At 67.7% G+C, this 102475-nt stretch carries 94 protein-coding genes, 1 pseudogene and 1 riboswitch; of the genes and pseudogenes, 54 read left to right on the forward strand and 41 right to left on the reverse strand.

Annotation, left to right across the window (positions count from 1 at the left end; genetic code table 11):
* The first annotated feature begins 134 nt into the window (after nucleotides 1–134).
* From DID98_RS24730 to DID98_RS24755, 6 genes are all read left to right on the forward strand, one after another.
* A complete protein-coding gene (locus DID98_RS24730; RefSeq protein ID WP_124486486.1) occupies nucleotides 135–647 on the forward strand; it encodes a chemotaxis protein CheW in 513 nt (170 codons plus the stop codon).
* The gene (locus DID98_RS24735; RefSeq protein ID WP_124523249.1) at nucleotides 644–2071 is read left to right on the forward strand and encodes a protein-glutamate O-methyltransferase CheR; all 1428 of its coding nucleotides are present in this window, start codon (nucleotides 644–646) and stop codon (nucleotides 2069–2071) included. The genes DID98_RS24730 and DID98_RS24735 overlap by 4 nt, the downstream gene beginning before the upstream one ends.
* 45 nt (nucleotides 2072–2116) lie before the next feature.
* Entirely contained in the window at nucleotides 2117–2821 is a 705-nt protein-coding gene (locus DID98_RS24740; RefSeq protein WP_124523282.1) for a chemotaxis protein CheW, read from the forward strand.
* Nucleotides 2818–5133 (forward strand): hybrid sensor histidine kinase/response regulator, encoded by a 2316-nt coding sequence (locus tag DID98_RS24745; protein ID WP_124486484.1) that lies wholly within the window; start codon nucleotides 2818–2820, stop codon nucleotides 5131–5133. Before DID98_RS24740 ends, DID98_RS24745 begins: the two co-directional genes overlap by 4 nt.
* Nucleotides 5130–6149, forward strand: coding sequence for a chemotaxis response regulator protein-glutamate methylesterase (locus tag DID98_RS24750; protein ID WP_044846626.1), 1020 nt, complete (start codon nucleotides 5130–5132; stop codon nucleotides 6147–6149). Before DID98_RS24745 ends, DID98_RS24750 begins: the two co-directional genes overlap by 4 nt.
* A gap of 59 nt (nucleotides 6150–6208) precedes the next feature.
* Nucleotides 6209–6312: riboswitch (Fluoride riboswitch) on the forward strand.
* 79 nt (nucleotides 6313–6391) lie between these two features.
* Nucleotides 6392–7633, forward strand: coding sequence for a voltage-gated chloride channel family protein (locus DID98_RS24755; protein WP_124522604.1), 1242 nt, complete (start codon nucleotides 6392–6394; stop codon nucleotides 7631–7633).
* 89 nt (nucleotides 7634–7722) lie between these two features.
* Here the strand turns inward: DID98_RS24755 and DID98_RS24760 are convergent, their stop codons facing one another.
* On the reverse strand, nucleotides 7723–8436 hold the full coding sequence (locus DID98_RS24760; protein WP_124522606.1) for a riboflavin synthase subunit alpha: 714 nt from the start codon (nucleotides 8434–8436) through the stop codon (nucleotides 7723–7725).
* A 229-nt stretch (nucleotides 8437–8665) separates the two neighbouring features.
* On the reverse strand, nucleotides 8666–10528 hold the full coding sequence (locus tag DID98_RS24765; protein ID WP_124522608.1) for an ABC transporter ATP-binding protein: 1863 nt from the start codon (nucleotides 10526–10528) through the stop codon (nucleotides 8666–8668).
* A gap of 486 nt (nucleotides 10529–11014) precedes the next feature.
* Between DID98_RS24765 and DID98_RS24775 the strand changes: the two genes are divergently transcribed.
* On the forward strand, nucleotides 11015–11896 hold the full coding sequence (locus DID98_RS24775) for a Dyp-type peroxidase (RefSeq protein ID WP_124522610.1): 882 nt from the start codon (nucleotides 11015–11017) through the stop codon (nucleotides 11894–11896).
* Nucleotides 11897–11996: 100 nt separating this feature from the next.
* On the opposite strand, the gene DID98_RS24780 is transcribed toward DID98_RS24775, so the two are convergent.
* Both DID98_RS24780 and DID98_RS24785 read right to left on the reverse strand, forming a co-directional pair.
* Complete coding sequence (locus DID98_RS24780; protein WP_124522612.1) at nucleotides 11997–12398, reverse strand: OsmC family protein; 402 nt, start codon at nucleotides 12396–12398, stop codon at nucleotides 11997–11999.
* A 118-nt stretch (nucleotides 12399–12516) separates the two neighbouring features.
* Nucleotides 12517–13437, reverse strand: coding sequence for a LysR family transcriptional regulator (locus DID98_RS24785; RefSeq protein ID WP_124522614.1), 921 nt, complete (start codon nucleotides 13435–13437; stop codon nucleotides 12517–12519).
* Nucleotides 13438–13916: 479 nt separating this feature from the next.
* Here DID98_RS24785 and DID98_RS24790 point away from each other — a divergent pair, with 479 nt between their 5' ends.
* The 6 genes from DID98_RS24790 (at nucleotide 13917) to DID98_RS24820 (ending at nucleotide 19913) form a co-directional block, all read left to right on the forward strand.
* A complete protein-coding gene (locus DID98_RS24790; RefSeq protein ID WP_124486478.1) occupies nucleotides 13917–14990 on the forward strand; it encodes a helix-turn-helix domain-containing protein in 1074 nt (357 codons plus the stop codon).
* A complete protein-coding gene (locus DID98_RS24795; protein WP_124522616.1) occupies nucleotides 14939–16255 on the forward strand; it encodes an Nramp family divalent metal transporter in 1317 nt (438 codons plus the stop codon). Before DID98_RS24790 ends, DID98_RS24795 begins: the two co-directional genes overlap by 52 nt.
* Before the next feature lie 80 nt (nucleotides 16256–16335).
* A complete protein-coding gene (locus DID98_RS24800; protein WP_124522618.1) occupies nucleotides 16336–16923 on the forward strand; it encodes a phosphatase PAP2 family protein in 588 nt (195 codons plus the stop codon).
* Between the two features lie 474 nt (nucleotides 16924–17397).
* Entirely contained in the window at nucleotides 17398–18186 is a 789-nt protein-coding gene (locus tag DID98_RS24810; RefSeq protein WP_124486474.1) for an SDR family oxidoreductase, read from the forward strand.
* A gap of 34 nt (nucleotides 18187–18220) precedes the next feature.
* Entirely contained in the window at nucleotides 18221–19237 is a 1017-nt protein-coding gene (locus DID98_RS24815; protein WP_124523253.1) for an NADP-dependent oxidoreductase, read from the forward strand.
* A 172-nt stretch (nucleotides 19238–19409) separates the two neighbouring features.
* Nucleotides 19410–19913, forward strand: coding sequence for a thioesterase (locus DID98_RS24820; protein WP_124522620.1), 504 nt, complete (start codon nucleotides 19410–19412; stop codon nucleotides 19911–19913).
* A gap of 9 nt (nucleotides 19914–19922) precedes the next feature.
* Here DID98_RS24820 and DID98_RS24825 read toward each other — a convergent pair whose 3' ends face one another.
* From DID98_RS24825 to DID98_RS24840, 4 genes are all read right to left on the reverse strand, one after another.
* Complete coding sequence (locus DID98_RS24825) at nucleotides 19923–20975, reverse strand: AI-2E family transporter (protein WP_044846613.1); 1053 nt, start codon at nucleotides 20973–20975, stop codon at nucleotides 19923–19925.
* 231 nt (nucleotides 20976–21206) lie between these two features.
* A complete protein-coding gene (locus DID98_RS24830) occupies nucleotides 21207–21791 on the reverse strand; it encodes a YSC84-related protein (RefSeq protein ID WP_124522622.1) in 585 nt (194 codons plus the stop codon).
* Between the two features lie 51 nt (nucleotides 21792–21842).
* Complete coding sequence (locus tag DID98_RS24835) at nucleotides 21843–22229, reverse strand: YqjD family protein (RefSeq protein ID WP_044846611.1); 387 nt, start codon at nucleotides 22227–22229, stop codon at nucleotides 21843–21845.
* Between the two features lie 338 nt (nucleotides 22230–22567).
* The gene (locus DID98_RS24840; RefSeq protein ID WP_124571620.1) at nucleotides 22568–24490 is read right to left on the reverse strand and encodes an ExeM/NucH family extracellular endonuclease; all 1923 of its coding nucleotides are present in this window, start codon (nucleotides 24488–24490) and stop codon (nucleotides 22568–22570) included.
* 209 nt (nucleotides 24491–24699) lie between these two features.
* Between DID98_RS24840 and DID98_RS24845 the strand changes: the two genes are divergently transcribed.
* The 9 genes from DID98_RS24845 (at nucleotide 24700) to DID98_RS24885 (ending at nucleotide 31745) form a co-directional block, all read left to right on the forward strand.
* A complete protein-coding gene (locus DID98_RS24845) occupies nucleotides 24700–25053 on the forward strand; it encodes a YciI family protein (protein WP_044846610.1) in 354 nt (117 codons plus the stop codon).
* Nucleotides 25054–25178: 125 nt separating this feature from the next.
* The gene (locus DID98_RS24850; protein ID WP_044846609.1) at nucleotides 25179–25598 is read left to right on the forward strand and encodes a YciI family protein; all 420 of its coding nucleotides are present in this window, start codon (nucleotides 25179–25181) and stop codon (nucleotides 25596–25598) included.
* A gap of 35 nt (nucleotides 25599–25633) precedes the next feature.
* The gene (locus tag DID98_RS24855; protein ID WP_124486469.1) at nucleotides 25634–26050 is read left to right on the forward strand and encodes a VOC family protein; all 417 of its coding nucleotides are present in this window, start codon (nucleotides 25634–25636) and stop codon (nucleotides 26048–26050) included.
* Complete coding sequence (locus DID98_RS24860) at nucleotides 26047–27315, forward strand: RNA polymerase sigma factor (protein WP_124571621.1); 1269 nt, start codon at nucleotides 26047–26049, stop codon at nucleotides 27313–27315. Before DID98_RS24855 ends, DID98_RS24860 begins: the two co-directional genes overlap by 4 nt.
* 244 nt (nucleotides 27316–27559) lie before the next feature.
* Nucleotides 27560–27982, forward strand: coding sequence for a rubrerythrin family protein (locus DID98_RS24865; RefSeq protein ID WP_040140994.1), 423 nt, complete (start codon nucleotides 27560–27562; stop codon nucleotides 27980–27982).
* A gap of 125 nt (nucleotides 27983–28107) precedes the next feature.
* Entirely contained in the window at nucleotides 28108–29445 is a 1338-nt protein-coding gene (locus DID98_RS24870) for a heterodisulfide reductase-related iron-sulfur binding cluster (protein ID WP_124571622.1), read from the forward strand.
* Between the two features lie 44 nt (nucleotides 29446–29489).
* Nucleotides 29490–30071, forward strand: a complete 582-nt coding sequence (locus tag DID98_RS24875; RefSeq protein ID WP_124486466.1) for a DUF3501 family protein — start codon at nucleotides 29490–29492, stop codon at nucleotides 30069–30071.
* Nucleotides 30072–30222: 151 nt separating this feature from the next.
* Nucleotides 30223–30576, forward strand: coding sequence for a hypothetical protein (locus DID98_RS24880; protein WP_185640889.1), 354 nt, complete (start codon nucleotides 30223–30225; stop codon nucleotides 30574–30576).
* Between the two features lie 227 nt (nucleotides 30577–30803).
* Nucleotides 30804–31745, forward strand: a complete 942-nt coding sequence (locus DID98_RS24885; protein ID WP_124486465.1) for a transposase — start codon at nucleotides 30804–30806, stop codon at nucleotides 31743–31745.
* A 128-nt stretch (nucleotides 31746–31873) separates the two neighbouring features.
* Here DID98_RS24885 and DID98_RS24890 read toward each other — a convergent pair whose 3' ends face one another.
* Nucleotides 31874–33400 carry a mannose-1-phosphate guanylyltransferase/mannose-6-phosphate isomerase gene (locus DID98_RS24890; protein WP_124523260.1) on the reverse strand — a complete coding sequence of 509 codons (1527 nt, stop codon included), beginning with the start codon at nucleotides 33398–33400 and terminating at the stop codon, nucleotides 31874–31876.
* Nucleotides 33401–33826: 426 nt separating this feature from the next.
* Here DID98_RS24890 and DID98_RS24895 point away from each other — a divergent pair, with 426 nt between their 5' ends.
* The 10 genes from DID98_RS24895 (at nucleotide 33827) to DID98_RS24940 (ending at nucleotide 46755) form a co-directional block, all read left to right on the forward strand.
* Complete coding sequence (locus DID98_RS24895; protein ID WP_124523262.1) at nucleotides 33827–35200, forward strand: undecaprenyl-phosphate glucose phosphotransferase; 1374 nt, start codon at nucleotides 33827–33829, stop codon at nucleotides 35198–35200.
* A 67-nt stretch (nucleotides 35201–35267) separates the two neighbouring features.
* Nucleotides 35268–36683 carry a UDP-glucose/GDP-mannose dehydrogenase family protein gene (locus DID98_RS24900; RefSeq protein ID WP_124486462.1) on the forward strand — a complete coding sequence of 472 codons (1416 nt, stop codon included), beginning with the start codon at nucleotides 35268–35270 and terminating at the stop codon, nucleotides 36681–36683.
* 49 nt (nucleotides 36684–36732) lie between these two features.
* Entirely contained in the window at nucleotides 36733–37176 is a 444-nt protein-coding gene (locus DID98_RS24905) for a low molecular weight protein-tyrosine-phosphatase (protein WP_124486461.1), read from the forward strand.
* A complete protein-coding gene (locus DID98_RS24910) occupies nucleotides 37170–38348 on the forward strand; it encodes a polysaccharide biosynthesis/export family protein (RefSeq protein ID WP_124571623.1) in 1179 nt (392 codons plus the stop codon). The genes DID98_RS24905 and DID98_RS24910 overlap by 7 nt, the downstream gene beginning before the upstream one ends.
* 50 nt (nucleotides 38349–38398) lie before the next feature.
* A complete protein-coding gene (locus DID98_RS24915) occupies nucleotides 38399–40624 on the forward strand; it encodes a polysaccharide biosynthesis tyrosine autokinase (protein ID WP_044846600.1) in 2226 nt (741 codons plus the stop codon).
* Between the two features lie 62 nt (nucleotides 40625–40686).
* Entirely contained in the window at nucleotides 40687–41646 is a 960-nt protein-coding gene (locus tag DID98_RS24920) for a glycosyltransferase family 2 protein (protein ID WP_044846599.1), read from the forward strand.
* 148 nt (nucleotides 41647–41794) lie between these two features.
* Entirely contained in the window at nucleotides 41795–42931 is a 1137-nt protein-coding gene (locus tag DID98_RS24925) for a glycosyltransferase family 4 protein (RefSeq protein WP_124571624.1), read from the forward strand.
* 10 nt (nucleotides 42932–42941) lie between these two features.
* Nucleotides 42942–44408 (forward strand): O-antigen ligase, encoded by a 1467-nt coding sequence (locus DID98_RS24930; protein WP_044846597.1) that lies wholly within the window; start codon nucleotides 42942–42944, stop codon nucleotides 44406–44408.
* Nucleotides 44405–45589 carry a glycosyltransferase family 4 protein gene (locus DID98_RS24935; protein ID WP_124486457.1) on the forward strand — a complete coding sequence of 395 codons (1185 nt, stop codon included), beginning with the start codon at nucleotides 44405–44407 and terminating at the stop codon, nucleotides 45587–45589. The genes DID98_RS24930 and DID98_RS24935 overlap by 4 nt, the downstream gene beginning before the upstream one ends.
* Nucleotides 45590–45630: 41 nt before the next feature.
* Nucleotides 45631–46755, forward strand: coding sequence for a glycosyltransferase family 4 protein (locus tag DID98_RS24940; protein ID WP_124486456.1), 1125 nt, complete (start codon nucleotides 45631–45633; stop codon nucleotides 46753–46755).
* A 141-nt stretch (nucleotides 46756–46896) separates the two neighbouring features.
* Here the strand turns inward: DID98_RS24940 and DID98_RS24945 are convergent, their stop codons facing one another.
* Nucleotides 46897–48132, reverse strand: a complete 1236-nt coding sequence (locus DID98_RS24945; protein WP_124571625.1) for an MFS transporter — start codon at nucleotides 48130–48132, stop codon at nucleotides 46897–46899.
* 158 nt (nucleotides 48133–48290) lie between these two features.
* Here DID98_RS24945 and DID98_RS24950 point away from each other — a divergent pair, with 158 nt between their 5' ends.
* Complete coding sequence (locus DID98_RS24950) at nucleotides 48291–48749, forward strand: helix-turn-helix domain-containing protein (RefSeq protein ID WP_124571626.1); 459 nt, start codon at nucleotides 48291–48293, stop codon at nucleotides 48747–48749.
* Between the two features lie 280 nt (nucleotides 48750–49029).
* Here the strand turns inward: DID98_RS24950 and DID98_RS24955 are convergent, their stop codons facing one another.
* Both DID98_RS24955 and DID98_RS24960 read right to left on the reverse strand, forming a co-directional pair.
* Complete coding sequence (locus DID98_RS24955) at nucleotides 49030–49797, reverse strand: AraC family transcriptional regulator (RefSeq protein ID WP_124522640.1); 768 nt, start codon at nucleotides 49795–49797, stop codon at nucleotides 49030–49032.
* Nucleotides 49798–49823: 26 nt separating this feature from the next.
* Nucleotides 49824–50165: an FKBP-type peptidyl-prolyl cis-trans isomerase gene (locus tag DID98_RS24960; RefSeq protein ID WP_044846591.1), complete on the reverse strand. Its 342-nt coding sequence runs from the start codon at nucleotides 50163–50165 to the stop codon at nucleotides 49824–49826.
* A gap of 590 nt (nucleotides 50166–50755) precedes the next feature.
* Between DID98_RS24960 and DID98_RS24965 the strand changes: the two genes are divergently transcribed.
* Together DID98_RS24965 and DID98_RS24975 are read left to right on the forward strand one after the other, a co-directional pair.
* Nucleotides 50756–51673 carry a metal-dependent hydrolase gene (locus tag DID98_RS24965; protein WP_124522642.1) on the forward strand — a complete coding sequence of 306 codons (918 nt, stop codon included), beginning with the start codon at nucleotides 50756–50758 and terminating at the stop codon, nucleotides 51671–51673.
* Nucleotides 51674–52110: 437 nt separating this feature from the next.
* On the forward strand, nucleotides 52111–53583 hold the full coding sequence (locus DID98_RS24975) for a sigma-54 dependent transcriptional regulator (protein WP_124486452.1): 1473 nt from the start codon (nucleotides 52111–52113) through the stop codon (nucleotides 53581–53583).
* Between the two features lie 976 nt (nucleotides 53584–54559).
* Here the strand turns inward: DID98_RS24975 and DID98_RS24985 are convergent.
* The gene (locus DID98_RS24985; protein WP_124486451.1) at nucleotides 54560–55342 is read right to left on the reverse strand and encodes an ABC transporter substrate-binding protein; all 783 of its coding nucleotides are present in this window, start codon (nucleotides 55340–55342) and stop codon (nucleotides 54560–54562) included.
* A 233-nt stretch (nucleotides 55343–55575) separates the two neighbouring features.
* On the opposite strand from DID98_RS24985, the gene DID98_RS24990 reads away from it, so the two are divergent.
* A complete protein-coding gene (locus DID98_RS24990) occupies nucleotides 55576–55995 on the forward strand; it encodes an MbcA/ParS/Xre antitoxin family protein (protein WP_044846587.1) in 420 nt (139 codons plus the stop codon).
* A 2-nt stretch (nucleotides 55996–55997) separates the two neighbouring features.
* Nucleotides 55998–56696, forward strand: a complete 699-nt coding sequence (locus tag DID98_RS24995) for an RES family NAD+ phosphorylase (RefSeq protein WP_124486450.1) — start codon at nucleotides 55998–56000, stop codon at nucleotides 56694–56696.
* A gap of 100 nt (nucleotides 56697–56796) precedes the next feature.
* Here the strand turns inward: DID98_RS24995 and DID98_RS25000 are convergent, their stop codons facing one another.
* Entirely contained in the window at nucleotides 56797–57522 is a 726-nt protein-coding gene (locus DID98_RS25000) for a metallophosphoesterase (protein ID WP_044846585.1), read from the reverse strand.
* A gap of 136 nt (nucleotides 57523–57658) precedes the next feature.
* Here DID98_RS25000 and DID98_RS25005 point away from each other — a divergent pair, with 136 nt between their 5' ends.
* Nucleotides 57659–58312, forward strand: a complete 654-nt coding sequence (locus DID98_RS25005) for a DUF1345 domain-containing protein (RefSeq protein ID WP_124486449.1) — start codon at nucleotides 57659–57661, stop codon at nucleotides 58310–58312.
* A gap of 244 nt (nucleotides 58313–58556) precedes the next feature.
* Here DID98_RS25005 and DID98_RS25015 read toward each other — a convergent pair whose 3' ends face one another.
* On the reverse strand, nucleotides 58557–59267 hold the full coding sequence (locus tag DID98_RS25015) for a class I SAM-dependent methyltransferase (RefSeq protein ID WP_124486448.1): 711 nt from the start codon (nucleotides 59265–59267) through the stop codon (nucleotides 58557–58559).
* A gap of 301 nt (nucleotides 59268–59568) precedes the next feature.
* Between DID98_RS25015 and DID98_RS25020 the strand changes: the two genes are divergently transcribed.
* On the forward strand, nucleotides 59569–61218 hold the full coding sequence (locus tag DID98_RS25020) for a DUF3459 domain-containing protein (RefSeq protein ID WP_124486447.1): 1650 nt from the start codon (nucleotides 59569–59571) through the stop codon (nucleotides 61216–61218).
* Nucleotides 61219–61255: 37 nt separating this feature from the next.
* On the opposite strand, the gene DID98_RS25025 is transcribed toward DID98_RS25020, so the two are convergent.
* The 5 genes from DID98_RS25025 to DID98_RS25045 all read right to left on the reverse strand — a co-directional run bounded on the left by DID98_RS25025 (nucleotide 61256) and on the right by DID98_RS25045 (nucleotide 65949).
* Nucleotides 61256–61840 carry a thiamine phosphate synthase gene (locus DID98_RS25025; RefSeq protein ID WP_124486446.1) on the reverse strand — a complete coding sequence of 195 codons (585 nt, stop codon included), beginning with the start codon at nucleotides 61838–61840 and terminating at the stop codon, nucleotides 61256–61258.
* A 22-nt stretch (nucleotides 61841–61862) separates the two neighbouring features.
* Nucleotides 61863–63203 (reverse strand): hemolysin family protein, encoded by a 1341-nt coding sequence (locus DID98_RS25030; protein ID WP_124486445.1) that lies wholly within the window; start codon nucleotides 63201–63203, stop codon nucleotides 61863–61865.
* 76 nt (nucleotides 63204–63279) lie between these two features.
* Entirely contained in the window at nucleotides 63280–64059 is a 780-nt protein-coding gene (locus tag DID98_RS25035) for a sensor histidine kinase KdpD (RefSeq protein WP_124522648.1), read from the reverse strand.
* A 67-nt stretch (nucleotides 64060–64126) separates the two neighbouring features.
* The gene (locus DID98_RS25040; protein WP_124522650.1) at nucleotides 64127–65050 is read right to left on the reverse strand and encodes a DMT family transporter; all 924 of its coding nucleotides are present in this window, start codon (nucleotides 65048–65050) and stop codon (nucleotides 64127–64129) included.
* 41 nt (nucleotides 65051–65091) lie between these two features.
* A complete protein-coding gene (locus tag DID98_RS25045; protein WP_124486442.1) occupies nucleotides 65092–65949 on the reverse strand; it encodes a LysR family transcriptional regulator in 858 nt (285 codons plus the stop codon).
* Between the two features lie 109 nt (nucleotides 65950–66058).
* On the opposite strand from DID98_RS25045, the gene DID98_RS25050 reads away from it, so the two are divergent.
* From DID98_RS25050 to DID98_RS25060, 3 genes are all read left to right on the forward strand, one after another.
* On the forward strand, nucleotides 66059–66442 hold the full coding sequence (locus DID98_RS25050) for a tautomerase family protein (protein WP_124571627.1): 384 nt from the start codon (nucleotides 66059–66061) through the stop codon (nucleotides 66440–66442).
* 139 nt (nucleotides 66443–66581) lie between these two features.
* Nucleotides 66582–68213, forward strand: a complete 1632-nt coding sequence (locus DID98_RS25055) for a CHAD domain-containing protein (protein ID WP_124571628.1) — start codon at nucleotides 66582–66584, stop codon at nucleotides 68211–68213.
* 48 nt (nucleotides 68214–68261) lie between these two features.
* A complete protein-coding gene (locus tag DID98_RS25060; RefSeq protein ID WP_124571629.1) occupies nucleotides 68262–69107 on the forward strand; it encodes a TOBE domain-containing protein in 846 nt (281 codons plus the stop codon).
* Between the two features lie 181 nt (nucleotides 69108–69288).
* Here DID98_RS25060 and DID98_RS25065 read toward each other — a convergent pair whose 3' ends face one another.
* The 4 genes from DID98_RS25065 to DID98_RS25080 all read right to left on the reverse strand — a co-directional run bounded on the left by DID98_RS25065 (nucleotide 69289) and on the right by DID98_RS25080 (nucleotide 72417).
* A complete protein-coding gene (locus DID98_RS25065; protein ID WP_124486438.1) occupies nucleotides 69289–69990 on the reverse strand; it encodes a sulfate/molybdate ABC transporter ATP-binding protein in 702 nt (233 codons plus the stop codon).
* A gap of 106 nt (nucleotides 69991–70096) precedes the next feature.
* Nucleotides 70097–70774 (reverse strand): molybdate ABC transporter permease subunit, encoded by a 678-nt coding sequence (modB, locus tag DID98_RS25070; RefSeq protein WP_124486496.1) that lies wholly within the window; start codon nucleotides 70772–70774, stop codon nucleotides 70097–70099.
* A gap of 10 nt (nucleotides 70775–70784) precedes the next feature.
* A complete protein-coding gene (modA, locus tag DID98_RS25075; protein WP_124486437.1) occupies nucleotides 70785–71582 on the reverse strand; it encodes a molybdate ABC transporter substrate-binding protein in 798 nt (265 codons plus the stop codon).
* 136 nt (nucleotides 71583–71718) lie between these two features.
* On the reverse strand, nucleotides 71719–72417 hold the full coding sequence (locus DID98_RS25080; protein ID WP_124486436.1) for a phosphatase PAP2 family protein: 699 nt from the start codon (nucleotides 72415–72417) through the stop codon (nucleotides 71719–71721).
* Nucleotides 72418–72665: 248 nt separating this feature from the next.
* Here DID98_RS25080 and DID98_RS25085 point away from each other — a divergent pair, with 248 nt between their 5' ends.
* Both DID98_RS25085 and DID98_RS25090 read left to right on the forward strand, forming a co-directional pair.
* Nucleotides 72666–73760 carry a PHB depolymerase family esterase gene (locus tag DID98_RS25085; RefSeq protein ID WP_124523270.1) on the forward strand — a complete coding sequence of 365 codons (1095 nt, stop codon included), beginning with the start codon at nucleotides 72666–72668 and terminating at the stop codon, nucleotides 73758–73760.
* 96 nt (nucleotides 73761–73856) lie between these two features.
* On the forward strand, nucleotides 73857–74033 hold the full coding sequence (locus DID98_RS25090) for a DUF3563 family protein (protein WP_006753395.1): 177 nt from the start codon (nucleotides 73857–73859) through the stop codon (nucleotides 74031–74033).
* Nucleotides 74034–74141: 108 nt separating this feature from the next.
* On the opposite strand, the gene DID98_RS25095 is transcribed toward DID98_RS25090, so the two are convergent.
* The 5 genes from DID98_RS25095 to DID98_RS25115 form a co-directional block, all read right to left on the reverse strand.
* Entirely contained in the window at nucleotides 74142–74561 is a 420-nt protein-coding gene (locus DID98_RS25095) for an organic hydroperoxide resistance protein (RefSeq protein WP_040139352.1), read from the reverse strand.
* Between the two features lie 153 nt (nucleotides 74562–74714).
* Nucleotides 74715–75167 carry a MarR family winged helix-turn-helix transcriptional regulator gene (locus DID98_RS25100; RefSeq protein ID WP_124523272.1) on the reverse strand — a complete coding sequence of 151 codons (453 nt, stop codon included), beginning with the start codon at nucleotides 75165–75167 and terminating at the stop codon, nucleotides 74715–74717.
* Nucleotides 75168–75326: 159 nt separating this feature from the next.
* On the reverse strand, nucleotides 75327–76136 hold the full coding sequence (locus tag DID98_RS25105; protein WP_124486434.1) for a BPSS1780 family membrane protein: 810 nt from the start codon (nucleotides 76134–76136) through the stop codon (nucleotides 75327–75329).
* A complete protein-coding gene (locus DID98_RS25110) occupies nucleotides 76127–77125 on the reverse strand; it encodes a homoserine kinase (protein WP_124523274.1) in 999 nt (332 codons plus the stop codon). The genes DID98_RS25105 and DID98_RS25110 overlap by 10 nt, the downstream gene beginning before the upstream one ends.
* A 107-nt stretch (nucleotides 77126–77232) precedes the next feature.
* The gene (locus DID98_RS25115; RefSeq protein WP_044845262.1) at nucleotides 77233–77640 is read right to left on the reverse strand and encodes a hypothetical protein; all 408 of its coding nucleotides are present in this window, start codon (nucleotides 77638–77640) and stop codon (nucleotides 77233–77235) included.
* Nucleotides 77641–77780: 140 nt separating this feature from the next.
* Here DID98_RS25115 and DID98_RS25120 point away from each other — a divergent pair, with 140 nt between their 5' ends.
* Complete coding sequence (locus DID98_RS25120) at nucleotides 77781–79307, forward strand: AMP nucleosidase (protein ID WP_044845316.1); 1527 nt, start codon at nucleotides 77781–77783, stop codon at nucleotides 79305–79307.
* A 119-nt stretch (nucleotides 79308–79426) separates the two neighbouring features.
* Here the strand turns inward: DID98_RS25120 and DID98_RS25125 are convergent, their stop codons facing one another.
* Nucleotides 79427–79717, reverse strand: a complete 291-nt coding sequence (locus DID98_RS25125; RefSeq protein WP_044845263.1) for a hypothetical protein — start codon at nucleotides 79715–79717, stop codon at nucleotides 79427–79429.
* Between the two features lie 394 nt (nucleotides 79718–80111).
* A complete protein-coding gene (locus tag DID98_RS25130) occupies nucleotides 80112–80870 on the reverse strand; it encodes a TIGR00730 family Rossman fold protein (RefSeq protein WP_044845264.1) in 759 nt (252 codons plus the stop codon).
* A gap of 1 nt (nucleotide 80871) precedes the next feature.
* Between DID98_RS25130 and polA the strand changes: the two genes are divergently transcribed.
* The 3 genes from polA (at nucleotide 80872) to DID98_RS25145 (ending at nucleotide 86554) form a co-directional block, all read left to right on the forward strand.
* Nucleotides 80872–83625 carry a DNA polymerase I gene (gene polA, locus DID98_RS25135; protein WP_124523276.1) on the forward strand — a complete coding sequence of 918 codons (2754 nt, stop codon included), beginning with the start codon at nucleotides 80872–80874 and terminating at the stop codon, nucleotides 83623–83625.
* Between the two features lie 280 nt (nucleotides 83626–83905).
* A complete protein-coding gene (locus DID98_RS25140; RefSeq protein WP_044845266.1) occupies nucleotides 83906–85240 on the forward strand; it encodes an NAD(P)/FAD-dependent oxidoreductase in 1335 nt (444 codons plus the stop codon).
* Between the two features lie 438 nt (nucleotides 85241–85678).
* Nucleotides 85679–86554 carry a dienelactone hydrolase family protein gene (locus DID98_RS25145; protein WP_124486431.1) on the forward strand — a complete coding sequence of 292 codons (876 nt, stop codon included), beginning with the start codon at nucleotides 85679–85681 and terminating at the stop codon, nucleotides 86552–86554.
* Nucleotides 86555–86603: 49 nt separating this feature from the next.
* Here the strand turns inward: DID98_RS25145 and DID98_RS25150 are convergent, their stop codons facing one another.
* Together DID98_RS25150 and DID98_RS25155 are read right to left on the reverse strand one after the other, a co-directional pair.
* Nucleotides 86604–87473 (reverse strand): sulfurtransferase, encoded by an 870-nt coding sequence (locus DID98_RS25150; protein WP_124486430.1) that lies wholly within the window; start codon nucleotides 87471–87473, stop codon nucleotides 86604–86606.
* Between the two features lie 116 nt (nucleotides 87474–87589).
* Nucleotides 87590–88696 carry an aromatic ring-hydroxylating dioxygenase subunit alpha gene (locus DID98_RS25155; protein ID WP_044845269.1) on the reverse strand — a complete coding sequence of 369 codons (1107 nt, stop codon included), beginning with the start codon at nucleotides 88694–88696 and terminating at the stop codon, nucleotides 87590–87592.
* 270 nt (nucleotides 88697–88966) lie between these two features.
* Between DID98_RS25155 and DID98_RS25160 the strand changes: the two genes are divergently transcribed.
* From DID98_RS25160 to folE2, 4 genes are all read left to right on the forward strand, one after another.
* Complete coding sequence (locus DID98_RS25160) at nucleotides 88967–89260, forward strand: exodeoxyribonuclease VII small subunit (protein WP_044845270.1); 294 nt, start codon at nucleotides 88967–88969, stop codon at nucleotides 89258–89260.
* Nucleotides 89257–90141, forward strand: coding sequence for a polyprenyl synthetase family protein (locus DID98_RS25165; protein ID WP_124522665.1), 885 nt, complete (start codon nucleotides 89257–89259; stop codon nucleotides 90139–90141). Before DID98_RS25160 ends, DID98_RS25165 begins: the two co-directional genes overlap by 4 nt.
* Before the next feature lie 80 nt (nucleotides 90142–90221).
* Nucleotides 90222–92126: a 1-deoxy-D-xylulose-5-phosphate synthase gene (dxs, locus tag DID98_RS25170; RefSeq protein WP_124571630.1), complete on the forward strand. Its 1905-nt coding sequence runs from the start codon at nucleotides 90222–90224 to the stop codon at nucleotides 92124–92126.
* Between the two features lie 154 nt (nucleotides 92127–92280).
* A complete protein-coding gene (folE2, locus tag DID98_RS25175) occupies nucleotides 92281–93090 on the forward strand; it encodes a GTP cyclohydrolase FolE2 (protein ID WP_124486428.1) in 810 nt (269 codons plus the stop codon).
* A gap of 128 nt (nucleotides 93091–93218) precedes the next feature.
* Here folE2 and tsaD read toward each other — a convergent pair whose 3' ends face one another.
* From tsaD to DID98_RS25195, 4 genes are all read right to left on the reverse strand, one after another.
* Nucleotides 93219–94259, reverse strand: coding sequence for a tRNA (adenosine(37)-N6)-threonylcarbamoyltransferase complex transferase subunit TsaD (tsaD, locus tag DID98_RS25180; RefSeq protein WP_044845274.1), 1041 nt, complete (start codon nucleotides 94257–94259; stop codon nucleotides 93219–93221).
* Between the two features lie 437 nt (nucleotides 94260–94696).
* Entirely contained in the window at nucleotides 94697–95005 is a 309-nt protein-coding gene (locus DID98_RS25185; RefSeq protein WP_124522667.1) for a YciI family protein, read from the reverse strand.
* A gap of 12 nt (nucleotides 95006–95017) precedes the next feature.
* Nucleotides 95018–95662 (reverse strand): FMN-dependent NADH-azoreductase, encoded by a 645-nt coding sequence (locus DID98_RS25190; RefSeq protein ID WP_124522669.1) that lies wholly within the window; start codon nucleotides 95660–95662, stop codon nucleotides 95018–95020.
* A gap of 51 nt (nucleotides 95663–95713) precedes the next feature.
* A complete protein-coding gene (locus tag DID98_RS25195; RefSeq protein WP_124522671.1) occupies nucleotides 95714–96544 on the reverse strand; it encodes an alpha/beta fold hydrolase in 831 nt (276 codons plus the stop codon).
* A 120-nt stretch (nucleotides 96545–96664) separates the two neighbouring features.
* Here DID98_RS25195 and DID98_RS25200 point away from each other — a divergent pair, with 120 nt between their 5' ends.
* Nucleotides 96665–97711 carry a GlxA family transcriptional regulator gene (locus tag DID98_RS25200; protein WP_124522673.1) on the forward strand — a complete coding sequence of 349 codons (1047 nt, stop codon included), beginning with the start codon at nucleotides 96665–96667 and terminating at the stop codon, nucleotides 97709–97711.
* A 126-nt stretch (nucleotides 97712–97837) separates the two neighbouring features.
* Here DID98_RS25200 and DID98_RS25205 read toward each other — a convergent pair whose 3' ends face one another.
* Nucleotides 97838–98881, reverse strand: a complete 1044-nt coding sequence (locus DID98_RS25205) for an MBL fold metallo-hydrolase (RefSeq protein ID WP_260426290.1) — start codon at nucleotides 98879–98881, stop codon at nucleotides 97838–97840.
* Nucleotides 98882–98989: 108 nt separating this feature from the next.
* Here DID98_RS25205 and DID98_RS25210 point away from each other — a divergent pair, with 108 nt between their 5' ends.
* Nucleotides 98990–99883 carry a LysR family transcriptional regulator gene (locus DID98_RS25210; protein WP_124522674.1) on the forward strand — a complete coding sequence of 298 codons (894 nt, stop codon included), beginning with the start codon at nucleotides 98990–98992 and terminating at the stop codon, nucleotides 99881–99883.
* A 180-nt stretch (nucleotides 99884–100063) separates the two neighbouring features.
* On the opposite strand, the gene DID98_RS25215 is transcribed toward DID98_RS25210, so the two are convergent.
* The 3 genes and pseudogenes from DID98_RS25215 to DID98_RS25225 form a co-directional block, all read right to left on the reverse strand.
* Nucleotides 100064–101053, reverse strand: a complete 990-nt coding sequence (locus DID98_RS25215; protein ID WP_124522675.1) for a dienelactone hydrolase family protein — start codon at nucleotides 101051–101053, stop codon at nucleotides 100064–100066.
* A 136-nt stretch (nucleotides 101054–101189) separates the two neighbouring features.
* Nucleotides 101190–102269 carry a 4-hydroxyphenylpyruvate dioxygenase gene (gene hppD / locus DID98_RS25220; RefSeq protein ID WP_124522676.1) on the reverse strand — a complete coding sequence of 360 codons (1080 nt, stop codon included), beginning with the start codon at nucleotides 102267–102269 and terminating at the stop codon, nucleotides 101190–101192.
* Nucleotides 102270–102295: 26 nt separating this feature from the next.
* Nucleotides 102296–102475 (reverse strand): annotated as a pseudogene (locus DID98_RS25225) (electron transfer flavoprotein subunit alpha/FixB family protein); the annotation flags it as partial.

Consider the following 102475-nt stretch of genomic DNA (forward strand, 5'->3'; position numbering starts at 1 on the left):
CAGGCGCTGTCGCAGCTGTCGGAAGCCGCGCAGCAGACGGCCGAATCGCTGCGCCAGTCGTCGCAGGCGATCGACGACCTCACGCTCGTCGCGAACCAGTTGCGCACCAGCGTGTCGCGCTTCAAGGTCGACGCGTGACGCGCGTCGAGTCGCACGGCGCCGCGCACGCGCTGTTCCTGATGTTCGAGCTCGACGGCGAGCGCTACGCGCTCGACGCGGCCGACATCGACGAGGTGTTGCCGCTCGCGACCGCCAAGGCCGTGCCCGGCGCGCCCGAATGGATCGCCGGGCTGCTGATGCGCGGCGGCCAGCCGGTGCCCGTGATCGACGTGCCGATGCTCGCGCTTGGACGGCGCGCACATGCGTTGCGTTCGACGCGGCTGGTGATGGTCCGCTACCGCGCCGGGCAGCTCGACCGCGAGCGCGTGATCGGCCTGATCATCGAGCGCGCGACGCAGACGCTGCGGATCGACCGCACGGCGTTCCGCGCCAGCGGCGTATCGACCGCGCGCACGCGCTGGCTCGGGCGCGTCGCGAACACGCCCGACGGGATCGTGCAGCAGGTCTCGGTGTCCGACCTGATCGACGACGTTGCGCGCCTGTATCTGTTCGACGGCCTGCCGGGCCACGGAGGGGAATCCGCATGAAAGAATCCGATTCGCGATTTCGCGGCTGGCTGCTGCGCGAGACCGGCATCGACCCCGATTCGCTCGGCAACGATTTTCTGAGCCGCGCGCTGACGGAGCGCGTGCAGGCGCTGCAGGGCGACGGCGAGCGGCTGCCGTCGGCGGCGCGGCCGCCCGTCACGCCGGAAGCGCTCGACGCGTACTGGCAGCACCTCAACGCGTCGGCCGACGAACGGCGCGCACTGATCGAGCTGTTCATCGTGCCGGAGACGTGGTTCTTCCGCGATCGCGAGGCGTTCGCGACGCTCGCGCGGCACGCGGCCGAGCGGCTCGCCGCGACGCCCGGGCGCGTGATCCGCGTGCTGAGCGCGCCGTGCTCGACCGGCGAGGAGCCGTATTCGGCGGCGATGGCGCTGCTCGACGCCGGGCTCGAGCCGGCCAGCTTCACGATCGACGCGCTCGACCTGAGCCCGCGCGCGATCGAACAGGCGCGGCTCGGCTGCTACGGGCGCAATGCGTTTCGCGGCACGGCGACCGAGTTCCGCGGCCGCTACTTCACGCCGGTCGCCGACGGCTGGCTGCTCGACGAGCGCGTGCGCGCGTGCGTGCAGTTTCGCCAGGCGAACCTGGTCGAACCGGGCACCGATACGGGCATCCGCTACGATTTCGTGTTCTGCCGCAACGTGCTGATCTATTTCGACCGCGACGCGCAGGACCGTGTGATCGGTTCGCTCGAAAGCGCGCTCGCCGATGACGGCATGTTGTTCGTCGGGCCGGCCGAAACGGGCGTCGCGATGCGGCACGGGATGCGTTCGGCACGCGTGCCGCTCGCGTTCGCGTTTCATCGCGGGCGCGATGGCGCCGCGGCGGACGGGTACGCGGCCCGCCATGCGGCACCGCTGCCCGCGATTGCGCCGTACCGGCGCGCCGAGCGTTTCGCCGTGGCGCCGCCGGCTGCGACGCGCCCGCTGCTGGCCGTCGTCCCGCCGGCGTGGAGCGATGCCGCGCCGTCGCGCGCTGCCTTTGAACCGGCCGGGCGACCGACGGCGTTCGGGCCGCGGGCCGACGCGCGCGTCGATCCGCTGGGCGATGCGGCGAACGTGGCCGACACGCCCGCGCCCGCGCCGGCGGCCGCCGACGGCGCCGCGCCGACGCTCGAGGAAGCGCAGGCGCTGGCCAATGCGGGCGCATTCGACGAGGCCGAGCGCGTGCTCGCGCAGTTCTCCGCGCACGCCGGGCCGCACGCCGACGCGTTCTACCTGAACGGGCTGATCGCGGATGCGCGCGGGCGGGTCGCGGAAGCGGGCGATTTCTACCGGAAGGCGCTGTATCTGCGGCCGACGCACCACGAAGCGCTGACGCATCTCGCGACCTTGCTGGACGTCGGCGGCGACGGCGCCGGCGCGCAATGGCTGCTCGAGCGTGCGCGGCGCTCGGCCGGATAATGAGAGTACGGGTTGGGAGCCGACATCGGGATGACCGAGGAACGAATGAACCGCGACGCCGTTGCCACTGACGACACGACGATCGGCGTCGACGATTGCTGGAACCGGATCGGCACGCACGGCGACCGCTCGTGCGAGCGGCTGGCCGATTGCCTGCGCTGCCTGAACTGCCCGGTCTACGCGTATCACGCGGCGAAACTGCTCGAACGCCCGCTCGGCGCCGCCGAGCTGGCCGACGCGACGCAGCGGATCAGCGCGTTCGACGCGACCCGCGCGCACGGCGACGACGATACGCATCAGGCGGCACTGGCGTTTCGCGTCGCCGACGAATGGCTCGCGCTGCCGATCGGCGTGCTGCGCGAGATCGCCGGCACGCGTCCGATTCATTCGCTGCCGCATCGTCGCCATTCGGCCGTGCGCGGCGTGGTCAACATTCGCGGCACGCTGCGCATCGCGATCTCGATCGGCGCGCTGCTCGGCCTCGACGCGGGCAAGGGCCGCGAGGGTGGCGCGGACGGCCGTTTCACGCGGCTGCTGGTCGCCGCGCATCACGGCGAGCCGGTGGTGTTTCCGGTCGACGAAGTCGAGGGCGTGCTGCGCTTCGGCGCATCCGAATGGGTGCCCGTGCCGGCGACGGTCGGGCGCGCGAGCGCCGGCCTGTCGCGCGGCGTGCTGTCGTGGCGCGGCAAGTCGATCGGCTTGCTCGACGACGATCGGCTGTTCGACGCCGTGACACGGAGCATGCGATGAGCGGCGATGACGATCTGAGCCAACTGTCGCTGCTCGAGCTGTATCGCGAGGAGACGCGCACGCAGACCCAGGCGCTGTCCGAGCGCCTGCTCGCGCTCGAATCGGGCGAGCCCGACTCCGTCGCGCTCGAGGCGTGCATGCGCGCCGCACATTCGCTGAAGGGCGCCGCGCGCATCGTCGGCGTGCCGCTCGGCGTCGACATCGCGGGGCGCATGGAAGAATGCTTCGTCGCGGCGCAGGCCGGTACGATCGCGCTGACGGCCACGCATGTCGACGTGCTGCTGGCCGGCGTCGACCTGCTGGTGCGCGTCGCCGATCCGCAGGCGCAGCCCGTGTCGCCGGCGGAGATCGAGGCGTTCGCGCTGGCGCTGACAGGCGCCGACGGCGCGCACGCGATGCCGGCACCGGCTTTCGCGCCGCCGCCGGCGGCCGCGGCGCCGTCCGTCGTGCCGTCTCGCGAGCACGACGGCGCCGCGAACGAGCCCGTGGGGGCCGGCGCCGCGGTGCCGCCGCTCGCGCTGCCGGCGGCCGTGCCCGATCCGGTCCAGGCCGGCCGCGCGGCCGGCGCGGGCGCGATGCGCCGCGTGCGGGCCGATACGCTGAACCGGCTGCTGAGCCTGTCCGGCGAGTCGCTCGTCGAATCGCGCTGGCTCAAGCCGTTCGCGGAGTCGATGCTGCGCGTGAAGCGCGCGCAGCGCGACGCGGCCCGTTCGCTCGATCTGTTGTACGAACAGTTTGCCGACGATCTCGACGCGGGCGTGCTCGCATCGGTGAACGAAGTGCGGCACATGCTCAACGACCTGCAGCGTTCGCTCGCCGAGCGCATGGACGAATTCGACCGCTTCGAGCGGCGCAGCACGCATATCGCCGAACAGCTGTACGACGAGGCGCTGCAGTGCCGGATGCGGCCGTTCGGCGACGCGACGCGCGCGTATCCGCGGATCGTCCGCGATCTCGCGCGCTCGCTCGGCAAGCAGGTGCGCTTCTCGATCGTCGGCGAAGGCACGCAGGTCGACCGCGACATTCTCGACCTGCTCGACGCACCGCTCGGCCACCTGCTGCGCAACGCGATCGACCACGGTGTCGAAGCGCCCGACGCGCGCCTCGCGCGCGGCAAGCCGGCCGAGGCGAGCGTGACGCTCGAAGCGCGGCATAGCGCCGGCTCGCTGCTCGTCAGCGTGATCGACGACGGGCCGGGCGTCGACATGGATGCGTTGCGCGCTGCGGTGGTGCGCCAGCGCCTGACCGACGACGAGACGGCCGCGCGGCTGTCCGATCCCGAACTGCTCGAATTCCTGCTGCTGCCGGGCTTCTCGATGCGCGATGCGGTGACCGACGTGTCGGGGCGCGGCGTCGGCCTCGACGCGGTGCAGGAGATGGTGCGCGGCGTGCGCGGCGCGGTGCGCATCTTCAACGAGCCCGGCGCGGGCATGCGCTTCGTGCTGCAGTTGCCGCTCACGCTGTCGGTGATCCGCAGCCTGCTGGTCGAGGTCGGCGGCGAGCCGTACGCGTTCCCGCTCGCGCACGTGCGCCGCACGCTCGAACTGTCGCACGACGACATCGACGTGCTCGAAGGCCAGCCGCATTTTCCGTTCGACGGCCGGCGCGCGGGCCTCGTCGCCGCGCACCAGCTGCTCGATGCCGGCGAGCCCGGCGTCGCGCGCGCGAGCACGGCGGTCGTGGTCGTCGGCGGCGAGCCCGAGCTCTACGGTGTCGCCGTCGACCGCTTCCTCGGCGAACGGATGCTCGTCGTGCAGCCGCTCGACAGCCGCCTGCACAAGATCCAGAACATCGCGGCCGGTGCGTTGCTCGAGAACGGCGACCCGGTGCTGATCGTCGATGTCGAGGACCTGATCCGCTCCGTCGACAAGCTCGTGCGCGGCGGACAGCTCGCGAAACTCACGCGCGACCGGCAGCTCGCGCTCGCCGACCGGCGCCGCCGCGTGCTCGTCGTCGACGATTCGCTGACGGTGCGCGAGCTCGAGCGCAAGCTGCTGGAAAAGCGCGGCTACGACGTGACCATCGCGGTCGACGGGATGGACGGCTGGAATGCGGTGCGCAGCGACGCGTTCGACCTGGTCGTCACCGACGTCGACATGCCGCGCATGGACGGGATCGAACTCGTCACGCTGATCAAGGGCGATCCGACGCTCAAGCGCGTGCCGGTGATGATCGTGTCGTACAAGGATCGCGACGAGGATCGCCGGCGCGGGCTCGATGCCGGTGCCGACTACTACCTCGCGAAGAGCAGTTTCCACGACGAGGCGCTGCTCGACGCGGTGCACGACCTGATCGGGGACGCACGCGGATGAACATCGGCATCGTCAACGATCTGCCGCTTGCCGTCGAGGCGCTGCGCCGCGTGATCGCGCTGCGCACGGATCACCGCGTGCTGTGGGTGGCGACCGATGGCGACGAGGCAGTGGATTTCTGCGTCGCGCATCCGCCCGATCTCGTGCTGATGGATCTCGTGATGCCGAAGCTCGACGGCGTGGCCGCGACCCGGCAGATCATGGCGCGCGCGCCGTGCGCGATCCTGATCGTGACCGCGAGCGTCAGCGCGAACACGTCGTCGGTCTACGAGGCGATGGGGGCCGGCGCGCTCGACGCGGTCGACACGCCGACGCTCGCGCTCGGCCTGCCGTCGGATGCGGCGCCGCAGCCGCTGCTCGCGAAGATCGACCAGATCGGCCGGCTGCTCGAAAGCCGGACCACGACGCTCGTGCCGCCCGGGCCCGCACCCGCGCGCGGCCAGCCGACGCTGATCGCGATCGGCGCGTCGGCGGGCGGCCCGACCGCGCTCACCGCGCTGTTGCGCGCGCTGCCGGCCGATTTTCCGGCTGCGCTCGTGATCGTCCAGCACGTCGACCAGGCGTTCGCGGTCGGCATGGCGGAGTGGCTCGACGGCTATACGCGGCTGCCCGTGCGCGTCGCGCGGCAGGGCAGCGTGCCGCAGGCGGGCGAGGTGCTGCTCGCGGCGACCAACGATCACCTGTACATCTCGCCGCGCGGCGTGCTCGGCTATACGCGGCATCCGGCCGAGACGCCGTACCGGCCGTCGATCGACGTGTTCTTCAACAGCGTCGCCGACGGCTGGGAGGGCGACGCGCTCGGCGTGCTGCTGACCGGGATGGGGCGCGATGGCGCGCTCGGGCTGAAGGCGATGCGCGCGAAGGGGTGCTACACGATCGCGCAGGACGCGGCGACGAGCGCCGTCTACGGGATGCCGAAGGCGGCCGCAGCGATCGGCGCGGCGTCGGCGATCCTGCCGCTCGACCGGATCGCGCCGCAACTGATTTCGCGCGTGACGCGCATGCCGCTCGACTGACGGCGCGCCGCGGCCCCGGCGGGCCGCATTGCGCGCGCCGTGCGGCGTCGCGTACAATTGCCGCCTGCGGAGATGGCATGCCTCCCTGCGGTCGATCCCGGCGCGTCGCGCGCGGTTCGGCCCTCAACCGCCGGTTTGCCCGGCTGATGATGCCTGCGTGTTCCTGGGTCGTCAGGAGGTCGCAGGCCGTCCATGCGGTATTCTGCCGCCCAGGTTTTGATGTCCCGTCGAATCTGGAAATCATGTTTTTCTCGACTTCTGCCGATTTTTTCGCGACCGTGCGCTACGTGTGCCGCTGGCTCGCGCTCTCTGCGTTGCTCGGCGCGCTGGCCGGCACGGCTTCCGCGTTGTTCCTGATCGCGCTCGACTGGGCGACCGGCACGCGCGTCGCGCATCCCTGGCTGCTGTGGGGGCTGCCGGCCGCCGGTTTGGCGACCGGCTGGGTCTACCACCGGTTCGGCCAGTCGGTCGCGCGCGGCAACAACCTGCTGATCGACGAGATTCACGACCCGAAGGCGCTGGTGCCGAAGCGGATGGCGCCGCTCGTGCTCGTCGCGACCGTCGTCACGCACCTGTTCGGCGGGTCGGCCGGCCGCGAGGGCACGGCCGTGCAGATGGGCGGCGCGCTCGCCGATCGCGTCACGCACCTGTTCCGGCTCGATCGCGAGCACCGGCGCGTGCTGCTGATGGGCGGCATCGCGGCCGGGTTCGCGTCGGTGTTCGGTACGCCGCTCGCGGGCGCCGTGTTCGGGCTCGAGGTGCTCGCGATCGGCCGCGTACGGTACGACGCGCTGCTGACCTGCGTCGCGTCGGCGATCGTCGCGGATGTCGTGTGCCGCGCGTGGGGCGTGCATCACACCGCTTATGCGATTCCGTTCGTGCCGGCCGTGTCGGCGACGGGGCTGGCCGCGACGGTCGTCGCGGGTGTCGCGTTCGGCGTCGTCGGCCGGCTGTTCGCGTTCGCGACGCATGCGCTGACCGCGTGGTTCCGCCGCGTGATCCGCTATGCGCCGCTGCAGCCGGTGCTCGGTGGCCTGCTGGTCGCGGTGGCCGCCACCGTGCTGAACGTGCCGCAGTATCTCGGCCTCGGCATCCCGACGATCGAAGCCGCGTTTCACGGGCCGCTGCCGGCTTACGATTTCGCGGGCAAGTTCGCGTTCACCGTCGTCACGCTCGCGTCGGGGTTCAAGGGCGGCGAAGTGACGCCGCTGTTCTACATCGGCGCGACGCTGGGCAACGCGCTCGGACAGGTGCTGGCGCTGCCGGTGCCCGTGCTGGCGGGGCTCGGTTTCGTCGCGGTGTTCGCGGGCGCGGCCAACACGCCGATCGCGTCGACGATCATGGCGATCGAACTGTTCGGCGCGGATGTCGGCGTGTATGCGATCGTCGCCTGCGTGGTCGCCTATCTGTTTTCCGGACACGCGGGGATTTATCGCGCGCAGCGGGTGGCGGTGGGGAAGGGGGCGCAGGTGGAGGTGGAGTAAGGCGGCGTGCGGGGCGGCCGGCCGCATCGCGACGGAAGCCGACGCCCGGTGATACCGGGCATCAGCGGGAACGGCGGCGCTCTTCGCCGTTACGCCTTCGGCAGCTTCGTGACGTTCCGCGCGAGCAGTTCCTCGATATCGATGCCCTTCTCCGCGAGCAACGTCGTGACGACGCCGGTCAATTCCCCGAGGGTTTCCTTGACCGATTCGCGGATCGTATCCACGACGACCTGCGTGCCGCGCTCGATCTCGATATTGACCTTGTCGCCGGCGCCCTTCGCATCGAAGGTGGTCGCGCGTCGCGTTTCGGGAATCAGCCAGACGTCGAACCAGCCTTCTTCGCGATTGACATCCGACACGGTGAGGCTGCAGCCGTTGATCGCGATATAGCCTTTCGCAAACACGTAGCGCCTGAAATCGGCCGGCACGCCGATGCGGATCATCCGGTTGTGTTCGGATGACGCGATGTTCGCGATCGTTCCCATGAAGTCGACGTGTCCGGACAGCGGATGTCCGCCGATTTCAGCGCCGTCCTTCGCGGCCCGCTCGACGTTGATCCGGGCGCCGGTCGTGAGGTCGGCGAGCGTGGTGATGCGCAGGCTCGGCAACATCACGTCGAAGTCGATCAGCTCGGGCGAGTGGATGGTCGTCACGGTCAGGCAGACGCCGTCGACCGAGACGCTTGCGCCGATCTCGATGTCGGTGGTGAACCGCTCGGGGAATTCGATGCTGAACGTTCTCAGTTCGCCGTGATCCTTGATGGCCTTGATGACGCCAACACCCTGAACAATGCCTGTAAACATGATCCGCCTTTCGTCGCAAATTGCCTGGCCGGTATGATAAGTGATCCCGGCTCGCCTCGTTCGCAACGGGTTTGCCGGGCAGCGCACGGCGGCTCGCGTGGCGCCGTCGAATGGAATCGACGACGCACGCAACGGCCTGGTGAATTCCTGACGATCGCATCGACGTACCGTGTGGCGCAACCGGGCGCGGCGGCGGTGTGCCGCGCGTCCGGTTGCGATCGGGTTGCCATCAGGCTTGCGCCGGCTCCCCAAGCGGCCCGGCATTATCGTCCGCCGTGCGCCGCGGCGGATCGATCAGGCCCTTCGCGAGTTCCAGCGCCTGCCGCTCGAACAGCCGGCGATACGTCCCGCCGTCGATGCGGATCAGCGCGTCGTGGCTGCCTTCCTCGATCACCTTGCCGCGCTCGAGCACGATCAGACGGTCGAGCGCGCGCACCGTCGACAGCCGGTGCGCGACGACGAGCGTCGTGCGCCCGACCATCAGCCGCTCCATCGCCTGCTGGATCAGCACCTCGCTTTCGCTGTCGAGGCTCGACGTCGCTTCGTCGAGGATCAGGATCGGCGCATCGGCGAGGAACGCTCGCGCGATCGCGACGCGCTGGCGTTCGCCGCCCGACAGCTTGATCCCGCGCTCGCCGACGAGCGTGTCATAGCCGTCCGGCAGCGCGACGATGAAGTCGTGCGCGCTGGCAAGACGCGCGGCGCGCTCGATCTCCGCACGGCTCGCGTCGGGGCGCGCATACGCGATGTTCTCCGCGAGCGTGCGGTGGAACAGCACGGGTTCCTGCTGGACGATCGCGATCTGGCTGCGCAGCGAATCCTGCCGCACTTGCGCGATGTCCTGGCCGTCGATCGTGATGCGGCCGCCCGACACGTCGTACAGGCGCTGGATCAGTTTGATGAACGTCGTCTTGCCCGACCCGGAATGGCCGACGAGGCCCACGCGTTCGCCGGGCGCGATGCGCATCGAGAAGTCGTCGTACAGCGGCACCGGATGGTTGCCGTAGCGGAACGTCACGTGCTCGAAGCGGATCTCGCCTTGCCCGATCCGGATCGCGGGCGCGCCGGGCCGATCGTCGATGCCGAGCGGCTGGCGCTCGAGCGCGACGAGCTCTTCCATGTCGTTGACCGAGCGTTGCAGGTTGCGGATGTGCATGCCGACGTCGCGCAGGTAGCCCTGCAGCATGAAGAACATCGTCAGCGAGAACGCGATGTCGCCGACGCTCGCTTCGTCGTTCGCCCACAGCCGCAGCGCGACGCCGATCATCGCCGCCTGCATCGCGACGAGCATCGCGCCCTGCAGCCCGCCGTTGAACGTGCCGCGCACCCACGTGCGGCGCGTGCGCTGGCGCCACTTGCCGATCACGCGATCGAGCCGCGCTTCCTCGCGCGTTTCCGCGCCGAACGCCTTGACGACCGCGTTGCAGCTCACGGCGTCGGCGAGCGCGCCGCCCATGCGCGTGTCCCACAGGTTGCCGAGCCGCGCGGCCGGCGCGACGATGCCGAGCGATACCGCGACCGTCACCGAGATGTACAGCAGCGAACCCGCACCGACGACGAGCCCCATCACCGGCCAGTGCGTGCCGAGCAGCACGGTCGCGCCGACGAGCATCGTGACCGACGGCAGCAGCGCGATCAGCACCGTGTCGTTCAGCAGGTCGAGTGCCCAGATCCCGCGCGTGATCTTGCGCACGGTCGATCCCGCGAAGCTGTTCGCGTGCCAGTCGGTCGAGAAACGCTGCACGCGATGGAACGACGCCGCGGCGATCTCGCTCATCATCTTCAGCGTGAGCGTGATGATGTTCAGGTAGACGCCCTGCCGCAGCAGCGTCGCGCCGATGCCGAGCGCGGCCAGCGTGCCGAACGCGGTGACGGCCGCATGCCACGCGGCGGCGCGGTCGGTCGGGCCGCTCGACAGCGCATCGACGAGGCGCCCGGCGAACAGCGGCGTGAGCACGTCGGCAAGCGCGCCGAGCAGCGCCAGCGTCGTGATCGTCGCGATGCGCACCGGCTGCTTGCGCCAGTAGCGGAACGTGAAGCCGAAGACGGCCTGGAATGCCTGGCCGCCCAGATGGGTGGTTTTTCTGGTCATGTATCGTTGCCCGGCGCATCGCGCGACGGGACTTTCCGGTTCGGAGAACGTCGAAAACGCGACAGCCGGACCGCGCGCACGACGCGGGCGAAACGAAACGGGCTGTCGGGAAATTGCGCGGGCGGGCGGGTTAGCGGAGCACCCGGAAGCCGGCGCGGACGACGGGCTGGATCAGCCGCGCCGTGGGACCACGTTCGGGAAGGTTGCTGGCATTCGGAACATCTGCACCTCCCTGAAGTGAACGGTTGAAAGGACGCCGAAAAAGACGTGAAGGAATTTTATCAGCAGAGCCGGACGCGCCGCAACGTCTGACGAATACGGCGTTGCAGCAGCGATGCGGTTAGTATTCGGGGTTTTGGCCCTCTTTCGTGCGTGTTCCGCGGTGCGGTGCCGCACGGGGCGGCGGGCGGCATCGATTACACTCTGCCGTTGCGCGCCGGCCGCTGCGGCCCCGCGGATTCACCCCGATACACTCCTGAGGAAACGATGAGCGACGTTCAGCAAGGCATCCTGGCTCCGATCGACACGGCGGCCCGATACCTCACTTTCACGATTTCGAACAACGTCAATGTGGCCGCGGCGCTCGCGGCATTGCGCGAGCTCATCGACGGGCGCGACGCGGTCGCAGGCTTCGGGCAGGCGCTGGCCGCGCATCTCGGCCGCCCGGTTCCGGGGCTCACCGAATACCCGGCGTTCGCGGTGAACGACCGTACGCTGCCGATCACGCCGGCCGACGTCTGGGTCTGGCTGCGCGGCGACGATCGCGGCGCACTCGTGCTGCGCGCGCGGGCGATCGAGCGGGCGCTCGCGCCGGCGTTCGTGCTGCAGGACGCGGTCGACGGGTTCCGCTATTCGACCGATCGCGACCTGTCGGGTTACGAGGACGGCACCGAGAACCCGACCGGCGACGACGCGCTGGCCGCGTCGGTCGTCACGGGGCAGGGCGCGGGGCTCGACGGTTCGAGCTTCGTCGCGGTTCAGCAATGGCTGCACGACTTCGACCAGATGGAGCGCATTGCGTCGGGCGACATGGATCACATCATCGGCCGCCGCCGCTCGGACAACGAGGAACTCGACGACGCGCCCGAGTTCGCGCACGTGAAGCGCACCGCGCAGGAGAGCTTCGAGCCGGAGGCATTCATGCTGCGCCGTTCGTCGCCGTGGTCCGATGCGCGCCGCGCGGGGCTCTACTTCGTCGCGTTCGGCCGTTCGTTCCGCGCGTTCGACGTGCAGATGCGCCGGATGAGCGGCGCGGACGACGGCATCGTCGACGGCCTGTTCCGCTTCACGCGACCGCTGACGGGCGCGTATTTCTGGTGTCCGCCGGTGAAGGACGGCAAGCTGGACCTGTCCGCGCTCGGACTCTGAGCGCCGGACGACATCCGCAAACGGGCGGGCCGCGCATCGCGCGCGGCCCGCCCGTTTTGCTTGTGACGCGGCGATCGCGTGCGGCGCGGTACGCCGCCCGTCAGTTCAGCGTCGTTTCGATGCGCGTGCCGCGCTTGATGAACAGCGTCACCGGCGTCTTCTCGCAGATTTCCGCGAGCCGCTGGCGCTGCGCGTCGTCGAGCGGGCCGTCGAGCGTCACGACGCGGCGCACGTATTGCTGCCCTTCACGATCGGCATGCAGTTCGGTGCGCACGTCGATGCGCGCGGCCGGCCACGTCTTGCGCTGCATGTACATGCGCAGCGTCGCGGCCGTGCATTGCGCGAGGCCGGCCAGCACGAACTCGAACGGCGCCGGCCCGAGGGCCTGTCCGCCTTCGCGCGGCGCTTCGTCGCCGGTCAGCGCGTGCGTGCCGGCCTGCAGCTGGACGACGTAGTCGGGCGCGTCGGCGGCGAGGGTGGCGGCAGCGTGGATGAGCGGCATGGCAAGTCTCCGGTAAGCGGGTAAGAGGCGGCCGCGACGATGCGCGGCGTGCGAGCCGTCAGCATACCGTCTCGACGAAAAACGCGGGCGCCACGCGCGTCGACGGGGCTCGCCGGGATCAGCCGGCGACGCCGGCACTCCGGCGCACGAGCGTGGCGACGCGTTCGCGCACCCACTGGTGCGCGCGGTCGGTCTCGCGCGACTCGTGCCAGTACGCGAGCAGCGGAAACGGCTTGAGCCGCAGCGGCAGCGGCTGCACTGCGATCGGCAGCATCGCCGCCATGCGCAGCGCATACGTGCGCGGCAGCGTCAGCAGCAGGTCGCCCGCCGCGGCGATCTGGCAGGCGGCGAAGTAATGCTGGCAGACGAGCTGGATGTGACGGAAGCGCCCGTCGTTGCCGAGCAGCACGTCGAGCGATTGCGGTTCGCCGAGCGACGACACCGCGACATGCCGCGCGGCGAAATAGTCGCCGCGCCGCAGCGGACCACCGGCCAACGGATGATCGTGCCGCATCGCGACGACGAGCGAATCGTCGAGCAGGTGCTCGGTCACGATGCGCGGGCCGGTCTGCACGCGTCGATCGACGGCCAGATCGAGATTGCCCGACGCGAGTTCGCGTTCGATGTCGTGCACCGCGACGCGGCGGCTCACGAATCGCAGGCCCGGCGCTGCGCCGGCGAACGCGGCGACGATCTGCGGCAGCGCGATCGATTCGAGCACGTCGCGAATGCCGACCGCGATGCTCAGGTCGAGCGTCGCCGGGTCGAATGCCGCCGGGTCGCGCGCGGCGCGCTGCAGGCCGGCGAGGTGAAGCTGCACGTCCGCGATGATCGCGCGCGTGCGCTCGGTCGGCACGACGCGGTTGCCCTGGCGCACGAACAGCGGGTCGTCGAAATGCGCGCGCAGCCGGTTGAGCGCATGCGTGACGGCCGGCTGCGTCAGGTGCAGCGCACGGGCGGCCGCGCCGATGCCGCCGTGCACGTAGACCGCATCGAGCACGCGGAACAGGTTCAGGTCGAGACGATGGTCGGCGGGCACGGACGAAGGCGGCGTGGTGGGCGGTGGGGCGATTCTAATGGATGCGCGAACAACGGAACGCGGGTGCGCGTTGTACCGGCGACCGATGCCGTCCGATGCATGCCGATGACGATCGTCCCGCTACGCGAGCGTGCGTGGAGCCGATGCGCGATACGAGGCAGGCGTCACGATCCGAGTCCGCCCGTCGACACGCGCATTTCCGCGCGGCCAGATCATCGGTCGGCGATAGCCTGTAAAAATCCGCCATCATGCTGTCCCGGTCGGCCATTTCGTGACAAAGAGACGACCCGTTCGGCTAGTTCGGCTAAGATGCCGTCGCTTCATATTTCGAGATAGCCGTCCCTGTCGCACGTGTTCAAACCAAATATAAGCCTGACAGTTCGACGGCAATTAAAAGAAGTCGAAACAGTCCGGGGGCTTGGCCAGTGGAAGCAGCAGATCAGAGGTGGGTCGTAATCTATTTGAGTACGGGGTTTTCCTTGGCCGAGGCCGCGCGTCTGAGCGAGGCCTTCAACCTGGCGAATCGCCTGAACGCGTTCAATGCGGATTACCAGCTGAAGTACGTATCCGAAAAGGGGGGCTTGCTGCAGTCGTCGTCCGGTGTGCAGATCGCCGCCGATTCGCTCGGCGACGAGCATGGCCATCGTGCACACGCGTTCTTTCATCTTCATGGTGAGCGCGCGTCGATCAACTGGAACGATGCGTTGCGGCGCCGCCTGAGCGACATCCGCCGCCATGCGCGCTGGATCGTCGATGCGATGGGCCTGTCGACGCTCGCCGCGTCGCAGCGGCAGACGGAAGCCGATCGCGCGCGAACCGATCGCGCCCGCGGTGCGGCGGCCACGATCGAACTGCAGGCCGGCGAGGCCGACGTGTTTGCGACCGTGCTCGACATGTTCCGCGCCGATCTCGGCGACAGCGCCGCACAGGAGATCGCCAGCAACCTGATGCAGCCGGTCGAGCAGCGCTATGCGCAGTCGATGTGGGCGTTTCGCGAACTGAGCGCGAGCCCGTCGATCCGGATGTCGGTGCAGCGGCTGCGCGCGCAGAGCGCGAACCGCATTTCGGTTGCGGAAGTCGCGCAGACGGTCGCGATGAGCGAGCGCAATTTCCTGCGGCGCTTCAAGAAGGAAATCGGCGTGACGCCGACCGAGTTCGTGCAGCACGTGCGGCTCGAGCGCGCCTGCCACATGCTGGTCCACACGACGCTGCCGGCCGACAAGGTCGCGCGGCGCACGGGCTTCGGCAGCGGCGAGCGTCTGGCCAAGCTGTTTCGCCAGCGCCTGCTGGTGTCGCCGACCGAATTTCGCGTCGCCGAGCGCGAGCGGATCCTGACGAACGGTGCCGGGACGCCGCACCCGCAGGCCGATCGGCAGCCCGCGCCGCGGCTCGCGACTGCCGACGGCGAGCGGGCGAGCCGGGGTGTGCGCGGCGATGCGCGGGAGAAAGCGGGGCGGATGAACGTAAAATCACCGTGTCGCGATCACGATCCCCGGTTTCCATGCCCCTGCTTCCCACTACCGCCACAGCCCCCTTCTGCCCGTCGGAAGTAAAGGGCAGCATCACGATCGACGCCGGCGCGTCGCGCTGGATGAAGCTCAAGCGCTTCTTCGGCCCGGGCCTGCTGGTCGCGATCGGCTATATGGATCCCGGCAACTGGGCCACCGACATCCAGGCCGGCTCGCAATTCGGCTATTCGCTGCTGTGGGTCGTCGCGTTCTCGAGCCTCGCCGCGATCTTCCTGCAGATGCTCGCCGCGCGGCTCGGCCTCGTCGCGGGCAAGGATCTCGCGCAGGCCAGCTACGACCGCTATGGCACCTTCGGCCGCATCGTGCAGTGGGTGACCGCCGAGGTGTCGATCATCGCGTGCGACATCGCCGAAGTGCTCGGCTGCGCGCTCGCGTTCAAGCTGCTGCTCGGCGTGCCGCTCGCGTGGGGGATCGTGCTGACCGCGCTCGACACGGTGATCGTGCTCGGGCTGCAGGGCAAGGGCGTCCGGCAGATCGAGGCGATCGTGCTCGGGTTGATCGCGACGATGGCGTTCTGCTTCGTCGCGCAGGTCGCGATCACGCCGCCCGACTGGCATGCGGTCGCGAAGGGGCTCGTGCCGGGCAATCCGGGCCATGACCGCAAGGACGCGATCGTGCTCGCGCTCGGCATCGTCGGCGCGACGATCATGCCGCACAACCTGTATCTGCATTCGTCGGTCGTGCAGACGCGCCATGTCGTCGGCGGCGCGCGCGGCCTGATCCGCGACACGCTCGCGCTGGTGCGCATCGACACCTGCGTGTCGCTGTTCGTCGCGATGCTCGTCAATGCGGCGATCCTGGTCGTCGCGGGCGCGGCGTTCCATGCGACCGGCCAGCACGACGTGACCGACATCGAACAGGCGTACCGGCTGATCACGCCGATCGCGGGCGGCGCGGCCGCGCTGCTGTTCGGCATCGCGCTGCTCGCGTCGGGGCAAAGCTCGACGCTGACCGGCACGATCGCCGGCCAGGTGATCATGGACGGCTTCCTGCATACGAAAATCCCTTGCTACCAGCGCCGGCTGATCACGCGCGGGCTCGCACTGGTGCCCGCGCTGATCGGCGTGCTGTGGCTCGGCGAAAACTCGGTCGGGCAATTGCTCGTCTGGAGCCAGGTGCTGCTGAGCCTGCAGCTGCCGTTCGCGATGTGGCCGCTGATCCGGTCGGTCAGCGATCGCAACACGATGGGCGAGCATGCGATCGGTCGCGGGATGCAGGCCGCCGCCTGGGTACTGTTCGCCGTCATAACCGGCACGAACCTGCTGCTGATCACGGGTGTCGCGGGCTGATACAGCTTGTCACAGGCTGAAACAGGCGCGTGGCGCGCCTGCGTTAAACTGCGCCTTTTGCCAGCCGTTCGACGTCCGTCATGTGGAGTGAAATCAGCAACATCGGCGATGCCGCGCTGACCTTGCCGGTCGCGCTGACCTGCGCCGTCTGGCTCGCGCTGTCCAACTGGCGGCTCGCGGTGCGCTGGATCGTGCTGCTCGCGGCCGGCATGAGCCTGGTCGGGGCGACCAAGATTCTTTATGCGGGCTGCGGGGTCGAGATCCCGCAGTTCGATTTCCGCGTGATCAGCGGCCATACGATGCTGTCGACGTCCGTGTGGACCGTCGCGCTGTCGATGCTGTGGCAGGCATTCCGTCCGGGCAAGGAGCCGGGCGTGGCGGCCGGTCTCGTCGTCGGCGCGCTGACGGGCGTCGCGCGCGTGTTCGACCATTCGCACACGGTCCCGGAAGTCGTCGTCGGCTGGCTGCTCGGCGCGCTGGTCGCGCTGGTGTTCCTGCGCGCCTACCGGCGGGCGCACAAGCGCGCGTTCTCGCCGCGCATCGCGGCCGTCTGCCTGCTCCTCGTGTCCGGCATCGCGTACGGGCATCGCGCACCGTTCCAGCAGATGATCGACACGCATTCCCCGCAGTTCTGCGCGTTCATGCGCACGTCCGGCGACGGGTTCTGACGGCTGTTCGTTGCCGCGCGTCGGTGCGCCGGTGCCGGATGCGGTCGTCGCCGCGGCGGTGGCCCCCCGAGTCCCGTCCCATTCCTTCTTGGTTATTGTCAAAAGCCGTTTCCCGATCGTTATCGAGCCGACATCGGCGATGATCGGCTGTGCTGTGCTGTGCTGTTGCTGTGCCCGCCCGCCCGCCCGTCCGCCCGTCCGCCCGTCCGCCCGCCCGTCCCGCCGCCCGCGGATCCGAAGGTCATGAGTGATGTCTATGACCGGGCATTACGAAGATTCATTTCATCGATTGGCGGCAATCGCGTACGCTGGCGTTCGTTCGAGCGGGGCCGGCAGCGGCCGGCCGCCGGATTCGTCCGGCCCGGTGCGGCCGGCTCGCTATACTCGCGCATACCGCGCGGCCGTCGGCCGGCGCACGGCAACCGCCGTCGCGGCACCGGTCCGCCGCGACGACTCACGACAGGAGCAGGTCCCATGACAATCGTTTCCACGCGCCTCGCAGGCAAGTGCGCGTACATCACGGGCGCCGCCGGCGGCCTCGGCCGCGCGATCGCGCGCCGGATGGTCGAGCAGGGCGCGCGCGTGTTCCTGACCGACGTTGCCGACGCGGCGGTGCTCGATGCATTCGCCGACGAACTCAACGCGGGCCACGCGACGCCGGTCGCGTTTGCCGCGACGCAGGACGTCCGCGACGAAGCGCGCTGGCAAGCGCTGCTCGCGCAGGCGGTCGATGCGATGGGCGGGCTGTCGGTGCTCGTCAACAACGCGGGTGTCGGCTCGATCGGCTCGCCCGCGCAGATCGAACTGGACGAATGGCGGCGCGTGATGGCGGTCAACGTCGAGAGCATCGTGCTCGGCTGCAAGCATGCGCTGTCGTATCTGGCCGAGAGCCATCCCGCATCGATCATCAACATCTCGTCGGTGGCCGCGTTCAAGGTCGAGCCGGATTTCACCGCGTACAACGCGTCGAAGGCCGCGGTCGCGTCGCTGACGAAGTCGGTCGCGATCGACTGCGCGCGCCGCGAGCTCGACGTGCGCTGCAACTCGATTCACCCGGCGTTCATTCGCACGGGGATCGTCGAGCCGCTGTTCCAGTCGCTCGGCGAACGCGATGCGACGCGCAAGCTCGCACGCGGCATTCCGCTGCGCCGGCTCGGCGAACCGGACGACGTCGCGCATGCGGCCGTCTATCTGGCATCCGACGAAAGCCGCTTCGTGACGGCCGCCGAACTCGTGATCGACGGCGGCATGTGCGCAGTTTGACGCGCATCGATAAACACAACCGGAGGAGAACATCGTGTCGACACCCGTGAACCGCCAGCTGCTGCTGAAGACACGCCCGGAAGGCCGGGTCGGCCGCGAACACTTTTCGTTCGTCGAAACGCCGGTGCCGGCGCTCGCCGACGGCGACGTGCTCGTGCGTGTGCTGTATCTGTCGATGGATCCGACCAACCGCGTGTGGATGAGCGACGTGCCGCAATACCTGCCGCCCGTCGCGATCGGCGAAGTGATGCGTGCGCTCGGCATCGGGCGCGTGGTCGCGTCGCGCCACGCGGGGTTCGCGCAAGGCGATCTCGTGCAGGGGCTGCTCGGCTGGCAGGACTATGCGCGGGTGCCGGCCGACCAGGCCGCGCAACTCGTGAAGCTGCCCGCGCAGTCGGGCCTGCCGCTGCCGACGCTGCTCGGCGCGTGCGGGATGAGCGGCCTGACCGCGTACTACGGGCTGACCGACATCGCGCCGGTGCAGCCTGGCGAGACGCTCGTCGTGTCGGCGGCGGCCGGGTCGGTCGGCTCGATCGCCGGCCAGATCGGCAAGATCCACGGTGCGCGCGTGGTGGGCATCGCGGGTGGCGCGGACAAGTGCCGCTACCTGACCGAGACGCTCGGCTTCGACGCGGCCGTCGACTACAAGGCCGACGATTTCCGTGAGCAGCTGAAGGCGGCGACGCCGGACGGCGTGCACGTGAACTTCGAGAACGTCGGCGGCGAGGTGATGCGCGCGGTGCTGTCGCGGATGGTGATCGGCGGGCGCGTCGCGCTGTGCGGCGTGATCTCGAACTACAACAGCGGCCGCGCGGCGGACGACGTCGGCGTGCTGATCTCGAAGCGGATCACGATGCGCGGCTTCCTGATCCTCGACTACCGCAAGAGCCGCGAAGCGGTGCAGACGCTCGCGGGATGGCTGCGCGACGGCCGGCTCAAGGCCGAGGAAACCGTCGCCGACGGGCTCGAAAACGCCCCCGACGTGCTGAACCGCCTGTTCGACGGCGACCATCGCGGCAAGCTCGTGCTGCGCGTCGATCCGGACGCATGAGCCGTCGCGCTCGCGCGCATTGAGTCCGAATATTCCGGTATCAGTTTAGGACTTGTCTCATTTATTGTTCCGGCCGCTCTCCCTAAAGTAATTGCCGGCAAGCGGCGGCGTGACCTGCGCGTCACGCCGCCGTTTTCATTTGCGCGGCGAGAAGCGGGAAGGGAGGCGGAACATGCAGATGAAGACGACATGGGCGGCACCGACGGCGGCGCGCGATCGAACGAAGCGGCGCATCGGTGTCCGGGCGCGGATGGCGGCAGCGGGGATCGGCATCGCGCTCGCAGTGTCGAGCGCCGGTGCGGCCGGGCACGCGGGCGCGGCTGGCATCGTGCGCTTCACCGGCGCGCTCGTCGATCGGTACGACGTGACATTCGACACGCCGTCGCTCGGGGCGTCGGGCAGCGCGAGCGCGGCGGCACTCCGCTTCGATGCGCATGGCCGGCGCTTGCCCGGTGCGCATCTGGCGCTCGTGGGGCCGGACGGCCAGCCGCTTTCGCAGCCTGCGGGCGCGGCGGTTCGCGCAATCTGGCACGATGCGCGCGACGATCGAGCCGTGCCGCTGGAAGCGGGGCGCGCGCATCGTGTCGGGCCGTATGGCGGCGTGCTGACGATCGCGGGGCCGGACATGGAAACGGGCGCCGTGGCGCCCGTCGTGATCAGGATTCGTCATCCGTGACGCGCGGCGTCACTCCCCCTGTTCGGCGCGCGCGTAGATGTCCCAGCTCGCCATGAACAGCGCAGCGACGAGCGGCCCGATCACGAAGCCGTTGATGCCGAACAGCGCCATCCCGCCGAGCGTCGAGATCAGCACGACCCAGTCGGGCATCTTCGTGTCCTTGCCGACGAGGATCGGGCGCAGCAGGTTGTCGACGAGGCCGATCACGCCGACGCAGAACGCGACGAGGATCACGCATTTCCAGATCGCGCCGATCGCGAGGAAGTAGAGCGCGGCGGGCACCCACACGAGGCTCGCGCCGATCGCCGGCAGGAGCGACAGGAACGCCATCAGCGCGCCCCACAGCACGACACCCTCGATCCCGAGGATCCAGAAGATCAGGCCGCCGAGCGCGCCCTGCACGAGCGCGACCGCGATGTTGCCCTTCACGGTTGCGCGCACAACCGTCGTGAACTTCGCGAGCAGCAGGTTCTTGTGCTCTTCGTCGAGCGGCATCGCGCGGCGCACGCGGCGGCCGATCTCGCCGCCGTCGCGCAGCAGGAAGAACACCATGTACAGCATCACGCCGAAGCTGACGACGAACTGGAACGTGTTCTGGCCGATGCTGAGCGCCTGGGTCGCCGCGAACTGGCTGATCTGCGCGGCGCCGTCGGTCAGCTTCTTCTGGATGCCGGGGATGTTGGTCAGCCCGTATTTCTGCAGCAGGTTCTGGATCGACGTCGGCAGCGCATGAATGATGTCATGGAAGTACTGCGAATAATTCGGCTGCGCGCTCTTCAGTTCCTGGTACACGTACGCGATTTCCTGCACGAGCGTCGCCATGACGAACACGAGCGGCAGGATCACGATCAGGATGATCAGCGACATCGTCACGAGCGCGGCCAGGTTGCGCCGCTTGCCGAAGCGCGCGGCGAGCCAGCGCTGCACCGGCTGGAACAGGATCGCGAGAATGGTGCCCCAGAAGACGGCGCCGGAGAACGGCGCGAGTATCCAGCACAGTCCGACGGTGACCGCGAACAGCAGGAAATAGAAGAATTTTTGGTGATCGTGTCCGCTATCCATGGATGGTTCGCGCAGATTGATGCCTGGTTTGATTGAATTTCGTTGCCTCGGGCGCGATCGGCTCGCGAACGTCACGGATGTCGCGGCGCAGCGCGGCAGGGCGGCCCGATCGGCAGTATGCCCGCAAAGGTGCCGCCATCATACCCGCCGCGCGCGGCGCACGAGAAAACGCCGCGGCCGGGGCCGCGGCGTTGCCGGGAAGCGAACCGGCCCGGGGGCCGTGCCGCATCGTCAGATGTGGAGCCGGGTGACCTTGGTGCCGCTGACCGACAGATCGCCCATCAGGCCCGCGTTGGTCAGCACCAGCACCTCGACCGGTGCGGTGGCCGTGTTGGAGTCGATCGCGCCGTTCGCACCCATCTTCACGACCGCGACGGAGGCGTCGGCGCCGGCCGACCAGCCTTCGGACTTGCGGAACGAGTCGAGCGCATCCTGCGTCATGAACAGGAACACGATCGCCTTCGATTGCGCACCGGCCTGCAGGCCGACCGACAGCGACGACGTGTTGTAGTAGCCGACGGTGCTGCCGCCGACGCGCAGCGCGCCGTTGCCGGACTGGCCGCCGACGATGAGGCCGGCCTGCAGCACGTTCGGGAACACGAGCACGCCGCGCGATTTCGCGACGAGTTCACGCGAGCCCGGCACCGTCGAATAGAGGCGCGACAACGTCGCGTTCACGCTCGCGTCGATCGACTCGCGTTTCGACGCGCTGGCCGACGCGTTGTCGGGTTTGTTGGGGGTGGTGGTGCAGCCGGCAAGTGCGAGACTGGCGAGCATGACGGCGGCGGCGGCTTTCAGGGCGAGGGACTTCTGCATGGCGTTTCTCCTTCGTTGTCGGGGTGAGGAAGGACGGGGTGATCGCCCCGTTCAACGGCGGGAAAGGAGCAGGCCGGCGACGAACGCGAGGCCCGCGACGACACCTGCGGTCTGCCATGGATTGTCGTGCACGGCTTGCGATACGCGTTCGGCCGAATCGCGCAGCCGCGCGACCGCGGTGCCCGACGCGTAGTCGAGCGTGCTGCGCGCTTCGTCGAGCCGCGCCTGCACGCGCTTGCGCAACGCGGCGATATCGCCGTCGCCGTCGTTCTTCAGCAGGTCTTCCAGTTCATCGACCAGCCCGCGCAGATCGTCGGACACGTCCGCATGCAGGTCGCGAGCCGCCGAGCGCGTCGTGCGTCCCACGCGCCGGCCGGTGCGACGGATGTCGGACAGGCCGCGGTCCAGCTTGTGTTCGATCGAGTCGGTGAGCGCCATGGTGTTTATCCTCCTTCGATTTGATTTGCAGGCCAATTTGAAGATAAGACGAATCCCAGCAACCAATGTGATTCACATCAGCCAATTGAGTTTCGAGACAAATTTTCAATTCGCCGGCAAATTTCCCGGAAAGCCCCGCGCAATGGGGCGGGGCGGCGGTTGAAAAAATTTCGCGCTTTGGGGCGAAGCGACCAGCAAGCCGTTGGCGCGACGTGAAAGTCCGGTAAATATGGCGTCGCCCGATGCGCCAGGTAAATAGTGCCGTTGCACGCATCATGCTGATGCAATTGCACTAATCGCCCGTCTCTTGATGGAGCACGGTTTGTGCCCGCGATGGCTCAGGTGGCGCCTTCGTCCGACGCGAGGTCGATGACGACGGGGTCGTGATCCGACGAGCGATAGGCATCGGGTGCGTAATAGGCCGCCCGTTGCGCCGCGGTTTTGTAATCGGGCACGGATTGCAGCGCGACCGGTTCGTCGGCATTGATGTGCCACGCATGCACGGCCTTCACGCGCGCGGCGAGCGGCGACGTGGCGAGTGCGTGATCGAGGTTGCCCGCTTCGCCGCGGAATACGTAGCTGTAGCCGGCGTTGCCGGCGAAGCGGGCGACGAGGTTCGTGTAGCCGCGCGATTCGAGCGCACGCAGCGGGTCTTCCTTCGCGTAGCTGTTGAGGTCGCCGATCAGCAGCACGCCGTCGGCCGGGGCGCCGGTCGGCGACGTGGCGAGCCACGCGGCGATGCGTTCGGCCGCACGCGTGCGCGTCGCGTTCCAGCAGCCCTGACCGTCCGACTGGTCGAGATCCGGGCCGGTCGCACGTGGGCAGTTCTTCGATTTCAGGTGATTGGCCGCGACCGTGAATGCGCGGGTGCCGCCGATGCGCCGGAACGTCTGCGCGAGCGGTGGGCGATTGCCGCCGTCGAGCGCGACGGTCGCGGCGCGCCCGACGGGTTCGATCGTCCGGCTGTCGTACAGCAACGCGACCGCGATCGCATCGCGGCCGAGTCGCGCCGTGCCGGGGTCGACCGCGCGCCAGCCGTCGCCGAGCCGCGCCGCGAGACGCTGCACGGCGCTCGCGGGGCCGTGGCCGTTGTTCGCGATTTCCATCAGGCCGATCACGTCGGCGCGCAGTGCGCGCAGTGCGGCGACGATCTTCGCTTCCTGGCGGGCGAAGACGGCGGGCGTCTTCGCGCCGCGATTGGCCGGGTCGTCGAAGCCGCCGCCGCTTCCGTCGCCGTTGAAATAGTTGAAGACGTTGAACGACGCGATCCGCACGTCGGCTTGCGGATGCCGCGGCGGTGCATCGGTCCGCGGATTCGATGCGGCGTCGAAGACCGGCGCCGACGCCGGCACGGGCTGCACTCGCCACGTGCCGTAGCGCTGCTCGAGCACACCTTCGACGCCGCGCACCGTGTAGCCCGCGCGCAGCGTGTTGGCGGCGCCCAGCGCAGGCGGCGGATAGCGGGCGGTCGCGGGGTTCACGCGGCTCGAACCGTCGTCGAGCACGATGCGGTTGCGGGCATTGGCCGCCGCCTGCGCGGCGGCGTCGGCCGGCGGCACCACGTGCGTCGGCATGTAGAGGCGACCGTGGCTGAGCACGATGCTGCCGTAGCGGCCGAGGTCGTAGGTATCGCTGACGGTCAGCGTTTGCGGAAAGCGCACGCGCATGCCCTCATGCGCGGCGAATACTGACTCGCTGTCGACCGGCAGCACGAGCGCGGCCGGCGTGACGGTCTGCCCGCGCGCACAGACGGCCACGCGGCCCGACAGAGCCAGTTGCGTGCGGCCGTACTTCTGCTCGATCCTGCCGGTGACGTGCACGCGTTCGCCCGGGCGGACACGCGCGTGCGGCGCGTAGACGAACAGGCCTTCCGGGACGCCCGGCCGGTGGCGCCGCTGCGCATCCGCCTGCTGGACGAAGAATCCGCCGAAGCCGTCGGCGCCGCCGAATGCCGCGGTGACGATCGCTTCGATCGACGCGGAGCGCCCGGCCAGCGGCGACCGGCCGCCGGAATGCCGGAGGTCGGCGATTGCCGTCGTGGGGCCGCCGCAGCCCGCGCTGACCGGAGGCGCGGTGGCGGCGGCGGTGGTGGCGGCGGTGGCGGCCGGCGCTGAAAGGGCAAATGCGGCAAATGCGGCAAACGAGGCAAACGAGGCAAACGAGGCAAACGAGGCAAACGAGGCAAACGAGGCAAACGAGGCAAACGAGGCAAGCGGGGCGAGCGATGCGGCGAGCGCGAGCGGCGGCGGCAGGCGTGACATGGAGTGCTCCACAGGAAGAAAATTCGAAGGTTCGGGCAAGCATCTTGACGGCAAAATCGCGTGCTGCGATCGAATTGGCCATCAGGCCAGTGTCGAACGGCCAACGATGACGGCAGGGCCGCCCGCGGCTGTTACGCTTCGCATCTGACGTGTCATTCCGGCCTGCGATCCGAACGCTTCTTGCGCACGGCCCCCCACTGGAGAGTTCCATGTCCTACATGCTGTTGATTGTCGAACCGACCGGCCAGCGCGCCGAACGCACGCTCGAGGAGGGGCAGGCGCTGTACGCGCGGATGGTCGATTTCGCTCAGACGCTGAAGGCGCGCGGCGTGCTGCGCGGCGTCGAGTCGCTCGAGCGCTCGGAGCGCGCGACGCGTGTGCAGGTGCGCGACGGCGAGACGCGCCTCGTCGACGGCCCGTTCGCCGAGGCGAAGGAAATGGTCGGCGGGTTCTTCATCGTCGACGTCGACACGCGCGAGGAAGCGATCGCGATCGCGCGCCAGTGCCCGGCCGCGCAATGGTGCACGGTCGAAGTGCGCGCGGTCGGCCCGTGCTTCCTGTGACGGCCACGGCTCGGTGTTAACCCGGATTCGTCGCGCCGTACGTCGATCCGGCAGTCTGCCGCCCGTCGTAGGGATAAGGCGCCGACGAACGGACGCCCCTTTCCACCGATGACAAGGAGTGAACGATGCGATTCATGATCATGATCCGGGCGAACGCCGTCAGCGAATCCGACGCATTGCCGGACAACCGGCTGGTCGAGGCGATGACGGTCTATCACGAGGAGCTGGCCAAGGCCGGCGTGCTGCTCGATGCGAACGGCCTGCGGCCGAGCGCGCGCGGCTGGCGCGTGCGCTACTCAGGTGGCAAGGGCACGGTGGTCGACGGCCCGTTCGCGGAGACGAAGGAACTGATTGCCGGCTATACGCTGATCCAGGTGCGCTCGCGCGACGAGGCGCTCGAATGGACGCGCCGGTTTCCCGCGCCGTTCGGTGCGGAGATGGACTGCGAGATCGAGGTGCGGCCGCTGTTCGAACTCGACGACCTGACGCCCAGCGAGGCGGTCGAGCGGTTCCGCGAACTCAATGTCGGGCACGGCCACGCCTGACTCCACCCCAAGCCAATCTCACCGGAGCACCCGTCATGCACAAGATGGTTTTCATCAACCTGCCCGTGGCCGACCTGCCGCGCTCGAAGACGTTCTACCAGGCACTCGGTTTCGAAGTCGTACCGGCCTATACCAACGATCAGGCTGCCTGCATCAAGATCAGCGACACGATTTTCGCGATGCTGCTCGTGCGGCCGTTTTTCCAGACCTTCACCGGCAAGACCATCGTCGATCCGGCGACGCAGGTGCAGGCGCTGTCGTGCCTGTCGTGCGACAGCCGCGCCGAGGTCGACGCGATCGTCGCGAAGGCGCTCGCGGCCGGCGGGTCCGCGCCGCAAGCGCCGCGCGAGTATCCGAACATGTACGGCCACGGGTTCGACGATCCGGACGGCCACGCATGGGAACTGATGGCCATGCCGCTCGATGTGTCCGCCCAGGGGCAAGCGTCGTGACGCGTGAGGCGACTCACCGTGCGATCGAAGCGGTCTGGCGGATCGAGGCGCCCAAGATCATCGCGCGCGCCGCGCGCGTGGTGCGCGACGTCGGCGTGGCCGAGGAACTGGCGCAGGACACGCTCGTCGCGGCGCTCGAGCACTGGCCCGTCGACGGCGTGCCCGACAATCCGGCCGCGTGGCTGATGACGGCCGTGAAGCGGCGCGCGCTCGACCGGGTGCGGCAGGAGTCGCTGCATGCGGCGAAGCGCGACCAGCTCGGCCATGAAATGGACGCGCTCGAGGCGCACGTCGTCCCCGACATCGCGGAGGCGCTCGCCGATGCGCGCGACGACGATATCGGCGACGACCTGCTGCGGCTGATCTTCACGTCGTGCCATCCGGTGCTGTCGACCGATGCGCGCGTCGCGCTGACGTTGCGGCTGCTCGGCGGGCTGACCACGAGCGAGATCGCGCGTGCGTTCCTGTCGCCCGAGCCGACGATCGCGCAGCGCATCGTGCGCGCGAAGCGCACGCTTTCGGCGGCGCGCGTGCCGTTCGAGGTGCCGGCCGCGGACGCGCGGCCCGCGCGGCTCGCGTCGGTGCTCGAAGTGATCTACCTGGTGTTCAACGAAGGCCATGCGGCGACCGCGGGCGACGACTGGACGCGTCCGGCGCTGTGCGACGAGGCGCTGCGGCTCGGCCGCGTGCTGGCCGGGCTTGCGCCGGACGAGAGCGAGGTGCTCGGGCTCGTCGCGCTGATGGAGCTGCAGGCGTCGCGCATGCATGCGCGGACCGATGCGCAGGGGCGGCCCGTGCTGCTGCTCGACCAGGATCGCTCCCGCTGGGATCCGCTGCTGATCCGGCGCGGGCTCGCCGCGCTCGAGCGGGCGACGAAGCTCGGCGGCGTGCGCGGCCCGTATGCGTTGCAGGCTGCGCTGGCGGCGTGTCATGCGCGCGCGCGGCACGCGTCGGAAACGGACTGGGCGCAGATCGTCGCGCTGTACGACGCGCTCGCCGAAGTCGCGCCGTCGCCGGTCGTCGAGCTGAACCGCGCGGTGGCGGTGGGGATGGCGTTCGGGCCTGCCGCGGCACTGGAAATCGTCGACGCGCTGCGCGACGATCCGGCGCTCGCGCGCTATCACTGGCTGCCGAGCGTACGCGGCGACCTGCTCGCGAAGCTCGGCCGCGCTGACGAGGCGAAGGTCGAGTTCCGCCGCGCGGCGGAATTGACCCGCAACGAGCGCGAAAGGGAATTGCTGTTGAAGCGCGCGACGGATGCGTGACGCAGACGGGCGACGCCGGTGTGCGTACACCGCGCGTCGCATCGGACGCCAGCGCCCCGCCTCCACCCGTCCCTCATTCCGGCTCCCCGCTATCGGACGGATTGAAAAAGCCTATTGGGGGATGCGAACGCCAGCGCCTAGATTAAAAGGCACGAAGCGTGCGTGTCCGGCGTACGCATCGTTCCCCATATCCATCATCGGCCCGGCTTCGCACGCGGCCGCGCCGACTCGAACGGAGGCGCACATGGCTCAACTCAAGGGCAGCAAGACCGAAGAGAATCTGAAGGCCGCATTCGCGGGCGAATCGCAAGCGAACCGGCGTTATCTGTATTTCGCTTCGAAGGCCGACGTCGAAGGCCAGAACGACGTCGCCGCGCTGTTCCGCTCGACTGCCGAAGGCGAAACGGGCCATGCGCACGGTCACCTCGAATACCTCGAAGCAGTCGGCGATCCGGCGACGGGTCTGCCGTTCGGCTCGTCGCGGCTGAACCTCGAATCGGCGATCGCCGGCGAGACGCACGAGTACACCGACATGTATCCGGGCATGGCGAAGACGGCGCGCGAAGAAGGCTTCGACGAAATCGCGAACTGGTTCGAGACGCTCGCGAAGGCCGAACGCAGTCACGCGAACCGCTATACGAAAGCGCTGGACGCGCTCGTCGACTGACGCGGGCGTCGCCCCGAGGCCGCACGGCCCGGCCGGGCAGGTCCCGCGGCCGGCCGTGCGTTGATCGCTGCCCGCGCCGCGCGGGCGGCGCGTTCGCGCGCATGCGCGCCACGCTGGAGCGCCTCATGCCCCACAAGGAAGGCAGTCTCGAAGCCCCGACCCGGCATCCGCTCGACTGGCAGTCCGAAGCGTTCTACGACCAGGCCGCGATCGATGCGGAAATGACGCGCGTGTTCGACATCTGCGCCGGTTGCCGGCGCTGCGTGTCGCTGTGCGGCGCGTTTCCCGCGCTGTTCGATCTCGTCGACGACACGCCGACGGGCGACATCGAGGAAGTGCCGAAGGACGCGTTCGGCAAGGTCGTCGACCAGTGCTACCTGTGCGACCTCTGCTACATGACGAAATGCCCGTACGTGCCGCCGCATGCATGGAACGTCGACTTCCCGCACCTGATGCTGCGCGGCAAGGCCGCGCGCTACAAGCGCGGCGAAGCGCCGCTGCGCGACAAGGTGCTGTCGAACACCGACGCGCTCGGCCATTTCGCGGGCATTCCGATCGTCACGCAGACGGTGAACGCGGTCAATCGCACGCCGCCCGCGCGCCACGCGCTCGAAGCGGCGCTCGGCGTCGATCGCAATGCATGGCTGCCGGAGTTCGCGCCGCGCAAGTTCCGGCGCGCGGCGAAGCGCTCGGACGGCCCGCCGGTGCGCGACGGCGAACGCACGCCCGGCAAGGTCGCGATCTACGCGACGTGCTACGTGAACTTCAACGAGCCGGGCATCGGCCACGACCTGCTCGCGATCCTCGCGCACAACGAGATCCCGTACGAGCTCGTCACGCGCGAAGCGTGCTGCGGGATGCCGCTGCTCGAGCAGGGCAATCTCGCGGGCGTCGCCGCGAAGAAGGCCGCGAACATGCCGGTGCTGGAGCGCTATGCGCGCGAAGGCTATGCGCTGATCGGCGCGATCCCGAGCTGCGTGCTGATGTACAAGAGCGAACTGCCGCTGATGTTCCCCGGCGACGAAGCCGTGCGGGCGGTGGCCGATGCATTCTGGGATCCGTTCGAGTACGTGATCGCGCGGCATCGCGACGGGTTGCTGAAGACCGATTTCAAGCAGGGCCTCGGCACCGTGTCGTATCACGTGCCGTGCCACGCGCGCGTGCAGAACATCGGCCGCAAGACGGCCGACACGCTTTCGCTCGTGCCGGATACGCGCGTGAACGTCGTCGAGCGCTGTTCCGGGCACGCGGGCACGTTCGGCGTGAAGAAGGCCTTCCATGCGGACGCGATGCGGATCGGCGCGCCGGTGTTCAAGGCGATGGCCGAGGCGAAGCCGGATTTCGTGTCGTCGGACTGCGCGCTCGCCGGCCATCACATCGTGCAGGGCATCGACGAGAAAGGGTTGCCGGCCGCGCCGCTCGCGCATCCGCTGACGCTGCTGCGCCGCGCGTACGGCATCTGAACCGGCCGCTTCACGACGACATCGACGCTATCCGAGGACATCCCATGACGCTCACCCGCGACTCGCTGCTGACGCTCGAAGCGTACGCGAAGATCCGCAAGACCGAACATGCGCGGCTCGTCGCGCACAAGCGCCGCCGCGCGGTGGCGCTCGGCAACCATCTGCGCCTCCTGTTCGAGGACGAGACCACGATCCGCTACCAGATCCAGGAAATGCTGCACATCGAGAAGATCTTCGACGAGGCCGGCATCGAAGGCGAACTGGAAGCCTATCTGCCGCTCGTGCCCGACGGCACCAACCTGAAGGCGACGCTGCAGATCGAATACGAGCACGAAGCCGAGCGGCGCGCGGCGCTCGCGCGGCTGATCGGAGTCGAGGATCGCGTGTACCTGCGGGTCGACGGGCACCCTGACGTCTATGCGATCGCCGACGAGGATCTCGACCGCGACAACGCGGAGAAGACCTCGGCCGTGCATTTCGTGCGCTTCGAACTGAGCGGGCCGATGCGCGCGGCGCTCAAGGACGGCGCGACGCTGTCGATAGGCTGCGATCACCCGGCCTATACGGTGTCGCCGCAACGCATCGCGGCGGACGTGGCCGCGTCGCTGGCCGGCGATCTGCGCTGACGCGCGGCCGGGCGCCGCGCTCCATATCGCGCGGATCGCACGTCGTCCGGCCGCGAAACGCGGCGCCCGACCGTCGCGCCGGCCGCTGTCGCCTGCCCATTACCGCCGAAGATGTAACAGGCCCGTCCACGCTTGCATGCCGGGAAACAATGTGCATCGCCTGTCCGATCGCTTTCATTACTCGCCGAGAAACAATAAAAAGATTGTGCACGGAGAAATTTCGGTTCAAGGCAATTTGAATGATTTACCGATCCGTGAATATCTTGTTACGAAATTTTCCCTGATTTACCGATTTTGGCCGGGCATTCGCGGGGTGGTTGCCGGCAAGGGTCGGAACATGGCGGATCGCTTGCCGGGCGGGGTGCGGCCGCACCCCGCAGAGCCCCGCCAGACGGGGCTTCCCAGCGTTGCGCATAACGATCGCGTAAAAAAATTCAACGGTAAATGGATTGCGCATCCATGGCAGGTTGTTTCAGTGCGTAACATTAAGTCATTGTCATATTGAGATAAACCCTGAGGATGGTATGCTTCGTGCACAAAAATTCCCACATTGGAGTGAGACCGTGATTTGTGCGCCATTGCCGGGAATGGCGGCACCGTGAAAGTGCGGTGTCGCGCCGGCATGCACAACAAGCGGATAACCATAATGTGCAACCGGGCCGCCCCGTGACGCGATGCGTGACGGCGGCGCCGACAATCGCAGCCCCGGCCTGGCTGTGTGGAGAAACAACTATGTTCTTCGATGAGCTTAACGATGAAGAGTGGTTTCGTCTTTCAACGCTGATCGCCGACGAGCCGATTCGGCTGAACCGTCGAGGCCGTCCACGCGCGGAACCGCGCGTCGTCGCCAACGCGGTCCTCTGGATCCTGACGACCGGTGAAGCGTGGTCCAAACTGCCCGGGCGCTATCCGTCCGGGCCGACGTGCCGCCGCCGCTACGAGGAGTGGCTCGCGAACGGCACGTTGCTGCAGATGATCGACGTGCTGACCCAGTTCAGCGGGCGCACGTTCGCGTATGTGCCGCCGCCGCCGGCGCCGGTCGCGCCGGCATGCCGTGCGGAGCCGGCGCCCGACAACGATCGTCTGCGCGGCGTGTTCTGGCAGAACCCCGAGTCGTGGCAACTGCCGGTCGCGCACGCAAACGTTTGGGATGGCGAGGGCGCGACGCTGTCCGCGATGCCGAACGACGCCGCGCACGCGTCGTCCGGAGCGTCGTTCGCGGTCCCGGGCGCGCAGCCCGCGGGGCTGCGCCACGGGCGTCCGTCCGCCGCGAGCTTTGCCGCGGCCGAGCCGCAAGTCGATGAATACCGCGGCTATACGATCTGCGGCAGCGCGCAGCCGGTGCAGAACCTGATGTATCGCGCGTGGGCCGAGATCATGCAGGACGATCGGCGCGTCGAGCGCTCGGGCCTGATCGGCCCGCGCTTCACCGATGCGGAGGAAGCCGAGCAGTACGCGCTCGACTGGGCGCGTCAGTGGATCGATCGCCACGGTGCGAGCGACGAACCGGTGCGTGCGCCGCAAAGCGAGGTGCTGGCCGGCCTGTCCGCGCTGGCGCGGGCCGAGTCGGACATCAAGCGCTTCATCGCCGAGCGTCGCGCGGGCGCGCTGTCCGAGAGCCGCAACGACTCGGTGCAGTCGGACCGCCGCGAATACGCGTACCGTGTAGGTTGATCGTCGTCCGCACGAAAAGAAAACGCGCGGGCCGTCGTGTGTCACGGCGCCCGCGCGTTGTTTTTTGTCGCTTCCATTGCCCGTGATGCCGGGCGCACCGCCGCGACGGCGCGCCCGGCAGGCATGCGTCACTGGCGTCCGTAGGTATCGTCGAAGCGGACGATGTCGTCCTCGCCGAGATACGCGCCCGACTGCACTTCGATCAGCTCGAGCGGCATCTTGCCGGGGTTCTCGAGACGGTGCGACACGCCGAGCGGGATGTACGTCGATTCGTTCTCGGACAGCAGGAAGGTTTCGTCGCCGCGCGTGATGCGCGCGGTGCCGCGCACGACGATCCAGTGCTCGGCGCGGTGGTGGTGCATCTGCAGCGACAGTCGCGCGCCCGGCTTCACGACGATGCGTTTGACCTGGAAGCGCTCGCCCGTGTCGACCGAGTCGTAGTGCCCCCACGGGCGATGGACCTTGCGGTGATCGGTCGCTTCCGCGCCGCGTTCGGCCTTGATGCGCCCGACGATTTTCTTCACGTCCTGCACGCAGGACTTGTCGGCGACGAGCACGGCGTCGGGCGTTTCGACGACGACGAGATTCTGCGTGCCGACACATGCGACGAGCCGGCTTTCCGAATGCGCGAAGGTCGATTCGGCATTCTCGAACAGCACGTGGCCGCGGCCGACGTTCTCGGCATCGTCCTTCGGCAGGATCTGCCAGATCGCGTCCCACGAGCCGACGTCCGACCAGCCTGCGTCGAGCGGCACGACGACGCTTTCGCACAGCTGCGGCAGGTTCACGAGCCGCTCCATCACCGCGTAGTCGATCGAGTTCGACGGCGAGGACGCGAACGCGTCGCGGTCGACGCGGAAGAAGTCGCCGTCGTCCTTGCCGCGTGCGACGGCCTGCTCGCAGGCCGCGAGGATCTCGGGTTCGAGCTGGCGGATCGCGTTCAGCCACACCGACGCGCGCACGATGAAGATCCCGCTGTTCCACCAGTATTCGCCGGAGGCGACGTACTGCTGCGCGAGTTCGAGATGCGGCTTTTCGACGAAGCGGTCGAGACGGCGCACGTCGAGGTTGCCGGTGCCGGCATCGCCGAGCGGCGCGCCGACGCGGATGTAGCCGTAGCCGGTCTCGGCGCGGCCCGGCACGATGCCCATCGTCGCGATCTTGCCCTGGGCCGCGCAGTGCACGCCGGCCGCGACGGCCGCATGAAAGCGCGGCTGGTCGGCCACCGCGTGGTCGGCCGGCATCACGGTCATCACGGCATCGCCGCCGCCGGCGACGATCCGCAGCGCGGCGAGCGTCAGCGCGGGCGCGGTGTCGCGGCCGAGCGGCTCGAGCATGATCGACGCACGCTTGCCGGTCAGGCGCAGTTGCTCGGCGGTCGTGAAGCGGTGATCCTCGCCGCACACGATCAGCACGTCGTCGTTCAGCGGATGACCGGTCGCGAGGCCGTCGAGCCGCAGCGCGGTGGATTGCAGCAGCGAATGCTCGCCGAGCAGGCCGATCAGCTGCTTCGGATAGTGTTCGCGCGACATCGGCCACAGACGCGTGCCCGAACCGCCGGCAAGGATCACCGGCTGCACCGCGACGCGCAGGCTGGCGTCGCTGGCGGCGGAAGAAGAAGGGCGCGTATCGGCTGCCACGGCCGGAGCATTCATGATGACACTCTCCTCGATTGAAGTCAGTGCCTGTTTGTAGCATGAAGTAAATCGACAATAAAACCGGACCTTTTGCAAGATATTCGTCGCGCACGGATCCGGGAAAATTTTCCGCGATAGCATCCGCTGCAAATAAAAAAATAAAAAATAATTCGGGTGAGCGCGCTGGAGTCCTTTCCCGTAAAGGGATGCCGGGAACCGTAAAGTTTCCGAAAAAATCCCGATTCACGATCGATTCGGGAAAACGTGCCGAATTAATTCGAGAATGTCGCGGCAAGAATTTCCGATTATTTTTCGAAATACTTGTGCGCTTGAGAAGGGATTTTCTTACCGCTTCAATAGCGTCATGCAACGTTTGAATCGAAGGTGCGGCACGGGCTGCACGAGGAGCTGTTCGGCAAACGCCTGTTCAAAGAGGAAGCGGACATGTTGAGCGTGCTGGCGAGAGTCATCGATATCGCGATGGTCGTGTTGGGGGCGTTGATCGCCGCCGCGCTGCACGGCGGCAGCATCTGGCTCAACGACCTGCAGCGCACGACGGTGCTGTTCGACTGCCTGCTGGTGGTCGTGTTCTTTCCGGCCATCGGCATCTACCAGTCGTGGCGCGGCAAGCGTCTCGTCGGGCTGGTGGGGCGCGTGGCGTTCGCGTGGCTGGTGGTCGAGCTCGCGGGCATCCTGATGAGCTTCAGCTTTCACCAGTCGGGCGACCTGTCGCGGCTGTGGCTGGGTTACTGGGCAGTCGTGACGATGGCGCTGCTCGCCGGCTCGAAGACCTGCGTGCACGTCGTGCTGCGACAACTGCGCCGCGGCGGCTACAACCTGAAGGCGGTCGCGATCGTCGGCGGCACGCCGGCGGCGCGGCGGCTGATCGCGCAGATGCGCTCGCGGCCGGAAGCGGGCTTCAACCCGGTGTGCGTATACGACGAAAGCGAAGCGCCGGGCGAAGTCGCGCTCGACGACGTGCGCATCGAGCGGCAGTTCGAATCGCTGGTGTGGCTGGTGCGCAGCCGCGCGATCAGCGAGCTGTGGCTCACGCTGCCGATCACGGAGGAGCGCCGGATTCACCAGATCGTGACGGTGTTCCGCCACGACTTCGTGAATATCCGTTTCATCCCGGACGTGCGCACGCTGTCGTTCTTCAACCAGGAAGTGGTCGAGGTGCTCGGCGTACCGGCGATCAACCTCGCGGCGTCGCCGATCACCGACGTGCGGATCCTGCCGAAGTTCGTGTTCGACCGGCTGTTCGCGCTGGCGGCGCTCACGGCGCTCGCGCCGGTGATGGTGCTGATCGCGTGCCTGATCAAGCTCACGTCGCGCGGGCCGGTGTTCTTCCGCCAGAAGCGCAAGGGCATCGACGGGCACGAGTTCGAGATCTACAAGTTCCGCTCGATGAAAGTGCATCACGAAGTCGCGGGACAGGTCACGCAGGCGACCAAGAACGACACGCGCGTGACGCCGGTCGGGCGGTTCCTGCGCCGCACGAGCCTCGACGAACTACCGCAGTTCATCAACGTGCTGAAGGGCGAGATGTCGGTCGTCGGCCCGCGGCCCCATGCGCTCGCGCACGACGACATCTACAAGGATCTGGTGAAGGGCTACATGTTCCGCTACCGGATCAAGCCGGGCATCACCGGCTGGGCGCAGATCAACGGCTTTCGCGGCGAGACCGACCAGATCGAGAAGATGATGGGACGCGTGAAGCTCGATCTGTACTACATGCAGAACTGGTCGTTCTGGCTCGACATCAAGATCGTCGTGCTGACGCTCTGGAAAGGCTTCACCGGCAGCAACGCTTACTGACGCGCAACGCGCGCGGACACCCCGGTTTCACGAATTTCGAATCATTGGTCACGAGGTCCGACACATCATGAATCTGACTATCATCGGCAGCGGTTACGTAGGTCTTGTCACCGGCGCCTGTCTCGCCGACATCGGGCACGACGTGTTCTGCCTCGACGTCGATCAGGCGAAGATCGACGTCCTGAACAACGGCGGCGTGCCGATCCACGAGCCGGGCCTCAAGGAAGTCATCGCGCGCAATCGCGCGGCCGGCCGCCTGCGCTTCTCGACCGACATCGAGGCCGCGGTCGCGCACGGCGACGTGCAGTTCATCGCGGTCGGCACGCCGCCCGACGAGGACGGCTCGGCCGACCTGCAGTACGTGCTCGCGGCGGCGCGCAACATCGGCCGCTATATGAAAGGCTTCAAGGTGATCGTCGACAAGTCGACGGTGCCGGTCGGCACGGCCGAGCGCGTGCGTGCGGCGGTCGCCGAGGAACTCGCGAAGCGCGGCGGCGACGCGCCGATGTTCTCGGTCGTGTCGAATCCGGAATTCCTGAAGGAAGGCGCGGCGGTCGACGATTTCACGCGGCCGGACCGCATCGTGATCGGCTGCGACGACGACGTGCCGGGCGAACGCGCGCGCGAGCTGATGAAGAAGCTCTACGCGCCGTTCAACCGCAACCACGAACGCACGCTGTACATGGACGTGCGCTCGGCCGAATTCACGAAATACGCGGCGAACGCGATGCTCGCGACGCGCATCTCGTTCATGAACGAGCTCGCGAACCTGGCCGACCGCTTCGGCGCGGACATCGAGGCCGTGCGCCGCGGGATCGGCTCCGATCCGCGCATCGGCTATCACTTCCTGTACGCGGGCTGCGGCTATGGCGGCTCGTGCTTCCCGAAGGACGTCGAGGCGCTGATCCGCACCGCCGACGAGCACGGCCAGGCGCTGCAGATCCTGAAGGCCGTGTCGTCGGTGAACGCGACGCAAAAGCGCGTGCTGGCCGACAAGATCGTCGCGCGCTTCGGCGAGGACCTGACCGGTCGCACGTTCGCGATCTGGGGTCTCGCGTTCAAGCCGAACACCGACGACATGCGCGAAGCGCCGAGCCGCGAGCTGATCGCCGAGTTGCTGTCGCGCGGCGCGCGCATCGCCGCGTACGACCCGGTCGCGCAGCAGGAAGCGCGCCGCGTGCTCGCGCTCGATCTCGCGGATCACCCGAGCTGGCTCGAGCGCCTCAGCTTCGTCGACGACGAGGCGCAGGCCGCGCGCGACGCCGATGCGCTCGTGATCGTCACCGAATGGAAGGCATTCAAGAGCCCGGATTTCGTCGCGCTCGGCCGCCTGTGGAAGTCGCCGGTCATCTTCGACGGCCGCAACCTGTACGAGCCGGAGACGATGAGCGAGCAGGGCATCGAATACCACCCGATCGGCCGCCCCGGCTCGCGCCAGGCAGTCGCCGCGCGCGTGCCGGGCGCCGCGCGCGCGAACGCGTAACCGGCGCGTTGCCGTTACCCGTCGTTACCCGTTACCGAATCGAGACGCCATGTTCCGCAACATCCTGATCGTCTGTCACGCGAACGTCTGCCGCAGCCCGGCGGCGGAACTGCTGTTCAAGTCGCACGCGGCGTCGCGTGGCGGCCCGCGCGTGACGTTCCACTCCGCCGGCGTGCGTGCCAACGACGGCGACGGCATCGATCCGGTGATGCGCCAACTTCTCGCCGAGCGCGGCGTCGATGCGACGACGCACCGTTCGCGGCGGCTGTCGCGCCGGATCGTGCGCGACGCCGACCTGATTCTCGTCAGCGAGCGCGAACAGATCAAGGCCGTCGAGGCGGTCGATCCGTTCGCGCGCGGCAAGGTCCACCTGCTGGGCAAGTGGGAGGACGCCGAGATCGCGGATCCGCATGGCGGCCCCGAGGCCGACTATCGCGAGAGCTACTCATTGATCGAACGTCTGGTTCAAGGATGGCTGCAAAAACTATGCTGAAACGTCCCATGCGCCCGCTGGCGCTCGCCGTCGCGATGACGACATTCCTGTCGGCCTGCGCGAGCGCGCCCGGCAACTATCTCGACTCGTCGAACCTGAAGGACGAAGGCCGGCAAGGGCAGGCCGAAACCTATCCGGTTCATTACATCGACGCGAAGCTGGTGATGGATCAGCTGCAGAGGCAGCAGGTCGAGCATCCGCTGCCGCCGGGCCGATACACCGATCCGTCGGAGTACGTGTACCGCGTCGGTCCGCAGGACATCCTCGGCGTCACGGTGTGGGATCACCCCGAGCTGACGACGCCGCAGGGCCAGTCGTTCTCGAGCGGCGGCAACACGACGCAGTCGGTCGCAGGCGCGCTGCAGCAGCCGTATACGACCGCGCTGCCGGGCCAGGCCGATCCATACGGCCAGACGGTCGCTGCCGACGGCACGATCTTCTTCCCGTTCGTCGGCCGCATCCGCGTGGCGGGCAAGACGGTCGCGCAGATCCGCGAGCAGATGGCATCGACCCTCGCGCGCTATGTGAAGAATCCGCAGCTCGACGTGCGCGTGCTGTCGTTCCGCAGCCAGAAGGTGCAGGTGACGGGCGAGGTGAAGCAGCCGGGCCCGCTCGCGGTGAGCGACGTGCCGCTGACGCTCGTCGACGCGATCTCGCGCTCGGGCGGCTCGACCAACGAGGCCGACCTGCAGCGCGTGCGCCTGACGCGCGACGGCAAGCTCTACACGCTCGACGCGAACGGCGTGCTCGATCGCGGCGAAGTGAAGCAGAACGTGATGCTGCAGCCGGGCGACATCGTCAACGTGCCGGACCGCAGCGACAGCCGCGTGTTCATCATGGGCGAGGTCAAGACGCCGGTCACCGTGCCGATGCTCAAGGGCAAGCTGACCATCGCCGATGCGCTGACGGCCGGCGGCGGCATCCTCGACACCGACGCGAACCCGCGCAAGATCTACGTGATGCGCGGCATGCGCGACAACCCGACGAAGCCGGAAGTGTTCCGCCTCGACATGACGCAGCCGGATGCGCTGATGCTGTCGAGCCGCTTCCCGCTCCAGCCGCTCGACGTCGTCTACGTCAGCACGGCCGGCTCGGTGCAGTTCAACCGCGTGCTGCAGCAGGTGTTGCCGACGATCCAGACGATCTTCTACATGCGGCAAATCACGCGCTGATAGCCCGCCGGGGCGGCGCCTGCCCCCCGGCACCACTCAAGCGGGAACGAATGGTGAACACGCAAGCGAAACACTCCTACGCGGATCTGACCGCGAAAACCGAGGAAGAGGACGTCGTCCTCGGCCAGCTGCTCCAGGTGCTCATGGACGACATCTGGCTGCTGCTCGGCATCGCGGTGACCGTCATCGCGATGGCCGGCCTGTACTGCTACATCGCGAAGCCGGTCTATCAGGCCGACGTGCACGTGCGGGTCGAGGGCAACGACAACACGTCGCAGGCGCTCACCCAGACGCAGACGGGCGCGATGATCAACAGCGGTCCGCAGCAGGCGCCGACCGAAGCGGAAATCGAGATCATCAAGAGCCGCGGCGTCGTCGCGCCGGTCGTCGAGCAGTTCAAGCTGAACTTCTCGGTCGCGCCGAAGACGCTGCCGGTGCTCGGCAGCCTGGCCGCGCGCGTCGCGACGCCGGGCGAACCGGCGCGTGCGTGGTTCGGCCTGCGCTCGTACGCATGGGGCGGCGAAGTCGCCGACATCGACACGATCAACGTCGTGCCCGCGCTCGAAGGCAAGAAGCTGACGCTGACGGCCGGCCCGAACGGCACCTACACGCTGGTCGACCAGAACGGCAACCGTCTTCTGTCGGGCCGTGTCGGCGAATCGGAGCAGGCAGGCGGCGTGACGCTGCTCGTGCAGAAGCTCGTCGCGCGTCCGGGCACGCAATTCACGGTGGTCCGCTACAACGATCTCGATGCGATCACCGGCTTCCAGTCGGGCATCCAGGTGTCCGAGCAGGGCAAGCAGACGGGCGTCGTCCAGATCTCGCTCGAAGGCAAGGACCCGGACCAGACCGCCGCGATCGCGAACGCGCTCGCGCAGTCGTACCTGAACCAGCACGTGATCGCGAAGCAGGCCGAAGCGACCAAGATGCTCGACTTCCTGAAGGGCGAGGAACCGCGCCTGAAGTCCGACCTCGAGCGCGCGGAAGCCGCACTGACGCAGTACCAGCGCACGTCCGGCTCGATCAACGCGAGCGACGAGGCGAAGGTCTACCTCGAAGGCAGCGTGCAGTACGAGCAGCAGATCGCCGCGCAGCGCCTGCAGCTCGCGTCGCTCGCGCAGCGCTTCACCGATTCGCACCCGATGGTGATCGCCGCGAAGCAGCAGCTCGCGGAACTGCAGGGCGAGAAGGACAAGTTCAGCAACCGCTTCCGCAGCCTGCCGGCCACCGAAGTGAAGGCCGTCCAGCTCCAGCGTGACGCGAAGGTGGCCGAGGACATCTACGTGCTGCTGCTGAACCGCGTGCAGGAGCTGTCGGTGCAGAAGGCCGGCACGGGCGGCAACATCCACCTCGTCGATTCGGCGCTGCGCCCGGGCGATCCGGTCAAGCCGAAGAAGGTGCTGATCCTGTCGGCGGCGGTGTTCCTCGGGCTGATCCTCGGCACCGGCATCGTGTTCCTGCGTCGCAACCTGTTCCAGGGCATCGAGGATCCGGACCGCGTCGAGCGCACGTTCAACCTGCCGCTGTACGGGCTGGTGCCGCAAAGCGCCGAGCAGGTGAAGCTCGACGCCATGGCCGAGAAGGGCGGCGGCCGCGCGCGGCCGATCCTCGCGAGCCTGCGTCCGAAGGACCTGAGCGTCGAAAGCATGCGCAGCCTGCGCACCGCGATGCAGTTCGCGATGATGGACGCGAAGAACCGCGTGGTCGTGCTGACCGGCCCGACGCCGGGCATCGGCAAGAGCTTCCTGACGGTCAACCTCGCGGTGCTGCTCGCGCATTCCGGCAAGCGTGTGCTGCTGGTCGACGCCGACATGCGGCGCGGCATGCTCGACCGCTACTTCGGCCTCACCGCGCAGCCGGGCCTGTCCGAGCTGCTGAGCGACCAGTCGTCGCTCGAGGACGCGATCCGCGAGACGCCGGTGCAGGGCCTGTCGTTCATCTCGGCCGGCACGCGCCCGCCGAACCCGTCGGAACTGCTGATGTCGGCCCGTCTGCCGCAATACCTGGAAGGGCTCGGCAAGCGCTACGACGTCGTGCTGATCGACTCGCCGCCGGTGCTGGCGGTGACCGACGCGACCATCATCGGCCGCATGGCCGGCGCGACCTTCCTGGTGCTGCGCTCGGGCATGCATACCGAAGGCGAGATCGCCGACGCGATCAAGCGCCTGCGCACCGCGGGCGTCGATCTGGAAGGCGGGATCTTCAACGGCGTGCCGCCGAAGGCACGCGGCTACGGCCGCGGTTATGCGGCCGTCCACGAATACCTGAGCGCCTGACCGCATTGCACGAAACCGGGCCGGCGCGAGCCGCATCGGCCCGGCCGACTGGAGAACTTTCGATGAAAATTTCCGTGCTCGTTCCGACCTACCGGCGTCCCGCCGACCTCGCGCGCTGCCTGCTGGCGCTGCAGCGCCAGGCGCGGCTGCCCGACGAGGTGATCGTCGTCGCGCGCCCGGAGGACGATGCCACGCACGAGCGCCTCGCCGATCCGTCGGTCGGCGGCGCGCTGCCGCTGCGGATCGTGCCGGTCGACGTGCCGGGGCAGGTCGCCGCGCTGAACAAGGGGCTCGACTCGGCGCACGGCGACATCGTCGCGATCACCGACGACGACGCGGCGCCGCACGCCGACTGGCTCGCGCGCATCGAGGCCGTGTTCCTCGCCGACCCGCGCGTCGGCGCGGTGGGCGGCCGCGACTGGGTGCACGAGAAGGGTCGCGTGCTCGACGAATCGCGCGAACTCGTCGGCCAGCTCACACTGTCCGGCAAGATCGTCGGCAACCATCACCTGGGCGTCGGCGGCGCGCGCGAAGTCGACATGCTCAAGGGCGCGAACATGAGCTACCGCCGTGCCGCGATCGAGCGGCTGCGCTTCGACACGCGGCTGCGCGGCGCCGGTGCGCAGGTGCACAACGACATGGGTTTCAGCATGCACGTGCAGCGCGACGGCTGGAAGCTCGTCTACGACCCGGCGATCGCGGTCGACCATTTTCCGGCCGAGCGTTTCGACGACGACCGGCGCGACGCCGCGTCGCTGAATGCGATCAGCAACGGCGCGTACAACCTGCACCTGATCCTGCGCGAGCATCTGCCGCCGCTGCGGCGCGAGATCGCGTGGTGGTGGTGGACGCTGGTCGGCACGCGCGTCTACCCGGGTTTCGCGCACGTGCTGCTGTCGCTGCACACCGCGCGGCGCGACCGCGTGCGCGACCACTGGCGCGCGGTGCGCCGCGGCGCGCGCGAGGCGCGCCGCGCGAATCTTGCCCCCCACCGTGCGGCGATGCCGCCGGTGACGTCTTGAACGGGCCGCGCGCACGATGCACGGCCACCCGCGAAGGGCATGAAATGGTCCGACTCCCGCGCTCACTTGATTCGCTTGGAGGGGCGCAGCCCCTCCAGCTCCCTGAAGCTTGCCCGTCGGTGCATCCGACGGCCTGGCGGAGGCTGACATGACTTCGACGAAGGTTCACGTTCACCTGTTTTACGGTGCCGATCCGCGTACCTATCGACAAGGCGAGAACATCGGCTGCCTGTACGGCTATCACCACGCGGAATCCGACGAATTCCGGCTGACCTATTCGCAGGACCGCCGCGAGAACCGCGTCGCGAGCCTCGCGCGCCGTGCGCTGAAGGCGGCGCTCGGCTTCGACGTCGTGCACGCATGGCGCAATCGCGCCGCGCTGCTGAGCACGGACGTGATCTGGACGCACACCGAGCAGGAGCACCTCGCCGCCGCGCTGGTCCTGAAGCTCGCCGGCGCGCAGGGCAAGCGCCCGCTGCTGCTCGCGCAGAGCGTGTGGCTGTTCGACAAGTGGAACACCTTCGGCGGCCCGCGCCGCTGGCTGTACCGCAAGCTGCTCGCGCGCGCCGACGCGCTGACGACGCTCGCCCGCGACAACGCCGAGCTGTGCCGCCGCTATCTCGGGCGTGAGGCCGAGTTCGTCTACTACGGGCTGAACACGCAGGACTTCCCGCCGGCCGACCCGCAGCAATGGAAGCCGAACCGGCCGCTGCGGATCGCCGCGATCGGCAACGACCGCGACCGCGACTGGCGCACGTTCCTCGCCGCGTTCGGCGGCGACGAGCGCTACGACGTGCGGCTCGCGACGCGCCGCCGCGTGCCGCGCGAGTGGCATGCGCCGAACGTGAAGATCGGCTCGGCATCGGGCCTCGCGAAGCAGCACGAGCTGTACGCATGGGCTGACGTGATCGTCGTGCCGCTGCGGCCGAACTTCCATGCGTCGGGCATCACCGTGATGCTCGAGGCGGCGGCGGTCGGCAAGCCGATGATCGTGTCCGACGTGGGCGGCCTCAGCGACTACTTCCCGCACGACACGGCCGCCTACGTGCCGGCGTTCGACGCAGCGGCGATGCGCCAGGCCGCCGATCGCTTCGTGGCCGATCCGGCCGCCGCGCTCGAATGCGCGCGTGCCGCGGCCGCGTGCCTGCGCGAGCGCGACCTGACCACGCAGGCGTTCGCCGAGCAGCACGTGCGGATCACACGCGACCTGCTGCGGCGGCGTCGCACGCCGGCGGCCGCCGGTCTCGCGATGCCGCTCGCGGATTCGCGCCCGTCGTCGCGGTGAGAGCGGATCGATGAGTACGATTGCCGCCGAACGCGCACCGTCGCGCAGCCGCAGCCGGTTACCCGAACCGAAGCACTGGGTCGGGCAGGCCGGGCTGTGGACGTTGACCGCCGCGCTGATCGCCATTCACCAGGGCAAGGTGCTGACGCTCGCGTTTCCGGTGCTGGCGATCGCGGTCGGCATCTGGCTGTATTTCAAGAGCCCGGCGCGCTACGTCGGCTTCATGTGGTGGGTGTGGTTCCTGAGCCCCGAAGTGCGGCGTCTCGCCGACTGGTCGAAGGGCGCGTTCACGCCGACGAGCCTGATCCAGGTCGCGCCGCTCGCGGTGACGATGATCGCCGGCTTGGGGCTGCTCAGGCATTACCGCGTGCTTGCCCAGCGGCGCGGGATTCCCGTGCTGCTGATGTTGTTCGGGCTGACGTACGCGTACCTCGTCGGGATCGTGTCGAGCGGCGTGATGGCCGCGACCTACGACCTCGCGAACTGGGTGTACCCGGTGCTGATCGGCTTTCACATCATGGTCAACGCGCGCGACTATCCCGAGTACCGCGACGTGCTGCTGTCCACGTTCATGTGGGGCATGCTCGTGATGGGCGTGTACGGGGTCGTGCAGTACTTCGTGATGCCGCAGTGGGACGTGCTGTGGATGATCGGCTCGGACATGGGTTCGCAGGGCGAGCCGGTGCCGTACGGCGTGCGGGTATTCAGCACGATGAACTCGTCGGGGCCGTTCGCGTTCGCGATCATGGGCGCGCTGGTGTTCGTGTTCGCGGCCCCGCAGAAGGTCCGCTGGTTCGCGGGCGCCGCCGGCTTCGTGTCGTTCGCGCTGTGTCTCGTGCGCTCGACCTGGGGCGGCTGGGTGATCGCGCTTGCGATCCAGCTCGTGCAGTCCAGCAACCGCGTGCGGATGCGGATCCTGATCAGCGGGGTCGTGCTGGTCGGGCTGTGCGTGCCGCTCCTGACCGTCGGGCCGGTGGCCGACCGGCTCGGCGCGCGCCTGCAGTCGATCACGAACCTGAAGGACGACCGCAGCTACGACGACCGCAACAAGTTCTACGCGACCTTCGCGCAAACGGCGTTCACCGACGTCGCCGGCGAAGGGATGGGCGCGACCGGCGCGTCCACCAAGCTGTCGAGCGACAGCGGCGAGCTCGGCAAGTACGGCAGCTTCGACAGCGGCGTGATGAACGTGCCGTTCGTGCTCGGCTGGCCCGGCACGCTGCTGTACCTGTCGGGTGTCGTGATGCTGCTCGCCCGCACGCTGCGCGCGGCGTTCAAGCTGCGCAAGGACAAGTTCGTCGGCGCATGCCTGAGCCTGTGCCTGTCGGTGTTCGCGATGCTCGTGTTCACGAACTCGCTGATCGGCACGGGCGGCCTGCTGCTGTTCACGGCCATTTTTTCCATACTATCCGCGGCGCACTGGCAAAAGGCACAGCGCCTGCTGGCCGCCGCGCGTTCACGGGGAGGCGACCATTGAGAATCGCGATCGTCACGCACGTCGTGCGACATAACGACGGGCAGGGCCGCGTCAATTACGAAATCGCGCGCGCGGCGCTGGCAGAACACTACGAGGTCACGCTGGTCGCGTCGCACGTCGCGCCCGAGCTGCTGGCCGACCCGCGCGTGCGCTGGGTGCCGGTCAAGGTCGGCGGTTTCTGGCCGTCGAATCTCGTCAAGCAGCAGGTGTTCGCGCTCAAGAGCGCGGCCTGGCTGCGCGCGCATCGCGGCGAATACGACGTGCTGCACGTGAACGGCTTCATCTCGTGGATCAAGGCCGACGTGAACACCGCGCACTTCGTGCACGGCGGCTGGTTCAAGAGCCCGTACTACCCGTTCGGCCCGACGAAGGGGCTGTGGTCGGCGTACCAGTACGTCTATACACGCGTGAATACGGCGCTCGAGCGCTGGGCGTACAAGCGTTCGCGCGCGATCACGGCCGTGTCGCAGAAGGTGGCCGACGAGATCGCCGGGCTCGGCATCGACAGCCGCAAGATCAGCGTGATCTACAACGGCGTCGACGGCAGCGCGTTCGCGGGCGCGCAGGCCGATCGCGCGGCGTTCAAGCTGCCGGACGACGCGTTCCTGCTGCTGTTCGTCGGCGACCTGCGCACGCCGCGCAAGAACCTCGGCACCGTGCTGAAGGCGCTGACGAAACTGCCGGCGAACGTCCATCTCGCGGTGGCCGGCTATCTGCCCGGCAGCCCGTATCCGGACGAGGCGCGCGCGCTCGGCATCGCGTCGCGTGTGCATTTCCTCGGGCTCGTGAAGAACATGCCGACGCTGATGCGCTCGGTCGACGCGTATGTGTTTCCGTCGCGCTACGAAGCGATGAGCCTGTCGCTGCTGGAAGCGATGGCGGCCGGGCTGCCGGTCGTCACCGCGCGCACCGCCGGCGGCGCGGAGATCATCACGCGCGATTGCGGGATCGTGCTGGAAGACCCGGACGATCCGGCCGCGCTCGCGCAGGCGATCGGCTCGCTCGCGGCGTCGCGCGACACCTGTCGCGCGATGGGCGACGCGGCCCGCGAACTGATGACCCGTTTCGGCTGGGCCCACATGGGCGCCCAGTACGTCGCGCTTTACCGGCGCATCGGCCAACCCACGCAGCCGTCCGCCTTCGAGCGGGTCGAGCATGCAATCACGCAGGAGCAACCGTGACGTCTCAATCTTCCCGGCCGATCAAATCGTTGCAAATCGGCATGCACTGGTTCCCCGAACGCGCGGGCGGCCTCGATCGGATGTACTACTCGCTCGTCGGCGCGCTGCCGGGCGCGGGCGTCGCGGTGCGCGGGCTCGTCGCCGGCTCGCCGAAGGTCGCCGACGACACGGGCGGTGCGATCCAGGGCTTCGGACCTGCGTCGCAGCCGCTCGCGCGCCGCATGCTCGCCGCGCGCCGCGCGCTGCGCGACGAGATCCGCAGCGAGCGGCCGGACGTGATTTCGTCGCACTTCGCGCTGTACACGTTCCCGGGGCTCGACGTCACGCGCGGGATTCCGCAGGTGTCGCACTTCCAGGGGCCGTGGGCCGACGAAAGCCAGGTCGAGGGCGCCGCATCGCTCGGGCAGCGCGCGAAGCGCTATCTCGAACAGGCCGTCTATACGCGCTCGTCGCGCCTGATCGTGCTGTCGCAGGCGTTCGGCCAGATCCTGACGAACCGCTACGGGATCGATCCGTCGCGCGTGCGCGTGATTCCCGGCTGCGTCGATACCGCGCAGTTCGACACGCCGCTCACGCCGGCCGAGGCGCGGCACAAGCTGCAACTGCCGCAGGACCGGCCGATCGTGCTGGCCGTGCGCCGGCTCGTGCGGCGCATGGGGCTGGAGGACCTGATCGACGCGATCGGCCTCGTCAAGCATCGTCACCCGGACGTGCTGCTGCTGATCGCCGGCAAGGGCAAGATCGGCGAGGAACTGCAGCAGCGCATCGACGAAGCCGGGCTGCAGGACAACGTGAAGCTGCTCGGTTTCGTGCCCGACAACCATCTCGCGGCGCTATACCGCGCGGCGACGGTCAGCGTCGTGCCGACCGTCGCGCTCGAAGGCTTCGGGCTGATCACCGTCGAATCGCTCGCGTCCGGCACGCCGGTGCTGGTCACACCGGTCGGCGGGCTGCCGGAGGCGGTCGCCGGGCTGTCCAACGACCTCGTGCTGCCGTCGACGGGTGCGGACGCGATCGCGGAAGGGCTCGGCGGCGCGCTGTCGGGCGCGATCGCGTTGCCGGACGAAGCGGCGTGCAAGCGCTACGCGCGCGACCATTTCGACAACGCGGTGATCGCGCGACGCGTCGCCGGCGTGTACGAAGAGGCGATCCAGGCGGCGGGGTAAGCGAACGCGGCGCGTCGCCGCGACGGTCGAGCCGGCATACACGTCCGGTTCGCAGGCCGGCCGCCCGATCCGGGCGAGCCGGCTTTTGTCGTTCGAAGCCGGGCATGCGGCGGCTCGCGCGCCGGGCTCGACACGCGTCGTTCAGGCACGCCCGAACGTCACGGCCCATACGCCGAACGCGGCCGCGCTGACCGCCGCGCCGAGCCCGCAGACACCGATCCATCCCGCGTGCGCATACGTCATCGTCGACGCGATCGCGCCGAGTCCGCTACCGATCGAATAGAACAGCATGTAGCAGCCGACGAGGCGCGCATGCGCATCGGGCCGCGCGCCGAGGATCATGCTCTGGTTCACGACATGGACGGCCTGCCCGCCGACGTCGAGCAGCACGATGCCGACGACCAGCAGTGCGATCGACGTACCGGTGAACGCGAGCGGCAGCCACGAGCATGCGAGCAGTGCGAGCGCGGCGCCGGTCGTCGCTTCGCCGAGCCCGCGATCCGCGAGCCGGCCCGCGCGCGCGGCGGCCGCCGCACCCAGTGCGCCGACGAGCCCGAATGCGCCGATCTGCGTATGCGACATCGCGTGCGGCGGCGCGCTCAGCGGCAGCACGAGCGCGCTCCAGAAGATGCTGAACGCCGCGAACATCAGCAGCGCGATCGCTCCGCGCACACGCAGCACGCGCTCGTTGCGCAGCAGCGTGACCATCGAACCGAGCAGCGCTGCGTAGCCGATGCGCTCGCGCGGCGCGTCCGCATCGGGCAACAGCCGCGCCAGCGCGATCAGCATCGCGATCGCAAGTGCGCCCGACACCAGGTAGACCGCACGCCAGCCGGCGATATCCGTGACGACACCCGCCAGCGAACGTGCGGCCAGCAGACCGATCACGACGCCGCCCTGTGCCGCGCCGACCACGCGGCCGCGCTCGCCGGCCCCCGCAAGCGCGGCCGAGCAGGCGATCAGCCCTTGCGTCATCGCGGTGCCGAGCAGCCCGACCGCGACCATGCCCGCCAGCAACGCGACGCGCGTCGACGCGGCGGCCACGCCGATGCAGGCCGCCGTCAGCAGCAGAAGCTGTACGGCGAGCAGGCGTTTGCGGTTCAGCAGGTCGCCGAGCGGCACGACGAACAGCAACGCGAGCGCGCAGCCGAGCTGCGTCGCCGTGATGACGCCGCCGACCGTCGCCTGCGATACGCGGAAATCGCGGGCGATCGAATCGAGCAGCGGCTGCGCGTAGTACACGTTTGCGACGCTTGCCGCGCAGCAGACGGCCAGCAGCGCGACGAGCGCCGTGGATACGCGCGCGCGATCGGCCGGGCGCGCGGCACGCGATGTCGCGCTGGACGCGACGGTTCCCGAACGACAAGACGATTCCATGGGCTGCCTCGCACTCGCTTAAGTAGTTGCAATTTGAAACCAGTGTGAGTGTAGGAAAAGTAGTTTTAAAATGCAACTTGTGGGGCGGCGGGCAACGGGTCCGCGCACCGACGTGCCGGGCGCGTGCGAAGGCAACCGGCGCGACAGCGGAGAACAACATGGCCAGGCAGAAAAGTCTTGCGGATTCGCCGTGCCCGGTGGCACGGGCGACCGATATCGTCGGCGATCGCTGGGCGTTGCTGATCGTGCGCGACGCGTTCGACGGCGTGCGCCGGTTCGGCGATTTCCGCGCGAGCCTCGGCGTCGCGAGCAATATCCTGTCGGACCGGCTCAGGATGCTGGTGGACGCGGGCGTATTCGACGTCGTGCCCGCGTCGGACGGCAGCGCGTATCAGGAGTACGCGTTGACGAAGAAGGGCGAGGGGCTGTTTCCGGTGATCGTGATGCTGCGGCAGTGGGGCGAGGCGAACCTGTTCGCGCGCGGCGAGCCGCATTCTGTCCTGGTCGAGCGCAAGACGGGCCGCGCGATCCGCAAGCTCGCGCTGCGGCACGACGATGGTCGGCCGTTGAAGGCGGCGGATACGGTCGTGCGGAAAGTGGGCGACGAGCGGGGGTGATATGGGCGTGATGATCCGGACGTGATGACCCCGGACGCCGTGCGACGCAAGGACCGTGTCTTTACCGTTGCGCGGCGTCGCCGCATCGGTCGCGCGCCCGGTGGCGGCCGAGAGTCCCGTTCAAGCGGCTGCAGACCCCGCCCGATGCGCACCGCTTTCATGCGCGCCACGATGTCGCGCGCGATGACAACGCCTGTCGAAAACCATCCGGCCATGACGCAGGGGCGCAATCGGCGCAATCGCGTTCGCTATTGCAGGAAAACGGGTGGCGTCCGGCCGCTCAGTGCCGTTCGCCGCGCCAGCGCCCCGGCGCGACGCCGAAGCGTTTCGTGAACGCGTGCGTGAAGGTGCTCTGGTCGGCGAAGCCGACCATGCCGGCGATGTCGACGAGCGGATGGCGGCCGTCGGCGAGCAGCACGACGGCGGCGTCGAGCCGCAGCCGCTGCAGGTAGCGATGCGGGGTTTCGCCGAACGCGTCGACGAACAGTTGGTGAAACCGGCGCATCCCGTAGCCGCAGTGCGCGGCGAGATCGGCGATGCGCAGCGGCTCCGCGAGCCGCGCGCGCAGCCAGCGGTCGATGCGCGCGAAATCGAGGCCCGCCGCGGGCGCGGCGAGGCTGGCGTCGCCGAGCAGCGCGTCGCACAGACGCGCGGCGGCCTGCCACTGGAAGCGATGCGCGTGCCGCGTGTCGCCGGCCGGGCCGTCGAGCTGCGCGGCCGCTGTCGCGACCTGCGCGACGAGCGACGTCAGCGCCGGGTCGATCGACACGGCACGCGCGCTGTCGAACAGCCGCTGCGGCACCGCGAGCGACGCGGCGGGCAGGTCGAGCACGAGCTGGCGATTGTCGCCGAGGCCCGCGTAATCGTGGCGCGAGCCGGCCGGAATCAGCCAGGCCGCGTGCCGGTCGATGCGCTGGCCGACGCCGTCCACCGCCATCACCATCGCGCCGTCGACGCCGAGCACGACCTGGTGAAAGTCGTGCACGTCGGACGCTTCGCACGTGTCGTAACGGCGCAGCGCGATGGCGGGAGACGGGATGCGTTCCATCGGAAGGACGTCGGCCGGCGGCGTCGTCAGACGGCGAGCAGTTCGACTTCGAACACGAGCGTCGCGTTCGGCGGGATCACGCCGCCTGCACCGCGCGGGCCATAGCCGAGTTGCGGCGGGATCGTCAGGCGACGCACGCCGCCGACCTTCATGCCCTGCACGCCTTCGTCCCAGCCCTTGATGACCATGCCGCCGCCGAGCACGAACGCGAACGGGTCGTTGCGGTCCTTGCTCGAGTCGAATTTCTGACCGTCGGTCAGCCAGCCCGTGTAATGGACGCTGACGGTCTGGCCGGCTTGCGCTTCCGCGCCGGTGCCTTCGGTCAGCTCTTCGATCTTGAGGCCCGATGCGGTCGTGGTGACAGACATGACTTCTCCTGAAAGGGGTTGGGTAAAACCGCTATTGTAGGCGAGCGCGCAGGGGGCCGCCGCAGGCGGCGAGGGCACGGCCGCGTGCCTGTCGCGCGCCGGTCGCGGCGGTGCTCACGCATCTCGCGCGACACGCGAATGGAACGCATGTTTGAATCGTTCGCGGACCGGCTCGAAGGGGTTGCGCCGCGCGAACGTCGCGCGCGTATGAATCGGCGCTATCCGGCCGCTCGGCGTCGCGTCGAAAAACCGTCGCGCGACGCCGCAAACGCCCGTCGCACGGGGCTTGCGCGCCGATTGCGATTCGCGCGCGCGTCGCCCGCCTGCCGGTTGCGCACGGATGCGCGCGTTCGAATCGCGACCCGCCCGAACGCCACCCGAACGCCGCTTTTGTCGCGTTGCCGAACGTGCCCTGTTTGGAAGCGCGCATCTACCGCGCGGCTTGCGCGCGGCGTTCGCCGGCGCCTATCTTTACAGCTATCGATGTCAAGATCCGGGCGTTGCGCGATGCGCTGCCCGGGCCGCGCCGGTACGGTCGCAATGGCCGCAACGGCCGGCTGGGCCGCCCGGAAACAAGGAGAACGACGAACATGAAGTCAGCCGCTTCTGCCACCGCGGCCGAGGTGATGCCGGTGCGCCGCGACCTGCGCTTCGACCTGCCGGTCGAACGCGCGAAGGACTGGCACGGGCTCGGCCCGCACGTGACGCACTTCTTCAACGCGCTGTCGCTGCTGTTTCCCGCCGGCGAACGATTCTTCATGGATTCCGTGCGCCACTATCGCGACCGGATCGACGATCCGGTGCTGAAGCGGCAGGTGCTCGGCTTCATCGGGCAGGAGGCGATGCATACGCGCGAGCACGTCGAATACAACGAGCTGATGCAGGCGAACCGCCTGCCCGCGCGCAAGCTCGACAAGCGCATCTGGACCGTGCTCGGTTACATGAAGCGCAAGCTGCCGCATTCGGTGCAGCTCGCGCATACGGTCGCCGCCGAGCACTACACGGCCATGCTCGCCGACTGGCTGCTGCGCGATCCGACGCGCCTCGAAGGCTCGGTCGACGGCTACCGTCAGATGTGGGTGTGGCACGCGCTCGAGGAAACCGAACACAAGGCCGTGTCGTTCGACGTCTGGAACGTCGCGATGAAGCCGGGCCTGCGCCGTTATCTGATCCGCATCGGCGTCTATCTGCTGACGACGCTGACGTTCTGGCCGACTGTGTTCCTGCTGCACGCGACGCTGTTGTCGCGCGATCGCGACATCGAGCATCGCGTGCGCGGCATGCTGCGCATGCTCGCGTTCCTGTACGGGCCGCGTCGTGGGCTGTTTCCGCGGATCGCGGGCGAGTGGCTGAGCTTTTTCCGGCCCGGCTTCCACCCGTGGGACCGTGACAACCGCCATCACCTCGCGCGGGTCGACGCGCTCGTCGCCGCGTACGGCGAACACGACGGCGCGTCGGCCGGCCGTGGTCGCGCCAACGCGCTCGCGCCGCTCGCATCGGGACGCTGAGCCGCTCGCCGCGCTGCCCGGCGCGTGTTGCATTCCTGCATCATCCCCGTTTTATCCGACGATTGACCGGCATCAAGCGGAAACGGTTGCGGGTACCGGGCCGGTGCGGCCGACCGGGCGTGCCGGCCCGTGACGCCGGTCCGATCCCGTGTGCCCGGCCTCGCGTGCCGTCCCCGCGCGCCAGCACCGGCGCGGCGTCGGGTGTTCGCGATTGGTCCGGCCTCGCTTCGCGCCCGCCGCGCCACCGGGATAACACCCATCTAGCCGCGCGTCGGCGGCGTCGATATACCGTTCATGAAAGGGTTCGCCCGGCACGCGATTATTCCCCGGGGGGATTTTATTCGGACGAAAATGCGGCCAATATGTCGGTTCGATCGACGTCCGTCGGACGCGGCGGCGAGCCAGCGCACGATACCAACGCCAAGCGGGGAACAACGATGGTTGCAAGGTCACCCGACGCAAGCGGGACGGCGGCGTCCGAGACGCCGCTCGTATCCGTCACCGCTCCCGAGGCCGGACGCAAGCTGTTCGTGATCATGCGTTCGCCGGACGAGCCGTTGCTGGCGCAACTGCGCGGGCTCGGCTGGGATATCTCGGTCGCGAAGACGGCCGGCGCAGCGCAGAACATGACGTCCGGCGTGAACGTCGCCGCCGGGCTCATCGATTTCTCGGGCTTCACGTCGCGCGACTATCCCGCGCTGAAGGCGTGCCTGAGCCAGCCGGCGATCGGCTGGATTTCCATCGCGCAGGCCGGCATCACGATCGGCGCTGCCGTGCGCGAACTGATCCGCAGCTATTGTTTCGATTACGTGACGCTGCCGCTGCCGTACGAATGGATTTCGCACGTGCTCGGCCACGCGCGCGGGATGGCCGCGCTCGATCGCGTCGACGGCGCCGCATACGCGGCATCGATCGGCGAGCACGGGATGATCGGCAACTGCGAAGCGATGCAGCAGCTGTTCAGCACGATCCGCAAGGTCGCGAAAACCGACGCGAGCGTGTTCATCTCCGGGGAGTCGGGCACCGGCAAGGAGCTGACGGCGCTCGCGATCCACGAGCGCTCGGCACGCGGCAAGGGGCCGTTCGTCGCGATCAACTGCGGCGCGATCCCGCATCACCTGCTGCAGTCGGAACTGTTCGGCTACGAGCGCGGCGCGTTCACCGGCGCGAACCAGCGGCGCGCGGGCCGGATCGAATCGGCGAACGGCGGCACGCTGTTTCTCGATGAAATCGGCGACATGCCGGTCGAAAGCCAGGCGAGCCTGCTGCGTTTCCTGCAGGAAGGGAAGATCGAGCGGCTCGGCGGCCAGGAATCGATTCCGGTCGACGTGCGGATCATCTCGGCGACGCACGTGGACCTCGACGGCGCGGTCGAAGCCGGCCGCTTCCGCGCGGACCTCTATCACCGGCTCTGCGTGCTGCGCATTCACGAGCCGCCGCTGCGCGCGCGGGGCAAGGACATCGACATCCTCGCGCATTACGTGCTGCAGAAATTCAAGGGTGACAGCGGCCGCAAGATCAGCGGCTTCACGTCGGCCGCGCTCGACGCGATGCGCCGCTACGAGTGGCCCGGCAACGTGCGCGAGCTGATCAACCGGGTGCGCCGCGCGATCGTGATGGCCGAGAGCCGGCTGCTGACGCCGCACGATCTCGGGCTCGAGGTTCCGGGTGAAACGGAGCCCGTGACCCTCGAGCAGGCGCGTTCGCTCGCCGAGCGCGTCGCGATCGAGAACGCGCTGCTGCGCAACGATCACCGGATCAACAAGGCCGCCGCCGAACTCGGCATCTCGCGCGTGACGCTGTACCGGATGATGATCGAGCACGGACTCAACGACCACGACAACACCGGCGACAACGGCGGGAAGGACGGCTCGCCGCCCGACGACGCCGACCACCAGCGAGTCGGCTGAAGGCGGCCCGGAAGCGTCCGCGGCCGGTCCGTGCGCGGGCGTCCGGCGGCATGTAAAGGGCGTGAAACGTTTCCTGCCGGCGGCTGTGCAAAAAGCCCCGGCAAACGCGGGCGGCGACGCGCGGCCCGGGCCGGGAAAATTTTCCGGCTCGTCCGCGCGCCTTGTCCGGCAAGGCGTTGCCGCCACGCGACCGAGGCCGCTCGCGCCCGGCATGTTTCAGTTTCGCAACGTCCGGCATGTCCTGCCCGTCCGGGCCGCACACTGGTCCGATGAAAGGCTTGTGCCGCCGGCCCCGAACGAAGCTGGCGCGCTCCTTGCACAGGTTGGGGTGCGAGAGTCGACGACGCGACGTCCGGCCGGTTCGGCAGCGAACCATTCGAGAACCGGCTAGGACGCAGTCCGCGGGGATGACGGCCGGACGGGCAACATGGCCCCGTTCCGGGCGGCATGGGCCGTCGTCGTCGGATCGTCGGAGCACCGGCGGTGTCCGGTTGCCGGCACAAGCAACGACTCGAATACGGGGTAGAAAAATGAACGATCTCAACACGCCGCGGCCGGCAGGCCGCGATCGCAGTGATTCGACCCATCGCCGGTCGACCGCGCACCTTGCTGCCGGCCGGCACGCGTCGACAGGCCACCTCTCCGCGCCCGGTGCGAGGCGGATCCGGCTGATACCCGGTCATCCGCGCCGGGCCGGTGCTTTCCCGCTCGCCAATCCGGTCCGCATGGGGATGTGCACGCGGGCGCCGATACCCCGGCGCCCGGTCTTCGCTTATTGACGACGTCGAGCGCCTGCGGTCGCCAGCGCAGGCGATCCGTTTGCCATGCGAATGATGTGCGGCATCCGGTTGCGCGATACGGACGATGAAACCGGTGCGACGGCAGACGTCAGGGAGGCGTCGCCGTCCGGCGAGCAGGGGAGGGGCGGTCGGGCCGCGCGCGACGGGCATCGCACCCGTGCGCGCGCGGCGCCGCTTCAGCCGCCGTAGATGTCGAAGTCGAAGTACTTCGACGCGAGCCGCTTGTAGGTGCCGTCCTTGACCATGTCGAGGATCGCGCGATCGATCTTCGCCTTCAGGTCGGCGTCTTCCTTGCGCAGCCCGATACCGGCGCCGATGCCGAGCACCTTCTCGTCGACGAGTTCGGGCCCGACGAACTGGTAGCCCGCGCCGCGCGGCGACTTCAGGAACCCGATCGCGGCCTGCACCTCGTCCTGCAGCGCGGCGTCGAGGCGGCCCGACGTCAGGTCCGCATACACGCCGTCCTGGTTCTGGTACGACACGACGTTCGCACCCTGCTTCGCCCAGTACGCCTTCGCATACGCTTCCTGCGTCGTGCCCTGTTCGACGCCGATCGACTTGCCCTTCAGCGATTCGGCCGTCGGCAGCAGCGGCGAGCCCTTCTTCGCGACGAGCCGCGTCGGCTGGTTGTAGATCTTCGTCGTGAAGCCGATCTGTTCCGCACGCTGCGGCGTGATCGACATCGACGACAGCACCGCGTCGAACTTCTTCGCCTTCAGCGCCGGGATCATCCCGTCGAAATCGTTCTCGAGCCACACGCACTTCGCTTTCAGCCGTGCGCAGATCTCGTTGCCGAGGTCGATGTCGAAGCCGACGAGCTTGCCGTCGGGCGCCTTCGATTCGAACGGCGCGTAGCTGGCGTCGGTGCCGAAGCGCAGCGTGGTCCAGTCCTTCGCGACGGCGGGGCCCGTCGATACCGCGAGCAGGGCGATCGAAACGGCGGCAATCAGTCTCTTCATGGTGGTTCCTTGGCGTGGTCTATCCGGTTCTGGGCGACACGGTTGCTGCGGGGACGCACCGCGTCCCGGTGCGCTGTCCGCACGGACATTAACGCAGAAAATAAAATCGCAGTCCAGAATGGACAAAAAATATCGATCCTTCGGGAGGAATGCCGGCACGTCGGGGGACGACCCTTGCAAAAATACGAAAATGGACTAATCTTGTTAGTAAATTCGTTTCGAGACTAACGATCATGTCACAGCCCGCCTTCGATCCGCATTCCGCCCCGCGGCAGGCTTCGGTCGCGCAGATGTCGGCGGCCGGCTTGCGCGCGTTCTTCAACATCGCGCGCGACTGGGAACTGACGATCGACGAACAGATCGTCCTGCTCGGCTCGCCCGGCCGCTCGACGTTCTTCAAGTGGAAGGCGTCGCCCGAATCGGCGCGCCTGCCGCGCGATACGCTCGAGCGGCTATCGCTGCTGCTCGGCATCTACAAGGCGCTGCAGATCCTGCTGCCGCAGCCGGCCGCGGCCGACACCTGGGTCAAGCGGCCGAACGACGCCGCGCCGTTCGGCGGCAAGCGCGCGCTCGACCGGATGCTCGCCGGCAACGTCGGCGACCTGGTCGCCGTCCGTCAATATCTCGACGCGATGCGGGGTGGCTGGGCGTGACGATGCCGATCGAAGCAGTACAGCACTGGCCCATGACCGTCGTCGACTGGGCACCTGCCTATCGCGTGATTCCCACTCGTTTTCCAGCCATCAACCTGTTCGACCGCGTCGCGTCCGCCGAGGATTTCGATGCGCTCTATGCGCTCGAATCGCTGACCAACGATCGCATCCGCAACGAAGTCGGCACGCTCGAACTCGTGCCGCCGGCGGAGCGTCGCTACGGCACGGGCTGGGGGCCGATCATGGCCGCGTTCACGCATCTGAATCCGCAGGGCAGCCGCTTCTCGGACGGCAGCTACGGCGTGTTCTACTGCGGGCGGTCGCGCGATACGGCGATCGCCGAAACGCGCTATCACAGCGGGCTGTTCCTGGCCGCGACGAAGGAGGCGCCGATGCGTCAGCAGATGCGGCTCTACACGGTGTATGCGCAGGGCGACGTCGCCGACGTGCGCACGTGGCCGCAGCGCAGCCCGGCGCTGCTCGATCCGCTCGATTACGGCGCGGGGCAGGCACTCGGCCGCGCGGTGCGCAACGCGGGCGGCGCGGGGATCGTCTATCCGTCGGTGCGCGACCCGCGCGGCGAGTGCCTCGCGGCGTTTCGCACGACGCTGCTGCGCGATTGTCATCACGCTGCGTATCTCGAATACAACTGGAACGGATCCGCGATCGACGCGGTGTTCGAGCTGAACCAGGTGGGTTAGCGCAGTGCTCGCGCACGCAAACGCGCGCGCGTGAGCGTGAGTCCGCCGAGGGTTGCCGGCCCGCGGCCTGCGCAGGCCCGTTATCGGCGTGAACGTGGGCCTAAGGCAGCGGCAGGTCGCCCGCATGACGCGCGCGCGCGTCGGCCTGCGTCAGCGACCACGTGTCGCCCGTGCGCGGCTCGACGATCGTCAGGCGTCCCGACGGTGCGAACGCGCCGGTGTCGATGAACCATTGCGCGCCGATACGCTGCGGCGCACGCACCGGCGTGTGGCCGGTGCAGGTCAGCGACAGGCCGGCCTGCCGGGCCGGGTCGACGAGCCCCTGGACCAGGTCGCGCCCCCAGATCAGCCGCTCGCGCACGTCGGGCGAATAGCTGCCCGCGTCGAGTTCGGCGTCCGGACCGAGGAATTCCGCATGCAGCACGTTGAAGCGCGCGGGGCCGTCGCCGATCACGCGTACGAGCGGCAGCGCGTCGACGCGCGCCGCGTGCGCGTGCAGCCGTTCCGGCGGGAGGTCGGCGCCCCAGTCGCCGCCGATCCCGCGCCACGCATCGTGCGACAGCTTGCCGCGCGCGACGAGGCTCAGCACTTCTTCGTGATTGCCGCGCACCACGTGGCACCACGGGCGGTCGAGCAGCTCGAGCGCGGTTTCGGACGCGGGGCCGCGGTCGACGAGATCGCCGACCGAGAACAGCCGGTCGCGAGCCGGATCGAAGCCGATGTCGTGCAGCAGCGCGCGCAGCACATCCACGCAGCCGTGCAGATCGCCGACGACGAAGTCGCGGCCGGCCGCGTTCGCGGGATGGTGGCAGAGGACGGGAGTCATCCCGATATCTTAGGCGCTCACGCCAGTCGCAACGTCATGCAGGAATGGCGATAATCGGGGCGGTACCCGCCGGCGCTGCCCGGCGGGCCGTTCGCACGCGGGCCGAACCCTTTCCATCCGCTTTCGGAATCACACGATGACGCTTTATCCGCAGGTATTACGCAACCGGCCGCGCATGGTCGCCGCCTTCGCCGCGGGCGTGCTGTGCGCGTTGCTGCTGCCGTTGCAGTTGAGACCGACCGCGCGTGCGCTGATCGGCTGGGATTGCACGGTCTGGCTGTATCTCGTGCTGATGTGGGGGCGCATGGTCACCGCACATCACCACCAGGTGCGCGAGATCGCGATCCGCGAGGACGAGAACGCGACGACCGTGCTGACGGTCATCTGCATCGCGACGGTCGCGAGCGTCGCCGCGATCGCGATCGAGCTCGCCACCGCGAAGAACGTCGGCTTTCGTGCCGGGCTCGGCCACTATGCGGTCACGGGCGCGACGCTGTTCGGCGCATGGTTCCTGATCCCGACGATCTTCACGCTGCACTATGCGCGGCTCTATTACGGCTCGCCGAGCAGCGATCGCGCGCTGCGGTTTCCCGACCGCAACCCCGAGCCCGACTACTGGGATTTCCTGTATTTCGCCTTTACGCTCGCGGTCGCGTCGCAGACGGCCGACGTGTCGCTCGCGAATCGCTCCGCGCGCCGCGCGGTGCTCGCGCAGTCGATCCTGTCGTTCTACTTCAACATGGCCGTGCTCGGGCTGTCGATCAACGTCGCGGCAGGGTTGCTGAGCTGACGCGGATGACTTGAGCCGTTCTTACCGATCGCCGCGCTCGAGCTCGGTGGTCGGCGGCCCGCGCGTGGCTCGCTATCGAGACAGCGAGCGATCGGCGGATGCGTGCCGCCGTCGCCACGCGCCATCGCGGCTTCGAGCGGAAAGCTCGTCCGGATGGTGGCCGCGCTGACGCTGCGGCTCGCCGCCTCACGCCGCCTCACGCCGACTTACGCCGTCACGCGTCGTCACGCGCCAACTTACGCCGTCACGCGCCGCGCCGCACCGCGATCCACGCGCCCCAGAACAGGCTCGAGAAAAAGCGCAGCGGCGCATCGAAGCCCGCATCGTGCAGCAACGCGAAGACGGTTTCCTCGGCAGCGGGCGGATCGGCGCCCTGCAGGATTTTCGCCAGCTGCGCACGCACGGCGTCGGGCGTCGCGCCCTTCATCCGCCAGCGCTGCTGCCAAGCGTCGAGCAGGCGAGGGTGCTCCGCATAGCGGCGATAGTTGGCCGCGATCACGAGCGGTGCACCGGGCTTCAGGCGGCGCGCGATCGCATCCAGCAGCGCGGCCTTCGCCGCATCGCCGGGGACGTGATGCAGCACGCCGATCAGCGTCGCGCCGTCGAACGCCGGCGCATCGGGCAGTGCGTCGACGCCGGCCTCGACGAATTGCGTGCGGGCGGCGAACCCCGCCGCTTCGACGTTGGCACGCGCGAGCGCGAGCATCGGCGCGGACGGATCGACGGCCGTGAACTGCCAGCCCGGTTCGAGCGCCGCGGGCACGCAGATTTCCTGCCCCGTGCCGCCTGCGCCCACGACGAGGAGCCGCGCATCGCGTACACCGATCGCCGACGCGAGCATGCACGCGGCGAGTTCGTGGCACGCGTCGTAGCCGGCGAGCGCGATGCGGGATTGTTCGGCGTATTCGTGCGCGCGTGCCGGATCGAACTTCGCGGCGCTGGCGGGGAGCGACATGGAGATTCCTCGAATTCGGGCGCGGGCGGGGTGCTCACGCGCATCGCACCGAGCGTAAGCGCGGGGCTGCGGCGCAACAAGGCGAGCAGCCATTCCGGTATGCGAACTACCCGATTCTGCGCGCATCGCGACGCAATCGATGCCGGGGTCGATTCGCATTTAAAAATGTGAGGATTCGATGCGTCGCGATCGTGAAAGCGGCGCATACTTTTCTTCCCCCCTGCCTGGCCGTCGCATGCCGGGCCCGATGCGCCGCGCGAATCGCGCGGCCATGCCGCTCGGCACGCACGAGGAGCGCATCATGTCAGATTGTCCGCACGATCCGTATGCGCAGCACTTCATACACTGCCTGCCGTCCGGCGCGCAGCCCTGCGGTGCGCTCGGCACGTCGCCGCGCACGCATTTCCGCGTGTGGGCGCCGGGCAGCACGCATGTTCAGCTCGAACTCGATACCGGCTCCGGCCCGACGCTCGTCCCGATGATGGCGGCCGGTCCACACTGGTTCGAAGTGTTCGTCGAATGCGGTGCGGGCGCGCGTTACCGTTACCGGCTCGACGATGTCGTGTCGATTCCCGATCCCGCGTCGCGTTCGCAACCTGACGGGCTCAACGGCCCGAGCGAGGTCGTCGATCCGCGCGCGTTCACATGGCGCAACACGTTCTGGCGCGGCCGCCCGTGGGAAGACATCGCGCTGTACGCGATTCGTCCGCACGCGGTGGGCGGCTTCGACGGCGTGCGCCGCCGGTTGCCGCAGCTCGCGCGCCTCGGCGTGACCGCGCTGGAGTTGCTCGCGTCGCCGCACGACAGCCTGCCGTTCGCGCCGCTCGCGTCCGAGGGCGGCCCCGACGCGCTGAAGGCATTGATCGACGCCGCGCACGGCTACGGTCTCGCGGTGCTGCTGGAACTCGATTACGCGCGCTTCGGCAGCGGCACCGACGCGCTGCGCCATTACGCCGTGCCGTTCTTCCATACGCGCGACGATCCGCTGCAGGCGGCGCCGCTTGCGCTCGACCATCCGGAAGTCTGCGACTTCTTCTGCGACAACGCGCTGTACTGGATCGACGAATACCGTTGCGACGGCCTGCGGCTGCGCGAGGCCGACCGGATCGGCACGTCGTGGCTGCGCGAGATCGCCGACCGCGTGCGCGCGGCCGTGCCGGCCGACCGGATGATCCACCTCGTGCTCGGCAGCGAGCGTCATCCGGTGCACCTGGCCGATACGCATTTCGATGCGCAGTGGAACGGTTGCGGAGAACGCGCATTGCACCGGCTGACGGGGCGCGACACGTCGGCGCACGAAGGGATTTCGCCCCACCAGTCGATCCACACGCTCGCGCGCGCGCTGACCGCGGCAGGCGCGGCGTTCCAGCCGGCCACGGCGGGCGACGGCCCGTGCGCCGAAGGGCTGTCGCTCACGTCGCTGGTGCTGTCCGACGGCGCGTGGCGCGACAGCGAACAGCGCGACAGCGAGCAGGCGGCGGGCCTCGCGGCGCTTGCGTTGTCGCTGCTCACGCCGCAGATCCCGCTGATCTTCGACGAAACCGCGCGCGATGTCGATCGTGCGCATTTCGTGCAGTCGGCGCTCGCGGTGCGCGCGAAGCTGATCGCGCCGCGGCTGTCCGATTGCCGGCCGCAGGACGCGCATGCGCTGAAGGCGAGCGGTGACGGCGATGCCGACGCGCTGCTCGCGTCATGGCGGCTCGCCGACGACGAGACGCTGACCATCGCGTTGAACCTGTCGCCCGACGCGGTGCCTTTCGATGCGCCGGGCGGGCAGGTCGTGTTCGAGACGCCGGCACGCGCACGCGACCGGGTCGACGAAGGGGAGTTGCCGCCGTATTCGCTCGTCGCGTGGCTGACGGGCGACGTCAACCAGTACGCGCTGACGCACGACGTGCGTCGGATCGACGACCGCGCATGGCGCGCGATGCGTCCTGTTCCGCACGCGTGATGCCCGGAGGGTCGGGCGCTGGCGCGCCCGGCCGCCCTTACCAGAAACCGCGAATGCCCGCGACGCCGTACGCGCCGTGGCGGCGCGCGTCGTCGAGATGCGCGCGCGTCATGCCGCCGAGCGCATAGACCGGCATCGCGGCCTGCGCGGCCAACGCAGCGAATTGCGTCCAGCCGAGCGTCGGCGCGCCGGGATGGCTGAGCGTCGGCAACACGGGCGACAACGTAACGAAATCCACGCCCGCACGCGCGGCCAGCACGAGATCGTCGGCCGCATGGCAGGCGGCCGACATGCGGCGAGCGGCCGGCAGCGGTCGTTGCGCGACGGCGCGCAGCGCGGCGCCGTCGAGATGCCAGCCCGCGCCGTCGAGCCGCATCACGCCGGCCGCGTCGATCGGCCCGTTGAGCATCAGTTGCGCGCCGGCCGCGTCGCAGCGCGCGAGCGCATCGGCGGCCAGCCGCGCGAACGCGGCCGCGTCGAACGACTTCACGCGCAGCTGCACGAGCGTCTCGCCGCGCGCGAGCACGGCCGACAGCGTGTCGAGGAATGCGTGGCAATCGGCGGTCGACGCGGACGCCGGCTCCGGCGTGATCACGCAGCAGCGCGGCAGCGTCGGCGTCATCGCGCGCGGCCCGCGGCGGCCGTCATTCGTCGGCCTCCTTCGCGATCTTCGGATAGACGCGCACCAGCACGATGCGCGGACCGTTCATCTTCTTCACGACGACGTCGAAGCGATCGAACGACACGCGCTGCCCTTCGGTCGGCAGATCGCTGAGCGCCTGGATCACCAGGCCGCCGACCGATTCCGCACGCCCTTCGTCGATGTCGATGCCGAGCGCCTGCTCGAGCGACACGACGGGCAGGCTGCCCTTGCCCATCAGCGTGCCGTCGTCGAGGCGGCTCCAGTCCGCGTCGCCCTGGCGGAACTCGTCGTGGATCTGGCCGACCAGCGCACCGAGCAGGTTGTCGAGCGTCAGGAAGCCGATCGGCTTCTCGCCCTTGTTGCCGACCAGCGCGAAGTGCGGCGCGCCCTTGCGGAAGCGGCGGAACAGTTCCAGCGCCGGCGTGTCGGGCTTCACGTACTGCACCGGGCGCACGTAGTCGGACAGGTCTTCGAGCGCCGCCCCGGCGTGACGCGCGAGCAGCAGGTCCTTCAGGTGGATCAGCCCGCTCACCTGCTCGCGCGACGCATCCTCGAACAGCGGATAGCGGCTGAAGCGGTGTCGCGCGACGATTTCCATGTTGTCGGGCAGCGGCAGGTCGCGGCGCAGGCCGATCATTTCATGCGCCGGCCGCATCAGGTCCGACACCGTCATCGACGAGAAATCGAGCGAGTGCGCGAGCGTGTTCCACTCGTCGTTGGTGTACGTGCCGCGCGCCGGCTGGGCCGCGTTGCCCGCGCTGCGGCGGCTGCGCAGGATCAGCTTCAGCTCGTCGGTCGAGTAGTGCGCATCGCCGCCGTGGTCGGCCGACAGGCCCGCGAGCTTCAGCACCGCGTTCGCGCTGGTGTTGAGCACCCAGATCGCCGGATACATCGCCCAGTAGAACGCGTAGAGCGGCAGCGCGACCCACAGGCCGACCTTCTCCGACTGGCGGATCGCCATCGATTTCGGTGCGAGCTCGCCGACCACGATGTGCAGGAACGAGATCAGCGAGAACGCGAACACGAGCGAAATCAGGTGCACGATGCGCTCGGACTGCACGCCGATCAGGTCGAGCAGCGGCCCGATCAGTTCCGCGAACGCCGGCTCGCCGACCCAGCCGAGGCCGAGCGACGCGAGCGTGATGCCGAGCTGGCAGGCGGACAGATACGCGTCGAGCCGGCCGTGCACGATCGCGAGGATGCGCCCGCGCAGGCCGTGCTTGCGGGCAAGTGTCTTGACGCGCGTCGCGCGCAGTTTGACGAGGCCGAATTCGGCTGCGACGAAAAACCCGTTGAGGGCCACCAGGAACAACGCGCCGATGAGCGCGAAGATCTGTAACAAAGAATCGCTCCAGTCATGACAGGCCCAACAGTATAGGGCCGGAAAGGGAAATGTAATGTGTCGGGCGGCCGATGGCTTACACCGGCGCCTCGCAGGGGACGGTGAGCGACAGGGTGACGGCGGCGCCGTCGGCGAACGGGGCGTGGGTGAAGGAGCCGCCGTGCGCGAGCGCGACACGCTGGCACAGCGCGAGCGCCGCTGCGACGCGCTTCGCGTCGCGCGGGTGCAGCATCTCGCGGCGCGCGAACGGTTCGAATGCATGCGGCAGCGCCGGATCGGCGAGGGCGGCGGCGTTCACGTCGCAGGCGACGTGCGCGACGTACTGCGCGCCGTCACGCGCGCACGTGAACGTCACGCGGCTGCCGGCGGCGCTGGCTTCGACGGCCGTCGTCAGCATCGTCCAGAGCGCCTGCGCGATGCGCTCGCGGTCGGCGGTCAGCGACGGCTCGCCGTCGGGCAGCGTCGCGTCGACGCTCACCTGTCGTGCGTCGGCGAGTGCGCAGCGCACCAGTGCGAGCGTGTCGTCGAGCAGCGGGCGCAGCGCGAACGGCTGTGCGGCGATCGCCAGGGTGCGCGTGGCCGCGCGCGGTGCGTCGAGCACGTCGTCGATCAGCGCGACCTGCTGGTCGATCCCCGCGCGGATGCCCGCGAGCGCGCGTTGCAGGTTCGGGTCGGCGCTGGCGAGTTGGCGCTCGAGCACGTACGCCCAGCTGTGCATCGCGTTCAGCGGGCTGCGCAGGTCGTGCGAAGCGATGGACAGCGCCTGGTCGCGCTGGAACAGCGCGGCCTCGGCGGCATAGTGCGCTGCGCGTTCGCGCAGCAGGTCGGCGGCGGGATCGACGGGATTGGACGTCACGGGGCTGGCCTGTCGGAAGCGGTTGGCATGAAAAGCACGCGAACCGCCATTATAGGGATCGTGCGTGTCACGCCGGCAGCGCGTCCTCGTCCTTTTTCCGTGCGTCGCCGTTCGGCAGCAACTGGCAGGCGAGCAGGCCGGCGAGCATCAGCGCGCAGCCGACCAGCGCGCGCAGCGTCAGCGTCTCGCCGAGCGCGGCCCAGCCGGCGATGGCCGCGAACACTCCCTCCATGCTGAAGATCACGGCCGCGTGCGCCGGCGCCGCATCGCGCTGCGCGACGACCTGCAGCGTATAGCCGACGCCGACCGACAGCAGCCCGCCGTACAGCAGCGTCGGCAGCGCGCGCTTCAGCATCGCGAGGTTGACCGGTTCGATCGCGAGGCCGGCCGCGAGGCACAGCACGCCGCACGCGACGAATTGCAGGAACGCGAGCACGAGCGGATCGTGCCGCTTCGCGAAATGGCCGACGGTCATCACGTGCGCGGCGATGACCACGGCGCCCGCGAGCTGGAACCAGTCGCCGTAGAGCACCGAGAAATGCTCGTCGATGCTGAGGAAGTACAGGCCGATCGCCGCGAGCAGCGCGCCGAACCACGTGCCGGCGCCGATCCGGTGGCGGACGAACACGCCCATCAGCGGCACGATCACGACGTACAGCGAGCTGATGAAGCCCGCGTTCGCGACCCGCGTGTACTGCAGGCCGACCTGCTGCAGCGAGATCGATACGGCGAGCAGCACGCCGAGCGCGAGGCCCGGCGAGAGCAGGGCCGGCTCGCGGCGAATCGCCGCGAACTGCGCGCGCGAGCCCGCGTTGACCATCAGCAGCGGGAGCAGCACCAGCGCGCCGAGCAGGAAGCGCAGCCCCGTGAACAGGAACGGCCCGATCACGTCGAGGCTCAGTCGTTGCGCGACGAACGCCGAGCCCCAGATCGCGGCGGCGGCGAGCATCAGCAGGTTGGCACGGAGGTGCTTGCGGGCGTCGGGTTTCATCGGAATTCGTCAGGGGATTGCGGGCAGCGGAACCGCGTAGTTTACGCCGAGATTGCAAGGCTGTCGGAAAACCTGCGAAGTGCGGCCGCCGCGCGGGCGTCGCGCACGCGTGAATACAGCACGACCTGCGAATGCGGCAGCGGCGGCAGGCCGAATTTCGTGCCAACGTCGACCAGCGTGCGCGGCGCGACCCGCCGGGCCAGCGGGCAGACCGCGAGCCCGGCCGCGGCGGCGGCCGTGACCGCCGCGACGCCGCCGCCCGTAAAGCGCTCGCGCCACGGCCGCCCCGCATGCTCGAGCGCACGCAGCGCGGCGGCCCGCACGCCGCACGGCCCGGCCAGCACCGCGAGCGGCAGCGGCTCGCCCGCGCGCGGCGCCCAGTCGGGCGCGGCGAGCCATGCGAGCGGTTCGGTGAACAGCAGCGTGCCGTCGTCGCGCGGCGGATCCTCGCCCGGTTCGTGCCGCACGATCGCCGCGTCGAGCCGGCGTTCGTCGTATTGCGCGAGCAGGCTCGCCGACATGCCCAGATGCATCTCCAGCGACAGCCCGGGATCCTGCCGGTGCAGGCTCGTCAGCACGGCCGGCAGGTCGGGCACCGCGACGTGCTCGCTGACACCGAGCGACAGGCGGTGCGTGCCGGCCGAAATCGCGCCGAGCGCCTGGTCGTGCGCGTCGAGCAGCGCGCGGGCGGCCGGCAGGAAGTTCTCGCCGTCCGCCGCCAGCTTGACGACGCGCGGCGTGCGTGCGAGCAGCGGCTTGCCGAGGTGCGCTTCGAGCCGCTTCAGCTTCAGGCTGACGGCCGATTGCGTGGTGCCGAGCGCGTCGGCGGCGCGCGTGAAACTCGCGAGATCGGCGACCAGCACGAATGCGCGCACAGCATCGAGGTCGAGGACTTTCATTGCAAATGTAAATTAATGAAATATCGGATGATGACTGTTCATTATAGATCCGCGCGCCTAACCTGACCTTGCGTTTCCGATTTTCAACGTCACCGAAAGGAGCAGCACCATGCCATTCACCCGTATCGCCGTGCGCGAAGGCAAACCGGCCGCCTACCGTGCGGCGCTCGTCGACGGCGTGCACCGCGCGCTGATGCACACGTTCAACGTGCCCGAAGACGACATCTTCATGGTCGTGACCGAGCATTCGGCCGAGAACTTCTTCTTCGGCCGCCACTACCTCGACATCGAACGCAGCGACGATCTGGTGATGGTCCAGATCACGGCGAACAACACGCGTACGCTCGAGCAGAAGCAGGCGCTGTACCGGACCATCGCCGAGAATCTCGCGCGGCAGCCCGGCGTGCGGCCGCAGGACGTCTTCATCAGTCTCGTCGAAGTGCTGAAGGAGGACTGGTCGTTCGGCAACGGCATCGCGCAATACGTCGTCTGATACGTCGTTTGATGCGTGACAGGGGCGACAGGGCCAGATCGTCGCCAGCGCATGTTGGCCGCGTGTACTATGGAAGCTGCTTCACGGACGACGCCGGCACGGAGGACGTGCCGGCGATTCTTCATGTGCAGGAGCCTCCATGTCGCGTGTGCTGGAAATCGTGTTGTGCCTGTCGCTGGAAGGTTGGCCGGTCAGGGCCGGAAGCCGGGCCCGTGGTGAGCAGCGCGACTTCGGCGCCGAACTCGTCCGTGCGTGGCGGATCTGTCCGCAGGTGCGGATGCGGCGCGGCCAGGAACGCGTGACGATCGAGCCATGCCAGGTCGAGGAAGCCGAGCCGAGCCCCGGCGAGTGCTGGTGGACGTGGATCGAGTCGAACGCGCACGGGCGGCGGGTCGTCGCGTCGCGCACGAAGGCATTCGCGCCCGGCGTCGTGGAGCGCGAACTGTTCGATGCCGAACACGCGGGCATCGCGGTGGCCACGCCCGCATCGGCGCCGATCGCCGATGCGGATGCGCCGCAGGCGACCGGCGAGGGCGACCGCGTGACGCCCGACGCCGTTGCCGAAGCGGCGAGCGCCGCATCGTCCGGGCCGGCGCCGCTGCGGCTCGTCAGCGAGCGGCGGCGCGGGCGCTGGGCGGACGACAGCGGCGTGGTGGTCGAGATGACGCTCGACGACATCATTCTGCACCGTGGCACCGAACCACCGCGCCGCCATGTCGAGCTGCGCCTCGCGGCGCCCGACTGGGAAACCGTCGCCGCGCGCACGGCCGCGCTGCGCGCGCTGTTCGCCGCCGCGCGCGAGCTCAGCGGCGCATGGCCCGCGTTCGTGCAGCTCACCAGCGTGATCGATCGCGCGTGCGCGGGCGAGCCCGCCGTCGCCCGGCCGGTCAAGGCGCAACTCGTCGACCTGACCGGCATCCGCACGCAGCGGGCCGCGCTGTTCGCGCTGTCCGGCGACATTGCCGCGCAATGGCTCGGCAACGAGGGCGGTGTGCTCGATCGCGACGATCCCGAGTTCGTGCACCAGATGCGCGTCGCGCTGCGCCGGCTGCGCACGCTGATGCGCTTCTTTCCACGCTTCGCGGACGAGCAATGGAAGGACACGTTCGGCGCCGACTTGCGCTGGGTCGCGTCGCTGCTCGGCACGGTGCGCGACTGGGACGTGTTCTCGACCGAAAGCCTGCCCGCGCTGATCGCGGCCGACGGCGGCAGCGCCGACTGGGACGGCACGCTCGACGCCGCGCGCGTCCAGGCGACGGCGGCGCGCGTCGAATTGCGCCAGGCGTTGCATTCGGCGCGCTATGCGCGCCTGACGCTCGGCTGGCTCGAATGGCTGAGCGCGCTCGCGCTGCCGCCGGCCGCCGGCGACGACGACACGCCGTCGCTGCGGCGCCACGCGACCAAGCGTGTGCGGCGGCTGTTCGGTCACCTGTATGCATCGCCGTCGCTCACGTCGCTCGAGACGGCCGCGCGGCACCAGGTGCGGATCGACGCGAAGCGGCTGCGCTACGCGCTCGAGTTCTTCGCGTCGCTGGCCTCGCGCCGCACGCGCAACGAAACGGTCAAGACGCTCGCGCGCGTGCAGAGCGTGCTCGGCGAGGCGAACGACACGATCGTCGCGCTGCATCATCTCGAGCAACTGGCGGCGCCCGCGTACCAGCTCGGTTTCGTGCGCGGCTACGGTGCGGCGCTCGAGCAACGCGCCGCGCGCGACGCCGAGGCGCTGCTCGCGAGCCTGCGCCCGCCGAAGCTCGACGGCAAGCCGCGTTGAGCGGCGCGCGCTCACTATAATGGCCACCCGTTTTCTTCCGACAGACCGATGAGCGACGCATCGCCTCCTTCCTCTTCCGCCGGGCCGCTCGAACTGGGCGGCGAACTGTGGCTGCGCGCGGGCGAGCAGACGCTCGGCGGCGCCACCCGCATCGCGCTGCTCGCGGCGATCGGCGACACCGGGTCGATCACGCGCGCGGCAAAGGCCGTCGGGCTCAGCTACAAGGCCGCGTGGGAGGCGATCGATACGATGAACAACCTGGCCGGCGAGCCGCTCGTGACGCGCTCGACGGGCGGCAAGGGCGGCGGCGGCACGACGCTGACGCCGCGCGCGACGTCGCTGATCGCCGCGTTCCGCACGATCGAGCGCGAGCATCGCCGCTTCATCGACGCCGCGAGCGCGGCGGTGTTCGGCTTCGACGTCGACTGGGCGCTGATCGGCCGGATCGGGATGAAGACGAGCGCGCGCAACCAGTGGTTCGGCAAGGTCGAGTCGATCGTGCGCGGCACGGTGAACGACGAGGTGACGCTCGTGCTGCCGGGCGGGCAGGCGATCGTCGCGGTGCTGACGCACGAAAGCGCCGACGCGCTCGGCCTGCAGCCGGGCGCGGATGCGTGCGCGCTCGTGAAGGCGTCGTGGGTCGTGCTGGCGGTCGACGACGACGGCGGAGCCGACGCGACCTTGAAGGTGTCCGCACGCAACCAGTTGCACGGGACGGTCGAAACGGTCACGGCGGGCGCGGTGAACAGCGAGGTGACGCTGGCGCTCGACGGTGGCGGGACGCTCACGGCCGTGGTCACGAACGACAGTGTCGGCGCGTTGCAACTCGACGCCGGCCGGCGGGCGATCGCGCTGTTCAAGGCATCGAGCGTGATTCTCGCGGTGACGGGCTGATCGCACGACGGCGGCGCGCGCCGTCCCTGTCGATGACCGTGGGCGGACGCGGCGAAACCGGCGCCGCCCGACATGCACGAGGCGCCGGCTTCGATCCCGTTTCAGCTCGTTCCAGCTTCTGCCGCCCGTGCGGCTTCTCTCAGGCTCAAACGTGGCCGCGTGGGCCACCGCCTTCGCGCGATCACGTGACGCGCGTCGGCCACTCGGCGTGCGGCGTTGCGGCCTGCACGCGTCCTTCGCTCAATTGCACGACCTGGTCGCCGAACGCGGCGACGTCGTCGGGGTCATGCGAGATGAGCACCATCGGGATATCGAGCCGCGCCTGCAGTTCGGCGAGCTCGTGGCGCATGCGCTGGCGCAGCGCGCCGTCGAGCGCCGCGAACGGCTCGTCGAGCAGCAGGATGTGCGGCTGCGCGACCAGCGCGCGGGCAAGCGCGACGCGCTGTTTCTGCCCGCCCGACAACTGCGACGGGAATTGCCCGGCGAGCGTGTCGAGCTCGAACGCCTGCAGCCAGTACGCGACTTCGGGCGGCACCGCCTTCGCACGCGGGTTGCGCAGGCCTGGCGTGAGCCCGAACGCGATGTTCTGGCGCACGTTCAGGTGCGGAAACAGCGCATAGTCCTGGAACAGATACGCGACGCGGCGTGCACGGGTCGGCACGTCGATGCCGCGCGCGGAATCGAACAGCGTTTCGCCGTTCAGCGTGATCGTGCCTTCGTCGGGTGACAGCAAGCCGGCGATCGCCTGCAGCGTCATGCTCTTGCCGGCGCCGGACGGCCCGAACAGCACGACGCGCTGCGTGCCGGCCGTAAACGACACATCGAGCGTGAAGCGGCGCTCGGCGTTCGCGTAGGTCTTGCGGATATCGACGGCGACGCTCATGCGGGCCTCCGTCGTGCCGCGCCGTGCGTGCGCGAAACCGCCCGCCCGACGGGACGGCGTGTTGCCGCGACCGGTGCCGCGCAGCGGTGCGGATGCGGCCGGCGCGTCATGTCGGCTGGCTCCGTCCGGCACGCGACGGCACGAGCCAGCCGGTCGCGAGCAGCACGAGCACGCAGGTGATCGACGTCACCAGCACGAGGAAGTTGGCCGTGCTGTCGTCGCCGGCCTGCACCGCCGCATAGATCGCGACCGACAGCGTCTGCGTGCGGCCGGGCAGGTTGCCCGCGATCATCAGCGTCGCGCCGAATTCGCCGAGCGCGCGCGCGAAGGCAAGCAGCGCGCCGGCCAGGATGCCGCGCGTGGCGAGCGGCAGCGTCACGCGGAAGAACACCGCGGCTTCGCCGAGCCCGAGCGTGCGTGCCGCGCGCTCGAGATGCGGATCGACGCTTTCGAACGCGGTGCGCGCCGATTTCAGGATCAGCGGAAACGCGACGACCATCGACGCGATGACCGCGCCCTGCCACGTGAAGACGAGTTCGATGCCGAGCGTGTCGAGCCACGCGCCGAACACGCCGTGCCGGCCGAGCAGCACGAGCAGGTAATAGCCGAGCACCGTCGGCGGCAACACGAGCGGCAGCGTCAGCAGCGAATCGACCACGTCGCGCAGCGGCGAGCGCCAGCGCGCGAGCACGAAGGCGGCGGCGACGCCGAGCACGATGTCGAGCGCGGTCGCCCAGCCGGCGACCTTCAGCGACAACAGCAGTGGTACCCAGGCGTCCTGCATCATGCTGCGCTCACTTGCCCGCGGGCTTGAAACCGAAGGTCGCCAGCACGGCCTGGCCCTGCGGCGACGCGACGAAGTCGATGAACGACTGCGCCTGCGCGGCATGGCGGCTGTCCTTGACCACCGCGATCGGATAGGTGATGGCCGTCTGCGTCGGCACGGTCAGCGCGACCTTCACGCGGCCCGGCATGATCGCCGCGTCGGTGCCGAACACGAAGCCCGCGTCGACTTCGCCGCGCGCGACGTAATCGAGGCTCTGGCGCACGTTGGCGGCCAGCACGCCCTTCGCGCTGACGGCGTCCCACACGCCTGCCGCGCGCAGCGCGCCTTCGGTGTAGCGGCCGACCGGCACCGACGCCGGGTCGCCGTACGCGATGCGCTTCACGCCGGGCGCTGCCAGGTCGTTCAGCGACGTCGGCGCGGCCGCACGGCTGTCCGCCGGCACGATCAGCACGAGCGAGTTCGCCGCGAAATCGCGGCGCGTGCCCGGCACGATGACCTTTTCGCTGACCGCGCGATCCATCGCCTTCTGGTCCGCCGAGGCGAACACGTCGGCCGGTGCACCCTTGGCGATCTGCTGCATCAACACGTCCGACGCGCCGAAGTTGAACAGCACCTTGGTGTCCGGATGTTGCTTCTGGAACGCATCGCCGACGGCCTTGAACGCGTTCGTCAGGCTCGCGGCCGCCGACACGACCAGTTCGTCGGCAGCGCAAGCCGGCGCGCTGAACGCGATGCCCGCGGCAAGCGCGGCGAGCGGCAGCAGGCGGAGCAGGGTGCGGCGAAGCGGGCGAACGGTCGAGCGCATGGTCGGGGTGTTTGAATGGTTGGAAACCGTAATCGTAATATAGGGCGGGTTATAACGCTCGACATACCGTTCATGCGATGGCGCGCATGAGGATCTTCAGACTTGAACGGCGACCGGATGACGTGCGTGCGGCCCGTCACGCGTGCAGCAGCGGCTGCGACGAATCGGTGCGCTGCAGCGACGACGGCTGCGATGCCGGCCGGTAGTTCGGATTCGCTTTCCAGCGGGCGCGGACGAACGGCCGCTCGTGCCCCGACAGCTCCAGCGCGACCTTGGTGACCCAGCGGTGCGACGGCACCGTGATGCCGTGCAGCGCGACGGTGACGAGCGCGAGGCTCGCGACGACCGCCGCCACCGACCAGCGGTGCGGTACCGCGTGCCACGAGCCGGCGATGAACGCCAGCGCGGCGATCGCGCCGACGATGCAGCCGGTGATCGATTCGGACGGCGAATGCGCGTCGAGCGCGACGCGCGACACGCCGACCGCGATGCCGGCCGCGAGCCCGAGCGCGATGCCGGCGATCCGCACCGGCGTGCGCGTGCGGATCAGCGCGAGGAAGATCGCGACGGGATAGACCGACGTCGACAGCATCGCGTGGCCGCTGAATCCCGTGAAATCCCACGCGCGGATGCCGATTCCCCAGCCGAGGAAGGCGATCTTCGTGAGCGCGACGACCCCGATCGCGGCCGCGAGCACGCCGAGCCACGCGGCCGCGCGCTGCCACGAGTAGCCGAGCGCGAGCCATACGGCGATCGTGATCGCGAGCGGCAAGGTCAGGCCGGCGCCACCGAACGCGGTGATCGTGATCCACAGGTGAGAGGGCAGGTCGAACATCGGGAGGGGAACGAGCAGGGGCGGAACGAATGCTTAAATCAACGCGCGAGCCGGGAAGAACGACTACAACGGATACAAGCGGCCAAACCCCAGTATAGCGCCGCGTGTGTTCGAGGCCCGTTTTTTGCGCCGAGGGGAACTCTCCGCGCGCAGGAAAAATCCCAGAAACAATGTTATGGTGCATTGCACAAAGTCGAATGATGCACCCCGTGTCGTATCCCTATTTTTCCTGACTGCGAGCCCGATTGATGACCAAAAGTCTGACGAAGGTATGGCTAGGCGGCATGAAACGAATGCTGTCTCCGGCCGCCAAACGCGCGGCGCGCGAGGCCCAGCGGATCGCGCGCGATACGCTCGAGGCCGCCGCATCGCCCGCCGCAACCGATCTGTCCCCGCCACGTGAGTCGCGCGTGCGTCCGCGCGCGGCCGCCTGGGCGGCCGGCGAGTGGACGCGCGGCGAGCATCCGATGGCGCCCGCGCTGGGCCGCCTGGTCCAGCAGCTCGCCTATGGCCTGTACGTCCCGCCTGGCCGCCGGCGCGGCGCGATACCGCTGGTCGTGATGCTGCACGGCTGCCAGCAATCGGTCGACGAGTTCGCGCAGGGCACCCGGATGAACCTGCTGGCCGACAAGTACGGTTTCGCGGTGCTGTATCCGGAGCAGTCGCTGCGTGCGCATGCGCACGGCTGCTGGCACTGGTATGAAGACACCGACCGCGCGGGCCGCGGCGAGGCGGATGCGGTCGCGTCGCTCGTCGATGCGCTCGTCGACGAGCACGGCTTCGATGCATCGCGCGTCTACGTCGCCGGGCTGTCTGCCGGCGCGGGGCTGGCGGCGCTGCTCGCGCTGCATCACCCGGACCGCTTCGCGGCGGTCGCGCTGCATTCGGGCCCCGCGCTCGGCGAGGCGAATTCCGGGATCAGCGCGATGGACGTGATGCGGCGCGGCCTGCGGCAGAACCCGGCTGCGGTGGTCGACACGCTGGTCGACACCGGGGCCTATCCGGGCATGCCGGTGCTGATCGTGCAGGGCGACGGCGACCATGTCGTCGCACCGAAGAATGCGGACCAGCTGACGGTGCAGTTCATGCGCCTGAACGGGCTCGCGGACAGCCGCGGCGCGCTGCGCGGCGGCGAGCGGGTGGAGACGCGCGAGGCCGGCGCGCAGATCACCGACGTACGTCGCGACGGCGAGTCGATCGTGCGGCTCTGTCACGTGAAAGGGCTCGATCATGCATGGTCGGGCGGCGACGAGGCGGTGCCGTTCCACGCGGCGGTAGGCCCCGATGCGAGCGCAATGATCTGGGCCTTTTTCGAAGAGAATCGCCGCACTGTGGCGACCTGACGACGCACCTTCCGATCGACGCTGGCCAAAGGCTAGGGTTTTCCCTATAATTCGGGAAAACCCTAGTCAAAGAACCTTTGGATTGCGAGATCGACCATGTACCTGCTGAGCCACCTCTTCCTGATGCTGACCAAGAACGCTGAAAAGGCCGCGAAAGAGCGCGCCGACGCGTACCTTTCCGAAGCAACCGACATCTACGATCTCGAATTCCGCATGCGCAAGATCGATCGCGAAGCGGCGATGAACCGTCCGTTCTCGTTCGGCTCGCGTTAAGCAGCGCAGCGCGGGCCGGCATGTCAGCCGGTCCGGCGAATCACGCAAAAGGGCGTGTGCGGCAAGCAGCCGCACACGCCCTTTTTGCATTCAACGTCGTGCGTCGCGTCAGACGACCGTCAGGCGCACCGGCACGTTGTTGCGGGTCGCGTTCGAGTACGGGCACACGTGGTGCGCCTTGTCGACCAGCGCCTGCGCATCGGCCTTGTCGAGCCCCGGCAGCGACACGCGCAGTTCGATGTCGAGCCCGAAGCCGCCTGCGTCGTTCGGGCCGATGCCCACTTCCGCGGTCACTTGCGTGTCGGCCGGCAGCGTCTGCTTGTTCTGGCCCGCGACGAATTTCATCGCGCTGAGGAAACAGGCCGAGTAACCTGCGGCAAACAACTGTTCCGGGTTCGTGCCCTCCGCGCCCGTGCCGCCGAGTTCGCGCGGCGCGGCCAGCTTCACTTCCAGCCTGTTGTCGGCGGATACCGCGCGGCCGTCGCGGCCGCCCGTGCTCGTGGCGCTGGTCTTGTACAGAATGTTCATGGTGCAGCTCCTGTCGGAAGAATGGGAGGAAGCGGTCCGGTCGGACGGGTGTCGCCGGCCACGAGCAAAATATAGAACACAAATGATTTGTGTGCAAATGAAATTTTGAAGAAAAGGCCCGGCAGTGCCGAGCCGTTTGCGACCGCGGGTTCGTCAGCCTTCGTTGGCCGCCGACAGCGCGTGGCGCAACTGCTGGAGATCCGCGCGCAGCCTGACCAGGAACTCGGGCGTTTGCTGCATCGCGCAAAAGAGATCGGCGGGCACCGAGCGCGCCTTGTCCTTCAGCGCGCGGCCTACCGTCGTCAAGCGCACGTTGACGATGCGCTCGTCGGTGACGCTGCGCACGCGTTCGACGTAGCCGAGCGCCTCGAGCCGCTTCAGCAGCGGCGTGACGGTGGCCGGATCGAGGTCGAGGCGGGCGGCGATGTCCTTTACGGCGATATCGTCGCGCTCCCACAGCACGAGCATCGCCAGATATTGGGGATAGGTCAGCGACAGCTTGTCGAGCAGCGGCTTGTACGCCTTCGTCATCGCATGCGATGTCGAGTAGAGCGCGAAGCACAGTTGCTCGTCGAGCGTCTGGGGCAGCGGGGGCAGGCGGTCCATGATTCGGGCGGCGCGGCGGACGCGCTAACGATTTGTACGCAAATTATTTTGCGCGCAAAAGATTCGGTTGAACAGGGGTGGGGCGTGGCGCCGGGGATCCGCGCCGGGCCGGCCGGGAGGAGGGATGGACGGCCGGCGGCGGGCGCCGGCCGAACGGCGTCAGCGGCCGGTGGTGGGCGTCGCGGCGCCCGGTTCCTGCACGCCGAAGCAGCCGCGATAGGTCGCGTAGAACGAGCAGTACATCATCGTGACGATGAGGATCGTCACCGGCATCATGATCGTCAGCACATAGGCGCCGGCGCCGAGCGCCTGCAGCAGCAGCGACAGGCCGAACGACGTGCCGAGCGCGACGCCGAACCACAGCAGCCCGTACACGACGAATGCGCCGCGATTGCGCCAGCAGCTGACGATGCTGAAGAACAGCGCCTTGGCGGGCGGAATGTCGTGCCACGCGGTGAGCACCGGCGCGAACCAGAACAGCATCGCGACCGGCGCGTAGAGCAGCGTCGCCAGCAGCAGCGCGCCGAGCGTGCCTTGCGCGGCGAGCGTTTCCGGCGTCGGACTCGCTTCGTTCGTGGCGCCGAGCATCATCTGGAGCAGCCCGCCGCCGTCCACGAGGGACGACGCGGCGAACACCAGCACCATCAGCGCGACATAGACCACGCCGAGCACGAGCAGCCGCTGCGTCGTCGCGGTGCCGTACGAGCGGAAGCCGTCGATGAGGATCGTCGGCATCACTGGCTTGCCAGCCACCGTGTCGCGGCATGCCGCCATGAAGCCGACCGCGATGCCGGGGATGAACAGCAGCGGCAGCGCCGCGCCGATCACCGGCACCATCGACACCAGCGTGATCGCCAGCAGGTACGTGAAAAACAGCGTGATGAACGCGAGCGGGTTCCGGCGGAACAGCCAGATGCCTTGTCGGAACCAGACATAGCCCGCTTTCGCGGGCACTTCGATCAGTTGCATGCGGTATGGGTCTCGGGAAGCGCGGGCGTGTGGACGATACGCTCACGCAGGATGCGTTCGAAATGACCGGGGTCGTGCGGTTTGAGCATTTCGGCCGCGCGCGGCAGGTAGAAGTCGTACAGGCGCGACACCCAGAAGCGGTACGCGCCCGCGCGCAGCATGTCGCTCCAGTGGCGGCGTTCCTCGGCCGTGAACGGCCGGACCGTCTGGTAGGCGCGCACCAGCGCATCGGTGCGCGCGACGTCGAGCACGCCCGTCGCGAGGTCGACGCACCAGTCGTTGACGGTGACCGCGACGTCGAACAGCCATTTGTCGCAGCCCGCGAAATAGAAATCGAAGAAGCCGCCGAGCCGTACGTCATGACCGGTGCCGGGCGCCGCGTGCGCGAACAGCACGTTGTCGCGGAACAGGTCGCAGTGGCACGGGCCGCCCGGCAGCGCCGCGTAGTCGTCCGACGCGAAGAACGCGGCCTGGTGCGCGAGTTCGTCCTCGAGCAGCGTGCGCTGCGCGTCGGAAACGAACGGGACGATCGCCGGCACGTTCTCCTGCCACCACGGCAGGCTGCGCAGGTTCGGCTGGTGACGCGCATAGTCGCGCCCCGCGAGGTGCAGGCGCGCGAGCATCTGCCCGACCTCGATGCAGTGTTCGACCCCCGGCGCGAGTTCGGCGGCGCCGTCGAGCTTCGTGACGATCGCCGCCGGCTTGCCGTGCAGCTCGCCGAAGAGTGCGCCGTCGTCGCGCGGGACCGGATCCGGCACCGGCACGCCGTGGCTCGCCAGATGGCGCATCAGGTCGAGGTAGAACGGCAGCTGTTCCGCCGTCAGCTTTTCGAAGATCGTCAGGACGTACTCGCCGCGCGTCGTCGTCAGGAAGAAGTTGCTGTTTTCGATGCCGGACGGAATGCCGCGGAACGCCAGCACGTCGCCCAGTTCGTAGTGGCGCATCCATTGCGCGAGATCGGAGTCGGAAACAGCGGTGAAAACGGCCATGCGAGATGCGTCTGGTCAGTTGTCGGCACGCGCGCGGCGTGCGGCGCGACAGGAGGTGAAGGGAATGCCGGCGCGCCGCGTCGGGACCGACGCGGCGCGGCAGGAAATCAGTAGCGCAGGTTGACCGACGGCAGGCGCGTGATCGGGACGCCCGCGTCGTGCGGCTTCGGCGACGTGTCGAGCGTCGAGCTCATCTGGTAGCGCGTGCCGAAGTTCGACTTCACGTCGATTTCGACCGGCTTGCCGCGATCGCGATACTCGGTGACCTCGGTGCCGCTCTTGCTCTTTGCGTGGAAGCTCGGCGTGCGGCGGATGTCGGCGAAGTCGACCTTCGACGTGACTTCGGCGCCCGGCCGGTTGATCTTGCGGAGATCGGGCAGGCCGGCGGCCTCGTTGGCCTCGGCCCGGGCCTGCGCGTCGGCGTCGGGCGTGCCGCCGGCGGCGTAAGCGGCGCCGGCAGCGGCAAACGTGCCCGCGAACACGGCGGCAGCGGCGACGAGAATGAGCGGCTTCATGATGAGTCTCCAGTGAACCTTCCGATTTTAGCAAATACTGCGCGCGGCCCGGCCCTCGCGTGCAAGCGGCGTGCAAGCGAGTGGCCATGAGCATGACCGGGTTCCGTGGTAATGTCGTTCGATCAGACGAGGTGATGAAAATGAAGAACGATTTGAGCCGCCGGCATCGGGTGCTGACGCCCGAGAGTCCGCCCGTCGAAGCATTCGACGATTCCGTCGCCGCCGTCGCGCGGCTGTCGGCCATCTACGACACCAACACGGGCTTCCTGCGCGATGCCTTCGCGCGTTATCGCCGCCACGAACCGATCACCGAGCACGTGCGTGCGTGCTATCCGTTCGTGCGGATTCGTACCGACGTCAACACGCACGTCGATTCGCGCCGTTCGTACGGTTTCGTCGCGGGTCCCGGCGTGTTCGAGACGACCGTCACGCGCCCCGACCTGTTCGCGAACTACTATCGCGAGCAACTGCGCCTGCTGTCGAAGAATCACCATGTGAAGATCGAGATCGGCGTGTCGTCGCAGCCGATTCCGGTTCACTTCGCGTTTCCCGAAGGCATCCACCTCGAAGGCGAGCTCGACCGCGACCGCCTGCTCGCGATGCGCGACATCTTCGACACGCCCGACCTGTCGTACCTCGACGACCGCATCGTCAACGGCACGTTCGAGCCGGCGCCCGGCGAGCCGCATCCGCTCGCGCTGTTCACCGCCGCGCGCGTCGACTTCTCGCTGCACCGGCTGCGTCACTACACGGCGACGTCGCCCACGCATTTCCAGAACTACGTGCTCTACACGAACTACCAGTTCTACATCGACGAATTCGTGAAGCTCGGCCGCACGATGATGACGGAGAGCGACGATCCCGAGGTGCGCGCGTACCGCAGCCAGTACAGCGCGTTCGTCGAGCCGGGCGACGTCATCACGTACAACGCGAACCTCGGCAGCGAGCCGGCCGAGGGCGCCGCGCCGCCGCGGCTGCCGCAGATGCCTGCATATCACCTGAAGCGCGCGGACGGCAGCGGGATCACGATGGTCAACATCGGTGTCGGCCCGTCGAACGCGAAGACGATCACCGATCACATCGCGGTGCTGCGACCGCACGCGTGGGTGATGCTCGGCCACTGCGCGGGCCTGCGCAACACGCAGCGCCTCGGCGACTACGTGCTCGCGCACGGTTACGTGCGCGAGGATCACGTGCTGGATGCGGACCTGCCGCTGTGGGTGCCGATCCCGGCGCTCGCCGAAGTGCAGCTCGCGCTCGAGCGCGGCGTGGCCGAGGTCACCCGTCTCGAAGGCGCCGAACTGAAGCGCGTGATGCGCACGGGCACGGTCGCGAGCGTCGACAACCGCAACTGGGAGCTGCGCGATCACCGCGAACCCGTGCAGCGGCTGTCGCAGAGCCGCGCGATCGCGCTCGACATGGAAAGCGCGACGATCGCCGCGAACGGGTTCCGGTTCCGCGTGCCGTACGGCACGCTGCTGTGCGTGTCCGACAAGCCGCTGCACGGCGAGCTGAAGCTGCCGGGCATGGCCGACACGTTCTATCGCGGGCAGGTCGACCAGCATCTGCAGATCGGCGTGAAGGCGATGGAGATCCTGCGCACGAACGGGCTCGACAAGCTGCATAGCCGCAAGCTGCGGAGTTTTGCGGAAGTGGCGTTCCAGTGATGTGAACGCCGCGCAAGCCGCGGGCGTAACGACAAAGGCCGCACGCGAACTTTCGTTCACGTGCGGCCTTGTTCTTTGTCCTGCAGTGCGCGAGCCCGATCGAACCCGCACTCGGATGCTCAGCACTCACCCTTCTTCGCGTGTCCCGGCGGGCAGTGGTAGCCGCCGTGACCATGATGGCGCTCGTGATCTTCCCACTCGCGGCGTTCCCAGTAGCGGCGGCCGTCCCAGTAACGATCGCCGTGCCAGCCGACGATGACCGCGGGAGCCGGTGCGACCACGACAGGCGCGGGCGCGACGACGACCGGCGCAGGCGTGCCGATGTTGACGTCGACGTTGACGGCGTGGGCGAGGCCGGACAGCGAAACACCGAGGCCGGCGAAGGCGAGGGCGATCAGCGAACGTTTCATGTTGTTTTCCGTGATGTCGTTGTCAAAAGGCCGGCGCGACGCGATGGACGCGAGGGGGGATCGTTCCACCGGGGGGACGCCACGCCGACAAGAGGCAGTGTGCGGGCGCCGCACGGAAAAGGCGAGCGGCATTTGTTACGGCAGATTGACGTCGGGCCGGCCGGCTGGACCGATGGACGGCAGCGTGATTTGACAATGGTCGGTCCCGGGCGTGGCACGCGTCGAAGGCGTTGTGCGGCACCGGCCGCCCGAATTTGACATTCGACGGTGCGTCGCCGCGTTGCGGGATTAACGCGGCGTTACAAAATGACGCGCGGCAGGTGGCGGAATCGCCATGCCTGCCGCGCGGGAAGCGGGATGCCGGCCGCGACGGCCGGCCATCGAGCCGATCGAATTACAGATAGAACATGCGGTCTTCTTCGGGCCGCGGCGGATGATCGTCGCCGTCCGCGCCTTCTTCCTCGCCGCTGTCCTCGTAGAACGCGAGCACGGCGTCGAGCACCTGGTCGGGATCGTCGATCACCTGCATCAGGTCCATGTCTTCCGGATTGATGAGGCCGTTCGGGATCAACTGGTCGCGGAACCATTGCAGCAGCCCCTGCCAGAACGTGCTGCCGACGAGAATGATCGGCACGAGGCGCGACTTCTTCGTCTGGATCAGCGTGAGCACTTCGGACAGTTCGTCGAGCGTGCCGAAGCCGCCCGGCATCACGATCACCGCGTCGGAGTTCTTCACGAACGTGACCTTGCGCGTGAAGAAGTGGCGGAAGCGCAGCGAGATGTCCTGGTAGTGGTTGCCGGCCTGTTCGTGCGGCAGCTCGATGTTCAGGCCGACCGACGGCGCCTTGCCGGCGTGCGCGCCCTTGTTCGCGGCTTCCATGATGCCGGGGCCGCCGCCGGAGATCACCGCGAAGCCGGCGTCGGACAGCTTGCGCGCGATCTGCACGGCCAACTTGTAGTGCGGCGTATCGGGCTTCAGACGGGCAGAACCGTAGATGCTGACGGCCGGGCGGATCTCCGACAGGTACTCGGTCGCCTCGATAAACTCTGCCATAATCGTGAACATCTGCCACGATGCGCGCGCCTTCTTGGCCGTCGCGCGTTCTTGATCTGCGAGCGAACGCAGACTCGGAATCACTTTTCTCTTGTTCATAATGCCTGAAGAACGAAATCTGGAAGGTAAGACCCTGCTATTGGTTGACGGTTCGAGCTATCTGTATCGGGCTTACCATGCGATGCCTGATTTGCGTGGCCCTGGCGGGGAGCCGACCGGAGCGCTCTACGGAATCATCAACATGCTGCGTCGTATGCGCAAGGAAGTCAGTGCAGAGTATAGCGCTTGCGTGTTCGATGCAAAGGGCAAGACGTTCCGCGACGACCTTTATGCCGACTATAAGGCAAACCGTCCGTCGATGCCGCCCGATCTTGCATTGCAGGTCGAACCGATTCACGGCGCCGTGCGCGCGCTCGGCTGGCCGCTGCTGATGGTCGAGGGCGTCGAGGCCGACGACGTGATCGGCACGCTCGCACGCGAAGCCGAACGGCACGGGATGAACGTGATCGTATCGACCGGCGACAAGGACCTCGCGCAACTCGTCACCGATCACGTCACGCTCGTCAACACGATGACCAACGAGACGCTCGATCGCGACGGCGTGGTCGCGAAGTTCGGCGTGCCGCCCGAGCGGATCATCGACTACCTCGCGCTGATCGGCGACACCGTCGACAACGTGCCCGGCGTCGAGAAGTGCGGGCCGAAGACGGCCGTGAAGTGGCTGTCGCAATACGACAGCCTCGACGGCGTGATCGAACACGCAGGCGAGATCAAGGGGGTGGTCGGCGACAACCTGCGCCGCGCGCTCGACTTCCTGCCGCTCGGCCGCAAGCTCGTGACCGTCGACACGGCCTGCGATCTCGCGCCGCATCTCGAATCGATCGAAGCGTCGCTGAAGAGCGACGGCGAAGCACGCGACCTGCTGCGCGACATCTTCGCGCGCTACGGCTTCAAGACGTGGCTGCGCGAAGTCGACAGCGCGCCCGCCGAAGGCGGCGGCGCCGATGCGCCGGAAGGTGACCCCGCCCCGGTGGTGGCCGCAGACATCGTCCGCGAGTACGACACGATCCAGACCTGGGAGCAGTTCGACGCATGGTTCGCGAAGATCGACGCGGCCGCGCTGACCGCGTTCGACACCGAAACCACGTCGCTCGACCCGATGACCGCGCGGCTCGTCGGCCTGTCGTTCTCGGTCGAGCCGGGCAAGGCCGCATATCTTCCGGTCGCGCATCGCGGTCCCGACCTGCCCGAGCAGCTGCCGATCGACGACGTGCTCGCGCGCCTGAAGCCGTGGCTCGAATCGGCCGACCGCAAGAAGGTCGGCCAGCATCTGAAGTACGACGCGCAGGTGCTCGCGAACTACGACATCGCGCTGAACGGCATCGAGCACGACACGCTGCTCGAATCGTACGTGCTCGAATCGCACCGGACGCACGACATGGACAGCCTCGCGCTGCGTCATCTGGGCGTCAAGACGATCAAGTATGAAGACGTGGCCGGCAAGGGCGCGAAGCAGATCGGCTTCGACGAAGTGGCGCTCGAGCAGGCCGCGGCGTATGCGGCCGAGGATGCGGACATCACGCTGCAGCTGCATCAGGCGCTGTATCCGCAGGTCGCGCGCGAGGCGGGCCTCGAGCGCGTGTATCGCGAGATCGAGATGCCGGTGTCGCTCGTTCTGCGCAAGATGGAGCGCACCGGCGTGCTGATCGACGACGCACGCCTGCAGGCGCAAAGCAGCGAGATCGCGACGCGGCTCATCGAGCTCGAGGGCCAGGCGTACGAACTGGCGGGCGGCGAGTTCAATCTCGGCTCGCCGAAGCAGATCGGGCAGATCTTCTTCGAGAAGCTGCAGTTGCCGGTCGTGAAGAAGACGCCGAGCGGCGCACCGTCGACCGACGAGGAAGTGCTGCAGAAGCTCGCCGAGGATTACCCGCTGCCGAAGCTGCTGCTCGAGCATCGCGGGCTGTCGAAGCTGAAGTCGACCTACACCGACAAGCTGCCGCGCATGGTGAATCCCGCAACGGGCCGCGTGCACACGAACTATGCGCAGGCGGTCGCGGTCACGGGCCGTCTCGCGTCGAACGATCCCAATCTTCAGAACATTCCGGTGCGCACGGCCGAAGGCCGGCGGATCCGCGAGGCGTTCATCGCATCGCCGGGGCACCGCATCGTGTCGGCCGACTATTCGCAGATCGAGCTGCGGATCATGGCGCACATTTCCGGCGACGCGTCGCTGCTGCGCGCGTTCTCGCAGGGCGAGGACATCCACCGCGCAACCGCCGCCGAAGTGTTCGGCGTGACGCCGCTGGAGGTCAATTCCGACCAGCGCCGGATCGCGAAGGTGATCAACTTCGGGCTCATCTACGGGATGAGCGCGTTCGGCCTCGCGTCGAACCTCGGCATCACGCGCGATGCGGCGAAGCTCTACATCGACCGCTATTTCGCGCGCTACCCGGGCGTCGCGCAGTACATGGAAAACACGCGCGCGGTGGCGAAGGAGAAGGGCTACGTCGAAACCGTTTTCGGCCGCCGCCTGTGGCTGCCGGAGATCAACGGCGGCAACGGCCCGCGCCGTCAGGCCGCCGAGCGCGCCGCCATCAACGCACCGATGCAGGGCACGGCGGCCGACCTGATCAAGCTGTCGATGATCGCGGTGGACGACTGGCTCACGCGCGACCGGCTCGCGTCACGGATGATCATGCAGGTGCACGACGAACTGGTGCTCGAGGTGCCCGACGCAGAACTGTCGCTCGTGCGCGAGAAGCTGCCGGAAATGATGTGCGGCGTGGCGAAGCTGAAGGTGCCGCTGGTCGCCGAAGTGGGCGCCGGCGCGAACTGGGAAGAGGCACACTGACGCACCCCCGTGCGATTCCCGTTTCCCGCGGCATATTGTTGCAGGGATGCTGAATATCGAGATGGTTTGCTTGTGGTCAACGCGCAAGCTCCCGGACAATGCAAGTCAGTCAGGTCATTGTCGCGGGGGCAGCGCGCCCCGTGTTCCGGCATCGGACGCATCGAAGTGTTTCGAACTGCACATCGATGATGTCCGAACCGGTTAATCCAACGGGCGGCGCGAACGCATCGCGTCTGCCTCGTGCGGCGGCAGCAGTTTCGAATCGCAAAGGGGGAATCAGATGCATCGGATCATCATCGTAGGCGGCGGCGCAGGCGGCCTGGAACTGGCGACGCGGCTCGGCGACCGTTACGGCGCGCGCGGCAATCGTCCCGCACGTGCGCTCGTCACGCTCGTCGACCGCAATCCGACCCACATCTGGAAGCCGTTGCTGCACGAGGTCGCGGCCGGCAGCATGGACCCGTTCACGCAGGAGCTCGAATACGCGGCGCAGGCGCGCTGGCATGGCTTCGAGTTTCAGCAGGGCGAACTGACCGCGCTCGACCGCACGGCGAAGCGCATCACGCTGTCGCCCGTCAACGACAGCGACGGCGCGGAGCTGCTGCCGGCGCGCGACCTGGAATACGACACGCTCGTGATCGCGATCGGCAGCACGACGCACTTCTTCGGCGTGCAGGGCGCGGCCGAAAACGCGATCGCGCTCGATACGGTCGGCGAGGCCGAGCGCTTCCGCAAGCGCCTGATCGCCGCGTGCATGCGCGCCGAGCATCAGGCGCCGGCGCAGCCCGCGCCCGGGGCGGCGGCCGAACCGCGCATCCAGGTCGTGATCGTCGGTGGCGGCGCGACGGGCGTCGAGTTGTCCGCCGAGCTGCGCAATACCGCGCAGGTGCTGTCCGTCTACGGGCTGCACAAGCTCGACCCGCAGCACGACGTCGGCATCGTGCTGATCGAATCGGGGCCGCGGATTCTGCCCGCGCTGCAGGAGCGCGTATCGACGGCAACGGCCGAGCTGCTCGAAAAGCTCGGCGTGCGCTTGATGCTCGCCGAGCGCGTGACCGAAGTCGCGCCGGGTTTCGTGCACACCGCGAGCGGCAAGACGGTGCGTGCGGATCTCACGGTCTGGGCGGCCGGCATCAAGGCGCCGTCCGTGCTGTCGAATCTCGACGGCCTGCAGGTCAACAAGCTCGGCCAGCTCGACGTGCGCCGCACGCTGCAGACCTTCACCGACGACAACGTATTCGCGCTCGGCGATTGCGCGGCCTGCGTATGGCCCGGCAACGAGCGCAACGTGCCGCCGCGCGCGCAGGCGGCGCACCAGCAGGCGAGCTTCCTGCTGAAGGCGATCGGTTGCCGGCTCGACGGGCGTTCGCTGCCGGAATTCACGTATCGCGATTTCGGATCGCTCGTGTCGCTCGGTCATTTCAGCGCGGTCGGCAACCTGATGGGCGGGCTGATCGGCGGCAACATGCTGATCGAAGGGCTGTTCGCGCGCTTCATGTACATGTCGCTGTACCGGCTGCACATCGCGGCGCTGCACGGCTATCCGCGCATGATGCTCGATACGGTCGCGCATTGGCTGCGCCGCACGACGCTGCCGCGCGTCAAGCTGCACTGACGCGGCCGCACGTTCGTGCGCCGGGCGGGCAGGAAATGCGCATCGCGCGCATTTCCTGCCCGTTGTCGTTTCAAGTGCAGGGTGGTCGTGCGTTCGCGTGCCGGGCCTGTTTATTGCGCATCTCTATTGCGCGTCGTTTCGTGCCGACCCGCAAGCATTCGAGCGCGTGAAGGCGCTTGCCGCATGTGCGCCGCGGATGAACTTGCCGGGCCGGATCGCGGTTGTCGATACCGTTACGGACGCCGCCGGATTACGCCTTCGTAATCGAGTCTTACACATCTGACAGTTGACGTGACAACGGATTATTGGGCATCTTGTGCGGGTTTCCGCTTGCGGCGGAGTGTCAACCGCCGCGACATCCGCGCCGTCCGCCGGCGCGATGCCCCGTCAGGTCCAAGCCATGACCGTGACGGCGGCGCCCAATCGAGGAGTGCATTCATGTTGAAACCCGAAGTCGACAGCCTGGTTCCCCGTGTTCCGTTCTCGCGCCGCAAGTTCATGCAGGCCGCGCTGGGCGGCACCTTCGCGGCGGCCGTGCTGCCCGTGTCGGCGCAGACGATCACGACCGACAGCGCCGGGCTGGACGTCGACACCATCGAGATCCGCTCGGGCGACGCGAGCATCCCCGCGTATCGCGCGCAGCCGGTCGGCAAGACGAACCTGCCGGTCGTCATCGTGATCCACGAGGTCTTCGGCGTGCATGCGCATATCGCCGACGTCTGCCGTCGCTTCGCGAAGCTCGGCTATCTCGCGATCGCGCCCGACCTGTTCGCGCGCCAGGGCGACGCGTCGAAGTATCCGACCATCCAGGCGCTCGTCGACAACATCGTCAACAAGGTGCCGGACCGTCAGGTCACCGAGGATCTCGATGCGACCGTCGCGTGGGCCGGCAAGAACGGCGGCGACCTGTCGCGTCTCGGCGTGACGGGATTCTGCTGGGGCGGCCGCCAGGCGTGGCTGTATGCGGAGCACAATCCGCACGTGCTGGCGGCCGTCGCGTGGTACGGGTTCGTCGAAGGCAAGACCGACGAGATGACACCGTTCAATCCGGTCGACCATGCGTCGTTGCTGAAGGTGCCGGTGCTCGGGCTGTACGGCGAGAAGGATACGAACATCACGCAGGCGGCGCTCGCGAACATGCGCAAGGCGATCCAGGCGAGCGATTCGAAGCTCGCGCGCCAATCGGAGATCGTCGTCTATCCGGATGCCGGTCATGCGTTCTTCGCCGATTACCGGCCGAGTTACGTGAAGGGCGATGCCGAGGACGGCTGGAAGCGCGCGATCGAGTGGTTCCACAAGTACGGCGTGATGTAAGCGACGAGGCGGCAGATGCCGTCGCCTCGTCGACGTGTCGCGCCGGTGCTTACGGGTTCGGGCCGGTCGCGATCGGCCGCGACGGATCGGCGCTCCATTCGCTCCACGAGCCCGGATACAGCGACGCACCGTGAAGCCCGGCGATCTCGAGCGCGAGTGCGTTGTGGCACGCGGTCACGCCGGATCCGCATTGCAGGATCGCGTTGTTCGGTTCGGTGCCGGCCAGCAGCGCGGTGAACGTCTCGCGCAGTTCGTGGCCGGTCTTGAAGCGGCCGTCGGCAGCCAGATTGTCCTTGAAGAACCGGTTGCGTGCGCCGGGAATATGGCCGCCGACACGATCGATCGTTTCGTTTTCGCCGCGATAGCGATCCGGCGCGCGCGCATCGATCACGACGCGCTGGGCCGACGTCACGTTCGCGAGCACGGCCGCCGCGTCGACCGTCGATTCGAGCGGGGCTGCCGCGCGGAAGTCGCCGGCGGCCGGGTGCGGCACGTCGGCGGTCAGCGGCTGGCCGGCTGCTTCCCATGCCTGCAGGCCGCCGTCGAGCACCGCGACGGAATCGTGCCCGAGCCAGCGCAGCAGCCACCACAGGCGCGCCGCATAGGCGCCGCCGTGTGCGTCATAGGCGACGACCTGCTGGCCCTGCTTGACGCCGCGGCTGGCGAGCAGCGTGGCGAGCGCGTCGCGGGTCGGCAGCGGATGGCGGCCGTTGGTGCCGGTCTTGCGGCCGGACAGGTCGCGGTCGAGATGGAGATACTGTGCGCCCGCGATATGGCCGGCAGCGTAGGCGGCTTCGCCTGCGCCCGGATCGGCGAGATCGAAGCGGCAGTCGAACACGGCAACGCTGCCCGGCGCCGCGGCCAGGCGCTCGGCGAGATTGGTTGCTGAGATGAGCGTGGTGTAGTGGGTATGTGGCATGACGGCTCCCTGGAGTGCAAACGGCCTGATACTCCAAGTCTAAACAAAAAAAGACGGGCCGGAACCCGTCTTTTCATATGCCGAATGCCGTGCGGCGCGCAAGCACCGCGCGCAGGTCAGAGATCGCCGAGATGGCGGCGCAGGAACTCGTGGAAGTGCTGCATGCCGTCTTCCATCGGGCTCTGGTACGGGCCGACCTGCGATTCGCCGCGCGCCATCAGTGCACGGCGGCCTGCGTCCATCCGCATCGCGATTTCGTCGTCCTCGATGGCCGTTTCCATATAGGCGGCGCGCTCGGCCTCGACGAACTCGCGCTCGAACAGCGCGATTTCCTCGGGGTAGTAGAACTCGACGATGTTGGTCGTCTTCTGCGGGCCGCGCGGAATCAGCCACGACACGACGAGCACGTGCGGATACCACTCGATCATCAGGCCCGGGTAGTAGACCATCCAGATCGCGCCGAACTCCGGCGGCACGCCGTTGCGGAACTTGAGCACCTGCTCGTGCCAAGTCTTGTAGGTCGCGCTGCCCGGTTTCGCGAGCGCGTTGTGCACGCCGACCGTCTGCACGCTGTACCAGTCGCCGAACTCCCATTTGAGATCGTCGCACGACACGAAGCTGCCGAGGCCCGGGTGGAACGGGACGACGTGGTAATCCTCGAGGTAGACCTCGATGAACGTCTTCCAGTTGTAATCGCACTCGTGCACTTCGACGTGATCGAAGTGATACTCGGAGAAGTCGAAGTGATGCTTCGTGCCGAGGTTCGCGAGATCGCGCGCGACGTTGCGGCCTTCGGCCTCGAACAGCAGCCCCTGCCAGTTCTGCAGCGGGCTCTTGCCGAGGTTCAGGCACGGCTTGTCGGGGAAGTGCGGCGCGCCGAGCAACTGGCCTTCCAGATCGTACGTCCAGCGGTGCAGCGGACACACGATGTTCTGCGTGTGGCCGCGCCCGTTCAGCATGATCGCCTGCCGGTGGCGGCACACGTTCGACAGCAGTTCGATCTGGTTCGCCGGGTTGCGGACCAGCACGCGGCCTTCCTTCTCGGACGGCAGCGCAAAATAATCCCCCGCCTCGGGCACCATCAACTCGTGCCCGACGTAACGAGGTCCTTTCTTGAAGAGGGTTTCGATCTCGCGCTCGAGCAGCGCCTCATCGAAGTATGCAGTGACTGGAAGCTGGCTGTGAGCCGACTTCAACTGAAGCGCATCGCTCAGATTGGACATTCCCACTCCCGGTGTTAGCGTGAAAGCAGTGAACAACCCAACCATCGAAAAATCGATTTAGGGAAACGCGGAATTATACCCGGTTCGCCTCGCAAGGCTAGGATTAAGTGCCTGATTTGTGTCAATTTTTTGTCCGGCGGCGATCGGGTGGCGCACAATGTGTGTCGAAGAAGGGGCCCGAATGCGTGTCAGGGTGCCAAGTCGGCAGGTCGGAAAATTCTCTTTTGCCGTAGAATGTCCGACTTGTTTTGAAATTTGACACCCTCGTCCATGGCGAAAACCGCATCCCAAGGCGCCACCCCGCCCGGCAATGGCACCGAACCGTTGCCGGACAACTATGAAACGGCGCTCGCGGAACTCGAGACGCTGGTTGCCCGGATGGAAGGCGGCACGTTGAGCCTCGAGGATTCGCTCGCTGCGTATCGCCGCGGTGCGACTCTCGTTGCGTTTTGCCAACAGCAGCTCGAGAAAGTGGAACAGCAGGTTCGCGTGCTCGACGGCGCGACGCTGAAGCCGCTTTCGTCCGGAACGGCCGCCACGGACGGCGAAGACGACGATCTATGACATTCGAACAATGGATGCGGTCCGTGCTCGACCGTGTCGAGGACGCACTCGGCCACTATTTGCCGGCTGACAACGTGGTGCCCACGCAACTCCACGAAGCGATGCGCTACGCGGTCCTCGGCGGCGGCAAACGCGTTCGCCCGCTGCTGTGCCATGCAGCAGGCGAACTGACCGGCGCGACCGAAGCGGCGCGCAACGCGGCAGCGGCGGCGCTGGAGATGATCCACGTTTACTCGCTCGTGCACGACGACATGCCGTGCATGGACGACGACGCGCTGCGACGCGGCAAGCCGACCGTGCACGTGCAGTACGACGAGCCGACGGCGCTGCTGGTCGGCGATGCGCTGCAGTCGCAGGCTTTCGTCGCGCTGACCGACGCCGCCGCGCTGTCGCCGGTGCAGCAGGCCGCGCTCGTGCGCGAGCTGGCGCTGGCGAGCGGCTCGATCGGCATGGCCGGCGGGCAGGCGATCGACCTGGCGAGCGTCGGCCTCAAGCTGACGCGCGAGCAGCTCGAGACGATGCACCGGATGAAGACGGGCGCGCTGTTGCGCGCGGCCGTGCGGATGGGCGCGCTGGCGGGCGACACGCCGTCGGCGGAGGCGATGGCCGCGCTCGACGTCTACGCGGGGGCCGTGGGTCTGGCCTTCCAGGTCGTCGACGACATTCTCGACGTCACGACCGATTCGGCGACGCTCGGCAAGACGGCCGGCAAGGATGCGGCGAACGACAAGCCGACCTACGTATCGATCCTCGGCCTCGACGCGTCGCGTGAGCTCGCAACCCAGCTGCGCGCCGAAGCGCATGATGCGCTGAAACCGTTCGGCGCACGCGCACAGCGTCTCGCCGAACTTGCCGACCTGGTGGTGAACCGGGTCAGCTGACGCGAAGCCCGCCGCTGCGCACACGCTACGGTGCGTGCAATAGAATGCGGGCGCGTTTGATTTCCTACAATGGAACGACGATGTACGACTTGCTGAAAACCATCGACGACCCGGCGGATCTGCGCCGCCTCGATCGTCGCCAACTCCAACCGCTCGCGGATGAACTGCGCGCGTTCGTGCTCGACAGCGTGTCGAAGACGGGCGGCCATCTGTCGTCCAACCTCGGGACGGTCGAGCTGACGATCGCGTTGCACTACGTGTTCAACACGCCGAACGACCGGATCGTCTGGGACGTGGGTCACCAGACCTACCCGCACAAGATCCTGACGGGCCGCCGCGACCAGATGCATTCGCTGCGCCAGTACGACGGCATCTCGGGCTTCCCGCGTCGCAGCGAATCCGAATACGACACGTTCGGCACCGCGCACTCGAGCACGTCGATCTCGGCGGCGCTCGGGATGGCGATCGGCAGCCAGCTGAACAGCGACGACCGCTTCTCGATCGCGGTGATCGGCGACGGCGCAATGACGGCCGGCATGGCGTTCGAGGCGATGAACAACGCGGGCGTGTCGGAGGATGCGAAGCTGCTCGTGATCCTCAACGACAACGACATGTCGATTTCGCCGCCGGTCGGCGCGCTGAACCGCCATCTCGCGCGCCTGATGTCGGGCCGCTTCTACGCGGCCGCGCGTGCGGGCGTCGAGCGCGTGCTGAGCGTGGCGCCGCCGGTGCTCGAACTCGCGCGCAAGCTCGAGGAGCACGCGAAGGGCATGGTCGTGCCGGCCACGCTGTTCGAGGAGTTCGGCTTCAACTACATCGGCCCGATCGACGGTCACGATCTCGATTCGCTGATCCCGACGCTGCAGAACATCCGCGAACTGCGCGGCCCGCAATTCCTGCACGTGGTGACGAAGAAAGGCCAGGGCTACAAGCTCGCCGAAGCGGATCCCGTGCTCTATCACGGCCCCGGCAAGTTCAACCCGGCGGAAGGCATCAAGCCGTCGGCCACGCCCGCGAAAAAGACTTATACGCAAGTATTCGGCGAATGGCTGTGCGATGAAGCCGAGCGCGATACGCGCGTCGTCGGCATCACGCCCGCGATGCGCGAAGGCTCGGGCATGGTCGAGTTCGAGAAGCGTTTCAAGGATCGCTACTACGACGTCGGCATCGCCGAGCAGCACGCGGTGACGTTCGCGGGCGGTCTCGCGACCGAAGGGCTGAAGCCCGTCGTCGCGATCTACTCGACGTTCCTGCAACGTGCGTACGACCAGCTGATCCACGACGTCGCGCTGCAGAACCTGCCGGTCGTGTTCGCGATCGACCGCGCGGGCCTCGTCGGCGCCGACGGCGCGACGCACGCGGGCGCATACGATCTCGCGTTCATGCGCTGCATCCCGAACATGACGATCATGGCCGCGTCCGACGAGGACGAGTGTCGCCAGATGCTGCACACGGCGCTGCAGCAGCCGAACCCGACCGCGGTGCGCTATCCGCGCGGCGCGGGCACCGGCGTGCCGACGGTGAAGGAATTCACCGAGATCCCGCTCGGCAAGGGTGAAGTGCGTCGCCGTACGTCGCAGCCGGAAGGCAAGCGCGTCGCGATCCTCGCGTTCGGCACGATGGTCGCGCCGTCGCTCGCGGCGGGCGAGGAGCTCGACGCCACGGTCGCGAACATGCGTTTCGTGAAGCCGGTCGATGCGGCGCTCGTGCGTGAACTCGCCGAGACGCACGACTACCTCGTCACGGTCGAGGAAGGCTGCGTGATGGGCGGTGCGGGCTCGGCCTGCGTCGAAGCCCTGATGGAGAGTGGGGTTATCCGACCCGTAATACAATTGGGCCTCCCTGACCAGTTCATCGATCACGGTGATCCCGCGAAGCTGCTGTCGCAATGCGGCCTCGACGGCGCGGGCATCGCGAAATCGATTCGCGAACGCTTCCTGAGCCCGGCGGCCAATGTCGCCGATCAGGCGAAGCGCGTCGCATAAGCTGGCGCCGCCTGCGGGCGGCGTCGGTGCGACTGGCGCAACCGGTCTACATTGATGCGGAAAACATGGGCCTGCGGGCCCATGTTGCTTTTCCGGCTGCCGCGTGACGCGGCGTGCGCGTCGTCGAACGCGCGGCTTACAAGGATTGAACAAGATGAACCAGATGAATCCCGCCTTCGTGATGCCCGACGTGCAGAGCACGGTGGATACCCGCCAGATTCCGATTCAGCGCGTGGGCGTGAAGGCGGTCCGGCATCCGTTGACGGTGTGCACCGAGAGCGGCGACGTGCAGCCGAGCGTCGGCGTCTGGAATCTCGACGTGCGCCTGCCTGCCGATCAGAAGGGCACGCACATGTCGCGCTTCGTCGCGCTGCTCGAAGAGAACCGTGCGCCGCTGACGGTCGAGCGCTTCCGCGCGATGCTCGCGTCGATGCTCGAGAAGCTGGAAGCCGAGGCCGGCCGCATCGAGGTCACGTTCCCGTACTTCGTGAACAAGACGGCGCCGGTGTCGGGCGTGCAGAGCCTGCTCGACTACGAAGTGACGCTCGCGGGCGAATGCCGCAACGGCGAAACGCGCCTGTTCCTGAAGGTGCTCGTGCCGGTGACGAGCCTGTGCCCGTGTTCGAAGAAGATTTCGCAGTACGGCGCGCACAACCAGCGCTCGCACGTGACGATCGATGCCGAACTCGCAGCCGACCTGCCGGTCGAGGCGCTGATCCGCATCGCGGAAGAAGAGGCGTCGTGCGAGCTGTGGGGCTTGCTGAAGCGTCCGGACGAGAAGTTCGTGACGGAGCGCGCATACGAAAACCCGAAGTTCGTCGAGGATCTGGTGCGCGACGTCGCGCAGCGTCTCGACGCGGACGAGCGCGTGATCGCCTACGTGCTCGAAGCCGAGAACTTCGAATCGATCCACAATCACAGCGCGTATGCGCTGATCGAGCGCGACAAGCGACACGCTGCGTAACGTCGGGGCGCTGCGGCGCTGCGTCGACTTGCCGCTGCAATGAAGAAGGCCGCTCGAATCGAGCGGCCTTCTCGTTTTCCGTCCGGCGCGTGCGGGTGTGCGAGCGACGTTGCGCAGCGCCGCGCGACTCAGCGTGCGAGCGACGCGAGATCCCAGCGTGGCTTCACCGTGAACGCGTAGTCCGCATTCGCCTGCTCGGGCCAGCGGCCGAGCCGCAGTGCGCCGGCGAGCGCGATCATTGCGCCGTTGTCGGTGCAGAGCGCGAGATCGGGGTAGTGCACGTCGAAGCCGCGCTTGGCCGCGGCGGCCGACAGCGCCGCGCGCAACTGGCGGTTCGCACCGACGCCGCCCGCGACCACGAGGCGCTTGAGCTTCGTCTTCTTGAGCGCGGCGAGCGATTTCGCGACGAGCACGTCGACGGCTGCGTCGACGAAGCCGCGCGCGAGATCGGCCTTCGCGCGCTCGAGCGCAACGCCCTCCAGCTTCGCCGCTTCGAACTTCTTCATCTGCGTGAGCACGGCCGTCTTCAGGCCGCTGAAGCTGAAGTCGAGATCGCCCGAATGCAGCATCGGGCGCGGCAGCACGACCGCGCCCGGCGTACCCGTTTCCGCGAGCTTCGACACTTCCGGGCCGCCCGGATAGCCGAGGCCGATCAGCTTCGCCGTCTTGTCGAACGCTTCGCCGGCCGCGTCGTCGAGCGTCTCGCCGAGCGTCTCGTACACGCCGACGTCGGTCACGCGCATCAGTTGCGTGTGGCCGCCCGACACCAGCAGCGCAATGAACGGGAACGGCGGCGGTTCGTCGACGAGCAGCGGCGACAGCAGGTGGCCTTCGAGGTGATGGATGCCGACGGTCGGCTTGTTCCATGCGAGCGCGAGCGCGTTCGCGATGCTCGCGCCGACCAGCAGCGCGCCGGCGAGGCCGGGGCCTTGCGTGAATGCGATCGCGTCGATGTCGTCGCGGCGCGTGCCGCTTTGCGCCATGACTTCCTCGAGTAGCGGCAGCGCGCGGCGGATGTGGTCGCGCGACGCGAGCTCGGGCACGACGCCGCCGTATTCGCGGTGCATCGCGATCTGCGAATGGAGCGCGTGCGCGAGCAGGCCGCGCTGCGTGTCGTAGAGCGCGAGGCCGGTTTCGTCGCAGGAGCTTTCGATGCCGAGAACGAGCATGGGTCAGGGCGGGGCGCGCTGCATCGAGCGCGCCGCAGGAAGGTAAACGTAGCCGGAAATTATAGCAGGCGATGGCCGGCCGCCGCCGGGTGCGGCCCGGGCGCGCTAGCTGAAGACGAGCCGAATCTCTGCCGCGCTGGGCGTGTAGACTGTTCCAGTTCTGCCCCTTCCAGCCCGTCAGGGAGTCTCGGGTACGCCGGTTCATGAATCTGAGTCATCGATACTGTTTTGGTCCTGGCAGGCTCCACAGACTGGTTAGTTTGATCAGCGCTTAGGTGGATCGAGATGCCCTGACAGCCTAGATGCGGCGAGGTCGGCATGGCTCGTGCGCATGATCTGGCAGATGGCGCTGTGGCGATGCGTTGGTCAGCGTCAGGATATGATCCTACGGCGCTGATCTGGATGCCTGCGCGAACACGCGCCGAAAACGGAGCCAATCATATCGACCAGGCGCCTGCTGCCCAGTTTGCAGGAAAACCCGCCGCACATATGGCAGGTTCGCAGCAGTGAGCATCGAACGTGGCCAGCCCGTGAATATGGAATGGGTCTTCGGCAATCATTTTCTCGATATCCCGTGGTTGGCCCGCATACGCGAGCACGAATCCGCCGTTTTCTTCATGCAGCGGGCCCGCGGCAAGGATATTTCCCGCCTGTGCGTATCTGACGAGCCATGCCTTGTGAGCATCGAGATGCGCCTGGATTTCTTCGATGGGACGGACGTAGCCGAGCTTGATGGCGAACAGCATAAGCGACCCCTGTTACTGGATGGTTTGCTCACCGGACGTGCGCACGTTGACGAGTACCTCGGTCAGGGACGCCATGGCGAGTGCGATGCCCTCGTCCCGGGCAGCTTGACCTTTCGACGCCCCCTCTGCTCGTACGAACCGGACGTCGGTGATGCCCAGGAAACCGAAGAACGCCTGCAGGTAGCTTTCCTGGAAATCCATGTGTGCGAGCGGCGCTTCCACGTAAAACCCACCGCGCGCCGAGGCTACGATCACCTGCTTGCCGCCCGCCAGGCCGACCGGGCCGTTTTCGGTATACCGGAACGTGCGCCCGGCCTGGGCCACACGATCAAGCCATGCTTTCAACTGACTCGGTACCGAAAAGTTGTACATCGGCGCACCGACGACAATGACGTCGCTCGCTAGAAACTCCTTGACGAGTGCTTCGGACAGCTCATGTTCGTGCGCGGTGGCGTCGTCGAGAGCACCGACGTCGATCTGGCGAAATCCTGCTGCGATTGGGCCGCTGAGATGCCGGATTTCGTCACGGACGAGATCACGATACGTCACATGCGCCGATGGATGCTGCGCCCGGAGAACAGCTGCCACGGCCGCGGACAGCTCTCGCGTGATGGAACTGTTGCCGAGCATGCTCGAATCGAGATGAAGGATATTCATTGAAGCCTGCCTGTCAGGGGAGGAGTGAAGCGCGTCGAAACGCGCTGGAATTCATTGCGATGCCTTCCGGGCGGCCAGATCGATCAGCCTCGCGACCTCGTCCGGGTGAGATAGCATCGACATGTGGCTGGAGCGAATCGACCTGACCGTTGCCCCGATGTGCTGCGCAATGGCTTGCTGCACGGCGGGCTTCAGCGCATTGTCGTTGGTGGTTCGCAGATACCAGACAGGCTTGTCGTGCCAGGCCGCGTGCTGGATCTTCCCGGTGAAGCAGGCCGCCGCGACAGGCTGTTGAACCGATGCCAGGACGCGAGCCTGTTCGAGCGGAATGTCCGCCGCCATGACGTGCTGAAACGCTCGCGCATCGTCGAGCCAGATCAGCCCGTGGGCGTCCGGTGCGAGGCCGGTCATCGGCGCGTGGAGGCGTTGCAGAAGGTCGGCGACGGACTCGCCGTCGTCCGGTACCAGCGCGGACAGATAGACCAGGCCTTTCACATTGGCAGCGTTGCCGGCCTGCGTGACGACCGCGCCGGCCCAGGAGTGGCCCACCAGCAGTACGTCGCCGGTTTGCCGATGCAGGACGCTTTCGGTGGCGGCAACGTCGTCTGCGAGCGAAGTGAGAGGGTTTTGCACAGCAGTGACGCGGTAACCCATGCGCTGTAGCCTGACGATCACGTGGCTCCAACTTGATCCGTCCGCAAAGGCGCCATGCACGAGGACAATGTTGCGCACAGCCGGCGCCGCAGTCGCTGCCGCATGAGCCGTCGTCAGCGTCGCCGTGAAGGCTACGGCAGCAACCAGTCGGCTGAACCATGCGGACCGACGGCGCGCGCGTCTCTGAAAGAGCGAGACCGGACAGTCGTGAAGGAATGGGAATTTCATGTGAAAGCGAATCGTTGAGGGGACGTGCCAAATTTATCCGGCTTCAGTGAACCGTTGCAGGTGGCAAACTCGCCAACATTCATGCAAAATTCGCCACCCCCCTGAGACACGGAGCGCGCCGTGCGCATAGGAATCGTTGCAGTCGAAGGCAGCCTGCTCTCCGCCATTAGCGGCCTTGCCGATCTGTTCTGGATGACGGAGCAGGCGTTACGCGCACCGCCTGCCGAAGCGTCATATGACCTGCCCGGCCGAGCCCTCCCAACCTTCGAGACCGTCATCGCAAGCGCGGATGGGAAGGGCCTGCGCGATCCGCAGGGCCGGCTGATTCCGATCGATGCCTCGTTTCGGGAATTAACGCAATGCGACGTGGCGCTTGTCACCGGTATGGCACTGGGGCCGGACCGGCTACCCCCTGTATCCGCATCGATCGGCCACGCGGCAACGTGGCTGCAAGAGCGTCATCAGGCCGGTGCGCTGGTGGGCGCTGCGTGTGCAGGTACCTTCGTGCTCGGAGAGGCCGGCTTGCTGAACGGCAGGCGCTGTACGACCACGTGGTGGCTCCACCATGCGTTCAGGCAGCGGTTTCCCAAGGCACGCGCGGTGTGGGGCACGGCAGTGGAAGAGCAGGATCGGATCGTGACGACAGGCGGTCCGCTGTCCTGGGTGGATCTGGCCTTGCACGTGATCAGGCGCGAGGCAGGGCCCGATGTGGCCCGTCTCGCCGCAGATATCTCCGTGGCCGACAGCTTGCCGCTGCCGCAACTGGTTTATGCGCCACGTGGGTTCGTCAACGCCACCGACCCGCTGCTTCTGCAAGCAGAGCAGATCGTTCGCCATGCCAGCCCTGGATTGACCGCTGAAGCGCTGGCGAGCGCGCTGAGTCTCAGTGAACGGACACTGCACCGGCGGCTGAAGCGCTTGACCGACGAGTCACCCAAAGGGTTCATTACCCGCGTGCGGATCGAAATGGCTTGCGTGTTGCTCGAGCGGCCTGGAGCAAGCATTAAGCAGGTAGCACTGCAATGCGGCTACAGTGAGGAAACGTCGTTTCGGCGTGCCTTCAGCCAACTCACCGGCATGACGCCAGCCGACTACAGGCGCTGGTCAGATGGGCGGAACGTCAGGCGTCTACCCAGTCCCCACGCACTCGAGGCCAGCGGCGATTGACGCCGTGGCTGTCGTGTCTGCAACGATGGCGGCGCTATTCGACTGGAACCTCGCTGACGTTGCGCATCCCTGTCCTCAAGTAAGCCATTACGTCGGCGACCGCTGCGTCGCGCGCGTGCGCGCACCTTAGCCAATAGGAATCAATCGATAGCCGTCCTGTTCTCGCGCCAAGTGGCCCAAAGCCGGAAATGGAAAGTGGAATCCTTGAATGAGCATCCCTTCCGCTACGGCCCGGTCATACAGTTTGATTCGTGCTTGCTGTGCCATCTCAGGATCCATGTCCGTGGCTCCGTGCCAGTGCGGATGGCGGATGAATAGCGCTGGATGTGTGGTCACGTCGCCTTGAATGACCACCTTATCGGCGCCAGATTCGACGACGAAGGACGTATGTCCCGGCGTGTGACCGTGTGTGGCCATGGACGTGACGCCCGGTGCAACCTCTGTGTCCGGCTCGAATGTTCTGACTGAGTCGCCGAGAATTCCGAATATGCGGCGTGCACGCTGGAAATTCGCCATTGTGGCTTCCGATTCCGCTCGAGCCATGTTTGCGTCGTTCAGCCAAAACGCGTATTCGGCAGCAGGTACCCAGATTTCGGAATTCGGAAATGCCGCGCGGCCATCTGCTGTCACCAGTCCACCAATGTGATCGGCATGGAAATGCGAGATCAATACCCTGTCGACTGCGGCCGCATCGTAGCCGGCCGCTTCAAGGTTGGTATGGAACTGTCCGCCGACGCCGTTGCTCTGTCTGAAGGCCGCTTCCCCGAGCCCGGTATCAATTACGATCACGCGCCCATTAGTCTTGAGGACGACGGGGGTGAACGTTAGCGTAATGGTGTCTGTCGGCAAACGAGCCGCCTGCAGTGCGCGGACGACGTCCGCTGGCGGAACATTCGAGACGAAGTTTTCTCGACGCGGAAAGCTGTTGGCGCCATCGGAGACGGAGAGCATCTCGATCTTCCCGACAGTCCGCTGGAATACTCCGGGTATGGGTGCGGTCATGGCCGGCGATGAAGCCTCGCGAGCCGTTGCGTATTTCCCCGGCGCCAGCGTCGCGACTGCGGCTGCTGCGGTTCCTGCGAGGAAAGTTCGACGCGAATGATTTGTCATGGCTGTTACGTCCGTGGTGGTTTGGAGACCAGACGATGTGCGGGGAATATCGCTCGTCATCTGTTATGTCTTGAACACCCTCATTTTGCGGGTTTACACCATTGAATTGCAGATATAAATAAGTAAAACAGTTATATTGGCAAATCATGAAACCGGGGCGGGAAACACATGAACCGAGATGACCTAATCGACCTGAATGCCTTCGTCGCTGTTGCAGAGGAAAGGAGTTTCACGCGCGCCGCAGCGCGCCTGCTGACGTCGCAGTCCGCTCTAAGCCACACTTTGCGGCGGCTTGAAACGCGGCTCGGTGTTCGTCTTCTGACGCGCACGACACGGAGCGTCGCGTTGACTCCGGCAGGCGAAACCTTCTTGCAGGGACTGAAGCCGGCTTTCGAAGCCATTGACCTGACACTTGGTACTGTCGGCTCTCTACGGGAAAGCCCCCGGGGCACTCTCCGCATCACTACTCCGCGGCATGCCGCGGTTAGCGTGTTATGGCCTGTGCTGCAGAAATTCGTCAGAGACTACCCGGACATACAAGTCGAGGTGAACATTGACGCGGCTTTCCGAGACCTCGCGGACGATCGATTCGATGCCGGTATCAGGCTTGGGGAACTGGTGGCGCCAAACATGGTTGCGGTAAAAATCGGACCTGACCTCCGCCTGGCGATCGTGGCCACGCCCGGCTACGTTGCCCAACGCGGCATACCTACCCATCCCCATCAGTTGGCCCAGCACGCCTGCATCAATTTTCGCCTGCCCGGCTCAGGGGCGCTTTATGCCTGGCAATTCAAAAAAGGCCGACAGGAAATGAAAGTGCGCGTTGAAGGACCTTTGACTTTCGATGACCCGGACATGATCCTGGCGGCTGCGGTGGACGGGCAGGGTGTTGCCTGCCTCGTCGAAGACCATGCTGCCCCGATGATTCGCGATGGTCGTCTCGTCCGTCTTCTCGAGGATTGGTGTTCACCCTTTTCCGGCTACCATCTCTATTACCCAACCAGAAAGAACAATTCTGCAGCGTTCCGCTTGCTGGTTGACCGACTGCGCACTCAGCACTGACATTCTTCAGTGGCCGGCAGTCTTCCGCGCGTTGTGAATTCCGTGCTTGCCAGAATGACAAATTCGTTTGCCCGACAGACCAGTTGTCAAACTGGCGGAACGTAAGAAGCCTGACGCCCCCAAAGCATGCGAGGTGGCCGCCATTGACGCCGCGGCGAGCCTGATTGCCGCGACGACGGGCTAGTTGCCCGGCGCGTCGCCGCCGCTACCCAGCACTGTCTTGAGATACGCCATCACGTCGACGATTGCCGCGTCGCGCGCCTGCGCATTGCCTCCAACGTGGGGGTCGGTCTGAACGCAATCGTCGTGAAAGGAAAAGGGTGAACCGGTGGCCTCGTTCATCAGTTCGCCGCTTTCGTTTTCGACGATACGGCACGCCCGTACCGTTTGCGCGCCCTTTACGACGACAGTGGGCATCGCGTACGGCATGTCGAACGCATGCGATGCGTGCGGAAAAACCGTCATGGTGGCGTCTTTGCCGGCCTGTTGCAGCCGCTCGAAGTATGCGGCACAGGCCGGCGCAGGGTCGTAATCGTCGTCTGCCCCATGGAATTCGCGGATTGGCCCGTTGACGTCGGTGTCGTCGCGATAACGGGTCATGCAGTCGGGATAGAAGGGCATATAGGCACGAAAGCGAACACCAGACGTATTCCACAGGCGATTGAGTCGCGTCATGGCGGCGTAGAGCGTTGCCTGTCCACCTCTCGAAAAGCCCATCAGCATGATCTTGTCCGGATCGACGCGGGAATCGTGCGAGAGCAGGTCCAGCGCCCGATATGCGTCGAGAACGAGGTTCAGCCGACCAAGCTGCGACTGATCCTGGCTGGTGGACCTGATCCCGCGGCCGGTGAATCCATCGATTGCGAATGTCCCGATACCGTTCTCGTTGAACGTGCGCTCCCACATTTCGATGTTCGCACCCATTCCGCTCGAACCATGAATCAGCACCACTACCGGCTGTCTTCCCGTGTGCTTCGCGAGGCGCAGGATGCCGGCTACCGTCACGGCCTTTCCATTCTTGTTGCCGGTCAGCATCTGACTGTCGGTGAGGGTGAGTGAGGAAATCTGGTGGACCTCGACGTGGGCGGCCATGTCGGAACTGCTTCGTGCGTGTGCACACTGCGCGGCAATCCATAGCGCGGCGACGAGCAGCGCTTTGATGAGCTTCATTGATGCGTCTCCAGGATGACGGGCTGACGGCTGCGCTGCCTCAAGCGCCCGATTCTTTTGATTACTCCGTGGCGGTCGCGTATCGCCGGCCGGGCAGCCCGAGACAAACGCTCGGCGCCGCCCGCGCTCGATGTCGTCAATGTCCGGTTTGCAGCGTGCCCCGCGCGATTTGATCGCGTTCGAGTGACTGGAACAAAGCCTTGAAGTTGCCTTCGCCGAAACCGTCGTCGCCTTGTCGCTGAATGAACTCGAAAAACACGGGCCCGAGCAGCGTTTGAGAGAAGATCTGCAGCAACAGGCGTGGCTTTTCATCTGCCGTGCTGCCGTCCAGCAGGATGCCGCGCGTTTTCAGTTGGTCGACCGGCTGGCCATGCCCCGGCAATCGCGCTTCCAGCGCGTCGTAGTAGAAATCGTTGGGCGCGGTCATCAACGGCACACCGGCGAACTGCAACCGGTCGATCGTGTCCACGAGGTTATCCGTAGCGAGGGCGATATGCTGTATTCCTTCGCCGTTGAACTGCATCAAGAATTCCTCGATCTGTCCGCTGCCGCGCGACGATTCCTCGTTGAGCGGGATGCGAATTTTGCCGTCAGGCGCTGTCATCGCCCGCGAAGCGAGGCCCGTGTACTCGCCCTGTATATCGAAGTAGCGAATCTCGCGGAAGTTGAAGAGCTTCTCGTAGAATCCGGCCCAGTGCGCCATTCGGCCGCGGTAGACGTTGTGCGTCAGATGATCGATGCGCGTCAAACCGTGCCCGACCGGATGTCGGTCAACGCCTTCGATGAACGAAAAGTCGATGTCGTAGATGGACTGGCCATCTTCGAACCGGTCGATCAGGTAGATCGGTGCGCCGCCGATGCCGCGAATCGCGGGGAGCCGCAGTTCCATCGGCCCAGTCGGAATGTCGACGGGCTGGGCGCCCATTGCAAGGGCGCGATCGTAGGCACGGTGGGCATCGCGGACGCGGAACGCCATCCCGCAGGCGCTCGGACCGTGCTCAGCAGCGAAGTACGCAGCCTGGCTTTGTGGCTGCCGGTTGACGATGAAATTGATATCGCCTTGTCGGTACAGCAACACGTCTTTCGAACGATGGTGCGCAACCAGCGTGAAACCGAGTTTCTCGAAAACGGGTTCGAGGGTGCCAGGAAGAGGGGACGCGAATTCGACAAACTCGAATCCCATCAGTCCCATTGGGTTCTCAAAAAGGTCAGTCATTGTGGTTCTCCACGGAATGCACAGGGTCAGGCCGCATTACTGCCGAGTTCGCCGACGAGCTCCGGCACGAGCGCGAACAGATCGCCGACGAGGCCGTAGTCGGCCACGCTGAAGATCGGTGCTTCCGGCTCCTTGTTGATCGCGACGATCACCTTCGAATCCTTCATGCCGGCCAGATGCTGGATCGCACCCGAGATGCCGACCGC

This window comes from Burkholderia sp. Bp8984 (genome assembly GCF_003853755.1).
Taxonomy (GTDB): Bacteria; Pseudomonadota; Gammaproteobacteria; order Burkholderiales; family Burkholderiaceae; genus Burkholderia.

Coding starts and splice junctions, on each gene's coding strand:
- DID98_RS24735 (WP_124523249.1), top strand. CDS start 644: ATGAAAGAATCCGATTCGCGATTTCGCGGCTGGCTGCTGCGCGAGACC.
- DID98_RS24740 (WP_124523282.1), top strand. CDS start 2,117: ATGAACCGCGACGCCGTTGCCACTGACGACACGACGATCGGCGTCGAC.
- DID98_RS24745 (WP_124486484.1), top strand. CDS start 2,818: ATGAGCGGCGATGACGATCTGAGCCAACTGTCGCTGCTCGAGCTGTAT.
- DID98_RS24750 (WP_044846626.1), top strand. CDS start 5,130: ATGAACATCGGCATCGTCAACGATCTGCCGCTTGCCGTCGAGGCGCTG.
- DID98_RS24755 (WP_124522604.1), top strand. CDS start 6,392: ATGTTTTTCTCGACTTCTGCCGATTTTTTCGCGACCGTGCGCTACGTG.
- DID98_RS24760 (WP_124522606.1), bottom strand. CDS start 8,436: ATGTTTACAGGCATTGTTCAGGGTGTTGGCGTCATCAAGGCCATCAAG.
- DID98_RS24765 (WP_124522608.1), bottom strand. CDS start 10,528: ATGACCAGAAAAACCACCCATCTGGGCGGCCAGGCATTCCAGGCCGTC.
- DID98_RS24775 (WP_124522610.1), top strand. CDS start 11,015: ATGAGCGACGTTCAGCAAGGCATCCTGGCTCCGATCGACACGGCGGCC.
- DID98_RS24780 (WP_124522612.1), bottom strand. CDS start 12,398: ATGCCGCTCATCCACGCTGCCGCCACCCTCGCCGCCGACGCGCCCGAC.
- DID98_RS24795 (WP_124522616.1), top strand. CDS start 14,939: ATGCCCCTGCTTCCCACTACCGCCACAGCCCCCTTCTGCCCGTCGGAA.
- DID98_RS24800 (WP_124522618.1), top strand. CDS start 16,336: ATGTGGAGTGAAATCAGCAACATCGGCGATGCCGCGCTGACCTTGCCG.
- DID98_RS24810 (WP_124486474.1), top strand. CDS start 17,398: ATGACAATCGTTTCCACGCGCCTCGCAGGCAAGTGCGCGTACATCACG.
- DID98_RS24820 (WP_124522620.1), top strand. CDS start 19,410: ATGCAGATGAAGACGACATGGGCGGCACCGACGGCGGCGCGCGATCGA.
- DID98_RS24825 (WP_044846613.1), bottom strand. CDS start 20,975: ATGGATAGCGGACACGATCACCAAAAATTCTTCTATTTCCTGCTGTTC.
- DID98_RS24830 (WP_124522622.1), bottom strand. CDS start 21,791: ATGCAGAAGTCCCTCGCCCTGAAAGCCGCCGCCGCCGTCATGCTCGCC.
- DID98_RS24835 (WP_044846611.1), bottom strand. CDS start 22,229: ATGGCGCTCACCGACTCGATCGAACACAAGCTGGACCGCGGCCTGTCC.
- DID98_RS24840 (WP_124571620.1), bottom strand. CDS start 24,490: ATGTCACGCCTGCCGCCGCCGCTCGCGCTCGCCGCATCGCTCGCCCCG.
- DID98_RS24845 (WP_044846610.1), top strand. CDS start 24,700: ATGTCCTACATGCTGTTGATTGTCGAACCGACCGGCCAGCGCGCCGAA.
- DID98_RS24850 (WP_044846609.1), top strand. CDS start 25,179: ATGCGATTCATGATCATGATCCGGGCGAACGCCGTCAGCGAATCCGAC.
- DID98_RS24855 (WP_124486469.1), top strand. CDS start 25,634: ATGCACAAGATGGTTTTCATCAACCTGCCCGTGGCCGACCTGCCGCGC.
- DID98_RS24865 (WP_040140994.1), top strand. CDS start 27,560: ATGGCTCAACTCAAGGGCAGCAAGACCGAAGAGAATCTGAAGGCCGCA.
- DID98_RS24870 (WP_124571622.1), top strand. CDS start 28,108: ATGCCCCACAAGGAAGGCAGTCTCGAAGCCCCGACCCGGCATCCGCTC.
- DID98_RS24875 (WP_124486466.1), top strand. CDS start 29,490: ATGACGCTCACCCGCGACTCGCTGCTGACGCTCGAAGCGTACGCGAAG.
- DID98_RS24885 (WP_124486465.1), top strand. CDS start 30,804: ATGTTCTTCGATGAGCTTAACGATGAAGAGTGGTTTCGTCTTTCAACG.
- DID98_RS24890 (WP_124523260.1), bottom strand. CDS start 33,400: ATGAATGCTCCGGCCGTGGCAGCCGATACGCGCCCTTCTTCTTCCGCC.
- DID98_RS24895 (WP_124523262.1), top strand. CDS start 33,827: ATGTTGAGCGTGCTGGCGAGAGTCATCGATATCGCGATGGTCGTGTTG.
- DID98_RS24900 (WP_124486462.1), top strand. CDS start 35,268: ATGAATCTGACTATCATCGGCAGCGGTTACGTAGGTCTTGTCACCGGC.
- DID98_RS24905 (WP_124486461.1), top strand. CDS start 36,733: ATGTTCCGCAACATCCTGATCGTCTGTCACGCGAACGTCTGCCGCAGC.
- DID98_RS24910 (WP_124571623.1), top strand. CDS start 37,170: ATGCTGAAACGTCCCATGCGCCCGCTGGCGCTCGCCGTCGCGATGACG.
- DID98_RS24915 (WP_044846600.1), top strand. CDS start 38,399: ATGGTGAACACGCAAGCGAAACACTCCTACGCGGATCTGACCGCGAAA.
- DID98_RS24920 (WP_044846599.1), top strand. CDS start 40,687: ATGAAAATTTCCGTGCTCGTTCCGACCTACCGGCGTCCCGCCGACCTC.
- DID98_RS24925 (WP_124571624.1), top strand. CDS start 41,795: ATGACTTCGACGAAGGTTCACGTTCACCTGTTTTACGGTGCCGATCCG.
- DID98_RS24930 (WP_044846597.1), top strand. CDS start 42,942: ATGAGTACGATTGCCGCCGAACGCGCACCGTCGCGCAGCCGCAGCCGG.
- DID98_RS24940 (WP_124486456.1), top strand. CDS start 45,631: ATGCACTGGTTCCCCGAACGCGCGGGCGGCCTCGATCGGATGTACTAC.
- DID98_RS24945 (WP_124571625.1), bottom strand. CDS start 48,132: ATGGAATCGTCTTGTCGTTCGGGAACCGTCGCGTCCAGCGCGACATCG.
- DID98_RS24950 (WP_124571626.1), top strand. CDS start 48,291: ATGGCCAGGCAGAAAAGTCTTGCGGATTCGCCGTGCCCGGTGGCACGG.
- DID98_RS24955 (WP_124522640.1), bottom strand. CDS start 49,797: ATGGAACGCATCCCGTCTCCCGCCATCGCGCTGCGCCGTTACGACACG.
- DID98_RS24960 (WP_044846591.1), bottom strand. CDS start 50,165: ATGTCTGTCACCACGACCGCATCGGGCCTCAAGATCGAAGAGCTGACC.
- DID98_RS24965 (WP_124522642.1), top strand. CDS start 50,756: ATGAAGTCAGCCGCTTCTGCCACCGCGGCCGAGGTGATGCCGGTGCGC.
- DID98_RS24975 (WP_124486452.1), top strand. CDS start 52,111: ATGGTTGCAAGGTCACCCGACGCAAGCGGGACGGCGGCGTCCGAGACG.
- DID98_RS24985 (WP_124486451.1), bottom strand. CDS start 55,342: ATGAAGAGACTGATTGCCGCCGTTTCGATCGCCCTGCTCGCGGTATCG.
- DID98_RS24990 (WP_044846587.1), top strand. CDS start 55,576: ATGTCACAGCCCGCCTTCGATCCGCATTCCGCCCCGCGGCAGGCTTCG.
- DID98_RS24995 (WP_124486450.1), top strand. CDS start 55,998: ATGCCGATCGAAGCAGTACAGCACTGGCCCATGACCGTCGTCGACTGG.
- DID98_RS25000 (WP_044846585.1), bottom strand. CDS start 57,522: ATGACTCCCGTCCTCTGCCACCATCCCGCGAACGCGGCCGGCCGCGAC.
- DID98_RS25005 (WP_124486449.1), top strand. CDS start 57,659: ATGACGCTTTATCCGCAGGTATTACGCAACCGGCCGCGCATGGTCGCC.
- DID98_RS25015 (WP_124486448.1), bottom strand. CDS start 59,267: ATGTCGCTCCCCGCCAGCGCCGCGAAGTTCGATCCGGCACGCGCGCAC.
- DID98_RS25020 (WP_124486447.1), top strand. CDS start 59,569: ATGTCAGATTGTCCGCACGATCCGTATGCGCAGCACTTCATACACTGC.
- DID98_RS25025 (WP_124486446.1), bottom strand. CDS start 61,840: ATGACGCCGACGCTGCCGCGCTGCTGCGTGATCACGCCGGAGCCGGCG.
- DID98_RS25040 (WP_124522650.1), bottom strand. CDS start 65,050: ATGAAACCCGACGCCCGCAAGCACCTCCGTGCCAACCTGCTGATGCTC.
- DID98_RS25045 (WP_124486442.1), bottom strand. CDS start 65,949: ATGAAAGTCCTCGACCTCGATGCTGTGCGCGCATTCGTGCTGGTCGCC.
- DID98_RS25050 (WP_124571627.1), top strand. CDS start 66,059: ATGCCATTCACCCGTATCGCCGTGCGCGAAGGCAAACCGGCCGCCTAC.
- DID98_RS25055 (WP_124571628.1), top strand. CDS start 66,582: ATGTCGCGTGTGCTGGAAATCGTGTTGTGCCTGTCGCTGGAAGGTTGG.
- DID98_RS25060 (WP_124571629.1), top strand. CDS start 68,262: ATGAGCGACGCATCGCCTCCTTCCTCTTCCGCCGGGCCGCTCGAACTG.
- DID98_RS25065 (WP_124486438.1), bottom strand. CDS start 69,990: ATGAGCGTCGCCGTCGATATCCGCAAGACCTACGCGAACGCCGAGCGC.
- modB (WP_124486496.1), bottom strand. CDS start 70,774: ATGCAGGACGCCTGGGTACCACTGCTGTTGTCGCTGAAGGTCGCCGGC.
- modA (WP_124486437.1), bottom strand. CDS start 71,582: ATGCGCTCGACCGTTCGCCCGCTTCGCCGCACCCTGCTCCGCCTGCTG.
- DID98_RS25080 (WP_124486436.1), bottom strand. CDS start 72,417: ATGTTCGACCTGCCCTCTCACCTGTGGATCACGATCACCGCGTTCGGT.
- DID98_RS25085 (WP_124523270.1), top strand. CDS start 72,666: ATGACCAAAAGTCTGACGAAGGTATGGCTAGGCGGCATGAAACGAATG.
- DID98_RS25090 (WP_006753395.1), top strand. CDS start 73,857: ATGTACCTGCTGAGCCACCTCTTCCTGATGCTGACCAAGAACGCTGAA.
- DID98_RS25095 (WP_040139352.1), bottom strand. CDS start 74,561: ATGAACATTCTGTACAAGACCAGCGCCACGAGCACGGGCGGCCGCGAC.
- DID98_RS25100 (WP_124523272.1), bottom strand. CDS start 75,167: ATGGACCGCCTGCCCCCGCTGCCCCAGACGCTCGACGAGCAACTGTGC.
- DID98_RS25105 (WP_124486434.1), bottom strand. CDS start 76,136: ATGCAACTGATCGAAGTGCCCGCGAAAGCGGGCTATGTCTGGTTCCGA.
- DID98_RS25110 (WP_124523274.1), bottom strand. CDS start 77,125: ATGGCCGTTTTCACCGCTGTTTCCGACTCCGATCTCGCGCAATGGATG.
- DID98_RS25115 (WP_044845262.1), bottom strand. CDS start 77,640: ATGAAGCCGCTCATTCTCGTCGCCGCTGCCGCCGTGTTCGCGGGCACG.
- DID98_RS25120 (WP_044845316.1), top strand. CDS start 77,781: ATGAAGAACGATTTGAGCCGCCGGCATCGGGTGCTGACGCCCGAGAGT.
- DID98_RS25125 (WP_044845263.1), bottom strand. CDS start 79,717: ATGAAACGTTCGCTGATCGCCCTCGCCTTCGCCGGCCTCGGTGTTTCG.
- DID98_RS25130 (WP_044845264.1), bottom strand. CDS start 80,870: ATGAACAAGAGAAAAGTGATTCCGAGTCTGCGTTCGCTCGCAGATCAA.
- polA (WP_124523276.1), top strand. CDS start 80,872: ATGCCTGAAGAACGAAATCTGGAAGGTAAGACCCTGCTATTGGTTGAC.
- DID98_RS25140 (WP_044845266.1), top strand. CDS start 83,906: ATGCATCGGATCATCATCGTAGGCGGCGGCGCAGGCGGCCTGGAACTG.
- DID98_RS25145 (WP_124486431.1), top strand. CDS start 85,679: ATGTTGAAACCCGAAGTCGACAGCCTGGTTCCCCGTGTTCCGTTCTCG.
- DID98_RS25150 (WP_124486430.1), bottom strand. CDS start 87,473: ATGCCACATACCCACTACACCACGCTCATCTCAGCAACCAATCTCGCC.
- DID98_RS25155 (WP_044845269.1), bottom strand. CDS start 88,696: ATGTCCAATCTGAGCGATGCGCTTCAGTTGAAGTCGGCTCACAGCCAG.
- DID98_RS25160 (WP_044845270.1), top strand. CDS start 88,967: ATGGCGAAAACCGCATCCCAAGGCGCCACCCCGCCCGGCAATGGCACC.
- DID98_RS25165 (WP_124522665.1), top strand. CDS start 89,257: ATGACATTCGAACAATGGATGCGGTCCGTGCTCGACCGTGTCGAGGAC.
- dxs (WP_124571630.1), top strand. CDS start 90,222: ATGTACGACTTGCTGAAAACCATCGACGACCCGGCGGATCTGCGCCGC.
- folE2 (WP_124486428.1), top strand. CDS start 92,281: ATGAACCAGATGAATCCCGCCTTCGTGATGCCCGACGTGCAGAGCACG.
- tsaD (WP_044845274.1), bottom strand. CDS start 94,259: ATGCTCGTTCTCGGCATCGAAAGCTCCTGCGACGAAACCGGCCTCGCG.
- DID98_RS25185 (WP_124522667.1), bottom strand. CDS start 95,005: ATGCTGTTCGCCATCAAGCTCGGCTACGTCCGTCCCATCGAAGAAATC.
- DID98_RS25190 (WP_124522669.1), bottom strand. CDS start 95,662: ATGAATATCCTTCATCTCGATTCGAGCATGCTCGGCAACAGTTCCATC.
- DID98_RS25195 (WP_124522671.1), bottom strand. CDS start 96,544: ATGAAATTCCCATTCCTTCACGACTGTCCGGTCTCGCTCTTTCAGAGA.
- DID98_RS25205 (WP_260426290.1), bottom strand. CDS start 98,881: ATGACGAGCGATATTCCCCGCACATCGTCTGGTCTCCAAACCACCACG.
- DID98_RS25210 (WP_124522674.1), top strand. CDS start 98,990: ATGAACCGAGATGACCTAATCGACCTGAATGCCTTCGTCGCTGTTGCA.
- DID98_RS25215 (WP_124522675.1), bottom strand. CDS start 101,053: ATGAAGCTCATCAAAGCGCTGCTCGTCGCCGCGCTATGGATTGCCGCG.
- hppD (WP_124522676.1), bottom strand. CDS start 102,269: ATGACTGACCTTTTTGAGAACCCAATGGGACTGATGGGATTCGAGTTT.